103 protein-coding genes and 1 tRNA gene (2 of these 104 running past the window's edge) are annotated in these 114,846 nt (G+C 62.6%); 52 read left to right on the top strand and 52 right to left on the bottom strand.

Annotated features, from left to right (window positions below):
- Both A0O30_RS21920 and A0O30_RS21915 read left to right on the top strand, forming a co-directional pair.
- Positions 1-1,036, top strand: partial view of a HAMP domain-containing sensor histidine kinase gene (locus A0O30_RS21920; protein WP_105947985.1) — the 3' portion only. It extends 251 nt beyond the left edge of the window; the window shows 1,036 of its 1,287 coding nt (coding positions 252-1,287); its start codon lies off the left edge, out of view; its stop codon occupies positions 1,034-1,036.
- A 134-nt stretch (positions 1,037-1,170) separates the two neighbouring features.
- Positions 1,171-1,653, top strand: a complete 483-nt coding sequence (locus A0O30_RS21915) for a DoxX family protein (protein ID WP_105947984.1) — start codon at positions 1,171-1,173, stop codon at positions 1,651-1,653.
- 119 nt (positions 1,654-1,772) lie between these two features.
- Here A0O30_RS21915 and A0O30_RS21910 read toward each other — a convergent pair whose 3' ends face one another.
- The 7 genes from A0O30_RS21910 to A0O30_RS21880 all read right to left on the bottom strand — a co-directional run bounded on the left by A0O30_RS21910 (position 1,773) and on the right by A0O30_RS21880 (position 12,980).
- On the bottom strand, positions 1,773-2,471 hold the full coding sequence (locus tag A0O30_RS21910; RefSeq protein ID WP_105947983.1) for a DUF2063 domain-containing protein: 699 nt from the start codon (positions 2,469-2,471) through the stop codon (positions 1,773-1,775).
- A complete protein-coding gene (locus tag A0O30_RS21905) occupies positions 2,464-3,297 on the bottom strand; it encodes a DUF692 domain-containing protein (RefSeq protein WP_105947982.1) in 834 nt (277 codons plus the stop codon). Before A0O30_RS21905 ends, A0O30_RS21910 begins: the two co-directional genes overlap by 8 nt.
- A 74-nt stretch (positions 3,298-3,371) precedes the next feature.
- On the bottom strand, positions 3,372-3,863 hold the full coding sequence (locus A0O30_RS21900; RefSeq protein WP_105947981.1) for a hypothetical protein: 492 nt from the start codon (positions 3,861-3,863) through the stop codon (positions 3,372-3,374).
- Between the two features lie 174 nt (positions 3,864-4,037).
- Positions 4,038-4,589, bottom strand: a complete 552-nt coding sequence (locus tag A0O30_RS21895; RefSeq protein ID WP_105947980.1) for a DUF4174 domain-containing protein — start codon at positions 4,587-4,589, stop codon at positions 4,038-4,040.
- Positions 4,590-4,817: 228 nt separating this feature from the next.
- Positions 4,818-9,314 (bottom strand): NEL-type E3 ubiquitin ligase domain-containing protein, encoded by a 4,497-nt coding sequence (locus tag A0O30_RS21890; protein WP_105947979.1) that lies wholly within the window; start codon positions 9,312-9,314, stop codon positions 4,818-4,820.
- Positions 9,315-9,394: 80 nt separating this feature from the next.
- Positions 9,395-11,755, bottom strand: coding sequence for a DNA polymerase II (locus tag A0O30_RS21885; RefSeq protein WP_105947978.1), 2,361 nt, complete (start codon positions 11,753-11,755; stop codon positions 9,395-9,397).
- Positions 11,756-11,789: 34 nt separating this feature from the next.
- Positions 11,790-12,980, bottom strand: coding sequence for an MFS transporter (locus tag A0O30_RS21880; protein ID WP_105947977.1), 1,191 nt, complete (start codon positions 12,978-12,980; stop codon positions 11,790-11,792).
- 117 nt (positions 12,981-13,097) lie between these two features.
- Here A0O30_RS21880 and A0O30_RS21875 point away from each other — a divergent pair, with 117 nt between their 5' ends.
- The gene (locus tag A0O30_RS21875) at positions 13,098-13,994 is read left to right on the top strand and encodes a LysR family transcriptional regulator (RefSeq protein ID WP_105948030.1); all 897 of its coding nucleotides are present in this window, start codon (positions 13,098-13,100) and stop codon (positions 13,992-13,994) included.
- Here the strand turns inward: A0O30_RS21875 and A0O30_RS21870 are convergent.
- On the bottom strand, positions 13,975-14,895 hold the full coding sequence (locus A0O30_RS21870) for a LysR substrate-binding domain-containing protein (protein WP_025754379.1): 921 nt from the start codon (positions 14,893-14,895) through the stop codon (positions 13,975-13,977). The genes A0O30_RS21875 and A0O30_RS21870 overlap by 20 nt on opposite strands.
- A gap of 159 nt (positions 14,896-15,054) precedes the next feature.
- On the opposite strand from A0O30_RS21870, the gene A0O30_RS21865 reads away from it, so the two are divergent.
- The 7 genes from A0O30_RS21865 to A0O30_RS21835 all read left to right on the top strand — a co-directional run bounded on the left by A0O30_RS21865 (position 15,055) and on the right by A0O30_RS21835 (position 20,398).
- Positions 15,055-15,843 (top strand): YqcI/YcgG family protein, encoded by a 789-nt coding sequence (locus tag A0O30_RS21865; protein WP_105947976.1) that lies wholly within the window; start codon positions 15,055-15,057, stop codon positions 15,841-15,843.
- 2 nt (positions 15,844-15,845) lie between these two features.
- Positions 15,846-16,472, top strand: coding sequence for a LysE family translocator (locus A0O30_RS21860; RefSeq protein ID WP_105947975.1), 627 nt, complete (start codon positions 15,846-15,848; stop codon positions 16,470-16,472).
- 39 nt (positions 16,473-16,511) lie between these two features.
- Positions 16,512-17,594, top strand: a complete 1,083-nt coding sequence (locus A0O30_RS21855) for a hypothetical protein (protein WP_105947974.1) — start codon at positions 16,512-16,514, stop codon at positions 17,592-17,594.
- Positions 17,595-17,731: 137 nt separating this feature from the next.
- Positions 17,732-18,427 carry a hypothetical protein gene (locus tag A0O30_RS21850; protein ID WP_105947973.1) on the top strand — a complete coding sequence of 232 codons (696 nt, stop codon included), beginning with the start codon at positions 17,732-17,734 and terminating at the stop codon, positions 18,425-18,427.
- 125 nt (positions 18,428-18,552) lie between these two features.
- Positions 18,553-19,245 carry an AzlC family ABC transporter permease gene (locus tag A0O30_RS21845; protein WP_105947972.1) on the top strand — a complete coding sequence of 231 codons (693 nt, stop codon included), beginning with the start codon at positions 18,553-18,555 and terminating at the stop codon, positions 19,243-19,245.
- Positions 19,242-19,556: an AzlD domain-containing protein gene (locus tag A0O30_RS21840; RefSeq protein ID WP_016714697.1), complete on the top strand. Its 315-nt coding sequence runs from the start codon at positions 19,242-19,244 to the stop codon at positions 19,554-19,556. The genes A0O30_RS21845 and A0O30_RS21840 overlap by 4 nt, the downstream gene beginning before the upstream one ends.
- The gene (locus A0O30_RS21835; protein WP_105947971.1) at positions 19,553-20,398 is read left to right on the top strand and encodes an AraC family transcriptional regulator; all 846 of its coding nucleotides are present in this window, start codon (positions 19,553-19,555) and stop codon (positions 20,396-20,398) included. Before A0O30_RS21840 ends, A0O30_RS21835 begins: the two co-directional genes overlap by 4 nt.
- A 54-nt stretch (positions 20,399-20,452) precedes the next feature.
- Here the strand turns inward: A0O30_RS21835 and A0O30_RS21830 are convergent, their stop codons facing one another.
- Positions 20,453-21,670, bottom strand: coding sequence for an MFS transporter (locus A0O30_RS21830; protein ID WP_105947970.1), 1,218 nt, complete (start codon positions 21,668-21,670; stop codon positions 20,453-20,455).
- A 402-nt stretch (positions 21,671-22,072) separates the two neighbouring features.
- Between A0O30_RS21830 and A0O30_RS21825 the strand changes: the two genes are divergently transcribed.
- Complete coding sequence (locus A0O30_RS21825; protein WP_003250422.1) at positions 22,073-22,300, top strand: hypothetical protein; 228 nt, start codon at positions 22,073-22,075, stop codon at positions 22,298-22,300.
- Positions 22,301-22,349: 49 nt separating this feature from the next.
- On the opposite strand, the gene A0O30_RS21820 is transcribed toward A0O30_RS21825, so the two are convergent.
- From A0O30_RS21820 to A0O30_RS21800, 5 genes are all read right to left on the bottom strand, one after another.
- Positions 22,350-22,832 (bottom strand): copper chaperone PCu(A)C, encoded by a 483-nt coding sequence (locus A0O30_RS21820; protein WP_060498262.1) that lies wholly within the window; start codon positions 22,830-22,832, stop codon positions 22,350-22,352.
- Positions 22,833-23,441 carry an SCO family protein gene (locus tag A0O30_RS21815; protein ID WP_016714700.1) on the bottom strand — a complete coding sequence of 203 codons (609 nt, stop codon included), beginning with the start codon at positions 23,439-23,441 and terminating at the stop codon, positions 22,833-22,835.
- Positions 23,442-23,636: 195 nt separating this feature from the next.
- Positions 23,637-24,221: a Fe-S biogenesis protein NfuA gene (gene nfuA / locus A0O30_RS21810; protein ID WP_016714701.1), complete on the bottom strand. Its 585-nt coding sequence runs from the start codon at positions 24,219-24,221 to the stop codon at positions 23,637-23,639.
- A 58-nt stretch (positions 24,222-24,279) separates the two neighbouring features.
- Positions 24,280-25,314 carry an acyltransferase gene (locus A0O30_RS21805; protein ID WP_105947969.1) on the bottom strand — a complete coding sequence of 345 codons (1,035 nt, stop codon included), beginning with the start codon at positions 25,312-25,314 and terminating at the stop codon, positions 24,280-24,282.
- A 208-nt stretch (positions 25,315-25,522) separates the two neighbouring features.
- Complete coding sequence (locus A0O30_RS21800; protein WP_105947968.1) at positions 25,523-27,823, bottom strand: fatty acid cis/trans isomerase; 2,301 nt, start codon at positions 27,821-27,823, stop codon at positions 25,523-25,525.
- Positions 27,824-27,998: 175 nt separating this feature from the next.
- Here A0O30_RS21800 and metH point away from each other — a divergent pair, with 175 nt between their 5' ends.
- Together metH and A0O30_RS21790 are read left to right on the top strand one after the other, a co-directional pair.
- A complete protein-coding gene (gene metH / locus A0O30_RS21795) occupies positions 27,999-31,706 on the top strand; it encodes a methionine synthase (RefSeq protein WP_105947967.1) in 3,708 nt (1,235 codons plus the stop codon).
- Positions 31,707-31,814: 108 nt separating this feature from the next.
- Complete coding sequence (locus A0O30_RS21790) at positions 31,815-32,033, top strand: DUF2970 domain-containing protein (protein WP_012271636.1); 219 nt, start codon at positions 31,815-31,817, stop codon at positions 32,031-32,033.
- Positions 32,034-32,299: 266 nt separating this feature from the next.
- Here A0O30_RS21790 and A0O30_RS21785 read toward each other — a convergent pair whose 3' ends face one another.
- Positions 32,300-33,373: an ABC transporter substrate-binding protein gene (locus A0O30_RS21785; protein ID WP_105947966.1), complete on the bottom strand. Its 1,074-nt coding sequence runs from the start codon at positions 33,371-33,373 to the stop codon at positions 32,300-32,302.
- A 213-nt stretch (positions 33,374-33,586) separates the two neighbouring features.
- Between A0O30_RS21785 and A0O30_RS21780 the strand changes: the two genes are divergently transcribed.
- From A0O30_RS21780 to A0O30_RS21765, 4 genes are all read left to right on the top strand, one after another.
- A complete protein-coding gene (locus A0O30_RS21780; protein ID WP_105947965.1) occupies positions 33,587-35,239 on the top strand; it encodes a nitrite/sulfite reductase in 1,653 nt (550 codons plus the stop codon).
- Positions 35,223-35,717: a DUF934 domain-containing protein gene (locus A0O30_RS21775; protein WP_105947964.1), complete on the top strand. Its 495-nt coding sequence runs from the start codon at positions 35,223-35,225 to the stop codon at positions 35,715-35,717. Before A0O30_RS21780 ends, A0O30_RS21775 begins: the two co-directional genes overlap by 17 nt.
- Before the next feature lie 228 nt (positions 35,718-35,945).
- Positions 35,946-36,749 carry a 2,5-didehydrogluconate reductase DkgB gene (gene dkgB / locus A0O30_RS21770; protein ID WP_105947963.1) on the top strand — a complete coding sequence of 268 codons (804 nt, stop codon included), beginning with the start codon at positions 35,946-35,948 and terminating at the stop codon, positions 36,747-36,749.
- Positions 36,750-36,912: 163 nt separating this feature from the next.
- Entirely contained in the window at positions 36,913-37,377 is a 465-nt protein-coding gene (locus A0O30_RS21765; protein ID WP_019099690.1) for a nuclear transport factor 2 family protein, read from the top strand.
- Here A0O30_RS21765 and A0O30_RS21760 read toward each other — a convergent pair whose 3' ends face one another.
- Together A0O30_RS21760 and A0O30_RS21755 are read right to left on the bottom strand one after the other, a co-directional pair.
- Positions 37,378-38,733 carry an ATP-binding protein gene (locus tag A0O30_RS21760; RefSeq protein WP_105947962.1) on the bottom strand — a complete coding sequence of 452 codons (1,356 nt, stop codon included), beginning with the start codon at positions 38,731-38,733 and terminating at the stop codon, positions 37,378-37,380.
- On the bottom strand, positions 38,730-39,446 hold the full coding sequence (locus A0O30_RS21755; RefSeq protein WP_105947961.1) for a response regulator: 717 nt from the start codon (positions 39,444-39,446) through the stop codon (positions 38,730-38,732). The genes A0O30_RS21760 and A0O30_RS21755 overlap by 4 nt, the downstream gene beginning before the upstream one ends.
- Positions 39,447-39,613: 167 nt before the next feature.
- Here A0O30_RS21755 and A0O30_RS21750 point away from each other — a divergent pair, with 167 nt between their 5' ends.
- The 5 genes from A0O30_RS21750 to A0O30_RS21730 all read left to right on the top strand — a co-directional run bounded on the left by A0O30_RS21750 (position 39,614) and on the right by A0O30_RS21730 (position 44,058).
- Positions 39,614-40,396, top strand: coding sequence for a VacJ family lipoprotein (locus tag A0O30_RS21750; RefSeq protein WP_105947960.1), 783 nt, complete (start codon positions 39,614-39,616; stop codon positions 40,394-40,396).
- A complete protein-coding gene (locus A0O30_RS21745; protein ID WP_105947959.1) occupies positions 40,389-40,619 on the top strand; it encodes a hypothetical protein in 231 nt (76 codons plus the stop codon). Before A0O30_RS21750 ends, A0O30_RS21745 begins: the two co-directional genes overlap by 8 nt.
- Before the next feature lie 129 nt (positions 40,620-40,748).
- On the top strand, positions 40,749-41,981 hold the full coding sequence (locus tag A0O30_RS21740) for an MFS transporter (protein WP_105947958.1): 1,233 nt from the start codon (positions 40,749-40,751) through the stop codon (positions 41,979-41,981).
- Between the two features lie 36 nt (positions 41,982-42,017).
- Positions 42,018-42,791 carry a helix-turn-helix domain-containing protein gene (locus A0O30_RS21735; RefSeq protein ID WP_105947957.1) on the top strand — a complete coding sequence of 258 codons (774 nt, stop codon included), beginning with the start codon at positions 42,018-42,020 and terminating at the stop codon, positions 42,789-42,791.
- A gap of 118 nt (positions 42,792-42,909) precedes the next feature.
- Complete coding sequence (locus tag A0O30_RS21730; protein ID WP_105947956.1) at positions 42,910-44,058, top strand: M14-type cytosolic carboxypeptidase; 1,149 nt, start codon at positions 42,910-42,912, stop codon at positions 44,056-44,058.
- 124 nt (positions 44,059-44,182) lie between these two features.
- Here the strand turns inward: A0O30_RS21730 and A0O30_RS21725 are convergent, their stop codons facing one another.
- The 7 genes from A0O30_RS21725 to A0O30_RS21695 all read right to left on the bottom strand — a co-directional run bounded on the left by A0O30_RS21725 (position 44,183) and on the right by A0O30_RS21695 (position 50,527).
- On the bottom strand, positions 44,183-45,154 hold the full coding sequence (locus A0O30_RS21725; RefSeq protein WP_105947955.1) for a spore coat U domain-containing protein: 972 nt from the start codon (positions 45,152-45,154) through the stop codon (positions 44,183-44,185).
- The gene (locus A0O30_RS21720) at positions 45,151-47,448 is read right to left on the bottom strand and encodes a fimbria/pilus outer membrane usher protein (protein ID WP_105948029.1); all 2,298 of its coding nucleotides are present in this window, start codon (positions 47,446-47,448) and stop codon (positions 45,151-45,153) included. The genes A0O30_RS21725 and A0O30_RS21720 overlap by 4 nt, the downstream gene beginning before the upstream one ends.
- 108 nt (positions 47,449-47,556) lie before the next feature.
- Entirely contained in the window at positions 47,557-48,333 is a 777-nt protein-coding gene (locus tag A0O30_RS21715) for a molecular chaperone (protein WP_105947954.1), read from the bottom strand.
- Positions 48,334-48,373: 40 nt separating this feature from the next.
- Positions 48,374-48,877: a spore coat U domain-containing protein gene (locus A0O30_RS21710; protein ID WP_105947953.1), complete on the bottom strand. Its 504-nt coding sequence runs from the start codon at positions 48,875-48,877 to the stop codon at positions 48,374-48,376.
- 3 nt (positions 48,878-48,880) lie between these two features.
- Positions 48,881-49,414, bottom strand: a complete 534-nt coding sequence (locus A0O30_RS21705) for a spore coat U domain-containing protein (protein WP_105947952.1) — start codon at positions 49,412-49,414, stop codon at positions 48,881-48,883.
- Positions 49,415-49,432: 18 nt separating this feature from the next.
- On the bottom strand, positions 49,433-49,969 hold the full coding sequence (locus tag A0O30_RS21700; RefSeq protein ID WP_105947951.1) for a spore coat U domain-containing protein: 537 nt from the start codon (positions 49,967-49,969) through the stop codon (positions 49,433-49,435).
- Positions 49,970-49,999: 30 nt separating this feature from the next.
- The gene (locus tag A0O30_RS21695) at positions 50,000-50,527 is read right to left on the bottom strand and encodes a spore coat U domain-containing protein (protein ID WP_016714725.1); all 528 of its coding nucleotides are present in this window, start codon (positions 50,525-50,527) and stop codon (positions 50,000-50,002) included.
- A gap of 254 nt (positions 50,528-50,781) precedes the next feature.
- Here A0O30_RS21695 and A0O30_RS21690 point away from each other — a divergent pair, with 254 nt between their 5' ends.
- From A0O30_RS21690 to A0O30_RS21680, 3 genes are read left to right on the top strand one after another with little or no spacing between them, the layout of a single operon-like run.
- Complete coding sequence (locus A0O30_RS21690) at positions 50,782-53,031, top strand: ATP-binding protein (protein ID WP_105947950.1); 2,250 nt, start codon at positions 50,782-50,784, stop codon at positions 53,029-53,031.
- Between the two features lie 15 nt (positions 53,032-53,046).
- Positions 53,047-53,508, top strand: coding sequence for a response regulator (locus A0O30_RS21685; protein ID WP_104835155.1), 462 nt, complete (start codon positions 53,047-53,049; stop codon positions 53,506-53,508).
- 13 nt (positions 53,509-53,521) lie between these two features.
- Positions 53,522-55,909, top strand: coding sequence for a response regulator (locus A0O30_RS21680; RefSeq protein WP_105947949.1), 2,388 nt, complete (start codon positions 53,522-53,524; stop codon positions 55,907-55,909).
- 111 nt (positions 55,910-56,020) lie between these two features.
- Here A0O30_RS21680 and A0O30_RS21675 read toward each other — a convergent pair.
- Positions 56,021-56,095, bottom strand: a tRNA-Gln gene (locus A0O30_RS21675).
- A 274-nt stretch (positions 56,096-56,369) separates the two neighbouring features.
- On the opposite strand from A0O30_RS21675, the gene zapE reads away from it, so the two are divergent.
- Positions 56,370-57,455: a cell division protein ZapE gene (gene zapE / locus A0O30_RS21670; RefSeq protein ID WP_105947948.1), complete on the top strand. Its 1,086-nt coding sequence runs from the start codon at positions 56,370-56,372 to the stop codon at positions 57,453-57,455.
- A gap of 30 nt (positions 57,456-57,485) precedes the next feature.
- Here the strand turns inward: zapE and A0O30_RS21665 are convergent, their stop codons facing one another.
- Positions 57,486-58,256 carry an SDR family NAD(P)-dependent oxidoreductase gene (locus A0O30_RS21665; protein ID WP_105947947.1) on the bottom strand — a complete coding sequence of 257 codons (771 nt, stop codon included), beginning with the start codon at positions 58,254-58,256 and terminating at the stop codon, positions 57,486-57,488.
- 75 nt (positions 58,257-58,331) lie between these two features.
- Complete coding sequence (locus A0O30_RS21660) at positions 58,332-59,165, bottom strand: transporter substrate-binding domain-containing protein (RefSeq protein ID WP_105947946.1); 834 nt, start codon at positions 59,163-59,165, stop codon at positions 58,332-58,334.
- Positions 59,166-59,624: 459 nt separating this feature from the next.
- Between A0O30_RS21660 and gabP the strand changes: the two genes are divergently transcribed.
- Positions 59,625-61,025 (top strand): GABA permease, encoded by a 1,401-nt coding sequence (gabP, locus tag A0O30_RS21655; RefSeq protein WP_105947945.1) that lies wholly within the window; start codon positions 59,625-59,627, stop codon positions 61,023-61,025.
- A 153-nt stretch (positions 61,026-61,178) separates the two neighbouring features.
- Here gabP and A0O30_RS21650 read toward each other — a convergent pair whose 3' ends face one another.
- Positions 61,179-61,649, bottom strand: a complete 471-nt coding sequence (locus tag A0O30_RS21650) for an Lrp/AsnC family transcriptional regulator (RefSeq protein ID WP_105948028.1) — start codon at positions 61,647-61,649, stop codon at positions 61,179-61,181.
- Between the two features lie 168 nt (positions 61,650-61,817).
- Between A0O30_RS21650 and A0O30_RS21645 the strand changes: the two genes are divergently transcribed.
- Positions 61,818-63,071, top strand: coding sequence for a Zn-dependent hydrolase (locus A0O30_RS21645; protein WP_105947944.1), 1,254 nt, complete (start codon positions 61,818-61,820; stop codon positions 63,069-63,071).
- Positions 63,072-63,146: 75 nt separating this feature from the next.
- Entirely contained in the window at positions 63,147-64,373 is a 1,227-nt protein-coding gene (locus tag A0O30_RS21640; RefSeq protein WP_105947943.1) for a diaminopropionate ammonia-lyase, read from the top strand.
- A 166-nt stretch (positions 64,374-64,539) separates the two neighbouring features.
- Here A0O30_RS21640 and A0O30_RS21635 read toward each other — a convergent pair whose 3' ends face one another.
- From A0O30_RS21635 to A0O30_RS21625, 3 genes are all read right to left on the bottom strand, one after another.
- Positions 64,540-65,844: an aspartate aminotransferase family protein gene (locus A0O30_RS21635; protein WP_105947942.1), complete on the bottom strand. Its 1,305-nt coding sequence runs from the start codon at positions 65,842-65,844 to the stop codon at positions 64,540-64,542.
- Positions 65,845-65,963: 119 nt separating this feature from the next.
- Positions 65,964-67,460 carry a CoA-acylating methylmalonate-semialdehyde dehydrogenase gene (locus A0O30_RS21630; protein ID WP_105947941.1) on the bottom strand — a complete coding sequence of 499 codons (1,497 nt, stop codon included), beginning with the start codon at positions 67,458-67,460 and terminating at the stop codon, positions 65,964-65,966.
- A 76-nt stretch (positions 67,461-67,536) separates the two neighbouring features.
- Positions 67,537-68,883: an aspartate aminotransferase family protein gene (locus tag A0O30_RS21625; protein WP_105947940.1), complete on the bottom strand. Its 1,347-nt coding sequence runs from the start codon at positions 68,881-68,883 to the stop codon at positions 67,537-67,539.
- Positions 68,884-68,984: 101 nt separating this feature from the next.
- Between A0O30_RS21625 and A0O30_RS21620 the strand changes: the two genes are divergently transcribed.
- The 11 genes from A0O30_RS21620 (at position 68,985) to A0O30_RS21570 (ending at position 79,843) form a co-directional block, all read left to right on the top strand.
- Positions 68,985-69,905 carry a LysR family transcriptional regulator gene (locus tag A0O30_RS21620; RefSeq protein WP_105947939.1) on the top strand — a complete coding sequence of 307 codons (921 nt, stop codon included), beginning with the start codon at positions 68,985-68,987 and terminating at the stop codon, positions 69,903-69,905.
- A gap of 218 nt (positions 69,906-70,123) precedes the next feature.
- Positions 70,124-70,960: a transporter substrate-binding domain-containing protein gene (locus tag A0O30_RS21615; protein ID WP_105947938.1), complete on the top strand. Its 837-nt coding sequence runs from the start codon at positions 70,124-70,126 to the stop codon at positions 70,958-70,960.
- Between the two features lie 52 nt (positions 70,961-71,012).
- Entirely contained in the window at positions 71,013-71,834 is an 822-nt protein-coding gene (locus A0O30_RS21610) for an amino acid ABC transporter ATP-binding protein (RefSeq protein WP_105947937.1), read from the top strand.
- A gap of 10 nt (positions 71,835-71,844) precedes the next feature.
- Positions 71,845-72,516, top strand: a complete 672-nt coding sequence (locus A0O30_RS21605) for an amino acid ABC transporter permease (protein WP_105947936.1) — start codon at positions 71,845-71,847, stop codon at positions 72,514-72,516.
- A 10-nt stretch (positions 72,517-72,526) separates the two neighbouring features.
- Positions 72,527-73,192, top strand: coding sequence for an amino acid ABC transporter permease (locus A0O30_RS21600; RefSeq protein WP_105947935.1), 666 nt, complete (start codon positions 72,527-72,529; stop codon positions 73,190-73,192).
- 28 nt (positions 73,193-73,220) lie between these two features.
- A complete protein-coding gene (dapA, locus tag A0O30_RS21595; RefSeq protein ID WP_105947934.1) occupies positions 73,221-74,096 on the top strand; it encodes a 4-hydroxy-tetrahydrodipicolinate synthase in 876 nt (291 codons plus the stop codon).
- 58 nt (positions 74,097-74,154) lie between these two features.
- Entirely contained in the window at positions 74,155-75,435 is a 1,281-nt protein-coding gene (locus A0O30_RS21590) for an FAD-binding oxidoreductase (RefSeq protein ID WP_105947933.1), read from the top strand.
- Positions 75,432-76,913, top strand: a complete 1,482-nt coding sequence (locus tag A0O30_RS21585) for an aldehyde dehydrogenase family protein (protein ID WP_105947932.1) — start codon at positions 75,432-75,434, stop codon at positions 76,911-76,913. The genes A0O30_RS21590 and A0O30_RS21585 overlap by 4 nt, the downstream gene beginning before the upstream one ends.
- Positions 76,914-76,923: 10 nt before the next feature.
- Complete coding sequence (locus A0O30_RS21580) at positions 76,924-77,943, top strand: proline racemase family protein (RefSeq protein WP_105947931.1); 1,020 nt, start codon at positions 76,924-76,926, stop codon at positions 77,941-77,943.
- A 108-nt stretch (positions 77,944-78,051) separates the two neighbouring features.
- Positions 78,052-78,807 carry a GntR family transcriptional regulator gene (locus A0O30_RS21575; protein ID WP_256589745.1) on the top strand — a complete coding sequence of 252 codons (756 nt, stop codon included), beginning with the start codon at positions 78,052-78,054 and terminating at the stop codon, positions 78,805-78,807.
- A 280-nt stretch (positions 78,808-79,087) separates the two neighbouring features.
- The gene (locus A0O30_RS21570) at positions 79,088-79,843 is read left to right on the top strand and encodes an SDR family NAD(P)-dependent oxidoreductase (RefSeq protein ID WP_105947930.1); all 756 of its coding nucleotides are present in this window, start codon (positions 79,088-79,090) and stop codon (positions 79,841-79,843) included.
- Positions 79,844-79,960: 117 nt separating this feature from the next.
- Here A0O30_RS21570 and A0O30_RS21565 read toward each other — a convergent pair whose 3' ends face one another.
- Positions 79,961-81,850, bottom strand: coding sequence for a propionyl-CoA synthetase (locus A0O30_RS21565; protein WP_105947929.1), 1,890 nt, complete (start codon positions 81,848-81,850; stop codon positions 79,961-79,963).
- A gap of 179 nt (positions 81,851-82,029) precedes the next feature.
- Here A0O30_RS21565 and A0O30_RS21560 point away from each other — a divergent pair, with 179 nt between their 5' ends.
- Positions 82,030-82,896 (top strand): LysR family transcriptional regulator, encoded by an 867-nt coding sequence (locus A0O30_RS21560; protein WP_105947928.1) that lies wholly within the window; start codon positions 82,030-82,032, stop codon positions 82,894-82,896.
- On the opposite strand, the gene A0O30_RS21555 is transcribed toward A0O30_RS21560, so the two are convergent.
- The 6 genes from A0O30_RS21555 to A0O30_RS21530 form a co-directional block, all read right to left on the bottom strand.
- Positions 82,870-84,024, bottom strand: a complete 1,155-nt coding sequence (locus tag A0O30_RS21555) for an HPP family protein (RefSeq protein ID WP_105947927.1) — start codon at positions 84,022-84,024, stop codon at positions 82,870-82,872. The two genes, A0O30_RS21560 and A0O30_RS21555, sit on opposite strands and share 27 nt — an antisense overlap.
- 342 nt (positions 84,025-84,366) lie before the next feature.
- Positions 84,367-85,686 (bottom strand): sensor histidine kinase, encoded by a 1,320-nt coding sequence (locus tag A0O30_RS21550; RefSeq protein WP_060498285.1) that lies wholly within the window; start codon positions 85,684-85,686, stop codon positions 84,367-84,369.
- A complete protein-coding gene (locus tag A0O30_RS21545; RefSeq protein WP_019097600.1) occupies positions 85,683-86,351 on the bottom strand; it encodes a response regulator transcription factor in 669 nt (222 codons plus the stop codon). The genes A0O30_RS21550 and A0O30_RS21545 overlap by 4 nt, the downstream gene beginning before the upstream one ends.
- On the bottom strand, positions 86,352-86,666 hold the full coding sequence (locus A0O30_RS21540) for a PepSY domain-containing protein (protein WP_019097599.1): 315 nt from the start codon (positions 86,664-86,666) through the stop codon (positions 86,352-86,354). It lies immediately after the preceding gene.
- Positions 86,666-86,974 (bottom strand): PepSY domain-containing protein, encoded by a 309-nt coding sequence (locus A0O30_RS21535; protein ID WP_016714736.1) that lies wholly within the window; start codon positions 86,972-86,974, stop codon positions 86,666-86,668. Before A0O30_RS21535 ends, A0O30_RS21540 begins: the two co-directional genes overlap by 1 nt.
- A gap of 120 nt (positions 86,975-87,094) precedes the next feature.
- The gene (locus A0O30_RS21530) at positions 87,095-87,709 is read right to left on the bottom strand and encodes a hypothetical protein (protein WP_105947926.1); all 615 of its coding nucleotides are present in this window, start codon (positions 87,707-87,709) and stop codon (positions 87,095-87,097) included.
- Between the two features lie 188 nt (positions 87,710-87,897).
- On the opposite strand from A0O30_RS21530, the gene queD reads away from it, so the two are divergent.
- Entirely contained in the window at positions 87,898-88,254 is a 357-nt protein-coding gene (gene queD / locus A0O30_RS21525) for a 6-carboxytetrahydropterin synthase QueD (RefSeq protein WP_019097597.1), read from the top strand.
- 10 nt (positions 88,255-88,264) lie between these two features.
- Here the strand turns inward: queD and A0O30_RS21520 are convergent, their stop codons facing one another.
- Positions 88,265-88,747, bottom strand: coding sequence for a DUF1289 domain-containing protein (locus A0O30_RS21520; protein WP_177410302.1), 483 nt, complete (start codon positions 88,745-88,747; stop codon positions 88,265-88,267).
- Positions 88,748-89,153: 406 nt separating this feature from the next.
- Here A0O30_RS21520 and acnB point away from each other — a divergent pair, with 406 nt between their 5' ends.
- Positions 89,154-91,763, top strand: a complete 2,610-nt coding sequence (gene acnB / locus A0O30_RS21515; RefSeq protein WP_105947924.1) for a bifunctional aconitate hydratase 2/2-methylisocitrate dehydratase — start codon at positions 89,154-89,156, stop codon at positions 91,761-91,763.
- A gap of 72 nt (positions 91,764-91,835) precedes the next feature.
- Here acnB and prpD read toward each other — a convergent pair whose 3' ends face one another.
- From prpD to A0O30_RS21485, 6 genes are all read right to left on the bottom strand, one after another.
- Entirely contained in the window at positions 91,836-93,320 is a 1,485-nt protein-coding gene (gene prpD / locus A0O30_RS21510; protein WP_016714739.1) for a 2-methylcitrate dehydratase, read from the bottom strand.
- Between the two features lie 162 nt (positions 93,321-93,482).
- Positions 93,483-94,673, bottom strand: a complete 1,191-nt coding sequence (prpF, locus tag A0O30_RS21505; RefSeq protein ID WP_105947923.1) for a 2-methylaconitate cis-trans isomerase PrpF — start codon at positions 94,671-94,673, stop codon at positions 93,483-93,485.
- Between the two features lie 158 nt (positions 94,674-94,831).
- Complete coding sequence (acnD, locus tag A0O30_RS21500; RefSeq protein ID WP_105947922.1) at positions 94,832-97,420, bottom strand: Fe/S-dependent 2-methylisocitrate dehydratase AcnD; 2,589 nt, start codon at positions 97,418-97,420, stop codon at positions 94,832-94,834.
- A gap of 169 nt (positions 97,421-97,589) precedes the next feature.
- Entirely contained in the window at positions 97,590-98,717 is a 1,128-nt protein-coding gene (prpC, locus tag A0O30_RS21495; RefSeq protein ID WP_105947921.1) for a 2-methylcitrate synthase, read from the bottom strand.
- A 58-nt stretch (positions 98,718-98,775) separates the two neighbouring features.
- On the bottom strand, positions 98,776-99,666 hold the full coding sequence (prpB, locus tag A0O30_RS21490) for a methylisocitrate lyase (RefSeq protein ID WP_016714743.1): 891 nt from the start codon (positions 99,664-99,666) through the stop codon (positions 98,776-98,778).
- On the bottom strand, positions 99,663-100,379 hold the full coding sequence (locus A0O30_RS21485) for a GntR family transcriptional regulator (protein WP_016714744.1): 717 nt from the start codon (positions 100,377-100,379) through the stop codon (positions 99,663-99,665). Before A0O30_RS21485 ends, prpB begins: the two co-directional genes overlap by 4 nt.
- A 305-nt stretch (positions 100,380-100,684) precedes the next feature.
- Between A0O30_RS21485 and A0O30_RS21480 the strand changes: the two genes are divergently transcribed.
- From A0O30_RS21480 to A0O30_RS21460, 5 genes are all read left to right on the top strand, one after another.
- The gene (locus A0O30_RS21480) at positions 100,685-101,221 is read left to right on the top strand and encodes an ATP-dependent zinc protease (RefSeq protein ID WP_016485910.1); all 537 of its coding nucleotides are present in this window, start codon (positions 100,685-100,687) and stop codon (positions 101,219-101,221) included.
- Positions 101,222-101,226: 5 nt separating this feature from the next.
- Positions 101,227-102,762, top strand: coding sequence for an inactive transglutaminase family protein (locus A0O30_RS21475; protein ID WP_016714745.1), 1,536 nt, complete (start codon positions 101,227-101,229; stop codon positions 102,760-102,762).
- On the top strand, positions 102,762-103,742 hold the full coding sequence (locus A0O30_RS21470) for an alpha-L-glutamate ligase-like protein (protein ID WP_016714746.1): 981 nt from the start codon (positions 102,762-102,764) through the stop codon (positions 103,740-103,742). Before A0O30_RS21475 ends, A0O30_RS21470 begins: the two co-directional genes overlap by 1 nt.
- Positions 103,743-103,866: 124 nt before the next feature.
- Positions 103,867-105,210, top strand: a complete 1,344-nt coding sequence (gene pabB, locus A0O30_RS21465; RefSeq protein WP_105947920.1) for an aminodeoxychorismate synthase component I — start codon at positions 103,867-103,869, stop codon at positions 105,208-105,210.
- 79 nt (positions 105,211-105,289) lie between these two features.
- On the top strand, positions 105,290-106,024 hold the full coding sequence (locus tag A0O30_RS21460) for a phosphoadenylyl-sulfate reductase (protein ID WP_019097591.1): 735 nt from the start codon (positions 105,290-105,292) through the stop codon (positions 106,022-106,024).
- A 136-nt stretch (positions 106,025-106,160) separates the two neighbouring features.
- Here A0O30_RS21460 and cysB read toward each other — a convergent pair whose 3' ends face one another.
- From cysB to A0O30_RS21445, 3 genes are all read right to left on the bottom strand, one after another.
- A complete protein-coding gene (cysB, locus tag A0O30_RS21455; RefSeq protein ID WP_105947919.1) occupies positions 106,161-107,135 on the bottom strand; it encodes an HTH-type transcriptional regulator CysB in 975 nt (324 codons plus the stop codon).
- Positions 107,136-107,263: 128 nt separating this feature from the next.
- Positions 107,264-107,761 carry a universal stress protein gene (locus tag A0O30_RS21450; protein WP_016714749.1) on the bottom strand — a complete coding sequence of 166 codons (498 nt, stop codon included), beginning with the start codon at positions 107,759-107,761 and terminating at the stop codon, positions 107,264-107,266.
- 124 nt (positions 107,762-107,885) lie between these two features.
- Positions 107,886-108,833, bottom strand: a complete 948-nt coding sequence (locus tag A0O30_RS21445) for a putative 2-dehydropantoate 2-reductase (RefSeq protein ID WP_105947918.1) — start codon at positions 108,831-108,833, stop codon at positions 107,886-107,888.
- Between the two features lie 232 nt (positions 108,834-109,065).
- On the opposite strand from A0O30_RS21445, the gene A0O30_RS21440 reads away from it, so the two are divergent.
- Positions 109,066-110,142, top strand: a complete 1,077-nt coding sequence (locus tag A0O30_RS21440) for a 3-deoxy-7-phosphoheptulonate synthase (RefSeq protein ID WP_016714751.1) — start codon at positions 109,066-109,068, stop codon at positions 110,140-110,142.
- Between the two features lie 64 nt (positions 110,143-110,206).
- Here the strand turns inward: A0O30_RS21440 and A0O30_RS21435 are convergent, their stop codons facing one another.
- Positions 110,207-110,488 carry a GNAT family N-acetyltransferase gene (locus tag A0O30_RS21435; RefSeq protein WP_016714752.1) on the bottom strand — a complete coding sequence of 94 codons (282 nt, stop codon included), beginning with the start codon at positions 110,486-110,488 and terminating at the stop codon, positions 110,207-110,209.
- A gap of 508 nt (positions 110,489-110,996) precedes the next feature.
- On the opposite strand from A0O30_RS21435, the gene oprI reads away from it, so the two are divergent.
- Positions 110,997-111,248, top strand: coding sequence for an outer membrane lipoprotei OprI (gene oprI, locus A0O30_RS21430; protein ID WP_003259780.1), 252 nt, complete (start codon positions 110,997-110,999; stop codon positions 111,246-111,248).
- 132 nt (positions 111,249-111,380) lie between these two features.
- Here oprI and A0O30_RS21425 read toward each other — a convergent pair whose 3' ends face one another.
- The 3 genes from A0O30_RS21425 to A0O30_RS21415 form a co-directional block, all read right to left on the bottom strand.
- Positions 111,381-112,358, bottom strand: coding sequence for a L,D-transpeptidase family protein (locus tag A0O30_RS21425; RefSeq protein ID WP_105947917.1), 978 nt, complete (start codon positions 112,356-112,358; stop codon positions 111,381-111,383).
- A 114-nt stretch (positions 112,359-112,472) separates the two neighbouring features.
- Positions 112,473-112,763, bottom strand: a complete 291-nt coding sequence (locus A0O30_RS21420) for a hypothetical protein (protein ID WP_016714754.1) — start codon at positions 112,761-112,763, stop codon at positions 112,473-112,475.
- A 58-nt stretch (positions 112,764-112,821) separates the two neighbouring features.
- A complete protein-coding gene (locus tag A0O30_RS21415) occupies positions 112,822-113,427 on the bottom strand; it encodes an arylesterase (RefSeq protein ID WP_060498368.1) in 606 nt (201 codons plus the stop codon).
- Positions 113,428-113,437: 10 nt separating this feature from the next.
- Here A0O30_RS21415 and A0O30_RS21410 point away from each other — a divergent pair, with 10 nt between their 5' ends.
- Together A0O30_RS21410 and A0O30_RS21405 are read left to right on the top strand one after the other, a co-directional pair.
- Complete coding sequence (locus A0O30_RS21410) at positions 113,438-114,121, top strand: ABC transporter ATP-binding protein (protein WP_105947916.1); 684 nt, start codon at positions 113,438-113,440, stop codon at positions 114,119-114,121.
- Positions 114,121-114,846: the beginning of an ABC transporter permease gene (locus tag A0O30_RS21405; protein WP_105947915.1), read on the top strand. Its footprint extends 1,782 nt past the window's final position; only the first 726 of its 2,508 coding nucleotides appear in the window; its start codon is at positions 114,121-114,123; its stop codon lies off the right edge, out of view. Before A0O30_RS21410 ends, A0O30_RS21405 begins: the two co-directional genes overlap by 1 nt.

The following is a 114,846-nucleotide window of genomic DNA, read 5'->3' as shown; positions in this document are numbered from 1 at the left end:
CCTGACAGGCGAGGCGATGCCCAGCAGCGACCCGCCCATGGCCGCCGAGTCGATCGTGAAGGCCATTGGCAGCGACTACCGCCTGACCTTCCAGGAAATACCCGGGCCGAATGCGCACTTCCAGGCGCACCTGAGCCTGGCCGACGGTGCGCCCCTGACCATCGACGTGACCCCGTCGCCGGTCCCGGTGGCCCGCTGGTTGCCCGTGGTATTGCTGATTCAGCTGGCCGTGCTGCTGCTGTGCACCTGGCTGGCAGTGCGCCTGGCCATCGGTCCCCTCACCCGCCTAGCCCACGCCGTGGACAACCTCGACCCGGACAAACCCGGTGTGCAACTGGATGAAAGCGGCCCGCGCGAGGTGAAGTACGCCGCCGTGGCCTTCAACGCCTTGCAGGCACGCATCGCCGCCCACCTCAAGGAGCGCATGCAACTGCTGGCAGCCATTTCTCACGACCTGCAAACGCCGATCACACGCATGAAACTGCGCGTTGAAGTGATGGACGACGGGATCGAGAAAGACAAGCTGTGGAGCGACCTGGGTGAAATGGAGCACCTGGTGCGCGAAGGCGTAGCCTATGCCCGCAGCATGGACACCAGCACCGAAGCACCCTGCCGGGTCAACCTCGATGCCTTCCTTGATAGCCTGGTGTTCGACTACCAGGACAGCGGTGCCCAGGTCGAGCGCCACGGCAGCACTGGCAGCCTGCTGGAAACCCGCCCGCATGCACTGCGCCGGGTGCTGGTGAACCTGGTGGACAACGCCCTCAAGTTTGCCGGCGCCGCCGAACTGGAAGTGTGCCGCGAGGGCGGCACGACCGTAATCCGTGTGCTCGACAACGGGCCGGGGATTCCCGGCGCCGAACTGGACGAAGTACTCAAGCCGTTCTACCGGGTAGAGGGTTCACGCAATCGCAGTACGGGGGGTACCGGGCTGGGGTTGGCCATTGCCCACCAGTTGATCCAGGCCATGGGGGGCCGGCTGACCTTGAGCAACCGAGAACGTGGCGGATTGTGCGCGCAGATCGAACTGAAATGACTGGCTTTGGTGGGGGCGGGTGTCGCCTGAGGCTTCGGTACAAACCGATACACAACCCCATCACCCCCGACACACTGCGGATACCCCACCCCCACACACTCCCAGCCACATAACCTGATCCTGGGAGCCCCTTGATGAAAGTACTTACTTTGACCACCTTCGACCGCGTCGGCACCTGGAGCGCCGACCTGCCGCTGCGGCTGTTCCTGGCTTGGGAGTTTTTTGAATCCGGCCTTGAGAAGTTCAATGGCAACAACTGGTTCGCCGACCTGCAAGGCAGCTTTCCGTTCCCCTTCAACCAGCTGCCCGCCGCGCTGAACTGGCAGCTGTCGATGTGGGCCGAGCTGGTGCTGCCGTTGCTGCTGTTGCTGGGTCTGGGGACGCGGCTGGCATCGCTGGGGCTGATGGTGGTGACTGTGGTGGCAATTGCTGCGGTGCATTGGCCGGCGCACTGGTCTAGCCTGGCAGAGTTGGCACAGGGGTATGCCATTACTGACCAGGGCTTTGGCAACTTCAAGTTGCCGCTGATTTATCTGGTGGCGTTGCTGCCGCTGCTGCTCAAAGGGGCTGGGCGGTTGAGCCTGGATCATTGGCTGCGGATGCGCTTCAACAAGTGATATCGCCGGGGCTGCTTTGCAGCCCATCGCCGGCAAGCCAGCTCCCACAAAGAGCAGCTTGCACCGAGCCTGTGGGAGCTGGCTTGCCGGCGATGGGGCGCAAAGCGCCCCCAAGGCCCTCAAACTGTTCCGACAATGACACCCCGTTCGCGCAACCCCTCCAGCAATGCCAGCCCCTGCTGCACATCCCCTCCCAGCGCCTCCAGCCGCGCCCGCCCGGTACCCTGCTCCAGCGCCAGCAACCGATAAGCCATCGGGGCCAGGCGCGCAAAGCGCACCGTCAACGCAGCATCGCGATACACCAGCAGCAACGTCGGCGCCTCGGGCGCAACCGTTGGCTGATAATCCACCCCGATGCGCTCCACCGGCCACTCATAAGCCAGCACCCGCGCCACACAGGACAACAACGGCACTTCCTCCAGCAAATCGCCCGCCGGGTCATGGGCCGGGTCCTCGGCATCGCTCAAGTACAACTGCGCCTCGACCCACTCATAGTGCGCCAGCTCCAATTGCCAGGGCGCATCCAGCTCGACGCCTTGCAGGTAATCGACAAACGCTTCGGCAATCTCGGTAAACAAGGGCGTCTGGCTACGGTAGTTGGCATAGAAATCTCGCACACGGGCATGCCAACGCTGTTCACCCAACGCCTGACGCATCACCGGGAAGCTGCCCGCCAGGAGGCCCTCGATAGCGCCATAGAACAACTCGCGGTAAACCTTCAGGCGTCGCGCCTCCACGCCCGGCGGCGGTGCGGTGCGTTGCGGGTCGCGCACGTGACGGGCCAAGGTGTATTGCTGCTCGCGCAACGTCTCATTCATCACGCCGCCCTCCCGACGCCAGTTGCACGCTGCGGATACGCGCCGTCTCGGCCAACAGTTCGGCCAGCGGGGGATAGTTGAAATCCCGTTCGAGCACGGTCGGCTGCACGCCAAAGCGCACACAAGCGAGGGTGTACAGCGCCCACACATCTTCCTTGACCGGCGCCCCATGGGTGTCGACCTTCAGGTCCGGTGCTTCATCGTAATGGCCGGCTATGTGCATGCCGGTCACCCGTGCCTGGGGCAAGCCTTCAAGAAAGGCCCGGGCTTCGTAGCCGTGGTTGCAGGCATTGACGAAAACGTTGTTGACGTCCAGCAGCAAGTCGCAATCGGCTTCATCGAGTACCGCCCGGATAAAATCAAGCTCGCTCATCGCCTGATAAGGCGCGGCGTAGTAGCTGATGTTTTCCACCGCAATACGCCGGCCCAATTGCTCCTGCGCCTGGCGTATGCGCGCAGCCACATGGTGCACGGCTTCGTCTGTAAACGGTATGGGCATCAGGTCGTACAGGTGCCCGTCGTCACTGCAATAGCTCAAGTGCTCACTGTACATGCGCACCTGGTGGCGATCGAGAAAATGGCGGGTCTGGTCGAGAAAATGCAGGTCGAGTGGCTCACTGCCGCCCAGCGACAACGACAGCCCGTGGCAAGTTATGGGAAAGCGCTCGGCCAACTGGGCCAGGCCCTTGCCGTAGGCGCCGCCAACCGCTATCCAGTTTTCCGGCGCGCATTCAAGAAAGTCCACTGCACCAGCGTCCATCGCCAGCAGTTCCGGCAGCAGGCCACGGCGCAAGCCAAGCCCGGTGTTCAACGTCGCAGCACGCATAAACAGGTCTCCAACAGGCACAACGCCCCGCCTGACCAGCAGGAGGGGCGTTGCGTCACTTCAAAGGGTAAGGGTCAGGATTTGCCAGCCAGGTGGCTGAACAGCCCCTCGGGCATGGCCTTGCCATTGGCTTGATAGATCGCCTTCAGGTGGTCCGCCGCTTCTTGCTCGGAGATGAAGCCGTCATGGTTGCTGTCGATCTTGTCGAAGTCGCCGGCACGGTCCTTGGCCACCGCCAGAAACTCATCCCGCGAGACCTTGCCATCGTGGTTGCTGTCGGTCTTGGCGAACGAAGCGTCGCCGCACTTGCCTTCGCCGCACTTGCCTTCAGCCCCGGCCTTGGCGCTGGCACCACACTTGCCCTCACCGCATTTGCCTTCGCTCTGCGTGGCCTTGCCGCTGCCGCCGCATTTGCCTTCGCCACACTTGCCCTCGCCGGCCACCTTGGCCGAAGCCAGTTGGTAACCTTGTGCCAGCGGTTCCACGGCAAACGCACTGCTGGTCAATGCCATGCTGCCGATCAGGGCGGCGCCGAGCAGGCCGAGGGTGTTTTTTGCTTGAGTCATGATGCAGCTCCACTGTGGTTGGAAAGTGGAGCCATTAGGCCGTTGCGGTTTGTCGTGAATGTATCGCGCCAGGCGCGCTTTTGTATGGGAGTGGGTCTGCAGCGCGGGCAGATACAGTGGGATACACAACGCCCGGTAACGGGCCCCAAGCTACCTTGGGGCCAGGACGCGTGTTCAGTCTTCCAGCGGTTTGGGTGGGGCGGCCGGTTTGGCTGGCCTGGCCGGTTTGCTGTCCTTGGCCTTGGCTTCCGGCGCCGCGGCCACCGGTTCGGGTGCGGTCACCGCCTTTTCGCTGGCGGGCAATTCATCGACCGCCTTGAAAATCGCCTGCGGATCGATAGCTTCACCGCTTTCGTCATCCTTGAGCATGTGCCGTTCGCCGTCCTTGCCCACCAGAATCACCTTGGTGCCCTTGCTCGCGCCCAGCTTGAGCTCGCGGATCAGGGCCATGGTGGTCTGCTGTTCGAGGTTTTTGTCCTCGCGCTTGCCCATCATGTTGGCGACGCTGTAGAGCACCAGGTTGCGCTCTTTGAAGGCGGCCTGGGTGGCCGGGTCTTCCAGTGCCTTGTTCAACCCGCGCAAGGTCGGGTCGGCAGTGCTCGGGGCAATCACCACCAATGGCCTGGCCTTGCCCAGCTCCTTGGCCAAGGGTGCATCACTGTCTGCGGCAAACAAGGGGCCGGCAACAGCTAGCAAGGTAGCGAGAGTCAGTGACCGGACGAGCATGCGTATCTCCTTATTGTCTCGATATACCAATGACTACAGATCACGGAGAAAAATCCGACATGGAGCCTAAACCACTTCACTCAAGAACGGGCCGTGGAAAAGTAACTGCCGATTACCAAGCTTTCTGAAGCCAAGGCGACAGCGCGGGCAAAGCCACTGTCACCTTGACTGAGCATAGCCCAAAGCCGCTTTGCACAGCGGCAGGCAACACGTTGTCCTGAACGGTCGTCAACGCACATGAATGCCAGGGTCTTCTGGCCCCACTTCCATGGCGCGAATGGTCATGTCCAGCATCAGGCCCCTGCGTGCAGCACGTCGCGCATCGCCAATTGCATCCACCTGTTCGAGCCTGGCCTCGTCGGTAAGTGATTCATCATCAAGCACGGTATCGAGCTGGCGCCTGAACGGCAGGTCGACCTCCGCGAAGCGTTCTGAATGGGCGCGTTCAAGGTGCCGCTGCCAGAATTCCCGATCCACCAGGGAGCGGGCAACTTCCCCCTCCGTTTCTCCTTGTCGCACTGCCGCCTCAGCCTCGGCCAGGTCTGCTTCGGTTACATCCGCAATGCCATGAAAGCTCATGCTCCCGACCTCGACGGGCAAGTCGAGGCGCTCACGCAGCCCAACCCTGAAAGCCAGCCCCACTTCACTGCCCTCTGCTTCCCGCCCCCGTTCCCAGACCACCCTGGCCGCGAAGCGATCGACAGCATCTTGCCGCCACATCCGGCGCCCCAGGTTGAGCAAGGCACGCTCGGCCTGGCCTTGAGGCGACTCTTCCGCCCGCCAGACCAGTACATTCAGCTCCAGGTTGCTCAGACACCAGGTCGCGCCATCCTGGCAGCCCCACTCATCATTGGCGACCGTCAGCAAGCGCTCTCGCAGTGCAGGTGTCATGGCCATCGCCTGCAACAGCGCCATTACCCGATTACCCAGTGCTCGCGCGTTGACCCGGAAGTCCTGGGACAACAACAGCTGGGCAAGGACACGGTAAAAACGCTCTGTATTTTGCCCTGCCTCCAGTGAGTCCCAGGCGGCAAGCAGCAGGCCTCGGTGCTCTGGCAGCACTGCATCGCCCCATACCTCACGGGCACGATCAAGCCGCAGCAGTAGATGCTCTTCATCCGCAATCGGAACATCACTCCTCAACGAGGCCTGCAAGCGCAGCGTCTGGGCTTCGTCCAAAGGGTTTGCATTCAGCCGGATCCGCCGCCGGCGCCACACGGGCAGCTGGTAGAAATACTCTGGAATGTGCCTGATCCGGTTATCCCGCAAATCAACGGCAACCAGCAAGGTGCGCTCGAACAAACCCGGTGGCAATTGCGTGGTTTGCGTGTCGCGCAGGCTCAACCATCGAAGCTCCGGCAACCCGGCCAGGGTAAATCGGCGGCCCAGCGGGTTATGAGACAAGTCAAGGAAATGCAATGACGGGCAACTGGCTAGCGTGGCCGATTGTGCCAGGTTGAGCCTGATTCGATTGTTGGTCAGGCAGAGGTGCCGCAACTGCGGTATCTGCAGCAACGGTTGCGGTATTCGCGTCAGCAGGTTGCCGCCCAGATCCAGACTGCTCAGGTTAGGGAACGCCAGCAGAAAGCTGACAGGTACCTCCAGAAGGTCGAGGTGCAGCATGGACAGGCTGGTGACACCTGCAAAACGGACCTGCGCAGGCATGTTGGGCAAGCTGCCAGGCCTGAAGTTGCAGAACATCACATGCAGGTTTTCTTCTGCGGTGATCTGCAGTTCACCAATACTGATCGAGCGCTGCCAGCAATTGAACAGCGTCTGACGCAGTGCGTCTCGATCCTCCCTGAACTCACCCTGTTCCTGGGCGACCCATGTGTCCAGTGTATTGCGCAAGGCTGTGAACTCCGTACGCAAGTCTGCCAGCACCCGTTCTAGCTGACGCCCCGACCTGCGTACGTCGTCGACAAATGTCTCGATCTGGCCATCGTTCAACCAAGGGAACAGGTCTCGCAAGGTCGCCCTCAGTGCATGCCCCCTGGGTGAGACCCCCCCCACCCCGCCACCGCCCAGCGAGTAGCCCAAGCGCCCATCAGCCAAGCGCGAAGGCACCCGAATAGCGCCCGGGCGCACCGCACTGAGCAAACGCCCGACCTCGTCATGACGACCGACAGCCTCCCGCCCCACCATCACCCTCAGATTGTGCGAGAACGGCTCGCCGACACCCATCGCCTCACGCTGCACAGGGGTATAGGCTGCGGCCATGACATCGAACAATTCACCCGCCTCACCCAGCGGCGAGCCGCGCTCATCCAACAGTTGAAACATGCCATTACGGTGCACAAGGTCAAACGCTTGCGGCCCCCGCTCGGTACGCGCCAGCACCGGCCCCCCCAGGTAACCTTCGTACAACCGCCAGCGCACGCCTTGCTCAGCACCAGACAGGTGCTGCAACATGCCCAGGGCCACCCGCGCCAGGTCGGCACTCTGCGGCGTATCCAGGTACAAGGCTTCCAATACCCGAGTTCGGCGAATGTCCAGAAGCTGGCTACGGGCCGCTTCCGCCAGCCTCAGCGCCACCCTGCCACTGGCCAGCAGGCGCCTGCGGTCTTCTCCACTGGCCGCCTGTACCAAGGCTTGGGCGGTACGCGCATGCAGCCCGGGAAATACCCGGCGTAGCGCGGCACTGCCAGGGTTGTCGCTGGGCTGCAGGGCTTCGTACAAGTGTTGCAACAGTACCCGACGCTGCGTCCATGCCAATTCTGCCAACGCCTGATCAGGCAAGCCATGTGCACCCGGCAGACGTTTGGCATGGTCGAGCACCGTGACATCCTCTACTGCCTCGCCACTGCGCAAGCGCCCGATCATGCCGCGGATGCGTTGATCAAGCTTCACCCGCTGCACACTGTCGAGCAGGCTCGGGCTTGGCGCCTGGGCGTGCACATGCAAACCGCGCACATCGTCGCCGCCCAGTCCATGGAACAACAGTACCTGGTCGATCTGCTCGTCATCGAGGGTATTGAAAGGCTCACCCAAACGTCGGAACATGCGGTACGTACCACGCCACTGCGCCGGCTGTTCGCTCCACAGTCGCCAGGCGCCGGCACCATTGTGGGTCAGCATCGGCCCATGGCCTTCAATCGGGCACAGTTGCCATTGGCCGTCGCCGGCCGGCTCCGTCACGCGATAATGATGCCCATCCATTTCAACCCAGGCCTGCCCCTCCAAGCGCCGGATACCCAGGGCATCCTGGGTTGCGCCGCCTGCTGGCAGCAGGCTTCGATAAGGCGCAAGGTCTGGCTGCCAAAGCCTGGTAGAACCGTCCTCCAGCCGAGCCGGCACCATGGCATCGACCCGCGTGGAACGCACCCAAAGCCGTCGGGCCACGCCAACCCCCGCCACCGTGGCTGCGAGCATGGCAACGTCGGTGGCCACGTGGGTCAAATGGTCGAGCGCTTCTTGGCGGTCCCCTTCATGCCAGGCCTCGATACCCTGGTAAACCTCACCCAGCAGCTCCCACGCTGTCACGGCAAGCAGGGCCAGGCCAAGGCCCGGCACAAAGAAACTGGCCAGGTTGAGCAACGCCCATCCTTCGGCGGCCAGGCGCTGGTCATGCTGGCGCTGCACCTCACGGTCCAGCCTGGCCACGGGCACCGCGATCATCGCCGCATCCTCCTTGATCTGGCGAATACGTGCCTGTGCCAAACCATTGAACAACGGTTGCGAATAACCCTGCAAATGCGGTTCGAGATCGCGGAACGCCCAGTCCGCCAGGTCATCGAACAGCGCCGAAACCTGGGCAAAGAAAGCCTGGCTGTCACGTCGCAGCACGAAGCGACTGAAAAAACGCTGGTAGGCTTTGTCTCGCAGGCGACGCCCCAACTCGCGGTTCAGCTTGTCGACGCTCTCGAATGCGCGCCAAGGCGACACAGGGTCGCCTGGCACGTAGAGCAACACACGGCGCGTGGTGTTGAAAAGGACACCCTGGTCAATCACCTCGAACACGATCACCTGTTCAATCCGGCAACCCAGCAACTTCAGTTGCCTGGCCTCCACAAGGTCACCCGCCAGGCGCAGCAGCTTGCCATCCTCGCACATGGCCACCACCAACTTGAGCTCGCTGTCATCCAGCGTCCCTTCCTGCCTGGCTTTGTAGGCGTCTACCAGCATGGCGTGGCGACTGGCATCTACAAGGCAGGACTCCACGCGCCCTGCATCACCTGCGGGCTTTAGAATGGAATCCAGATGACGTTGATAACCCTCACCCAAATCCAGCTCACGGCAAAGCGCAGCAAGCTCGATGCACGTGGGCGGTGCAATCCTGCCCTGGCGCGGAACCAGCAGCCGATTACCGCGCGGCTGGCCACCGGCCTGGGCCTGCTCGGCAGTGAAGTTGCGCAGTGCCACCTCAAGCAGCGGCTTTTCTTCATAGACCAGCTCGGTGAGGTGCGCGCCTACCGGCTGGCTGTTGGTCACAGGCTCGCGACGGCCCTCCAGAAACGTGAGCGTGCGTGCGTTGCCGCCAAGCCCGTAACGCGCGTCAAGGGCCTTTTCCAGGCCCGCCGCAACAAAGCTGTCGATACCTTCGATACCCCGCAGCAGCGCATTGACTTGCTCACGGCTGCGAAGGCTGTTCGCCAATGCCTTGCTGACCTCTGGCAGTTGCCCTGGGGGTGTCTGACGCAACCAGAGCGGCAGGCGCTTGCTGATGATGCTGTCCTGGAACGCATCGATGGCTGCCTGTGCGCTTGATGGCGGAGTAGTGTCCATTGCTCAATGGCCTCTTCATGAAAAGAGGCCAGACTAGGGAGCAGGCTCGGCACCGGGTACTAGATAGCTAACGCCTGCGCTCAGAACAGCTGTAACTGGCGGCCAGTCAGCGTGGAGAAATCATCGCCAACGAACGGCAGGATGGCATCGGCAACCGGCTGCAACTGCCGGCTGAGGTAGTGCTCGTAATCGATCGGCGATTGAAGGTTTTCCATCGGCTCAGGGCCGGCGGTAGTGATGACGTAACTGATCCAGCCGCCGCGCTGGTACTGGCGAGGGCGACCGAGCCGGCTGTTGTATTCATCGGCCTGGCGCGCAGCCCGTACATGGGGTGGCACATTGCGCTGGTAATCGGCCAGCGGCCGGCGCAGGCGCTTGCGGTACACCAGCAGGTTGTCGAGTTCGCCCGCCAGGGTCTGCTGCACGTAGTCGCGCACGTAATCGCGATACGGCTGGCCGCGAAAGATCCGCCCGTACAGTTCCTGCTGAAACTGCTGCGCCAGTGGCGACCAATCGGTGCGCACCGACTCCAGGCCCTTGTAAACCACATCCTCGCTGCCATCCAGGCGTTGTACCAGCCCGGCATAACGCTTCTTGCTACCCTCGTCGGTCCCACGGATGGTCGGCATCAGAAAACGCCGGTAATGCACTTCGAACTGCAGCTCCAATGCGCTTTCCAGGTTCATCTGCTGGCGCAGGTGCTCGCGCCACCACTGATTGACGTGGGCGACCAGTTCTCGGCCGATCTGCGCCGCAGCCGCTTCACCATGGGCGCCCTTGAGCCAGACGAAGGTGGAGTCGGTATCGCCATAGATGACCTCATAGCCCTTGGCCTCGATCAACGCCCGGGTCTGGCGCATGATCTGGTGACCGCGCATGGTGATCGACGAGGCCAGGCGCGGGTCGAAGAAACGGCAACCGCTAGAGCCCAGCACGCCGTAAAAGGCATTCATGATGATCTTCAGCGCCTGCGACAGCGGTGCGTTGCCCTCACGCTTGGCCGCCTCCCGCCCTTGCCAGACGCGCTCGACGATAGCCGGCAAGCAATGCTGGCTGCGTGAGAAACGCCCACCCCGGAAGCCTTCTACCGAGTGCTCATCGTCGGGCAAGCGCAGGCCCTCGACCAGCCCTACCGGGTCGATCAGGAAGGTCCGGATGATCGACGGGTAGAGGCTCTTGTAGTCCAGCACCAGCACCGAGTCGTAAAGGCCTGGGCGCGAATCCATCACGAAACCACCGGGGCTGGCTTCGTCAGGGCGGCTGCCCAGGCTGGGGGCGACGAAGCCCAGGCGGTGCATCTGCGGGATATACAGGTGGCAGAAGGCGGCCACCGAACCCCCACTGCGGTCTACCGCCAACCCGGTGACAGAAGCGCGCTCCAGCAGGAACTCGAGCAGGCGGGTATGGGCGAAGATGCGCGTGACCAGCTCGCAATCCTTGAGGTTGTAGCGTGCCAGGGCGGGTTTGTCCTCGGCGAAGCGCCGGTTGATTTCGTCCATGCGCTGGTAGGGGGTGTCGATGGCCTTGCCTTCACCGAGCAAGGTTTGCGCGACATTCTCCAGGCTGAACGACGCAAAGCTCCAGGTTGCCGAGCGCAGCGCTTCGATGCCGTCGATCAACAGCCGCCCCGGCGCGTCGGCGAAGACATGGCCGCCACTGGCGTGGCTGCGCAAGGTCATGGGGGCGCCGTTGCGGCCCAGTGCCAGCGGCACCTGCAGCAGCTTGGCGTGCTCATGCAACAGGCGCAGGTCGAACTGGATCAGGTTCCAGCCGATGATTGCATCCGGGTCGTGCTCCGCCATCCACTGGTTGAGGCACACGAGCAACCCGGCACGGTCATCGCAATAGTGCAGGTCGAAGTCGAGGCCCTCGGGGTCGCCGTTGGCCGGGCCGAGCATGTACACCTGACGCTGGCCGCAGCCTTCCAGGGCAATGCTGTACAGCTCGCCACGTTCACTGGTTTCGATATCCAGCGACACCAGACGCAGCGGTGGACGATAGCCCGGCAGGGGCTTGAGCTGGGCATCGCAGATCACGCCCTGGTCATCGGGTTGCCCGGTGAACTGCACCGGCGCGGTGACGAAGCGCTCCATCAGGTAGCGCTCAGGCGGGCGGATATCCGCTTCGAACACCTCGATGCCTGCCGTGCGCAGGCGTTGCTCCAGCTGCATCAGTTGCCGGTGCTGCCGGCAATAAAGGCCCATGACCGGGCGCTGGTCGAAATCCTTTAGCTGCAAGGGCCGCAGTTCGACGCCCGGTTGGTTCGCCAGCAACACCTGCGCGTGCGCCGCTTGCGCGTGCGGGATGAACGCCACTGAAACCTGGGGTGCCAGACGTAGCAGCCGTGGCCCCTGATCGGTGGCGAGCCAGAGTTCCACGCAGGTGCCTTCTGGCGTGTCATGCCAATGCCGGGTCAGGACAAAGCCCTGCTGCAACTCCACTGCGTCAACCTCTGCCTAAAAGGATGATTCTACGCTAGCGTGCCCCCGCCACGAAGCCGCTTCTGCGCGCGGCCCACGCCAACAACCAGGCCACCGCTATCAGCGCGAGCACCACACCACCGAACCCCTCCACCCCTGCCCCGGCCAGTAACAACCCGCCAATGATGCCGCCCAGGGCAATGGCGCTGTTCCACACCGTCACCAGCATCGATTGCGCCACGTCGCCCCCTTCGCCCGCCGCGTCTGCACAGGCTGTCTGCAGCAAGGTCGGCGCGCCGCCGTAGGTCACCCCCCACAAGGCGATGCTCAGGTACATCAGCCAGGACGACGCTTGCCCCAAGGCCAGCGTAGCCAGGGCAAAACCCGCCAGGCTCAAGAGCACCAGCGTGCGCAGGTGCCGGTCGACCAGCAGCCCCACCAAACCAATCCCGGCCAGGGCCGACAGGCCGAACACCATCAGCACAGGGCCAATGTCCGCGGCCATGCCGGCTGCCGCCAGCAGTGGCACGATATAGGTGTAGAGAATGTTGTGGCCAAGGATCCAGCTGAGGATCACCAGCAGCACAAGTAACACCCCCGGCGTGCGCAGCACCTGCATGGCGGCCGGGCGCTTGCCGGCGACCTGCCCTGGGTAGTCCGGCACAGAACGCACCACCCACACCACCAGCAGCAACGCCACCAGGGTGACCACCATGAACGTTGCACGCCAGCCCAACCCCGCCCCCAGCCAGGTTGCGATCGGCAAGCCGAGCGACAGGGCAATCGGCTGGCCGAGCATGGCCAGTGCCATGGCCCGCCCCTGCTGCGCCACCGGTACCATGCGCCGGGCGTGGCCGGCTATCAGCCCCCAGGCCAGCCCGGCGGCCGCGCCGGTGAAAAAGCGCAGTATCAGGGTCAGGCTGTTGGAGTCCGACAAGGCCGTCAGCCCGTTGAACAGTACGAAGCCCACGATCGCCAGCAACAGCGCCCGGCGCCGATACCAGCCTTGGGTCAGGGTTACCAGCGGGATCGCGGTGAGTAATGAGCCCAGGGCATACGCCGTGACCCATTGCCCGGCCATGGCCTGGCTGATGTGCATGCCGTCGGCGATCTGGTCGAGCAAACCGGCTGGCAGGGTTTCGCTGAGGATGGCGATGAAGCCGGTCATGGCCAACGCCAACAACCCGCTGAGCGGCAGGCGTTCGCTGCTGGCGGACAGCAACGGTGCGGAGGATGTCTGGGACATTGCAGAAGCCTTGAGTAGGAAACGAGGCGAACAGTCTGCAAGGCGAGGCCATTACGGAAAAAGACGGTTACAATGCCGTTCACCCCGGACATCCACGTCCGCAATCAGGAACGCAGCATGGATAGCCTCAGCGGCTTCGTGGTCTTCAATCGGGTGGCCGAAACCCGCAGCTTCGTCGCCGCTGGCCAGTCCTTGGGGATCAGTGCCTCGGCTGTGGGCAAGCGCGTAGCGCGCCTGGAAAGCCGCCTGGGCGTACGCCTGTTCCACCGCAGCACCCGCAGCATCACCCTCACCGCCGAGGGCACGCTGTTCCTTGAGCGCAGCCGGCGCATCCTCGCCGAAATCGAGGCCACCGAGCAGGAACTGTCACAAGCCAGCGAAACCCCACGCGGGCGCCTGCGGGTGAGCATGCCGCAGGTCACGGGGCTGGTAATGCCGGCGCTGGCCGAGTTCATGGCGCTGTACCCGCAAGTGGAGCTGGACCTGGACTTTTCCGACCGCATGGTGGATATCATCGGCGAAGGTTTCGATGTGGTGATGCGCGGTGGGCAGCCGGTGGATTCACGGCTCAATGCCAAGTTCCTGGGGTATTTCCAGCACCGCCTGGTGGCTTCACCCGGCTACCTGCGCGAACGCGGCACGCCCGTGCACCCGCGCGACCTGGCGGCGCACACCTGCCTGCATTACCGCTTCCCCAGCAACGGCAAGCTGGAGACCTGGCCGCTGCGCCAGGAGCACCCCGAACACGCCTATGACATCCCCATCTCGATGGTGTGCAACCACGTCGAGACACGCGTCTGCTTTGCCGTGAACCACCGCGGCATCACTTGCCTGCCGGACTTCACCGTGGGCCGTGAGCTGGGCAATGGCTCACTGGTGAGCGTGCTCGACGACTTCATGGAGCGACGCGGCAGCTTCTACCTGCTGTGGCCGTCCGGGCGGCAGATGCCGCCGAAATTGCGGGTGTTCATCGACTTCATGCTTGAGCGGGTGTTCAACCGTACAGGTAGTTGATGTCCTTGTAGGCCAGCGGTGGCACCTGGCCAAGCAGAAAGTCACGCAGCTTGTGCATTTGCCGCGCCTTGGGGCTGGCCTTGAGCCAGGTCATGTAGTAGCCGTCGCCGGTGGCCACGGCGTGCTTGAACGGTGTGACCAGGCGCCCGGCCGCCAGGTCGGCGCTGGCCAGTACCAGGTCGACCACCGAAATACCCAGGCCTTGCTGGGCGGCCGAAATACCCTGGTCGAGGGTATCGAACACTTGCCCCTGATCGATGCTGATATCCAGCGCGTCCATGCGCGCCAGCCAGCGCCGCCAGTCACGGCGGTCCGGGGACGGGTGCAGGAATTCGCACTGGGTCAGGTCGGCCAGGGCCGGTTGCGCTTGCGCCATGTAGTCCGGGTGGCACACCGGGATCAGCCATTCATCGAACAGCTTGAAGCTCTCGATATCGGCGGGAAAACGCCCGTTGGCCAGCAGGATGGCGCAGTCGTAGGGCTCGGAATAGAAGTCCACGCTGTCGATGTCCATCCACACGCTGGACAACTGCACGCTGCAGTTGTCCTCGTGCTTCTTGAAGGCATCCAGTGCCCGCAGCAGCCAGCGCACAGTGAGCGTGGACGGGGCCTTCAGGCGCAGGCCATAGCGGTCCTGGCGCAACAATGCGCAGGCATTTTCGATGATCTTGAAGCCCACTTTCAGCTCTTGCGCCAGCAGGCGGCCGTGCTCGGTCAGGCTGAGCTTGGGGCCACGGCGTTCGAACAGGTCGCAGCCGAACATGGCCTCCAGGGTCTTGATGTGATGGCTGACCGCGCCCTGGGTCAAGGCAAGCTCTTCCGCAGCGCGGGTAAAGGAGCCATAGCGAGAGGCCACCTCGAAGGCACGCAGGGCGTGCAAGGCCTGAATCCGTTCCGACATGGCGACGTCCCGAGCATGAGTAAGACTAATAGTAGGTCATAGTTCCACGCGTTTTACAACGTCAAGAGCGTCTCGGAAAATGCAGGTAAATAATAAACATAACCAAGATCCTGCCTGCATGTGGCTTGAACGTTCATTAAATTTACGCCTGGGGAAATCATGTTTACGGGATATGGAAATTGCTATCGCCTGGATGCGCTAGAGCTAGCCGATGAACATGTCTGGAACACGCAGCACTGGACTTACAAGACCATAGAGCATTTTCGCAGTATTCTCGCCAACCCCGACTTCCCCTGCCTGTTCGGCCGCAAGGCGGTCAACGGCGAAACCTGCCATATTCTTTTCGCACGTGCCGAGCAGCTGGCCGATGACATCGCCCAAGGGCTGGCCGACTACGTGCGCACCGTCACACCGATCAAACCCAAACAGCGCATCGGCAGCCCACTGGTGGTGTTTCTCGAAACGGCAGCGGGCAGCACCCTGGCCGAACAACAGGCGCTGGCCTGGAAAGTGTTGCGTGGCGTACATGCGCGCGACCCACACCCGTGGCCGCAAGGCATTCCCACCGACCCCGACGACACCGCCTGGTCGTTCTGCTATGCCGGCATGCCCCTGTTCATCAACATGAACTTCCCCGGCCACCAGCAAATGAAAAGCCGCAACCTGGGCCAGCACATCACCTTCGTCATCAACCCACGGGAAAACTTCGACGAAGTGGCCAACGCCAATACCGAGAGCGGCAAGAAAATCCGCGAGCGCATTCGCGAGCGCGTGCACCACTACAACGACGGTGTCGTACCTGACACCCTCGGCTTCTTCGGCGATGCCGACAACTACGAGTGGAAGCAATACCAACTTCAGGAGGCGGGGTCGCTCAACCCGTCGCGCTGCCCGTTCCACGCCCATGCCGCACACCCTGCGGCAACCGACATACTGATCGAGAACTGACCGTGAATACCGCACTTACCGCCACCTATGCCCTCACTGTCCTGCTGCTGATCGCTACCCCCGGCCCGGTGGTGGCACTGATCGTCAACACCGCGGCCGCCTCCGGTTCGCGCAAGGCCATGTTTACCGCCGTCGGCACCAACTGGGCGTCACTGGTGCTGATCGGTGCAGCGGCCTGGATCATTCTCACCAGCGCCGCCATCGACAAGGCCTGGCTCAGCGCCATGAGCCTGATGGGTTGCCTGTTCATCGGCTACATCGCGGTGGGCACGTTGAGGGAAGCCCTGAAGGCGCCTGCGCCGGAAGCGGCGAGCGAAGCCCCCAAGGCCGGGCGTGGCGGGCTGCTGCAAGGGTTCATGGTGGGTATCTCCAACCCGAAGGACATCATTTTCTTCATCGCCTTCTTCCCGCAGTTCATTCAGATCACCGAGTCGTTCGGCAAAAGCATGGTGGTCCTGTCGCTGCTGTGGGTGGCCATCGATTTTGCCGTGCTCAGCCTGTACATCTTCGCCATCGGCAAGATCGCCTCGCAGCGGAGCAACCGCATGATAAGCCTGGCTTCCGGTGTGGCCCTGCTGCTGATCGCCGCCGGTGGCCTGCTGTACAACCTCAAGGAGCTGGCGGCCTGAACGTGAAGCGCAACACTCGGCGCAACCGAAGGAGCGACCATGGCCGTGACTGACATGAGCGCATCTCCTTCGCCGTTGCAGCAGGACTACCAACGCTTTCTGCTGCTGGGCAGCCGGCGTGCCCCGCTCACCGTGCATGTGCACGAAAGTGGCTACCGCTCTGGCACCATCAATACCGATGCGCTCGGCCTGCGCTACAGCCATTGCGCCGGCAAGCGCTTTTCCGCAGCCGAGCGCGGCGGTACTTCGCGTATCAACCTGCTGGTCGGCGGCTCCACGGCCCTGGGTATCGGCGCCAGCTCCGACGAGCACACGGTGGCCTCGCACCTGTCGATGCTCACCGGCGAAGTCTGGCTGAGCCTGGCCGGCTGCGGCCTTAACGCCAGCCAGGAGCTGCTGATGTTCCTGACCCACCAGCACCGCCTTGGCCAGCTCGGCCACGTAGTGGTGCTCAGCGGCCTCAACAGCCTGGCCCACGAAGCCCTCAGTGAAGTCCTCGCCAACCTCAACGGCCCGCAGCACGCCAAGGCCTACCAGGACTTTCTCAACAGTTTCAGCGAAGGCATGCAGCCCGCCGCACCACCCCGTCGGCAGTCGCTGTGGCGGCGTATCCGTCAGGCGTTGGCCACCCCTGTGGTCGCCGCCCCGGTCAGCTGGCCGCTGTCGCCCCCGGAAAAGCGCCTGGCCCGTGCTGCCGATAACATTGGCCGTACCTTGCGCCAATGGGATCGGCTGCTGGCAGACAGCCACGCCACCCTCACCTTCATTCTGCAGCCGTTGCTGCCCTGGTGCCGGGATACCCTGCCTGCCGGTGAACAGGCCATGCTGACCGCGCTGCAGCAAAAACCGGCGAACTTCGACCGGCTGCTGGAGGGTGCATTCGACAGCCAGTTGCATTCGGCGTTTTTCCGCCGCATCAAGAGCCAGGCCGACCCTGTGCCTTGCTACGACATGAACTGCATGCTCAGCAGCTCACCCGTGTTCGGCGCCGACCTGTTCATCGACCGCCTGCACCTGAACGATCTGGGCAACAATGCCCTGGCCAAGGTGATCACCGCCAAACTCGGTCTGGCCCAGGAAAAACACGCCCTGCGCAAGGTCACGCCGATCAAGCTCGTCTGACAGTTGCCGGGTGGTCTTCCGGCCGCCCGCTTGGGTGGCTAGAATACGTCGTCGTTCCGATTTGCCCGAGGCGCACGCTTGACCGCCATGAACATCGAAGCCGTCCATCCTTGCCTGGCCGCCCATGGGGCTTGCCTGTGAGCCGCATGCGACGCCTGCCCCCGCTGTTGATCGCCCTGATGCCGCTGGCTGCGCACGCGCTGGAGGTACGCATCGACCCTCATGCCGACCTGCTCTACCGTCAGGCCTTGCCGTTGCTGGAGCAGGCCGACAACCAGGGCGACGACGCCAATACACTGCGCACAGCCGTTGGCGGAGACCCCGAGCTCAGCCGTCAGGGCCAGGCCCTGGCCCACACCTTGCCGACAGCGGTTGCCCTGCTGAAAAAATCGGTCGAGCTGGGCCACCCGGTCGCGCAGTACCGCCTGGCGCTGTACTACATGACGTATCTGCCCGTCGCGCAAATTCCGGATGCCGCCTGCCCGTTACTCGTGGCCAGCCTCCAGCAGGGGTTTGCCGCACCCGCGCCGGCCATCGCCACCTGGTGCCGGCCCTACAACGTCAGCAGCGAGTACCGCGCAGCGCTGGAAGCCATCCCCAGCATGGCCACCGTGTACGCCCCCTACTACCCGCAACCGGCCACCCGCCTGGCCTGCAACCGCAGCCGGCCACAAGGCCTGGACATGCTGTGGGGGCGCCAGCGTGACTACCAGGCCGAAGTGTACCGCCTGCTTGGCGACCTCGACCCGCAGCACCGCCTGACCCTCCTGCAGAAGGCCGTGGACATCAATGGCTGTGTGACAGCACAACAGCATCTGACCCGCCATCCATAATCCATCGAGCTAACGCGCTCCTACAAGGGACTGCGCGCGGCAGGCGATAGACCAGCAAGATCGTTCAAGCCATGCCCCCACCCCTTCTGGCATGCTGGCCTACCACGTAAAGCATTGCAGCCATCATGCCCCACATCGCCCGCCAAGCCTTTCTCCACGGCGCCATCGCCATTCTCCCCCTGTCCCTGGCCGTCGCCCCCTGGGGGCTGCTGGCCGGCTCCATGGCCATCGAAGCCAACCTCACTGCCTGGGAAGGGCAAGGGCTGTCGGCCATCGTCTTCGCTGGCGCCGCGCAACTGGTGGCCATCGGCATGCTCAAAGGCGGCGCCAACCTGGCGTCGATCCTGCTCACCACCCTGCTGCTGACCTCACAGCACCTGCTGTACGGCCTGTCGATGCGCCCGGTACTGTCCAGCCAGCCGCTGCGCTGGCGCCTGGGCCTGGGCTTTCTGCTGACCGACGAATTCTTCGCCCTGACCAGCCAGTACGACCAACAGCAGTTCAACCGCTGGTACGCCCTGGGGGTGGGCCTGACCTTCTACATTGCCTGGAACCTGTTTACCCTGGCCGGCATCCTGCTGGGCCAGAACATTCCACACCTGGACCAGTTCGGTCTGGACTTCTCCATCGTCGCCACCTTCGTCGCCCTGATCGCACCGCTGGTGCGCAACCTGCCCACGGTGGTGTGCGTAGCGGTGTCGTTGTTCTGCTCGGTATTGTTCAGCCACTGGCACTGGGAGACCGCCCTGGTGGCCGCAGGCCTGCTGGGTATGGGCGCCGGGTTCATCTGCCAGAAATTTGCCGGAGCCCGAGCATGACCTGGATCCTGATCTTTGCCATGGGCGCCATCGTGTTCCTCAACCGCTATGCATTCCTGGAGCCGCGCCTGCCCTTGCGTCTGAGCTCCAACGCCAGGCAGTTCCTTGGCTTTGCCGTGCCGGGCATGCTCACCGCCATCTGCGGCCCGATCATTTTCATGCCCGATCACCAGCTCAACCTGAGCCTGCTCAACCCCTACCTGCTGGGCTCACTGGTGGCCATCGCCCTGGTGCTGTTGACCCGCAGCGTATTGCTGAGCATGCTGGTGAGCATGTTGATCTTCTTCTTCCTGCGCAGCTGGCTGGCATGAGCACGCCCCTGCGCGAGCAGACACACCTCTGGCAGGCGCCGGCACTGGGCGACGTCGAGATGCTGCACGCGCGTTATTTCCAGCAGCGTTTCGCCCCGCATGTGCACGAAGGCTATGTGTTCACCGTGATCGAATCCGGGGCCCAGCGCTTCTGGCACCGAGGCAGCGAGCACTTGGCGCCGGTTGGCAGCATGGTGCTAATCAACCCTGACGAGCTGCATACCGGTGCCACAGCCCATGAAGCGGGCTGGCGTTATCGCGGCTTCTACCCCGAGCACGAGCGAGTAACCGGCGTGCTCGACGAGCTGGAACTGGGCCGTCACGGCATGCCCGGTTTCAAGGACAGCGTCATCCAGGACCCCGCCCTGGCCATCGCCTTCAGCCAGTTGCATCAGCTGTCCGAAGCCGGCGCCAGCGCCCTGCAGCAACAGACCGCCTGGCGCCAGGCGGTGCTGGCCCTGGTGCAGCGTCACGGGCAATGCGCCGAACCTTCAGCCCCCGGCCACGAACCCCTGGCCGTGGCCCGCGCCCGCGAACTGCTGGAAAGCCAATTGGCCGACCCACCCTCGCTCGAAGCGCTGGCCGCCGCAGTCAACCTGTCACCGTTCCACTTCGCACGGGTATTCCGCCAGGCCACCGGCCTGCCGCCGCATGCCTGGTTGAAACAACGCCGCCTGGCCCGCGCCCGGGAAATGCTGAAAAGCGGCCTGGTCGCTTCGGAGGTGGCGTTTGACCTGGGGTTTGCTGACCAGAGCCATTTGAGCCGGCAGTTCAAGCAGGCGTATGGGGTGACGCCGGGGGCGTATCGGCAGGCTTGTGCTCAATCTGCAATAACCGCCTGAGGCGCCGCAATACCAGTTCAAGCCTACCTCCAGGTACCAATACCGAGCGGCACATTACGCACTATCGTCGGTATCAAGGGCGCGTCCTTTCAGGTTCCAGCGTACCGGTGCGATGACCAGCATGAGCGTCATCCAGATGAAGGTTGCTGGCCCCGCAAGCACGAAGACCAGGCTGGCAACCAGCCCTGAAACGGCATCCCCAATGACGGCCGTGAAGTAATAAAGGGAAAAGTTCCTGCCAACTTCATGCTCGTTCGACAAGCACTGGATGTTTGTCACGATTGCGATATCGACAAATGCGCCAATGAAGCCAACCAGGAAGAGGATCAGCAGAAACAACCAGGTATTGAACTGCAGCGCCACTGCGGCAGCAAAAAACAGTGCGCCGTAAATTATCCAATAGCGCAGTACCAACCGTGCAGTGGTACGCGGGTTGAAGCGGGTGTAGAGCACGCCACCCAGCACGGTGCCTGCCGCCAGCAGTGAGAATACGTAACCCACCGCTGCCTCAGAGGTAAAGTGCTCCAACACCGAAGCCGGGAGAATGAAGCGAATCACCGACGTGGCGAACATCGCACAAAGCGTGGTACAGCCAATAACGGCAAACAACGGGACATTGCTGCCCTTGAGCTGGTTCACGCTGCGCACCGCATCGCGGACTATGGCTCGCCCATCGAATGCCTGCCGCACGCCTTGCCTTGCTGGCCCCAAGGTAGCAATGGAAATGGCAGACAACACCAGGCATATTGCAAAGAACAAGAAGGTTGCGTCGCGAGATAGCAGCAACACACAGGCCGAAAACACCAACGGTCCAATAATAGAGGCCATATCTTCGATCACCTGGATACCGCTGTTGACTGACGCCAGTTGGTCCTTTTCCACGATATCCGGAAAGTATGCGCGAAACGTGGGTACATACAGACATTCAAGCGCGGTCATGACCATCGCGAAGGCCACCAACACGGGCAGTACCGGCGTAAACCAACTGAACAAGGCAAAGAAGGCAAGCGACAGAATGCATTTGGCCAACTCGACCGCAAACAGTGTTCTTTTCTTGTCGGCGTTATCTGCCAGCCAACCACCCAAGGGAGAAAACACCATGCTCGGCAAGTAGCGGAAGAAATAAGCGATGCCAATCAACAACAAATCCGCCTCGACCATGAGTACGATGGTCACGGCAAATGCCGCTTCGAAGGCAAATTCACCGCACTTGGAAAAGCAATAGCCCAATGTAAGTGAGCGCGTTCCGGAGTTAAGACTCAACGCCTGCATAATCGTTGCTTTCCTCAGCCAGCGGTACAGAGCGACTGAATCTAGAGCTCATCCTCGGCTGGACTCAACATGAAAGTTGTAACAACACCCGCACTGTCAGCGCAGCCAACATTGAGACTCCGAATGTTCCTACGCTCAGTAACTATTGGCGAAGTCAGACCAGCCGCCGCCAAACTGTGTGACAGAACGGCTCAGCACATCTCGTCCGCTTGCAAAGGTTCATGCCACCGGCGAGGTAGCGGCATCCACTTTAAACACGATGTTTATTCCTATAGATAAGTAACTCGGTGTTACTCAAGCGACGGAGTACTCCTTTTTGCATCCTCAACACCTCCTGCAAAGCCATCAGGAGCCCCGCCAACCCTCTGCTACACTGACAAGGCTGAATGGGAGGATCCTGCCATGTCCGAAAGAGAGCTCACCACCCTTCTGTCGCTGATGAACCAGCGCCAGGCCTGCCTGAGCAGTGCCTGCAAGGAGATTGCCGACTGGATCGACCGGCAGGGCGATGTGCCCGCCGCCGGCAAGATCCGCGCAAGCCTCAAGGCGCTGGAGGCCGACGAAGCCCAGGTCCGCAAGACGCTGACCTCGCTGACCCTCGACAGGCCGCTGCCGCGCTTTCGTAGCTGAAGGGTACGGCTGAAAAGAAAAGGGCCGCTAAACGCGGCCCTTTGATCGGTCAGTGCTTCATGTGCATGTGGTCATGCCCACCGCCGGCCTCGGCGTTGAGCGCACGCACTTCAGCCTGCACGTCCACGGTTTCCTTGCCGCCCTTGGCATCTTCGATGGTCAGGGTCAGTGGCACTTTCTCGCCTTCCTTCACCTGATTGTTCAGGCCCATCAGCATCACATGCAGGCCATTCGGGTCGAGGGTGACGGCCTTGCCAGCCGGCAGCTCGACAGACTTCACCTCACGCATGCCCATCACGTCACCGTTCATGGTCATCTCGTGCACCTGCACGGTCTTGGCCACAGGCGAAGCCACGCTCACCAGCTTGCTGTCGCTGCTGGCGGTGAGGGTCATGAACGCACCGGTGGACTGCTGGTGCGGCACGCTGGCACGCACCCAGGCCTCACTCACGGTGGTCTGGGCCAGGGCTGGCAGGGCCAGGCCCATCAGTGCCAGGGCAGCCAGGCCGCGTTTGATCGGTTGCATCGACATTCAGCAGATCTCCATCAGGGTGACCAGGTCTTCGGCACATTCCTTGGCGTTCAGGGAATGGCCCAGGCTCAGGCGCAGGGTGCCACGCGTATCGTAGACGTAGCTGGTGGACGAGTGAGAAATGGTATAGGTGTCACCGGCCGGAACCTTTTCGTAGAACACCTTGAATTCCTTGGCCACTGCGGCAATTTCCTCGGGGGTACCGGTGAGCGCGGTGAACGTCGGGTCGAAGGCCTTGACGTAGGCATCAAGCACCTCAGGGGTGTCGCGCTCCGGGTCCAGCGTGATGAACACCACCTGGAACAGGTCACGGTCACGGCCCCTCAGCAGCTTGCGGATTTGCGCCGCACGCGCCAGGGTGGTCGGGCAAACGGCCGGGCACTGGGTGAAGCCGAAGAAGACCATCGGCATGCTGCCGTAGAAGCTCGACAGGGTGCGCACGTTACCTTGCGGGTCTTTGAGGCTGAACTTGCGCCCGAGGATTTCGTTGCTCATGTTCTTGCCGTACTTGAACTCGAGCCCCCGGGCCGGGCTGCAGCCTGCCAGCAGGCCAAGCCCGAGAACGCCCATCCCGGCGACAACTGCGCGCCGGGTATATAGATCATTCATGAAACCATCCTTTACAGGGAAGGTGCCGGCCCTCGGGACGGGCCAGCTGAAAAACCGGGGCATTCTGGCATGACACCCCAAGGGGTTCTACCCGACCAAGGCGGGGAAGGCCTGCAACCCTTTGAATACGGGCTGCGGCCTGTTGTCGCAGGGGTTGAAACCGTAACACTTTGTTGCTAGAGAGCCGCCTTTGGCTTAGTAGTAGGCGTTCTCTTTCTGGCTGTGGTCGGTCACGTCACGCACGCCCTTCAATTCCGGAACACGCTCAAGCAGGGTGCGCTCGATACCTTCCTTCAGGGTGACATCGGCCTGGCCGCAGCCTTGGCAACCACCACCGAACTGCAACACGGCGATGCCGTCGTCAACCACGTCCACCAGGCTGACCTGGCCGCCGTGGCTGGCCAGACCCGGGTTGATCTCGGTCTGCAGGTAGTAGTTGATGCGCTCGTTGATCGGGCTGTCTTCGTTGACCATCGGCACCTTGGCGTTAGGCGCCTTGATGGTCAGCTGGCCACCCATGCGGTCGGTGGCGTAGTCAACCAGTGCGTCTTCCAGGAACGGCACGCTGACCGCATCCAGGTAAGCGGTGAAGCTCTTCAGACCCACGGCGGTGTCGTCAGGCTTCTCTTCGCCCGGCTTGCAGTAGGCAATGCACGTCTCTGCGTACTGGGTGCCCGGCTGGGTGATGAAAATGCGAATGCCGATGCCAGGCGTATTCTGCTTGGAGAGCAGATCGGCCAGGTAGTCATGGGCGGCGTCGGTAATGGTTATAGCGCTCATGTAGGTTCCTCACAGACTTGCCGCCAAGTGTACGCCAACCCGCTCATTGAACAAAGTCCTAGTATTTGACTCGGGAAAGCGCATATTCAGGGGCCGCCCCCCGTGGCGCCGCCAGCCAGGCCTGCATGCGCCGGTACAGGCCGCGCTCCAGCCACTGGTAACTGAACCACGACATTAGTCCAATGGACGGCACACACAGGGCAAACACCAGGTACGGGTTCAACGGCAGGCGCTGGCTGGCGAACCAGCCGGCGTACAGCACCAGCACATGGACCAGGTACACCGAATACGAGCAGTCCCCCAAGGCCTTGAGCAGCCGGTTGCCTTGGAAAAGCGGTTCCAGCGCGATGAAGGCCATCACGATCATGGCGCTCGGCAGGCCCCAATGCAGCAGGCGCTGGGACGCATCCAGGTGATAGATGGCCAGGGCCGCCACAACCAGCACGCCCAGCGGCAACCACCGCCCTTGGCGGATCAGCCCACGGCGATACAGCACGCCCAGGCCGATGCCGAGCAAGAACTCGTAGATGATGTCGTTGTTGTAGAAGCGGCTTAGCACACCCAGCCGGCCCAGCACCTCGCTGGCCAGCAACAAGGCCACGGTAACCAGCAACAGCTGATGGCGCTGGCGCACCAGGAAGGCCAGGCCGAACAGCAGGTAGAAGAACATCTCGAAGTTCAGCGTCCAGCCCACGTTCAGGGTCGGGTACAGGCCATAGCCTCCGGGGTTTTCTGCCGGGATGAACAGCATCGACAAGAGAAGATGATGCCAGGCGAACACCTGATGTGGCATCCATTGGCTAAAAGCCAGCAGCAACAGGGCCATCAACGCGGTGTAGAACCAGTAGGCCGGCACAATACGCAGCACCCGATTGAGCAGGAACTGACGCGGTTCGATGGTTTTGTCGCGGGTCGACAGGTAGATGACCAGCCCGCTGATGACGAAGAAGATGTCGACGCCTACGGCGCCACGGTCGGTAAGCAGTTGGCCAATGGGGCCGGTGGCGTGGAAGTCGAAGAAGATCTGCATGAAATGGTGGCAGACCACCACCCAGGCGGCGAACGCCCGCAGTGCCTGAAGCGAATACAGCATGAAGTACCCTGCGCTTGCCGGTGCATTGAGGCCTTTGGGAGCGCTTTGCGCTCCATCGCCGGCAAGCCAGCTCCCACAGGGACCGCGCTGGCCTGAGAGCTACACAGCCCCTGTGGGAGCTGGCTTGCCGGCGATTGGGCTGCATAGCAGCCCCCGGACCACCCACCTTTTCCGACCGCAGGGTACCCGGAAAGGTCAGCCTACCCGATCAGAGGTTCTCGTAGCGGTTCATGTCCAGCACCCCCGCCTCCACCGGCTGGGTCTCCTTGATGAAGCTGTTCAAGTCATGGAAGTAGCGCCAGAACTCAGGATGACTACGGCGCACGCCCCAGCGCATGACGATGCGCTCGAACTTCGCCGGGTCATCTTTCGCATACTCCATGTCCTCGACGAACTCCGCCACATCCTTGGTCGGGATGTTGAAGATGAAGTTCGGGTAGCTGCTGAGCACGCCCGGGGCCAACGTCAAGGTATCCAGCCCCGGCTGATAGCGGTATGCCTCACCCAGCAGGAACGCCACGTTGCTGTGCGCACGGTTGCGCAGCAGGCTGTACACCTGGCGCTGGCCGCCCTGCCCTTCGATACGCAGCATGGTTGCCTCGGGCAACTGGTTGATCACCTTCAGCCCAGCAGCCGGGCGCGACACCAGGCGGCTGAGCGACTGCTCGGCATTGCGGAACTCTTCGTTCATCTGCGGCCGTGAGCAGAACGCGCCCTGGCAGCGGTTGATCGGGTCGGGCGTGGCATTCAGGCTGCCGGTGCGCTGCAACAGCTTCAGGCCAAAGTCGCGCTTGGGGTTGCGCGGGTCGAGCTGGATGCCGCTCGGGGTGTCGGTGTCGATGTCCTCATAGTCCATCCACATCTTCACTTTGCCGCTGTTCTGGTACCAGTCACCCAGGATCGCCTTGCGCTGGTCAGCCGGCATCAGGCGCAAGAAGTTGACCTCGGCACCGTTGCGAATCAGGTCGAAATACAAACGCGTCTGCAACTGGTGCGAAACATTGCCGAACACGTCAAAGTTGACCGCCAACTGGTAATAGGTGCGCTCGAACAACGGGTAGTCGAACAACCACACCGTCAACGGCACGTCACCGATCAGGCCCTTGCTCACCGAGGCGCTGTCGAAGTGCCGGAAGATGCTCAGCAACGCGTTGTCGTTACCGGCCCACAAGGTCGACCAGCCCGGTGCGGGCATGTCGGCATAGGCGTCACGGCGCAGCTTTTCGTACTCGTTGCGTTTGTCGCGGTAGGCGTGCCACAGGCTCAGCACACTGCCCACGTCATCGATCTGGCCCGGCATGGCCAGCAGCGGCGTGGCCTCGCCACGGTATTTGGCGTCGGTGATGTAACGGTCGAAGGCCGGCTCCTGGAACAGCGCCCAGAAGTTATCGCGGATCACGTCAGTGGCGATCTGCCCACGGCACACCGGACCCCGGATGAAGGTGCGTACGAAGTATTCGGCGTTATCCAGCATGAACTGGTAACGCGCCACTGCCGGGATCGCCTCGAAGGTTTCGAACGGGTTGGCCCGGTGACGCGGGCCGTAACCCGGCAGTGCGGTGGCGTGCCAGTCGCCGGCATAGAACAGCTGCTTCACCCGTTTGAGTTTCTGCGGCCCCATCGGGTAGGTGATGTGCGTCTTGTGCACGATCACACCCTGCACCGGGATCAACCGATAGTAGAAGTCGGTGCCCGGCGGGTCGTTGGGGCGGCGCGTGGCAATGATATCGACCGGCTTGCCGCTCGGCGTGCGCGAACGCACCCACTGGAAGAAGTGCCCCTGTTCGCCCCCAACGAAGTAGATATGCGCCAGGAACAGGTGCTCGTACAGCCAGCGGCCGACCAGCGCCTCGGTGGAGCCCGGGCGGTTGAGCAGCTCTTCCCACTCGGTGATCTGCCGGGCTTCGGCTGCGCTAGGCTTGATCGGCTGGTATTCCACCGGCGCCCCCGCTGCCAGCCAGCGGCGCAGGGTGTCGTATTCCTTGTCGGTCAGCCCGGTCACCGCCAACGGCATACCCTCTTTGGGGTGGGCGCCGGCATAGGCGTCGAACTCATGGGGCAGCGGGCACATGTTGTTGCGGTTCAGGCCCAGGACGATGTCCTCGGGCAACTTGGCGTTGGGTGTGAGCGGGGTCTTGTGCCCCAGTTCCAGCATGCGCGCCATCAGCGCGGCCTGGCTGCCCTGGTTGTCGAGCACTGAGTAGAAGCCCTTCTTGCGCCATTCCTCTTCGCTGTGGGCGTCGTAGAACAGCCGCGTGGTGGGCACCGCCTTGCTGCGCTCGCCCTGGTACACCGGGACCTTGCTGGCCCCGCGCACCGCGCCTTCCGGGCTTTCCAGCTTGAGTTGGCAGGCCGCGTCGTTGCAGGCGTGGCAGGCCACGCACTTCTCGGTGAAGATCGGTTGAATGTCCCGGGTGTAGGAAATAGCCGGGCTCGACTGGGGGGCTTGCCCGAACACCGCGCCGCTGATGAGCAGGGCGAAGGCGCCGGCAAGGATACGATGCACCATGTGCGAAAAGTCCTGGTTCTTGAAAGCCATCACGATTGTGCCTGGTCGTCCTTGGGTGCTGGTAATCGCGCCAACAACATGAGCAGTTTTCATGCAAATGGGCGATGTGCGTAAAAACCGCGCAGCTTTGCTATGATTCCGCACCTTCTGATATTTGCCCGACCAGGTAGTTCCTATGTCCGACCGCAGCGCTCGTCTCCAAGCACTCCAGAACGCACTCAAAGAGCGCATCCTGATCCTCGACGGCGGCATGGGTACTATGATCCAAAGCTACCGTCTCGAGGAACACGACTATCGTGGCACGCGTTTCACCGATTGGCCAAGCGATGTCAAAGGTAACAACGACCTGTTGCTGCTCAGCCGCCCGGACGTGATCGCCGCCATCGAGAAAGCCTACCTGGATGCCGGCGCCGATATTCTCGAAACCAACACCTTCAACGCCACGCAGATTTCCCAGGCCGACTACGGCATGGAGTCGCTGGTCTACGAACTGAACGTCGAAGGCGCGCGCATCGCCCGCCAGGTGGCCGACGCCAAGACCCTGGAAACCCCCGACAAGCCGCGCTTCGTTGCCGGCGTGCTCGGCCCTACCAGCCGCACCTGCTCGATTTCCCCGGACGTCAACGACCCTGGCTACCGCAACGTCACCTTCGATGAGCTGGTCGAAAACTACATCGAGGCCACCCGCGGCCTGATCGAGGGCGGCGCCGACCTGATCCTGATCGAAACCATCTTCGACACCCTCAACGCCAAGGCGGCGATCTTCGCCGTTCAGCAAGTGTTCGAGGACGACAACGTCGAACTGCCGATCATGATCTCCGGCACCATCACCGACGCCTCCGGCCGTACCCTGTCCGGCCAGACCACCGAAGCGTTCTGGAACTCGGTGCGCCACGCCAAGCCGATTTCCGTGGGCCTGAACTGCGCCCTCGGCGCCAAGGACCTGCGCCCGTACCTGGAAGAGCTGGCGACCAAAGCCGACACCCATGTTTCGGCCCACCCCAACGCCGGTCTGCCGAACGCCTTCGGTGAATACGACGAGACCCCGGCGGAAATGGCTGCGGTGGTCGAGGAATTCGCCGCCAGCGGCTTCCTGAACATCATCGGCGGCTGCTGTGGTACCACCCCAGGCCACATCCAGGCCATTGCCGAAGCCGTGGCCAAGTACAAGCCGCGTGAGATCCCGGAAATCGCCAAGGCCTGCCGCCTGTCGGGCCTGGAGCCGTTCACCATCGACCGCCAGTCGCTGTTCGTCAACGTCGGCGAGCGCACCAACATCACCGGCTCCGCCAAGTTCGCCCGGCTGATCCGTGAAGAGAACTACACCGAAGCGCTGGAAGTCGCCCTTCAGCAGGTCGAGGCCGGCGCCCAGGTGATCGACATCAACATGGACGAAGGGATGCTCGACTCCCAGGCCGCCATGGTCCGCTTCCTCAACCTGATCGCCGGTGAGCCGGACATTTCCCGCGTGCCGATCATGATCGACTCGTCCAAGTGGGACGTGATCGAAGCGGGCCTCAAGTGCATCCAGGGCAAGGGCATCGTCAACTCCATTTCCATGAAGGAGGGCGTCGAGCAGTTCAAGCACCACGCCCGCCTGTGCAAGCGCTATGGCGCTGCCGTGGTGGTGATGGCCTTCGACGAGGTCGGCCAGGCCGACACCGCCGCGCGCAAGAAGGAAATCTGCCAGCGCAGCTATGACATTCTGGTCAACGAAGTGGGCTTCCCGCCGGAAGACATCATCTTCGACCCGAACATCTTCGCCGTCGCCACCGGTATCGAAGAACACAACAACTACGCCGTCGATTTCATCGAGGCCTGTGCCTACATCCGCGATCACCTGCCCCACGCGCTGAGTTCGGGCGGTGTGTCCAACGTATCGTTCTCGTTCCGTGGCAACAACCCGGTGCGTGAGGCGATCCACTCGGTGTTCCTTTACCACGCGATCCAGAACGGCCTGACCATGGGTATCGTCAACGCCGGCCAGCTGGAAATCTACGACGAGATCCCGGCGGCACTGCGCGAAAAAGTCGAGGACGTGGTACTCAACCGCACCCCGCACGGCACCGACGCCCTGCTGGCGATCGCTGACGACTACCGGGGCGGCGGCGCCACCAAGGAAGTGGAAAACGAAGAGTGGCGCTCGCTGCCGGTGGAAAAACGCCTGGAGCACGCGCTGGTCAAGGGCATCACCGCGTTCATCGTCGAAGACACCGAAGAATGCCGCCAGCAGTGCGCACGCCCGATCGAAGTGATCGAAGGCCCGCTGATGAACGGCATGAACGTGGTCGGTGACCTGTTCGGCGCGGGCAAGATGTTCCTGCCCCAGGTGGTCAAGTCGGCCCGCGTGATGAAGCAGGCCGTGGCGCACCTGATCCCGTTCATCGAGGCCGAAAAAGGCGACAAGCCGGAAGCCAAGGGCAAGATCCTGATGGCCACGGTCAAAGGCGACGTACACGACATCGGCAAGAACATCGTCGGCGTGGTACTGGGCTGTAACGGCTACGACATCGTCGACCTCGGCGTGATGGTGCCGGCCGAGAAAATCCTGCAAACCGCCCGCGAACAGAAGTGCGACATCATCGGTTTGTCCGGCCTGATCACCCCGTCGCTGGACGAGATGGTCCACGTTGCCCGTGAAATGCAGCGCCAGGGCTTCGAGCTGCCACTGATGATCGGCGGCGCTACCACCTCCAAGGCGCACACTGCGGTCAAGATCGAGCCGAAGTACAGCAACGATGCGGTCATCTACGTTACCGACGCCTCGCGTGCGGTAGGCGTTGCCACCCAGTTGCTGTCCAAGGAACTCAAGCCGGGCTTCGTCGAGAAGACTCGCGCAGAATACGTGGACGTACGCGAGCGCACCGCCAACCGCAGTGCCCGCACCGAGCGCCTGAGCTACAGCCAGGCCATCGCTGCCAAGCCGCAATACGACTGGGCCGGCTACCATCCAGCGGTGCCCTCCTTCACCGGCGTCAAGGTGCTGGAAGACATCGACCTGCGCACCCTGGCCGAATACATCGACTGGACCCCGTTCTTCATCTCCTGGGACCTGGCCGGCAAGTTCCCGCGCATCCTCACCGACGAAGTGGTCGGCGAGGCGGCCACGGCGCTGTACAAGGATGCCCGCGAGATGCTCGACAAGCTGATCGACGAGAAGCTGATCAGCGCCCGCGCGGTGTTCGGCTTCTGGCCAGCCAACCAGGTGGCCGATGACGACATCGAGGTGTACGGCGAGGACGGCCAGCCGTTGGCCACCCTGCACCACCTGCGTCAGCAAACCATCAAGCCGGACGGCAAGCCCAACTGGTCGCTGGCCGACTTCGTCGCGCCAAAAGCCAGCGGCGTCACCGACTATGTGGGCGGGTTCATCACCACGGCCGGCATCGGTGCCGAGGAAGTGGCCAAGGCTTACCAGGACAAAGGCGACGACTACAGCTCGATCATGGTCAAGGCCCTGGCCGACCGCCTGGCCGAAGCCTGCGCCGAATGGCTGCACGAACAGGTGCGTAAAGAACACTGGGGCTATGCCCGCGACGAGCAGCTGGACAACGAGGCGCTGATCAAGGAGCAGTACAGCGGCATTCGCCCGGCCCCGGGCTACCCGGCCTGCCCCGACCACACCGAGAAGGAAACCCTGTTCCGCCTGCTCGATGGCACCGCCATTGGCGAAACCGGGCCGAGCGGCGTGTTCCTGACCGAGCACTTCGCGATGTTCCCGGCGGCGGCGGTCAGCGGCTGGTACTTTGCCCACCCGCAGGCGCAATACTTTGCCGTGGGCAAGGTGGACAAGGACCAGATCGAGAACTACAGCGCGCGTAAAGGCCAGGATGTGAGCGTAAGCGAGCGCTGGTTGGCGCCTAACCTCGGGTACGACAGCTAACACCGCGCTGGCTTCTTCGCGGGTTTACCCGCGAAGAAGCCAGTCCAGGCAACCGCTTTTTCATTGCCTACACTGTCCTTGATTGCCTCTGATTCTTCAGGAGCCACCATGGACGATTCCAGCCAGGGCAAACCGCCTACCTTCTGGCAGATGCTGCACAGCATCCTCGCCGCCGCCTTCGGCGTGCAAAGCGGCAAGAACCGCGCCCGCGACTTTACCCACGGCAAAGCCAGCCATTTCATCGCACTGGGGACGCTGTTCACCCTGGTGTTCATTGCCGTCCTGATCGGCCTGGTGCAACTGGCCCTGCACCTTACCGCCCGCTAGAAATGAAAACGCCTGCGGGATTCCCTCCCGCAGGCGCTCTGACGGCTTCACGGTCTTGAGAACAGGTCTACTGGTGGCTGACCCAATACACGGCAGTGACCACCACCAACACGATCAGGCAGAGGATCGCCCAGGCATCGACGCTGCTGTCAGCTTTGCGGACCTTGGTTGAGTTTCCCATTGCATTGCCTCTTGTAGTGGTTATGGGAATGCACTTCACCACCAGCAGTTAAGACGAGCAATGCCCTTTCCTCAAGCAGGGTCTTTCAATATTCGACCGGTGCCGTCAGAAACGGATACTGGTAGCCTGACGGCCGCCCTTCGGCACTGTAACGCTGGAAATCGACACCGTAGTCGTCCCGTTCCAGCAGCTTCAGCCAACGCCTGGCCTTGGCCTGGTCGATCAACTGCAGCACCGGCGCACTGTGCTCGCGCAGGCCATCGCGGTTCAGCGCCAGCCCGTGTGCGTCGTCGTGCAGCATCACCATGGCCCAGCCCCCCAGGGTAAAGTGCCCGCCCATCAACACACTCAGGCGGCCATCGATACGCGCGCGCAAGGCCTCGGGCGAACTGTTGACCGCGCTGAACAGCACATCGCGCCCCGGCTTGCGCCCGGCGGCTTCGAACGCCTGCATGGCGCCAAAGGCCATTTCGTCATTGGCCGACCACACCAGACGCGTGGCCGGGTAGCGCTCCAGCAACTGCTGCGCCTGCTCGTAGGCGCGCTGGCGGCTCCAGCCGCCATACACCACCTGGCGCAGGCGCACCTGAGGGAAGTCGGCCAGCGCGCGGCGCATGCCCTCCTCGCGCAGCTGCGAGGCCGGGGTGGTCTTGACCCCGGCAAAAGCCACGAGGTCCACCGCCCCGACGTCGTGCGGCAGTTGCGCGACCATCTGGTGCAACATCTGGAAGCCCGCCTGCTCGTCGTTGCTCATCAAGGTGCCCAGCGGCTCGGCATACTTGTCGGGCTGGGCCTGAATGCTGCGAACCTGGCTGGCCGTCAGGCCGTTGTTGACCAACAGCAGTTTCACCCCCGTGCCACGCGACAGGCGCAGCACTTCGGGCGCGACGTACTGCTCGTTGACCAGCACCAGGTAATCCGGCCGCTGCGCCCCACTCAGGATCGCCCGGGCCTGGGTCAGCGCCAGGTCGGCGCGGCGCTCGCTGTATTCCACCCTGAGGGACATGCCCAGCTCATCTGCGGCGGCCTGCATGAAGCGGGTGTAGCTGGTCCAGAACGTCTCGGTGGACAGCCCTGGGTTGAGGAAAACCACCGATGGCTGCGCGCTTGCCGCCAGCGGCAGGGCTAGACACAAGCTTTGGCACAGGGCCTTGAGCATAGGGTCACATCTCTGCGAAGCAAACGCCGGATTATAAACGCCCTGCCTCACCCAAGGCACAAATGGCAGTCAGTCTCACATAGTCCATTTGGTTCTTTTCATATGCTAAAACATCACTTTAGCGCATAACCGCAACCTGATATCGTTCCCCGGCTCCGTACCGGAGTGCGCGGCCGTGCGCGCGAATAGCTGCATGCCTGAGACAGGACTTATATGTACGTATACGACGAGTACGATCAGCGGATCATCGAGGACCGCGTCAAGCAGTTCCGTGATCAGACCCGCCGCTACCTGGCCGGTGAGCTGAGCGAAGAAGAATTCCGCCCTCTGCGCCTGCAGAACGGCCTTTACATCCAACGTTTCGCGCCGATGCTGCGTGTCGCCGTGCCGTACGGCCAGCTGAACGCCACCCAGGTCCGCACCCTGGCCAAGATCGCTCGCGACTACGACAAGGGCTATGCCCACATTTCCACCCGCCAGAACGTGCAGTACAACTGGCCGGCGCTGGAAGACATCCCGGACATCCTCGCCGAGCTGGCCACCGTGCAGATGCACGCGATCCAGACCAGCGGCAACTGCCTGCGCAACACCACCACCGACCAGTTCGCCGGTGTGGCCGCAGACGAAATCATCGACCCGCGCCCGTGGTGCGAGATCGTCCGTCAGTGGACCACCTTCCACCCGGAATTCGCTTACCTGCCGCGCAAGTTCAAGATCGCCATCAACGGCTCGCAAGAAGACCGCGCCGCCATCGAAGTGCACGACATCGGCCTGGAGCCGGTGCGCAACGCTGCCGGCGAGCTGGGCTTCCGTGTGCTGGTCGGTGGTGGCCTGGGCCGTACCCCGGTGGTGGGCTCGTTCATCAACGAGTTCCTGCCGTGGCAAGACCTGATCAGCTACCTGGACGCCATCCTGCGCGTGTACAACCGTTACGGTCGCCGTGACAACAAGTACAAGGCGCGGATCAAGATCCTGGTCAAGGCCCTGACCCCGGAAGTGTTCGCCGAGAAGGTCGAGGCCGAAATGGTCCACCTGCGTGGCGGCAGCACCACCCTGACCGAAGATGAAGTCCAGCGCGTGTCGCGCCACTTCGTCGACCCGGACTACCTGGCCCTCGACAACGTCGACTACGCCGCCCAGGACGCCGAATACCCAGGCTTCGCCCGCTGGCGTTCGCGCAACACCCGCGCCCACAAACGCCCGGGTTACGTGGCCGTGACCCTGTCGCTCAAGCCGACCGGCGCTGCCCCGGGCGACCTGACCGACAAACAGCTGGACGCCGTGGCCGACCTGGCCGAGCGCTACAGCTTCGGCTTCCTGCGCACCTCGCACGAGCAGAACATCATCCTCGCCGACGTCGAGCAGCGCCAGCTGCACGCGCTGTGGCTGGAGCTGCGCGAAGGCGGCTTTGCCACGCCGAACATCGGCCTGCTGACCGACATCATCTGCTGCCCGGGCGGTGACTACTGCTCGCTGGCCAACGCCAAGTCGATCCCGATCGCCGAATCCATCCAGCGCCGTTTCGACGACCTGGACTACCTGTTCGACATCGGTGAAATCGACCTGAACATCTCTGGCTGCATGAACGCCTGCGGCCACCACCACGTGGGCCACATCGGCATCCTCGGCGTGGACAAGAAGGGTGAGGAGTTCTACCAGGTGTCGCTGGGCGGCAACGCCGCGCGTGGCGCAAGCCTGGGCAAGATCCTCGGCCCGTCCTTCGCCCAGGAGGCCATGGCCGATGTGATCGAGAAGCTGATCGCCGTGTACGTCGAACAACGTACCGAGGAAGAGCGTTTCATCGACACCTACCAGCGTATCGGCATCGACCCCTTCAAGGAACGCGTCTATGCAGCGAATCATTAAGAACAACCAGATCGTCGACGAAACCTGGCACCTGCTGCCCAAGGAAACGTCCTTTGACGAGCTGACCAACTGCGACGACTACATCGTCCCGCTGCAACTGTGGCGTGACCACGCCCATGTGCTCAAGGCCCGCGACGGCGGCCTGGGCATCTGGCTGGACAGCGACGAAGAAGCCGAAGAAATCGGCGAAGACGTGCAGCACTTCCAGGTCATCGCGCTGAACTTCCCGGCCTTCACCGACGGGCGCAACTACTCCAATGCGCGCTTGCTGCGTGACCGCTACAAGTTCAAGGGCGAGCTGCGCGCCATTGGCGACGTGCTGCGCGACCAGCTGTTCTTCATGGCCCGCTGCGGTTTCGATGCATTCGCCATCCGTGCCGACAAGGACCCGGAAGACGCACTGCAAAGCCTGAAGGACTTTTCGGTGACCTACCAGGCCGCCACCGACGAGCCGCTGCCGCTGTTCCGCCGCCGCTGATCGTCACCTGCAATGCCTGACGGCCCGCCTCCATGGCGGGCCGTTTCGTTTCCTGGCCCCTGACGCAGTCACAACTTGGCCACCGATTCTTGACTGTGAATCAAATGACCTTGGCCCTGCCCTGCCTTAATCCGGCGCACCGAAACCCGCACACTGCACCTATACCCAATGAGATCGACGTTGAGCGACCAGGCTCAATGCTATTCCCCACTCACCAGGAGCAGATTCATGAGCATTCCCTCTTTCGGCCTCGGCACCTTCCGCCTCACCGGCCAGGCCGTCATCGATTCGGTCAAGTCGGCCCTGGCGCTGGGCTACCGGGTGATCGACACCGCGCAAATCTACAAGAACGAAGCTGACGTTGGCCAGGCGATTGCCGAAAGCGGCGTGCCACGCAGCGAGCTGTTCATCACCACCAAGATCTGGGTGGACAACTACGCCGCCGACAAGCTCATCCCCAGCCTGCGCGACAGCCTGAGCAAACTGCGTACCGACTATGTCGACCTGCTGCTGATCCACTGGCCAGCGCCGGGCAACGGGGTGGAGCTGCGCGAATACATGACCGCGCTGGCCGAAGCGAAGAAGCTGGGCCTGACACGCCAGATCGGTGTGTCCAATTTCAACATCGAGCTGACCCGCCAGGCCATCGAGGTCGTCGGCAAAGGCGAAATCGCTACCAACCAGATCGAACTCAGCCCTTACCTGCAAAACGGCAAGCTGACCGCGTTCCTGAAGGAACAGGGCATCACCGTCACCTCGTACATGACCCTGGCCTACGGCAAGGTGTTGAAAGACCCGGTACTGGCCGAGATTGCCGCGAAGCACAAGGCTACCGTCGCCCAGGTTGCCCTGGCCTGGGCCTTGCAATCGGGCTATGCGGTCATCCCGTCGTCGACCAAGCGTGAAAACCTGGCCAGCAACCTGCTTGCCCGAGACCTGAAGCTGGACGCAGACGACATGGCACGCATCGCCACGCTCGAACGCAATGGCCGCGAAGTCAGCCCAGACGGCCTGGCGCCGGCCTGGGACTGACAGGGGTACGCCCTTGTGCAGGGGTTACACAAGGGCCACACCTGGGCACGACACCTCAGTACTATTTCACGCACCGCAATTATGAAGTGCCCGGCACATCCATTCTCTGTCCAGGCAGCGGCAGCTAACCTGCTACAAGCCAAACGACCCGAGGAGTACACCGATGTCCCGCCCACCCCTTCCCCCCTTCACCCGCGAAAGTGCCATCGAAAAAGTCCGGCTGGCCGAAGATGGCTGGAACGGCCGTGACCCGGCCAAGGTTGCACTCGCCTACACCCCGGACACGGTGTGGCGTAACCGCGTCGAGTTCCCCCGTGGCCGTGCCGAGGTCGAAGCGTTTCTGACCCGCAAATGGCACCACGAACTGGAATACCGCCTGATCAAGGAACTGTGGGCCTTCACCGGCAACCGCATTGCCGTGCGCTACGCCTACGAATACCACGACGACAGCGGCCAGTGGTTCCGCGCCTACGGCAACGAGAACTGGGAGTTTGCCGACGACGGACTGATGCAGAACCGTCATTCGAGCATCAACGAACACCCCATCAGCGAAGCCGAGCGCAAGTTCCACTGGCCGCTGGGCCGGCGCCCGGATGATCACCCCGGGCTCAGCGAGCTGGGCCTCTGATCAACCCAGTGGCAGCGTGACCTTGGCTTGCAAACCGCCTTCGAGGCGGTTGCTCAATGTCAGGCTGCCACCTTGTTCCAGCACGATGGCCCGTGCGGCGGGCAGGCCCAGCCCCACACCGCCCGTGTCGCGGTTACGTGAGCCTTCAATACGGTAAAACGGCACGAATACCTGCTCCTGCAGGTCTGGCGCGATGCCCGGCCCGCGATCCTGCACGGTGATCTCTATCTGCCTGGCGGTTACCGCCAACACCACGGTGGGTTCGCAACCGTACTTCGCGGCATTGTCGATCAGGTTGACCAGCACCCGCTTGATGCCCACGGGCCGCCCGGTGTAAACACAGCGGCGCGGCCCGCTGAGGCCAACCTCCACGCCCGCATCCTTGAAGTCGTCCACCACGGTCAGCAGCAGCTCGCCCAGGTCGAACACGGTGGTAGGTTCAAGCCGCGCGTCATCACGGAAAAACGCCAGCGCGGCATCGACCATCGCCTGCATCTCGTCAACGTCCTGAAACAACTTGGCCTGCAGCTGGGCATCGTCGATGAACTCGGCGCGCAAGCGCATGCGCGTCAGCGGTGCGCGAAGGTCGTGGGAGATGGCCGCGAGCATCTGCGTGCGGTCGTTCAGGTAATGCTTGAGCTGGGCCTGGGTGGCATTGAAGGCCAGGATGGCCTGGCGCAGGTCGTGCGGGCCGACCACCGGGATCGGGGGCGCGTTGAAGTCCTTGCCAAAGCGCCGCGCACCTTCGGCAAAGCGCTCCAGGGGCTTGGCCAGGTAGCGTGTGGCCAACAACGCGACAGCAAGGCTGGAAGCCAGCATCAAGGCGAGGATGATCAGGTTACGCGGCAGTTCATCCAGGCCCCAGCTACGGCTGGTGGCGCGAAACAGCACCCAGGACTTGTCGCTCAGCTCGATCATCAGGGCATAACCGCGTTCAGGGGCGTATTCCGGCATGTCGGAAGGCTCGAATGCCTCGACCCTGGCATCCGGGCGCTTGAGCAAGGCGCGCAGGATAGGCGTGCCCTGGCGGAACTCGGCATCGACCAGCCTGGGTACACCGGCTTCGTCATGGCGTTGCAACCAGCGTACGGAATAGGTGCCGTCACCCGCCGCATCAGCGAGGTTGCCGCGTTGCGACACGGGCGCCGCATCGAGGATGCGGGTCACCGCTGCCACTTTCTCGATCACCCCGCTTTCCAGCAGCGGTGGCTGCGCCCACACACTCAGCAGCAGGCTGAACAGCCCCTTGAGCAGCAACAGGAACAGCATCGCCGTCAAAGTGGTCAGCGCAATCCAGCGGGCAATGGTGACTCTTGGCTGCGGCAGGGCCTGCCACAGCCGGGTAAACAGCTTCATCGCCTGGCGACCGTGGGCGTGAACAGGTAACCGGCATTACGCAGGGTGCGGATCAACGGCTCACTGCCATTGTCGGCTTCAAGCTTGCGGCGCAACCTGCTCACCTGTACATCAACGCTGCGGTCGTAGGCGTCGTAGGCTTCGCCACGGGCCAGGTCCAGCAACTGCTGGCGGCTAAGCACCCGACGCGGATGCTCGGCAAACACCAGCAACAGCTCGAATTCACCGTTGGACAACGGGATCATGACGTTATCCGGCGAGCGCAACTCGCGCCGCACCACGTCCAGCTGCCAGCCGGCGAACTCAAGCACCGAGGGGTGGCTCGTGGCGCCAACAGCGCCAGCAGCCCCCTCACCGGCCCTGCGCAACACGGCCCTGACCCGCGCCAGCAGTTCACGGGCAGCGAACGGCTTGGTCAGGTAGTCGTCGGCCCCCAGCTCCAGGCCCACCACACGGTCGCTCAGCTCGCCCATGGCAGTCAGCATGATCACTGCCACCTTGTGTTCGGCCAACAGGCGCTGGCACAGCACCAGGCCACTGTCACCGGGCAGCATCACATCGAGGATGACCAGGTCTGGCACGCGCCGCTCGATCGCCTGCCAGAGCGCTTTGCCATCGCAGGCGACGTCTACCTCGTAGCCATGCTGGCGAAGAAACTTCTGTAACAGGTCGAGCACCTCGACATCATCGTCGACGATCAGCAAATGGCTCACGAAAAAGCACCACGAACAAGGTAACCAAGCGGTACTTTAAGGCCATCACCCTGCGGTCGTCATATATTTCAACCCGGTAACAAAGTGTCCGGGCCGAGACAATCCAGACATTACCAGGCAAGAAAAGCCGGGCAGCATCGCCGCCAGTTCTTGCCAGGAATGTGCCTATGTCCCGCTCATCATCCCCCTCCCGTTCGGCGCGTTCCGCCGCACTGGCATTGTCGTTGCTCGTGGCCGCAGGCTGCAGCCAGCGCGCACCCGCCACCTCGGCCTGCGGCCCTGTGGCCTATCAGGTCAGCGACCCCGCAGAGCCGGCCAACCGCGCAGTGTTTGCCTTCAACCGCACGGTCGATGACTACCTGCTGACCCCCGTCGCCCGCGGCTACACCGCGCTACCTGGTTTTGCCCGGCAGGGCGTGCACAACTTTGCCAACAACTTCGGCGAGCCCAAGGTGTTCGTCAACGACCTGCTGCAGGGCAACGGCGAACGGGCCATGACCAGCCTTTCACGCTTCATCTTCAACACCACCCTGGGTGTGGCGGGCCTGGTCGATGTGTCCGGGAAGATGGGGCTGAGCCAGCACCGTTCAGACTTTGGCCAAACCTTCGGGGTCTGGGGCATCGCCAATGGCCCCATCGTCGAACTGCCACTGCTGGGTACGCACAACCTGCGCGACGCTACCGGCAAGGTGTTGAGCATGGCCGTGGACCCGTTCGGCGATAACAGCGATACGGTTGCCACCCTCACGACCGTGGCCACTGCCGGGCACATCGTGGATGGGCGCGCCGCCGCCCTGCCGTTGACCGATCTGCTGCACACCTGGCCCGACTACTACCTGGCAATGCGCGACTACACCGCCCAACAGCGCAGCGACCTGGTGGCAGAAGGCAAGGCAGGCAAACCTGGAACGTGGCAAGCCCATTGCCCGGAGGCAACCGGCCATGAATGATGCCCAGGCAGCCATGCTGCTGTTCAGGCGCCTGGAAGGTGCCGCCCGGCAACCCCTGTTGCTGCATGAACTGGAGGCGCGGCTATCGGCTGATGGCCGTAGCCTGGTCCTTAGCCGGTATCGGGAGCGCTACAGCGCCGAAGGCAAGCCCTACCGACACGAGGCTCACCGCAGCATACCGATTGCGGCATTGCTGCGCTGGATGGCCAGGCACGAACGCTAAAAGGGCTTTGCGGGCACGGATGCCCGAAACACGGCAGTGGCTGCCTGTTCGGCGTGAGACAGGCAACCCGGGCACTGGCTAACCTGCTGCGGCAATGCCTTGCTCCCTTGCCACAGAAGAACCTTGCCCATGACAACCTCCGCTGCCTCCGTAGCCTCCACCACGCCTGCCGACCAGCCTCAGGGCTTTGTGGTCCGCATCGTCGGTGCTGCTGCATTCGCCCACCTGCTCAACGACCTGATCCAGGCGGTGCTGCCATCGATCTACCCCATGCTGAAAAGCGATTTTGCGCTCAGCTTTGCCCAGATCGGCTGGATCGCCCTGGTCTACCAGGTGACCGCCTCCCTGCTGCAGCCCTGGGTCGGCCTGTTCACCGACAAACATCCACAACCCTTCCTGCTGCCCGCCGGCATGCTGGTGACGCTGGTGGGCATCGCCCTGCTCGCCTTTGCCGGCAGCTATGAAATGCTGTTGCTGGCCGCCGCAGTGGTTGGCGTGGGTTCGGCCACCTTCCACCCCGAAGCCTCGCGGGTGGCCAGGATGGCCTCCGGCGGGCGCTTCGGCACCGCGCAATCCACCTTCCAGGTTGGCGGCAATACCGGCTCGGCCCTCGGCCCGCTGCTCACCGCCGCCATCGTCATTCCGCACGGTCAGCCGGCCATTGCCTGGTTCATGCTGGCAGCTGCACTGGCTGTCATGGTGCTGTTGCGGGTAACAGGCTGGAGCGTGCGCCACGGCCAGGCCCGGCTCAAGACCTTCGCCGGTCAGCAGGCACCCGGGTTGTCGCGGGGTGCCATGTGGCGCGCAGTGGCCGTGGTGGCCGTGCTGATGTTCGCCAAGTTCGTTTACATCGCCTCGTTCACCAACTACTTCACCTTCTACCTGATCGAGCATTTCGGCCTGAGCGTGCAACACAGCCAGCTGTACCTGTTCGTGTTCCTCGCAGCCGTGGCGCTGGGGACCTTTGCCGGCGGCCCGGTGGGTGACCGCATCGGGCGCAAGGCGGTGATCTGGGTCTCGTTCCTTGGCGTCGCCCCCTTCGCCCTGGCCCTGCCCCATGCCAACCTGGCCTGGACAGCCGTACTGGCCGTGGCCATTGGCCTGGTGATGTCCTCGGCCTTCGCGGCGCTGGTGGTGTATGCCCAAGAGGCGGTGCCAGGACGGGTCGGCATGGTCTCCGGGGTGATGTTCGGGCTGATGTTCGGCATCAGCGGCATCGGCGCCGCCGGCCTGGGCGAACTGGCCGACCGGCATGGCATCGAGTGGGTGTACCAGGCCATCGCGTTCCTGCCGTTGCTCGGGCTGGCCACCGCGCTGCTGCCGGCCACCCGCTCGCAGGCCCGGCCGAGCCGTTGCTGCTAAAGTGGCGCTGCCTGGCTGCATCTACACGAGGTCACGATGGTAAAGCCGCAGCGCGAATTGCTGGTGGAGGTTGATGAATGGACCTGGGAAGTCGGGAGCCGTGCGACCGACTACCCTACGGACTGGTTCATCGAACCTCACCGGCATGCCAAGCATCAACTGATCTACGCCATCAAAGGCTTGATGATCGTCGAGTCCGGTAACGAATGCTGGACCGTGCCGCCCAGCCGCGGTGTGTGGATGCCCTGCGGCCAGGTGCACGCCATCCGCTGTGTTGGCGACGTGAAGATGCGCAGTGTGTTCGTGCGCACCGACGCGGCGGCGGGCCTGCCCCTGCAGAGCAAGGCCATCAGCATCTCGCCGCTGCTCAGCGAACTGATCAAAGCCTCGGTGGGCTTTACCGCCCCCTTTGCCGAGGACTCGCGTGAAGCCCGGGTGATGCGCTTGATCCTCGACGAAATCTGCGTACTGCCAACCTTGCCGCTGAAGCTGTCGCAACCCAGCGACAGGCGTTTGAAGGCCATCTGCTCGGCCTTGCACGAAAGGCCTGATGACAACGCCACCGTGGCTGACTGGGGCTTGCAACTGGGCATAGATGAAAAGACCATCCAGCGCCTGTTCCGCAAGGAAACCGGCATGACCTTTGGCCAGTGGCGCCAGCAGGCGCGGCTGATGCAGGCACTGGAGCGGATCGCACAGGGCGAGCGGATCATCGATGTGGCGGGGGCGCTGGGGTATGACAGCCCCAGTGCCTTCGCCAGCATGTTCAAGCGCCAGTTCGGCACCACACCGAGCCAGTTCTTCAAATAACCTGCAGGCCGCCAAGGCATCAACACAATGCGGTGGCGCGGCCGGTGCGATTTTGGCGTCGACCGGGCCAAGCCGTGTACAGTACCCCTACAACAACGCCCGATAAGGAGCCCGGCCCATGACCGTGACGCTGTCCCCCGTGCAGATCGACTGCGCTTTCGATTCCGGCAACATTCAGGTGCTGGACGCCAGCAACCCGGCCCAGGTGCACCTGGCCATCCGCCCCGACACCCACAGCGGCCACTACCAGTGGTTCCACTTCAAGGTCAGTGGGCTGACCCCGGGCCAGGTCCATCGCTTCAGCCTCGACAACGCATCGGGCTCCTCGTACAAAAATGCCTGGCGCGGCTACAACGCAGTGGCCAGCTACGACCAGAACACCTGGTTCCGCGTACCCAGTCAGTTCGACGGCACGGCGCTGTCGTTCGAAGTGAAAGCAGAGCAGGAGCAGATCTGGTTTGCCTACTTCGAGCCCTACCCGCGCGCCCGTCACAACCAGCTGATCGAACGTGCTCGCCAGTTGCCAGGGGTCGAGTTGCTGGCCAGCGGCCGAAGCGTACAGGGCCGCGACATTCCGCTGCTGCGCGCCGGCGATGGCGCCACCGGCAAGCGCAAGCTGTGGCTGATTGCCCAGCAGCACCCGGGCGAGCACATGGCCGAATGGTTCATGGAAGGGGTAATCGATCGCCTGCAGGCCAACGATGCAGTGATCCAGCAGTTGCTGGCCAAGGCCGACCTGTACCTGATCCCCAACATGAACCCGGACGGCGCCTTCCTCGGCCACCTGCGTACCAACTTCAAGGGCAAGGACCTCAACCGCGCCTGGCAGGACGCCAGCATCGAGCTGACCCCGGAGGTGTTCTTTGCCCAGGCGCAAATGAAGCAGTACGGGGTGGACGCCTTTGTCGATGTACACGGCGATGAAGAGATCCCCCACGTATTCACCGCCGCCTGCGAGGGCAACCCGGGCTACACGCCACGCCTGGCAACGCTGGAGGAGCAGTTCCGCAGCACCTTGTGCAGCCTGACCCGGGACTTCCAGACCGTGCATGGCTACACCCGTGACGAGCCGGGCCAGGCCAATACCACGCTGGCCTGCAACGCGGTGGGCATGGCGCATGACTGCCTGTCACTGACCCTGGAGATGCCGTTCAAGGACCATGACGACGCGCCCGATGCGGTTACCGGATGGTCGGGGGCGCGGTCGAAGGCACTGGCCGGGGCGGTGCTGGAGACATTGGCGAAAATGGTTGACGATTTGCGTTGACCATCATGGCCTCATCGCCGGCAAGCCGGCTCCCACCTCGACCGCGCTATACATGAGCCATGTGCAGTGCTGTGGGAGCTGGCTTGCCGGCGATGAGGCCGGTAAGCCCGACAGAGGTCTGGGCTCAGAACTGCACATCCAGTATCACACTGTCGGAATAGGTCGCCGCTGGCGGCGTAGCCTGGTCCGTGTAGACCTTGGCGTTATAGTTGAACAGCTGGTTGCCAATACCGGTACCCGCCCCGGGGTTTACGTCTGCATCGGTACTGGCACGTCGTGCCGCCCCCGAAGCGCCCCAGCGCACCGTGCTGGCACTCTTGAAAATGTCGTAGGCCAGGTAGTTGTTGGCCGATGACTTCATTCGCCGCCGCCCACCGGACACGTTCTGCCCGTCATCCAGCCCCACGGTGTAGTTACTGCCCTTGGTGCACGACACGCTCACGCTCTGGCTTACCGTACCGAAACCTGCCACCACCGGGGCACTGCTGAAGCTGATGTCAGGGGTGGTGATCTGGCAGTCGTTGGTCACCGTCAGGCTCACGTTCAAGGTCTGTACGCCTGAACCGATGTCCCGCCCGAGGCAGCCCCCTAGCACACCAATCCCCGAGCAGTAGTCCCAGCTCCAGGCCACGGTCAGGTTCTCTTGATACAACCCTGCCGCGACGTTGCTGCCGATTTGGGTGCGCAGGTAGATCGGTACGGTCTTGGGCGTGATACTGCCGAGTAGCCCCAACACATCGAGGATACCGTTGCGGGCAAAGTCGTAGGCCACATTCCGTGTGATCGGGTAGTTGGTGCTGTTATCGGCATACAGCGTGTAGGCGATGACGTCGCCGGTCGGGCCTACCAGCCCTCCCGAAGCCGGGGTGATCGTGGCGTAGAAGTGGTCACCGGTGCTCAGCAGGCTGAGCAATGAGCCTGAACACCGCAACCCCGAGTTCGTCGACGAAGAGGTTTGTACCGTGGAACGAACCTGCGTCGAATTGAGGCTGCCAAACGCTGCCGGTGACGTCGCCACCGACGAGCACAGGGCCCAGGCCGAGCCAGCCTGCATCAACAGCACGCTCGCCCACACACCACGCAACCAGGCGTTCATCGGCACACCAACGGGCCGATCAAGGGAACCGAGCCTTGCGCTTCAGGCAGGTCGAATTCCACCTGGCAATGCCCACCGCCTTCAATTTCGACCTGCAAGCGGTTGTGCGGCGACAGGTTCTCCAGATAGACCAGGCCGTCCCAGCCCACCACCGCCTGGCCGCCACTTTGCTCGTGGGTAACGCGGCTGCCCAATTTGAGTACCTGCTGGTTTGCGTCCACCAGTTCGACACTGGCCGCCATCACGCGCTTGAGCGGGAACTCCAGCAAGTAGCCGCTGCCCCGGCGTACCGCCACGCGCTGTTCCACATCCGATGCGAGGACATCCGGCGGCAGGTTCATGGGGTCGATCTCGTATTTGCCCCGGTAGTAACCGCTGCTGTACGGCACCAGCAGGTGCCCCTTGGCATCGGTGCGGCCGACTTCCTGGTTTTCGTAGCGTACCGGTACATCGGCATACCCCGCCGTGCTGACCACCACAAAGGCGTCATCAATGCGGTTGGCGGCAAACAGCCCGGCGTCCATCCACACCAGCGAGCCACTGGCATCGGCCCAACGGGTCATTTCGCCGCTGCTGCCATACACACCGGCCTGCAACTGCACCGACTGCAGGCGCCAGGTGACGTCGGCCTGGCGATAGGCATCGCGGTCACTGCCAGCGGCATATCCCAGGTTGTAGCCAACACCGCCACCGACCGGCACCGCACGGCTGTAGTTGACCCGTTGCAGGCGCTCGCCTTCCTTGCTGCGCTCCATGCCCAGCGCCAGGGTGCCATGCAGGTCGAACGGGATTACCAACTGCGCCTGCACCGCCCACTGGCTGTCGCCCACCTCGCGGTTGGCCGACAGGTACACGCTGCTGTTGCCCCACAGCGGCCTGCTGTAACTGAGGTTGATCAGCCGGGTACGCGTGCCATCACCGGCGCGCACATCGAAGTAACCGGCGCCGACGCTGCCGTACTCGTTCAGGTTGAGGCTGAGGGTGACCTGCTCGCTGCTTTTGCTCAGTTGCGTGTCCGGGGCATCGACCCGGGTCAGGTCGGCATAGTCACCATGGCGTTGCAGGCGCTGGTAGCTGAAGCCGATGCGCTGGCTGTTGTACTGATACCCCAAAGCGACCTGGTGACCCTTGTCACCGTCAAACCGGCTTTGCGCCAACGCGGCGTTAAGCACACCGAAGTTGCCCAGCCGCATGTTGCCGCCCAGGCCTGCCAATGCCAGCGACTCAGCGGTTTCGGCGTGGGTTTCCAGGGTGAAGCTGTCACTGACGCCGTAACGCAGGCTGGCCGAAGCAACGCCTGGGCCGTAGGCAAAATCGCGTACGGCGTAATCACGTCGCAAACTGCCCGCAGCCACCGAATAATCCGACAGGCCTTTCTGCAGCAGGCTACTGGTCACGTAGAACGGCAAGGTGGTCGACACCTGCCGGCCCAGCGCATCGGTAGTGACGACCACCGCCTCCCCCGCGCCATTGATGAAGGGCACGTTGGTCAAGGTATAGGGGCCTGGCTGTAGCTCGGTAGTGCTGGACTTGTAGCCGTTGATGAACAGGTCCAGCGACGTTGGGACCGCCGCCTCCCCTGCGAACGCCGGCAACGGGTAAGTGACCAGGTCGGGGCGCGCACCAAAGTCACGTGACAACTGCAAGCCGCCCACGCGTACCGAACTGCTCCAGGGCAAGGCATCGGTCACGAAATCACCCGCCTCATACGTCAGCAGGCGCTGCTCATCGGTGAAGCGCCAGGTGGTGTCGTAACGCATGAAGCCTTGCCGCGTGGCGTCCGCCTGTACGCCATTGAACGACTGACGCCACTGCCCGGTGCTGGAAAAGGTGCCCCAGCTGTCGAACAGGCGCAGCTCGTTCCAGGCGGCCAGGTAGGTGCCGCCGTCGTCGGTGTCATTCAGGTACAGGTCATAGTTGAACAAGGCGCCGAAACTGCTGCGGGCATCGCTGGCCGGGTACAGGTTGCGGTCGCCCAGCTGCTGGTCTGGCAGCCAGGCTGGCGGCACCTGCAGCAGCAGGCGTTGATTCTGGCTGTCGTAGTCGGTATGCAACCCCACGATGCGCTCCAGGGCCACTTCGCCCTGAGGGTTGCCCGGCAGCGAGATGCCCGCCGCGCGCAATACCTCGCTGTCCAGGTACAACTGCCCCGCCCGCTGCTGCACCGGCACCAGTTCAGCCCTGGGCATCTGGTTCACCAGCAGGTCGAGGTACAGCGTGGCATCGGCGATGGCGGACATCTCCGTGGGTGGCGGGGGCAGGTCGTCGGCCAGCGCCAGCCCAGGGCTGACCATGGCCAGCCCCAGGCACCAGCGGCGCGTCATCGCCGTCAGCCACTTCACACACGGTTTCCAACCATTGCCGGGTCCTCCCTGGCCCCTGCACTGCATTCAGTTGCTGGCTCATTGGCCTTGGCGGATGGCGTCCGCCGAGCCTTGGCCGTTGATCCGGCCCTTGAGCACGCTGGTGCTGCCGGGCGCCACGGGTGCCGGCCAACGCATGCTGGCACCCGGCAGCACATAGCCCAGCAAGCCCTCGGCCAGCGGTTTGCTCTGGCTGCCTTGCTGCACCACCACATCGGTCAGGCGCGCGTGCACCGGGCCTGTGTTGCGCAGTTCAACGTAGGGTTTGCCCTGCACGGTCACCGGGCGCCAGCTGAGCTGCGGCTTGCCCACCCCCTCGACATTACGCTTGCCCTCGGGGTCGGCCTTGCCCCACAGCCCCTCGCCGTAGACGAACAAAGGCACCGAGTAACGCATCTGCAGGCGGATGGCCGCTGTTGCGCCGGGCTCGGCCTTTTCGACAGGGAGGGCGGGCGGGATTTCGTCGATGATGATGCGGTAGGCCTGCTCTTGGCCGGCTGGCGAGGGGCCGGTGCGGGTCAGGCGGATCAGCTGCTTTTGCCCCGGCGCAATGTTGGCCACCGGTGGGCTGCCAATGATTTCGCGCTGCGCCTGAAACTGCTCCTGGTAATCACCCTGGCGCCACGCGAACACGCGCACCTGCAAGTTGGCCGGCGCAGTGCCACGGTTTTCCAGCCACAGGGCACCGGCCTTCTGGTCGGCCTCCAGCACCGGGTCGATCGGCCAGATCAGCACCGACGTCGCCGCCCCTGCCGGCAAGCTTGCCAGCCACAACAACCCGATCAATCCATGCGCCCACTTCGCGCCTTCCCGCATGCAGCTCTCCTTAGACACTTGTCGTTGCTGGCGCTGGCGTCTACCAGGTCACCGTCACTTGCACCACATCGGTGTAGATCCCTGCCGGCAGGGTGCCGGTCAGCTGGACCCGCCCGTACACCGGCAGCTTGATCGCCGTCGGGTCGGAATAGCTCACGGCCACGCTCTGGCCGATCCCCAGGCTCTGGCTGAAGGCCGCGTCCCGGTACAACTGGTAGGCCAGCACTTGTGTCCCGCTTGTACGCTTGAGGTTGCGTGTGCCGCTGGCACTGTTCTGCCCCCCGTCAAGGCTCATGCTCATGGCCACGCCTGGCGTGCACTGGAACGTCACCGTACTGCCGCCCAGCGAAGTGCTGAGTGTGCTGGTGGACAACGCTGACTGCGTGCCATAGTCCAGCGTCCCGTAGTTGGTGACGCCGCCCATCACCAGGCAGCCGGCAACGATTTGAGCCGTCACCGTGAAGGTGCTGGTGGTCACCGCACTCAGCGGGGTGGCCAGCAACAGGCCGGTACCGGTCAGGCTCCATGTCAACCAGCGGCGCATGGCTCAGAACGACAGCTCAACCGAAATCGTGTCGGTGTAGGTCCCGGGTGGCAAACCGGCCTTGCCCACCGCCCTGCCGTAAAGATTGACCGTCTGGGCCGCGCCAGTGCTGGTTGGCAACGTGATGGTGCCGTCGATCGCCAGCAAGTTCGAAGCGCCGGAGTCGGTATAGAGGTCGTAGGGCACAAAATTGCCAGCGCCATCGGCAAGCGCCCGCGTCCCCCCGCTCGACTGGCCATCATGCAGGCCGGCGCGCACCTTGATCACAGGGATCGCACCCGCCGAGCACAGAATGCTCATGGCACCGCCACCACTCCTCTGTACCTGAGCATTGGCGCTGGTGAACAGGGCATCCACAGTGCCGAAGTTCAGCGCGCCGAAATTCAGCCCTGATGTCGCCGTACCGCCATTGACCTGGCACGCGGCAGTCAGGGTCAACGTCGAGGTAATGCTCCCGGTCACCGTGGCGGCCTGTGCCGGAGAGGCCAGCGCCAGGCCGAGGCCTGCAAGCATGCAGCATGAAAGGTTCGTTCGCATCGGAGTCTCCTTGCGTAGTTACCAGTCCAGGGTCACTCTGAGGGTGTCGCGGTACAGCCCGGCCGGCAGTGCGCGGGGTTGCGCCACTACCACACCGTAGATGGGAATCGGGATCTGCCGGGCGCTGTTGATGGTGAAGGCGCGTGCCTGGCCGATGACGTAACGGCTATTGCCGCCCGGGTCGACCGCCAGTTGATAAGGGATCAGTTCACGGCCGTTGCTCAGGCGGCGAATACCATCATCGCCATTCAGGCCACCATTGATCCGCACGTTGAAAGCCCGTACCTCGGGCGTGCAGCTGATCTGCAGGCTGCCCTCGCCGCCCGCTTCGTCAACCCGGCTACGCAGCGGCTGGTCCCAGTTCGGGCCGCGCTCGCCAAAGTCCAGTACACCCGGGTTGCCCAGCACGGCCGGCTGCGTTTCGTTGCTGCTGATCTGGCAGGCGGCGCTGATGACCAGCCGCGCCTGGATGAAGCCGGTGGTGCTGCCATGCACCGTGCCACCGGGCACCAGCAGTGGCCCCAGGGTGAGCAACAGGATCGAAGTGCGCTTCATGGCATCGCGTCCTTGTGCATGATGATATCCCTACCAGGTGACCGTGACTTTGAGCAGGTCGGCGTACAGCCCTGCATTCGGCACCCAGGCCAGTTTGTCGACACGCGCATACAGCGGCAGCTCGACCGAGCCACTGCTTGGCACCCGCGCCGACTGGGCCACGCCAACCTCCAAGGGGTCGCGCCAGGCAGCATCGCGGTACAAGCGGTAAGGAATGGGCCGTGCGGTGCGGTCGTCGCTGGCCAGGTAACGCAGCTCGCCAACGCCGCCATGCTGGCCGCCGTCGACGCGCACTTGATAAGGGGTGCCCGGGTTGCACTCCAGGCGCGGCGGGCGCTGGCTCAGCAGAACCCCGCTCAAAGGCGCGCCAGGGCCGTCCAGGCGCGCCGTCGCACCCAGGTCGATCCGCCCTAGCGCCTGAGCTCCCGCATCGCGTGCCTGGGTCACCAGCATGCAGCCGCGCTGCACCAGCACCCGCACTTCCACGAGAAAGTCCGCAGCCACGGTACTGCCACTGAACAACAGGCCCAACAGCGCGGCCACCAAGCGCTCCGTCACCTTATTATCCTTATTGAAACTGCCTGATCTGAGCGTAGCAGCGAGGCAGCGCAACTGTGGTGGCATCAAGCCATTTTTTTGTATTAGCGATAAAGCGATACCGCCCCGTCAAAAAAAACCAAGCCCGCGTAGAACCCCTCGCTACCCAGTGCCTCCAATGGCCAGAGGCCGGTAAAACTGCCTATATTCTGATAGGGTGAAACAACCTCATCCTGTGCCATACATGGACGGACAAGACAGGAGCGTTTTCATTGATGACTGCAGACAACACGCTGGCAGAAGCCATGGAACGCTGTGCCCGGGAACCGATCCACCTGCCGAGCAGCATCCAGCCCCACGGTTTCTTGCTGGTGCTGGATGCCACCGACCTGTGCGTGCTGCAGGCCAGTGAAAATGTCGAGCACTGGCTGGGCTTGCCGGCCCGGGAGCTGATCGGTTGCCACTTCACCCACCTGGTCAGCGACGGTTTTGACGTGCGCGCGCAGCTCGCGCGTTTACCCGACGATGAAATTTTCCCTTTCCACATTGGCGACGTGCGTTTGCGCCAGGGCGCGCCGTTCAGCACCCCATTGCACTTGCTGGTGCACTGTCATGACGAAGTATTGGTCGCCGAACTCGAACCCCCACGCCTGCCACCGGACCTGGCCGGGCAAGGCGACTACTACCCGCTGGTGCGCAGCTTCGTTGGCAGCCTTCAGCTGGCCAGCAGCCTTGAAGACCTGCTGCAGCAAACGGTGCTGCAGCTCAAGCGCATCACCGGTTTTGGCCGGGTCAAGGCGTACCGTTTCGATGCCGATGGCAACGGCCAGGTGCTGGCCGAGGTGGCCGACCCGGGCTACCCCCGTTACCTGGGCCTATGCTTCCCGGCTGCAGACATCCCGCGCCAGGCGCGCGAGCTGTACCGGGTGAACCGCATCCGCGTGATCGAAGACGCCAACTACCAACCCTCGCCCCTGCTGCCGGCCACCAACCCGCGTACCGGCAAGGCACTGGACATGAGCTTCGCCGCGCTGCGCAGCGTGTCACCGGTGCACCTGCAATACATGCGCAACATGGGCACGCTGGCCTCGATGTCGTTGTCGATCGTGGTCGACGGTGAGCTGTGGGGGCTGGTGTCCTGCCACCATCAGCAGCCGCGTGCGGTGGACCTGCGTACCCGCACGGCCAGCGAGCTGCTGGCCAGCGTGCTGTCGCTGCAGATCGAGTCCCGCGAGGCGCATGCCAGCACACGCAAGCTGCTGGCGCTGCGCCAACACATCGTGCGCATGATCTCGTCCATGGCCGACCATGACAGCGTCAGCGATGGCCTGCGCGACCTGCCCCATGTGCTGCTGGCCTTTGCCGGTGCCCAGGGTGCCGCCGTAATCTCGGCCGAACGCTGCGACCTGATCGGCAAGACCCCGCCCGAAGCCCAGGTGACCGCGCTGGTGCACTGGCTCGGCCAACGCGGTGCAGACACGGTGTTCCACAGCGACAACCTGCGCCGTGACATCACCGACCTGCCCGAACTGGCCGCCCATGCAGGCGGTGTGCTGGCGGTGGCCATCTCGCAGATCCACTCGCACTACCTGCTGTGGTTCCGCCCCGAGCAGGTGCGCACGGTGAGCTGGGCGGGCCAGCCGACCAAGCAGGCCGGGCCGCAGGGCAACCTCGACCCGCGACACAGTTTTGAGCGCTGGCAGGAAGAACTGCGCGGCTACTGCGAGCCCTGGGACCCGCTGGTGATCGAGGGCGTGATGGAGTTGCGCAGCGCCGTGCTGGGCATTGTGTTGCGCAAGGCCGAAGAGCTGGCGCAACTGGCAGGCGAGTTGCGCCGTTCGAATAAGGAGCTTGAAGCATTTTCATACAGCGTGTCCCACGACTTGCGCGCCCCCTTGCGGCACATCGCCGGCTACACCGAGCTCCTCGGCGAAATCGAAGGCCAGGGCCTGAGCGAACGCGGCAAGCGCTACCTTCAGCATATCGGAGAAGCGGCGCACTTCGCCGGCAGCCTGGTGGACAACCTGCTCAACTTCTCGCAAATGGGCCGCTCGGCCTTGCGCCTGTCCGACGTCGACCTCAACACGCTGGTCGATGCGATTCGCAGCGAGCTGGCACCGGATTACGAAGGCCGCGCAATCGTTTGGGACATCGCTGCACTGCCCAAGGTGATCGGCGACCCGGCATTCATCAACATGGCCTTGCACAACCTGATCGCCAATGCCATCAAGTACACGCGTGGCCGTAACCCCGCGCACATAGGCATCCGCGCGGTACAGCACCCTGACGAAACCGAAATCTGCATCGTCGACAATGGCGTAGGCTTCGACATGGCCTACGCCAACAAGCTGTTCGGTGTGTTCCAGCGCCTGCACCGCATGGAGGACTTCGAAGGCACCGGGATTGGCCTGGCCAGCGTGCGCCGTATCATCGAGCGCCATGACGGCCGGGTCTGGGCCACTGGCCAGATCGACCAGGGTGCCAGCTTCCACTTCACCCTGCCGCACCACCCCGAATCCACCTGAGGCACCACTATCACCATGCTTAAACCCATCCTGCTGGTCGAAGACAACCCAAGGGACCTGGAGCTGACGCTGCTGGCCCTGGAGCGCAGCCAGTTGGCCAACGAAGTCATCGTGCTGCGCGACGGCGCCGATGCCCTGGACTACCTGCTGCGCCGCAATGCCTATGCCGATCGCGACGACGGCAACCCTGCCGTGCTGCTACTGGACCTGAAACTGCCCAAGGTCGATGGCCTGGAAGTGCTCAAGGCAGTCCGTGCCACACCCGAACTGCGCAGCATCCCCACCGTCATGCTGACCTCCTCACGGGAGGAGCCCGACCTGCTGCGCGCCTACGAGTTGGGGGTGAACGCGTATGTGGTCAAACCGGTGGAGTTCAAGGAATTCGTCGCCGCCATCTCCGACCTCGGGGTATTCTGGGCAGTGCTCAACGAACCGCCACCCGGCTCACTGCGGCTGAACCGTCGCGGTAGCAACTGAGGCCGCCGCAACGATGCAGCAAACGCCGTTGAAAATACTGATGGTCGAAGACAGCGCGATGGACGCCGAGCTGACCCTGATGCGCCTGGAGCGCAGCGGGCTGAATGTGCAGCACCGGCTGGTGTTCGACCATGCGGGCGTCGAACATGCCCTGCGTGAGGCCCACTATGACCTGATCCTGTGCGACTGCGTGCTGCCAGGCTCGTCCGGCACCGAGGTGCTGGCCATCGCCCAGCGCCTGGCGCCAGACATACCGTTCATTTTCCTGTCCGGCATTTATGGCGAAGAGCACGCGGTGGAAATGATCCGCCTCGGCGCCACCGACTATGTGCTGAAAAAAAACCTGCCACTGCTGCCCAAGGCCGTGCGCCGGGCCCTGACCGAGGTGCAGGAACGCCAGCGCCGGCGCCGCGCCGAAGAGGCACTGGCAGATGTCGAAGCCCGTGCCCGCATCGCCATCGACGCCGCCGGCATGGGCACCTGGGACCTGCGCCCGCAAGAAGGCCTGCTGCTGTGGGACGACCGCTGCAAGACGTTGTTCGGCCTGCCCACCAGCACCGAAATGAGCCTTGACGTGTTCTACGCCGGCATCTACCCCGACGACCTGCCACTGGTGCGCGAGGCGGTGGAGCACGCCATGCGCCCGGAAAGCGGCGGCCACTACCGGGTCGAGTTCCGTATTGCCCAACCCAACGGGCTGGAGCCACGCTGGTTGCTTAGCAGCGGCCAGTGCCAGTTCGTCAACGACCAGTGCGTGCGTTTTTCCGGCGTACTGCAGGACATCCACACCCAGCGCCTGGCCACCCAGGCGCTGCGCCAGCTCAACGAGATGCTGGGCGAGCGGGTGGAACGCCGCACCCGAGAACGCGACCGCGCCTGGGAGTTGTCGCAGGACCTGCTGGCCGTGCTCAACAAAGACCTGACCCCAGTCGCACTCAACCCCGCCTGGGAAGCCAGCCTGGGCTTCTCCCGCGAGCGGCTGAGCCAGTCCTCCTTGCTGCACCTGCTGCCCGAGCACGACCAGGAACTGTTGCTTACCGAACTGGCCGCCCTCGCCCACGGCCGCACCAGTGCCCGCTTCGTGGGGCGCATCCAGCACGCCGGTGGGCAGCAGCGCTGGCTGTCGTGGGTGGTGGTGCCCGAAGACACCTTGCTGTACGTGGTGGCGCGCGACATTACCAGCGAGCGCGAAGCCGCCCTTGGCCTGGCAGAAGCCAACACGCGCCTGCGCGAACAGATCAACGAGCGCGAACGCATCGAGGCGGCGCTGCAACAGATGCAACGGCTGGAAGCGGTCGGCCAGCTGACCGCAGGCGTGGCCCACGACTTCAACAACCTGCTGACGGTCATCCTCACCGGCGCCAGCTTTCTCGAGCGCGACCTGGCCAAGGCCAACCTGGACAAAGCCCGCACGCGCCTCACGCACATCCGCGAAGCCGGCGAGCGTGGCGCCAAGCTGACCTCACAGCTGCTGGCGTTTTCCCGCCGTCAGCGCCTGGAACCCGTGCCGCTGAACCTCAATCGCACCCTGGCCGGCCTGGAAGAACTGTTAAGCCGCACCTTGGGCGGTAACGTCTCGGTACGCCTGGACCTGGACCCGGCCCTGTGGCAGGCCCTGACCGACCCTACCCAGACCGAAATGATCATCCTCAACCTGGCGATCAATGCCCGCGATGCCATGCCCGATGGCGGCCAGCTGACCCTGACAACTCACAACACCCGCATCGATACCCGCCCGCAGCGCCCCGAAGACCCGGAGCCTGGGGAATATGTGATGCTGAGCATCCGCGATACCGGCTGTGGCATGAGCGAAGACGTGCTGGCCAAGGTGTTCGAGCCGTTCTTTACCACCAAGGACATCGGCAAGGGCTCCGGCCTTGGCCTGGCCCAGGTGTTCGGCTTTGCCAAACAGTCCGGGGGCGGCGTGCGCATCGACACCGTACCTGGCCGTGGCACGCAAGTGGCGGTGTATCTGCCGGCGGTCAAGGAGCAGGCCATGAGCGAACCGGCCGTACCGCTGCTCAGGCAGTCGGTCAGCGACAGTGGCCGCAACCGTACGGTACTGCTGGTGGATGATGACCACCTGGTGCGCGACATGCTGGGCGACGTGTTGCGCCAGTACGGCTACCAGGTGCGCCAGGCGCACAGCGGCGAACAGGCCCTGGCCCTGCTGGATGGGGAAATCGACCTGCTGCTTACCGATTTCGCCATGCCCGAGTTCAACGGCGCGCAGTTGGCGCTGGCGGCCCGTGACCGCTACCCGCACCTGCCGGTGGTGTTTCTTACCGGTTATGCGGAGTTGCAGGGCCTGGAATTACCGGGCAGCGTGGTGATCCAGAAGCCCGTGCAGGCGGATGAACTGGCCAGGGTGCTGAATGAAATGCTGGGGATTGCAGGTTAGTTGAGAGCGGCACACGGCCGCTCTACAGACATCGCGCAAAAACGACAAAAACGACAAAACCCAGCGCTCATTTTCCTAAGCACCGGGTGATATACGTTTGAATCTGAAAAATGGCAGGGGCGGCTGGATTCGAACCAACGCATGGCAGGATCAAAACCTGCTGCCTTACCGCTTGGCGACGCCCCTGTATCGGATGCAGCGTTTGCTGCTCTGACAATTCCAACTGAGTGACAACTGGGTTGTTGTCTTGGAATGCGCGGCACTTTAACAACAAAGTTTTGATCTGTGAAGCCCCTGATGAAAAAAAATTGCCAGAAAACAGCGAGTTAGTCATTTTCCCCACGCTGATGCCAGACCTATCGCATGAAGCGATCATTGCCGGCCACTTTCTGTATTGGTCAAAATGGCCGCCCTCGGGCAAGCTGCACGCTGCCCCGCCATCGCCCAAGGAGCTGTGCATTTGTCTGCCTGGATCCCCGCCCCACTTCGCCAGCTTGGCCAACGCCTGCGTGGCGTCGAAGCCAACCACAGTGAACTGCTCGACTGGTTCGAGGACAAAGCCCGCAGCCGGGGTTACCAGCTGAGTGATGGCCAGCGACGGGTGATCCAGTGCATGGCCACACAACTGGTACAGCTCGAACAAGGGCAACCACGCAGCCTTTACCTGTACGGCTCGGTGGGACGCGGCAAAAGCTGGCTGCTCGATGGCTTTTTTCAGGCGGTGCCGGTAGAAGCCAAACTGCGCCTGCACTTTCATGACTTCTTCGCCCGCCTGCACCAGGGCATGCACCGCCACCGGGCATTGGACGATGCGCTGGGTGCCACACTCGATGAGCTGGTGGGCGATTGCCGGGTGCTGTGCTTCGATGAGTTCCATGTGCATGACATTGGCGATGCCATGCTGCTCACCCGGTTGTTCAACGCCTTGTTCGCCCGTGGCGTGTTCCTGCTGGTGACCTCCAACTACGCCCCTGAAGGCTTGCTGCCCAACCCGCTGTACCACGAGCGTTTCCTGCCCGTGATCCGCCTGATCAACAGCGCTATGGAAGTGCTGGAGGTAGGCGGCGATACAGATTTTCGCAGCCTGCCGGCCAACCGCGAGCACCAGCGTTTCACCCAGGGCCATTATGTGTGGCCAGGCGATGCCGCGCAGCGCCAGGCGCTGAACGTGCCGCGCGAAGAGCCGGTGATGCTGGAGGTGAACAAGCGCCCCTTACGCGCACTGGCCATCGACGGCCGGCGGGTGGTGCTCGGGTTTGACGACTTGTGCGAAAAGGCCACGGCGGTGATCGACTACCTGGTGCTGGCGCAGCAGTACGATGAGTGGATCATTGATGGGCTGGATGACCTGGCGGAATGTTCGCTGGCAGCCCAGCAGCGCTTCGTCAACCTGGTGGATGTGCTGTATGACCAGGACCGTCAAGTGACGGTGATTGGCAAGCGACCGCTGGAAGAGAGCCTGGGCGGGCCGCTTGCCGACCTGATGCGAACCCGCAGCCGGTTGGGGCAACTGCACCAGTCAGCCCCTTGGCACTGCATGGCCTGAACAGGCCTCTTCGCGAGTAAACCCGCTGAGTTATCGGATGTAACTGCCCCCATTGACGTCCAGCGTCGCGCCATTGAGCGACGCCTGGGACGGACGCAGCGTGAACGCAACCAACTCAGCGACTTCTGCAGGAGCGGCCATTCTCCCCACCGGGATATCAGACACTGCCGCCGCTTCACCCTGTTGAGCGACAAACTGCTCAGCCATGTCGGTACGCACCCAACCCGGCGCAATAGCCACCGCAACCACACCATCAGCAGCCACGCTACGGGCAAGGGACTTTGTAAGGTTGATCAACGCAGCCTTACTGGTGCCATAAGGCAAGGCATCGGCAGCGTAGCCGCGCTGGGCCGCACGACTGGCCATGTTGATGATTCGTCCGCCACCGTGGGCACGGTAGTGCTGGACGGCTTCGCGGCTGAGATCGGCGGCAGCGAAGAAGTTGACCTGAAACTCACGGCGCCAAGCGGCGCGCCACTGTGCCGAGTCGGCCTCCAGGCCAATTTCAGTGCGGATACCGGCGTTGTTCACAAGACCATGGATACGGCCACCGCTCAACTCAAGTGCGGCCTGCCAAAGCTGCTCTGGCCCGGCCTCATCACTCAGGTCGCCCTGTACGATCCAACCCTTACCACCGATGCGCTCGAGCAATGCGCGGGCGCCCTGCTCGTCACGGCTGTAATGAATGATCGGGCGCGCACCCTCGGCCGCCAACTGCTCGACGATCGCGGCACCAATACCACCAGAGGCACCGGTCACCAGTACGGTTTGTCCTGCCAGGGGGCGTGTCGGGTCACACATCAGTTATCACCTTCTTGTTTCAAGAACGGGAAAATGCTGCCCGCACCACAATCGCGGACAGCATGCCAGGGAATCCTATTTCGCAGCATTGGCCTCGTTCGAGGCCTTGTCGACCAGTTGCTGGATATCGCCGGTATCGCGCTTTTGGCGCAGGTAGATATTCAGCACCTCCAGGTCGGCAGGCGAAATATCGCGCCGCACGCCGAACGATACGCCCTGCTTGGCCAAGGCCGGCTTGGGCAAAATCTCACGCGTCCAGGTGGGGTTGGCCATTGCAAACAAGTGGTTGGTATCACTGGCGTCTACCAGCACGTCAGCGCGTTTTGACATGACCGCAAGGCGAGCTTCATCCATGCCCGGCAAACGCATGATCTTGCCGTTATGGATCACCGAGGAAATGGCTTTGTCCTGGGCGGTGCCCGACATGACAGCGAAGGTCACTTCAGGCTTGTCGAGGGCCGAAAGGTCTTCTTTCACATCAGCGACCTTGGGGTTGTCCTTGTTCACCAGCAGCGATACCTGGTAATCGGTGGCTGGCACAGTGAAGGCAACCGCCAGGGCACGCTCGGGGGTCTGGTTGAGGGCCATGGCCAAGTCCCACTTGTTGCTTTGCAAACCTGCCACCAGGTTGTCCCAGTTGGTATCGACAAACGATACCTTCACCTTCAGCACCTTCTCCCCGAAATCGCGGCACAAGTCGACAAAGTAGCCGCTGTACTCGCCTGTCTTGGCGTCACGCATCACGTACGGCGCAGCAACCGCTGCACCGCAGCGCAACTCTCCTGCCTTTTGAATGGTTTGCCAAACCGACGTTTCCGCAGCCTGGGCAGCGGATTGAGCCAGCAATGCACCACACAGGCTTGCGCCAACGAAGAGACCTTTCAGATACGACGGGACCGGAAGAACCATTTCACACCTCACTGATATTCATTGTTTTTGGCAGGAAGGTACGGCACTTTCTGCATGCTATTTTGTGTGCATGACTGCATTCACAATAAAAATTATGCCTGGCGCTGTCAACAGCATCGCGCTGTAGCGATTAATCCTCAGAGGAATCATTTTTCAGGCGAAGCGCTGAACACGAAAGCACTCACTTCGCTGGCCAATAATGGGTGAGTATTTTAGAAACATAGCGTGAGAAAAAAAGGATTTAACTCAACAATGCTTTCACCCAAAGTCTTGTGATCTGTAGGGGCCGCACGAGCGGCGGACCGCTGAATGACACGTTGGCACCGTCACCAGAGTGCCTGTTACAGAAGGCAAGCCTGCGCTAGCGCTTCACCCCACCGCACGATCTTTTTCAGCGCGTCGGGGGCCTTGCCTGCTGTACGGATTAGAACGCTCCAAGAACAAATAATGAGTCTATCCATGTCGAATACATCACTCGCTCCCGGCTTGAAGCAGCGCCATGTCACCATGCTTTCGATTGCCGGCGTCATCGGTGCAGGCCTGTTCGTCTTCTCCGGGCATGCCATCGCCAAGGCCGGCCCGGCCGTTATCCTGGCCTACATATTCACTGGCGCGCTGGTCGTGCTGGTCATGCGCATGCTGGGCGAAATGGCGGTCGCATCACCGGATACCGGTTCGTTTTCAACCTATGCCGACCGGGCCATCGGCCCTTGGGCCGGCTTCAGCATCGGTTGGCTGTACTGGTGGTTCTGGGTACTGGCCATTCCATTGGAAGCCATTGCTGCAGCGAACATCGTTCACACCTGGGTACCGGCGATTGATACCTGGATCACTGCCTTGGCCATGATCGTGCTGCTGACGTGCTCCAACTTCTTCAGTGTCGCCCGCTACGGTGAGTTCGAGTTCTGGTTTGGGCTGATCAAGATTGTCGCCATCATCGCCTTCATTGCGCTATGTGCAGCTGCACTGATGGGGCTGCTGCCCAATCGTGAAGTCAGCGGCATCGGGCAACTCATGGCCCAGCACGGCGGTTTCGCACCGAATGGATTGTCTGCGGTCATTGGTGCCATGCTGACCACCATGTTCAGCTTCATCGGCGCCGAAGTGGTGACCATCGCCGCTGCAGAATCGAAGAATCCCGCACGCCAGATCACCCGCGCCACCAACTCGGTGGTATGGCGCATCTGCGTGTTCTACCTGTTGTCGATCCTGATGATCCTGTCTGTCGTACCCTGGAACGATCCGCGCCTGCCAGAAGTGGGCTCGTTCCAGCGCGCTCTGGAAATCATGAACATTCCCAACGCCAACCTGGTGATCGACATCGTTGTCTTGCTGGCGGTCGCCAGCTGCATGAACTCCCAGGTGTACACCGCCTCGCGCATGCTCTACTCGCTGGCCAAACGCGGTGATGCGCCACGACTGTACAAGTACACCACCAACGCGAACGTGCCACTCGCAGCAGTAGCAGGCTCGACGGTGATCGGCATCGTGGCAACCTTCATCAATTACTTCGCCCCCGAAAACGTATTCAAGTTCCTGCTTTCTACCTCGGGTGCTGTCGCCCTGCTCGTCTACCTGGTCATCGCCGTCTCGCAGCTGTGCCTGCGCAAGAAGCTGATGGCCGCAGGCAAGCTGCCGGCGTTTCGCATGTGGCTGTTCCCGTGGCTGACCTGGGCAGTGATCCTGTTCATCAGCGGTGCACTGATCGGCATGTTCTTCATCCCGGCCTATCGCTCGGAGATCACGGCCACCGGGCTCCTGGCCGTGATGATCATCTGCCTTGGCCTGATCCACCAGAGAAGGACGCATGCCACAAACGCCCAGAATCATGAACAGCGTGCCGCGCTGTCTGAGCGATGAACGCGCCTGCAATGTCTACTGGAGATTCAAGACTCGGAAATCCGAACCGCCTTCGCCGCCATGGCTGCCGGCAACGACAACAATAACGGGTAGCAGCCAGGTTCAGCAGCACCGGACGGGGGCAACGACAGTTGCCCCCGTCTCATTCCACGCTCAATCTTCCAAGTCGGTCGGCACCACGAGCCCGGTTTTCACATTGCTCATTGAAACCAGTGTCTTGAAGCGCTTGACGTTGTTGCTTTGGAAAAAGAGCGTCCTGGTCAATTGGGTGTACTGCTCCATGTTCCTGACCAGCATGATGAGCACGAAGTCACACTCCCCTGCCACGTAGTAGCACTGTTGAACCTGCGGACACGCCATGAAAGTTCTTTTCATTTCGTCCAGCAGCTCCAACCGCTCACTTTCTACCTCGACCTCGGTGATGACGGTCAGCATGTAACCCAGGCTCGCAGGGTTCACCTGCGCCACCGTGCGCTGAATGACCCCTTCGCTGCCCAATTTCTTCAAGCGCCGGTTGACCGCCGCCGAGGACAGGCTCACCTGCTCGCCAAGCGCTATCTGGGATGTTGATGCATCGCGCTGGACCACTTCCAGCAAGGCACGGTCAAACGAATCAAGGCTCATGGTCAGCTCGTAATGAATCCAGTGGTTCATGCACTCAAACGCAATAAAACTACGCTAACAGGCACAAAATCAAGATTTCATACACTGTTAAAGGAATATCATTTTTCGGTAACCACAGAACAACAACGCGAAGTGGCGGCATCCGCCCTTCGCATTGCGGAGATAGGAATGAGCAATGTGCCTGGCTTGCAATTGAATGGTGCGAAGCTTCTTCAGCAGATCAAAACCTTGGGCGATATTGGTGTTGACCTGACCCAAGGTGGCAGGACGCGCATCGCGCTCAGCGATGCGGAAAAAGCGGGCCGTGATCAGTTATTGGCCTGGATGCGCGAGCTTGAACTGGACATTCAGGTTGATCGTATCGGCAACATTTTTGGCTCGCTCCGCTCAACAAGCGACACCGGACACGACCGCCCCTTCATGATGGGCTCGCATATCGACACGGTCACCAACGCCGGGGCCCTGGACGGCTGCTACGGTGTGCTGGCTGGGCTGGCCGTACAGCGTGCATACCGTGAAGCAGGCGTGCTGCCACCACGCACCATCACCGTGGGCGCCTTCACCAACGAGGAAGGCGTGCGTTACCAACCGGACATGATGGGCTCGCTGGTCTATGCCGGTGGCATGAGCGTTGAAGACGCCCTGGACACTGTAGGTACCGACGGCAGCCGCCTGGGTGATGAGCTTGCCCGCATCGGCTATGCCGGCGAGCTGGAACCAGGCGCCCTGGTGCCCCACGAATACCTGGAGCTGCACATCGAACAAGGCCCCATTCTGGAGGCGGAAAACACCTTGATCGGCGTGGTGGAAAATCTGCAGGGCATTTCCTGGCAACAGGTGACCGTAAAGGGCAATGCGAACCACGCGGGCACTACCCCTACTCACCTGCGTCACGATGCTGGCTATGTGGCCTGCGCCATCACCACCGAGTTGCGGCACCTCGCCAAAAGCAGTGGCACCACGCTCGCGACTGTCGGCTGCATGACCTTCGAGCCTGATGTGATCAACGTTATCCCGCGTCGCGCCAGCTTCACTGTCGACCTCAGGGACCCAGACGAAAGCAAACTGCTGAAAGCTGAACAACAGCTCGCCGCACGACTTGCAGAAATTGCCGAAGAGGAAGGCGTGTCGATTGAAACCGAGCAACTGGTGCGATTCCAGCCTGTGACCTTTGACCCATCCCTGGCAAATGCTATCGAAGACTCTGCCCGACGCTTTGGCTTCAGCCTGCGCCGCATGACTTCGGGCGCAGGCCACGATGCGCAGATGATCGCCCGCATTGCACCTGCCGCAATGATCTTCGTGCCCAGCCGTGGGGGCATCAGCCACAACCCCCGCGAGCATACTGACGACGACCAGCTGCTCAACGGTGCACAAGTGCTGCTGGATGTCGTCCAGCGGCGCCTCAACACGCCCCGCTGATCTCCCCTGCCCACCTGTGCCCGCCAGTGATTACCGGCGGCAGTGGCCCTACTTTGCCTGCCATTGGAGTCCGAAATGCTGTTAGCGAACCCGAACGTAACCCGCCAACCCTACCCTGATGATCTCAAGCGGATCATGAGCATCGCCAGCGCCAACGAAAGTCGCCAGTGGCTTGGCCAGTGGTCGAGCATCAATGCCAATGGCACGCCGCTGTATGACCTGCCGGGGCTTGCCAGTGAGCTGGGCGTCGCGCAGGTATGGGTCAAAGATGAATCGGTGCGTTCGCAACTGGGCAGTTTCAAGGCGCTTGGCTCCCCGATCGCCTTGGTGCGCCTGATCATGCGCACCTTCGCCGAGCGCCAGTTCAGCGCTGCAGACCTGTTTGCCGGCAAGCATGCAGCCGAACTGGCCAACTTCACCGTCATCAGCGCGACCGATGGCAACCACGGACGTGCATTGGCTGCCGCAGCCCAGAGTATTGGCTGCGGCTGCGTGATCGTGCTGCATGCCAACGTCAGCGTCGAGCGAGAGACCGCCATCGCGGCCTATGGCGCACAAATCGTGCGCATCACTGGCAACTATGACGAATCCGTCGAGGAAGCGGCCAGCCTGGCGGAGCGCAACAGCTGGCGGGTGGTATCTGACACCTCGTACGAGGGCTATCAGGATATCCCCAGGGATGTCATGCAAGGCTACGGCACCATTCCCGCTGAGATCATTGAAGACCTGCAAGCTCAAAGCACCCCGCAGCCGCCGTTTACCCACGTATTCCTGCAAGGCGGTGTGGGCGGCCTGGCAGCGGGTATTGCCAGCTACCTGTGGGAACACTTTGCTGAGCAACGCCCTACCTTCATCGTTGTTGAGCCGGCGCAAGCGGACTGCCTCTATCAAAGCGCAAAGTCCGGCAAAGCAGCCAAGGCAACCGGCTCGGTGGATTCTGTCATGGCGGGCCTGGCCTGCGGTGAAACCTCCCCTCTGGCCTGGCAGTTCCTGCAGCCATGCGTCGACTTCTTCATGACCATCGAGGATGACGAAGCCGTGGCATCGATGAAGCGACTGGCTCAGGGCAGCCAGCAAGACATTCCGCTGGTGGCGGGTGAGTCGGCGGTAGCAGGCCTCTCTGCCCTGACCCGCCTGATGCGCACCCCCAGCCTGGCTGCTGACGTCAGGCTCGATGGGCAATCGCGCGTGTTGCTGATCAGTACCGAGGGTGCAACGGCCCCAGGCGTTTACGAAGAACTGGTGGGCGAGTCGAGTGACTCGGTACTGAAGCGTCAAGTGGGCTGGCTATCCCGCACCTGATGCGCCGCCCTGAGCTTTACCGGGCAAGCGCAGCAGAAAGGTGCGATACCCATGCAAGCGCCAAAGCCAGGCTTAGCCTGGCTTTGGCTTTCAGGAATAAAAAGGCCGCCCAGCGTGAAGGCGGCAAATGTCTCAAGCCGAAGCCTTCGACAGTGGTGAGAAGCTGTCAGCCCAGCACGGAACCGATGACGTCATCCAGGATAGCGATACCGGCCTCGACTTCTTCAGCCGTGATGATGCAAGGCGGCGCCACGTGGATGCGGTTTTCGACCACGAACGGCAGCAGGCCGCGCTCCATCAGCTTGTTCTTCAAGGCGAGCATGGTCTGCGCGGCCAACGGCGCACGGGTCGTCTTGTCGCTGACGAATTCCAGGGCCCAGAACACACCGGCGCCACGGACTTCGCCAATGGCCGGGTGACGCTGCTGCAGTTCACGCAGACGCGGGCCCAGCTGCTTTTCGCCGATTTCCTGGGCGTTCTCGACCACGCGCTCTTTGCGCATGGTGTCGATCGACGCGACAATCGAGGCCATGGCCAGCGGGTGGCCGGAGTAAGTCAGGCCGCCTGGGAAGAAGTGGGTGTCGAAGTAGCTGCTCAGTTGCTCCGAGATCACCACACCTCCGACAGGTACGTAGCCCGAGTTCACGCCCTTGGCAAAGGTGATCAGGTCCGGCACCACGCCGTAGTGCTCGAAGGCGAACCACTTGCCCGTGCGGCCGAAACCGGCCATCACTTCGTCGAGGATCAGCATGATGCCGAACTCGTTGGCCAGTTCGCGCACGCCTTGCATGTAAGCGGCCGGGGTCACCAGCACACCGGCGGTACCCGGCAGGCTCTCCAACAGAATGGCAGCGATCGAGTTCGCACCTTCGCACTCGATCACACGACGCAGGTGACGCAGGGCGCGCTCGGTTTCTTCAGCCCCGGTCTGGGCGTTGAACTCGCTGCGGTACAGGTACGGGGTGAAGAAGTGCACGTGGCCACGGGCGTACTCGTTCGGCACGCGGCGCGGGTCACCGGTGGCAACAATCGCCGAACCGGTGTTGCCGTGGTAGGAGCGGTAGGACGACAACACTTTGTCACGACCGGTGAACAGACGCGCCATGCGGATCGCGTTTTCGTTGGCGTCAGCGCCACCGTTGGTGAAGAACACTTTCTTGAAGCCGGCCGGGGCCTGCTCGATGATGCGCTTGGCGGCTTCACCGCGCATCAGGTTGGCCGTTGCCGGGGCGATGGTGGTCAATGCGCCGGCTTGTTCCTGGATGGCCGCGATGACCGCTGGGTGCTGATGCCCCAGGTTGGTGTTGATCAGTTGGCTGGAGAAGTCCAGGTAACGCTTGCCGTCGTAATCCCAGACCGTGCTGCCTTCGCCACCGGCGATCACCAGAGGGTTGAGTGTGCCTTGGGTAGACCACGAGTGAAATACGTACTCGCGATCAAGATCTTTAACGTATTGGTTGGTAATCGCCATGATACTTGTCGACCTATTAATGAAGTGAGCCAGACGCTTGAAGCGTGACGAACGCCTGCGCCATCGCGGTTCTCCGTCAGAACAGTGAACGGCGCAGGCATTCGAACCAAGGGCTTGCCTTAGCTGTTGCTAGGGAAAGCGAATTGAGCGGCCTCATGGCTGGTGCGTTTCGGCCAGCGTTGGGTAATTGCCTTCTTGCGGGTGTAGAAGCGCACACCGTCCGGGCCATAGGCGTGCAGGTCGCCGAACAGCGAACGCTTCCAGCCGCCAAAGCTGTGGTAGCTCACCGGTACCGGCAGCGGCACGTTGACACCGACCATGCCGACTTCGATCTCGTCGCAGAACAGGCGCGCCGACTCACCGTCGCGGGTGAAGATGCAGGTGCCGTTGCCGTACTCATGGTCGTTGATCAACTTGATCGCCTCTTCCAGGCTGTTCACGCGGACCACGCACAGCACCGGGCCGAAGATCTCTTCCTTATAGATGCGCATTTCCGGGGTAACGCGGTCGAACAAGGTGCCGCCCACGAAGTAGCCGTCTTCGTTGCCTGCCACTTTGAAGCCACGGCCGTCCACAACGACCTTGGCACCGGCGGCAACGCCGTCATCGATGTAACCCAGCACCTTGTCACGCGCAGCCGCGGTGACCAGCGGACCCATGTCCAGGCCGCAGGAAGTGCCGGCACCGATCTTCAGCGCCTTGATCTGGGGTTCGAGCTTGGCAATCAAGGCGTCTGCCACCTGGTCACCGACGCACACGGCCACCGAGATCGCCATGCAGCGCTCGCCGCACGAACCGTAGGCAGCGCCCATCAGTGCGCTGACGGCGTTGTCCAGCTCGGCATCGGGCATCAGTACCGCGTGGTTCTTGGCGCCGCCCAGGGCTTGTACGCGCTTGCCGCGCCTGGTGCCTTCGGCATAGATGTATTCGGCGATCGGGGTAGAACCGACGAAGCTCAGGCCCTTCACTTCAGGCGCCTCGATCAGTGCATCCACTGCTTCCTTGTCACCGTGCACCACGTTCAGCACGCCATTTGGCAGGCCGGCTTCGTGCAGCAGTTCGGCGATCAGCAGCGTCGAGCTTGGGTCGCGCTCGGACGGTTTGAGGATGAAGCAGTTACCGCAGGCAATAGCCAGTGGGTACATCCACAGCGGCACCATGGCCGGGAAGTTGAACGGGGTGATGCCGGCGACCACGCCAATGGGCTGCAAGTCGCTCCAGGCATCGATATTCGGGCCGACGTTGCGGCTGTATTCGCCCTTGAGGATCTCTGGGGCGGCCGAGGCGAATTCGACGTTCTCGATGCCACGCTTGAGTTCACCGATGGCATCTTCAATGGTCTTGCCGTGCTCTTCGCTGATCAGCTGGGCGATACGCTGCTCGTTCGCCTCCAACAGTTGCTTGAAGCGGAACATTACCTGCGCGCGCTTGGCGGGCGGGGTGTTGCGCCAGGCCGGGAAGGCGGCTTGGGCCGAGTCGATGGCCTTTTGCACGGTGGCGCGGCTCGCCAGGCCCAACGTGTGGATAGCCTGGCCAGTGGACGGATTGAACACATCCGTGGTGCGGGCGTCGTCCGCGATGTGCTCACCATGGATCAAGTGCTTGATAGTTGCCATCTTCTTTCCTCGAGCTTGGTGACAAGCGGTCTATTTGTTGTATTAAGGAAGCTCCCGTCGCATGAGAGCGTGCTGATCAGTCGATACCGTGCAAGGCTTCGCCTACGGCATCGAACAGGCGATCCAGTTCCTGGGGTTGGGTGTTGAACGTTGGGCCGAACTGCAGGGTGTCGCCGCCAAAGCGCACGTAGAAACCTGCTTTCCACAACGCCATGCCCGCTTCGAACGGGCGAATGAGCGCATCGCCATCCCGTGGCGCAATCTGCAACGCACCGGCCAGGCCGCAGTTGCGGATGTCGACGATGTGTCGGCTGCCCTTCAGGCCATGAATGGCTTTCTCGAAGTGCGGTGCCAGTTCCGCCGACTGCTGAACCAGGTTGTCCTTTTCCAGCAGGTCCAAGGTGGCCAGGGCAGCTGCGCACGCAACCGGGTGGGCCGAATAGGTGTAACCGTGGGCGAACTCGACCGCGTATTCGGGAGACGCCTGGTACATGAAGGTGTTGTAGATCTCGCTGGAGGCAACCACGGCGCCCATCGGGATGGCACCGTTGGTGACCTGCTTGGCGATGTTCATCAGGTCCGGCGTGACGCCGAAGTACTCGGCACCGGTCATGGTCCCCATGCGCCCGAAAGCCGTGATGACCTCATCGAAGATCAGCAGAATGTCGTGCTGGTCGCAGATCTCGCGCAGGCGTTGGAGGTAGCCTTGCGGCGGCACGATGACACCCGCCGAGCCGGACATCGGTTCGACGATAACTGCCGCGATGTTGGAGGCATCATGCAGCTCGATCAGCTTCAGCAATTCATTGGCCAAGGCCACGCCGCCCGTCTCGGCTGTCCCCTTTGTAAAGGCCTGGTCTGGCTGCAAGGTGTGCGGGAGGTGGTCTACATCCATCAATGGGCCGAACATCTTGCGGTTGCCGCCAATGCCACCCAGCGAGGTGCCTGCTACGTTCACGCCGTGGTAACCACGGGCACGCCCAATCAGCTTGGTCTTTTGAGGCTGCCCTTTCAGGCGCCAGTACGCGCGGGCCATCTTGACAGAGGTATCGGCGCTCTCGGACCCCGACCCCGTGAAGAATACGTGGTTGAGATTACCGGGTACCAAAGCGGCAATCTTCTCGGCCAGCTGGAACGACAAGGGGTGGCCATACTGAAACGCTGGCGAGTAATCCAGGGACACCAATTGCGTCGCGACCGCGTCAGCAATTTCCTGCCGGGAATGGCCCGCCCCACAGGTCCACAATCCCGAGAGGCTATCGAACACCTCACGGCCATGCTCATCGATCAGGCGATTACCTTTGGCACCCACGATGAAGCGTGGGTCTTTCTTGAAGTTCCGATTGGAGGAGAACGGCATCCAGTGCGCTTCAAGCTGGAGGCCACTGGCCAAGGAGAGAGGTGTCTGCAAGGCCTGGTTCATGACGGTAATCCTGAGCGTGGAGTGATGGGCCTAGCTTGTGCTGGAAAGTCATGTGCGATAAATCTATATTTTCTTGCACTCAGTTATTGGAAAACTCACGCATGACCAAGAAGACACCCCTGCATCAGGTAAGTGATTTTGATCTCAGGCTGCTGCGGGTTTTCAAAACCGTCGCCGAATGCGGCAGTTTCTCTGGCGCCGAAAGTGCGCTGGGCATCACCCGGTCCGCCATCAGCCTGCACATGGGCGACCTGGAAAAACGCCTGGGGATGCGCTTGTGCCAGCGGGGGCGAGCGGGCTTTGCGCTTACCGACGAAGGCCGTGAGGTGCTGCGCGCCAGTGAAACCGTGCTGGTGGCCATCGAGGGCTTTCGCAGCGAAGTGAACCAGATGCACCAACAGTTGCGCGGCGACCTCAACGTCGCGATCGTCAACAACCTGGTCACCCAGCCGAAGATGCGCATCACCCATGCGCTCAAGGCCGTGCGCGCCGAGGGCAGCGGCGTGCGCATCAACCTGAGCATGAGCACCCCCGGCGAAATCGAGCGCGGCCTTCTGGATGGCCACCTGCACGTCGGCGCAGTACCGCTGATTTCGCCCCTGTCAGGCCTGGACTACAGCCTGCTCTACGAGGAACGTTCAAACCTGTATTGCAGCCACGAGCATCCGCTGTTTGCCCATGCCGCCAGTGTCACCGACGAACAACTGGCTCAGGCCGATGCCGTGGTGCCGACCTACCGGATGACCGCCGAGGCGATCGGGCTGCACCAACTGCTCAACTTCGGGGCTTCGGCGACTGACCGTGAGGGGATCGCGTTTCTTATCCTGACCGGCAGCTACATCGGTTTCCTGCCCGATCACTATGCCGCCACCTGGGTGGAAAAAGGCATCATGGCAGCGCTTGACCCCAACCGCCTGTACTTCGATGCCAAGCTCGCCATCGCGACCCGCAAGGGGCGCCGTCCGAACATGATCCTTGAGCGTTTTCTCAACGAATTGCAGTTGACCAGCAGTCCCGCCTAGCTTCGCCCCCTCCTCCCCGGTAGCGCCCTTCCCAATCACTTTTTGCAGGTGATCGGGGGCGCTTTGCTTCAAAAAATTCTTTCAGGCGTGTTGACAGCTTGCGCAGAGTCACAATAGCCTGAATGCATTGCTGCACACATTGCGGCACTCAAATAAAATACAGCGATTCGTTTGCTTGCTCTTCTGCCTACAAAAACAAATTACCGGAGAGATTCAACATGGCACGGTCCCTTTCACGCAAAGTCAGCACCGGCGTTGCATGCCTTACCGCAGCCCTGGCGTTGCTGTCGCAACCTGCGGCGCACGCCGACACGCCAACCTGGCAAAACGTCCAGAAAGCCGGCGTACTGCGGTGCGGCGCAGCTGTCGCAGCCCCCTATGTGATGCGCGATCCGGCTTCAGGCCAATACAGCGGCTACTTCGTTGATTTGTGCCGCGACTTCGCCGAGAACGTGCTCAAGGTCAAGGCACAGTTCGTCGACACCAGCTGGGACAACCAGGTGGCCGGCCTGCAGAGCGGCAAGTGGGATATGGCCATGGCACTCAACAAGACGCCTGAGCGTGCAAAAGCCGTGGCCTTCTCGACTCCGGCCACTGACTACCAGGTTTCATTGCTGATCAATGAGAAGAACCCGAAATTCAGCGGTGCCGGTAACGCCATCACTGACTTCGACAAGCCTGGTGTCACCATCGCGGTCATCTCCGGTACCGCAGCAGACAAGGCCGTTACCGCCGCTATCAAGAACGCCACGCTGATGCGCCTGCCAGGCTCGGATGAAACGCGCATGGCGCTGATGTCGCGCCGCGCTGACGTACTGGCCGACGCCAACGACACCAACCATCTGTTCGCCATGGCCAACAGCTGGGTCAAGGAAGTGCTTCCTGTCCCCGCCATGGCCAAGCAAGGGGTGTCCTTCGCCCTGGCCCATGACACGCCTGCTGCAGACCTTGCCCAGCTCGATGCCTACCTGACTCAGCGTCGCGAGTCGGGCGAGATCGACAAGCTGGTGGACAAGGCCGCCGCCGAAATCATCGCGGGCGGCAAAGCCCAGTAACTCCAGCGGACATATAGAGGGCCTCGCAGCAGGCCCTTCGGAGACGACTGTAATGACCACTCCTCATTTGGTGGCTTCCCAGCCACAGGCTTCGCTCACCCCGAATTCAGACATGAACGGCAATTTCATCCAACTGCGCAGCGTGCGCAAAGCCTACAGCGAGCAGCTGGTGGTCATGGACCAGATGAACCTGGACATGCGTGCCGATGATCGCCTCGTCATCATCGGCCCATCGGGCAGCGGCAAAAGCTCGTTGCTGCGCGTACTGATGGGGCTCGAAGGCATCCAGGGCGGCAGCATTCAGTTCCAGGGCAAGCCTTACATCGATGGCGCCCGCAAACAGGGCAAGCCTCTGGATGAAGCCTTGCACAAGCAGATCGGCATGGTGTTCCAGCACTACACGCTGTTTCCGCACCTGTCGGTACTGGGCAACCTGATTCTGGCCCCGGTCAAGGTGCATGGCCTGAGCAAGGCCGAAGCGACCGAAAAAGCCCGCGCCTACCTCGCCCGGCTGGGCCTGGAAAGCAAGCTGCACGCCTACCCGTCCCAGCTTTCTGGCGGCCAGAAGCAACGTGTGGCGATTGCCCGTGCGCTGATGCTCGAACCGCGCCTGATGCTGTTCGATGAAGTGACTTCGGCGCTGGACCCGGAAATGGTCATCGAAGTGCAGAACGTGATGATGCAACTGGCCGAGCAAAAGATGGCGATGATCATCGTCACCCACGACATGCACTTTGCCCGCCATATCGCCACCCGCGTGGTGTTCTGCGCCAACGGCAAGGTTGTCGAGCAGGGCCATCCCGAACAGATCTTCACCCACCCCAAGGAAGCCCGCACCCGCGAGTTCCTGGAAAAGGTCGTGCATTTCGACTGAGGGCACTGCCATGAACTATCAATTCGACTTCCATTTCCTCAGTGGCACGTTCCCGGCGTTGCTCGACGGCCTGAAAGTGACGCTGGAACTGGCGCTCGTTTCAAACCTGATCGGCCTGGTCTGCGGCTTCCTGCTGTGCCTGATGACCCTCAGCCGCTGGTTCTTCATCCGTTGGCCGGCGCAGCTGTTCATCGAGTTTTTCCGGTGCACCCCGGCACTGCTGCAGATCGTCTGGTTCTTCTATTGCGTACCGATGCTGTTCAACGTGTTCATCGACCCGATCGCCATGGGCTTCCTGGCATTGGGCCTGAACCTCACCGCGTTCAACGCCGAGGCTTATCGGGCAGGTGTGCAGGCGGTGCCGCGCGAGCACCTGGATGCTTCCATCGCGCTGGGCCTGAAGGCGTGGCAACGCACGCTGTACGTGATTCTGCCGCAATCGCTGCGCAGCGCACTGCCGGTGCTGATCACCAATGGCATCGGCACCCTGCAGCAAAGCGCACTGGTGGCCATCGTCGCGGTGGCAGACCTGATGTACGTGGGCAAGAGCCTCGCCACCGAGGCGTACCGCCCGCTGGAAACCTACACCCTGATCGCCCTCATCTACTTCGCCATGTCGCTGCCGATCGCGCAGCTGGTGCAGTGGTTCGAGCGGCGCCAGGAACTGGCCGGACAGCGCTGAGGAAATCACCATGCCACTCGATTTTTCGGTTGTGCTGGGCTACTGGCCCGTACTGCTCAAGGGCCTGGCCCTGACCCTGGCCTTCACCGGTCTGTGCGCCCTGTTCGGTAGCCTGCTTGGTTTTGCCGTCAGCCTGCTGCGCCAGGTGAAACTCAAACTGGTGCGCCTGCCGCTGACCCTCTATGTGGAGTTCTTCCGCGGTACGCCCTTGCTGATCCAGCTGTTCTGGGTGTTCTTCTGCTTCCCGGTGGTATTCGGCCTGGACATCCCGCCGTACGTGTCGGTGCTGATCGCCTTGACCCTGTACATGGGTGCAATCACCAGCGAGACCTTCCGTGGCGCACTCAAGTCGATCGCCAGTGAACAGCATGACGCCTGCACCGCGCTGGGCCTGACGTCGAGGGTGAAGGTGCTCTACGTCATCTTCCCGCAGGCCCTGCTGCGCTCGGTTCCGCCGCTGTTGTCGAACATCGTCAGCCTGTTCAAGGAGAGCGCTTTGATCTCTTCGGTGGGTGTCGCTGACTTGATGTTCGTCGGCCAGAACATTTCCAACAGCACTGCCCGCCCGGTCGAGTTCCTTTCGGCCGTGGCGGTCATCTATTTCCTCGTGGCCTTCCCGCTGACCCGCCTGGTCGGCGTGGTCGAAGGGCGCCTGCTGCGCCGCTACGCCTACTAAACCTCCCTTGATAACCTGGAGAACCACCATGAAACTCAATGGCATCCTGCCCGCTCTGGTCACCCCGTTCGACGCCGCTGGCAAAGTCGACCACGACACCCTGGCCTCGATTCTCGAGCACCAACTCAAAGCCGGCGTCAGCGGCTTCGTTCCGCTGGGTTCGACCGGTGAATACTACGCCCTGACCAATGAAGAGCGCCGCCAGATCCTGGCTACCGTCAAGGAAGTGGTCGGTGACCGCGGCACCCTGATCGCCGGCGCCAACGGCTCTTGCACCCGCGAGGTGCTGGAGCAGATCAAGCAGACCGTCGACGCCGGCTACACCAACCTGCTGATCGCCCCGCCGTACTACGCGCTGCCATCCCAGGAAGAGCTGCTGGCCCACTACAACACCATTCTCGAGACCTTCCCCGAGATCAATGTTGTGCTCTACAACTACCCGATCCGCACCAACGTCGAAGTGGGCATGGACGTGATCGCTGCGCTCAACGATCACCCACGTGTGGTCGGCATTAAAGAAAGCAGCGGCAACCTGTTGCGCGCCATCGAGATCGGTGAAAAATACAAGGGCATCCAACTGTCCTGCGGTTCCGACGACCAAGCGCTGGACTTCTACCTGTGGGGCGCCGACAGCTGGATCTGTGGCCCAGCCAACATCTTCCCGGAGAAGGTCGTTGCCTTCCACAAAGCCTTCACCAGCGGCGACATCCGTGGCGCCCAGCAAGTGATGCGCAGCCTGTTCCCGGCCATGGCCAACCTGGAAAGCGGCAAGTTCGTGCAGAAGGTCAAGTACGGCGCAGAGCTGGCCGGCTTCAAGGTCGGTAACGCACGTGCACCGCTGCTGCCGCTGACCGACGAAGAGAAAACCGAGTTCCGCAAGGTGTTCGAAGCTTCGCAGCAGTAAGGCTACACGGGGCCGCCCTGCGGCCCCTTCGCCCCCTCTCTTGATACGAGACAGACCCATGAACACCCCACAATCGTCATCGCAGAACGCCGTAGTCATCGGCGGCGGTATCGTCGGTGTCTGCTGCGCGCTGTACCTGCAGCGCGAAGGCCACAAGGTCACGCTCATCGACCCCGCCGCACCGGGCGACAGTACCGCCAAGTGGAGTTGCGGTCAGATGGCGGTCAGTGAAGTCATTCCACTGTCCAAGCCGGGCATCCTGATGAAGATCCCGGGCTGGCTGCTGGACCAGAAAGGCCCCCTGGCCCTGCGCCCGAGCGCGCTGCCGGGCATCCTGCCCTGGTTCCTGCGTTTTCTGGCCTGCGCACGTTCGTCGAAGATCCATGAGATCGCCGAGGACATGGCGCGCCTGACCCAACATGTCTACACCGACTATGCCCCGTTGCTGGATGCCTGCGCGGACAAAACCTTGCTGGGCGACCGCCCGATCCTTGAGGTGTTCGACTCGCCAGCAGGTCTGGCCCACGAACGCCCGCACCTGGAACTGCGCAAGCAGTTGGGCTTCAAGTCCGAAGAGCTGGACGGCGCCGCCATCGGCGATCTGGAGCCGGCCCTGGCCGGCAAGTTCCAGCATGGCCTGATGTTCCCTGACTGGCGCGCCGTCAGCGATACCGAGGGTTTCATTGCCGCACTGACCGAAAGTTTCATCGCCCAAGGTGGCGTGCGCCTGCGTCAGAAAGCCGTGAAAATCGATGAGAACCACGACCGCGCCAGCGGTGTGACCCTGGCCGACGGCACCCGCCTGCCAGCCGACCACGTCGTGGTGGCTGCCGGTACTGGCGCACGTCCTTTCTTCGACACACTGGGTGTAAACATCCCGTTGGCCGGCATCGCTGGCTACCAGGCCGTGCTGCCCACCCCTGACGTGGAGATTCGCCACTCGGTGATCTACGCCGATGGCGGCTTCTGCTTCGCCCCGATGACCCGCGGCCTGCAGATCGGCGGCACCATCGAGTTCGCCGCCCCAGGCGCCGAACCCAACTTCAAGCGCGCCGAAATCATCATGGAAAAAGCACGCCGCGTACTGCCACAACTCAACACCCAGGGGATGGAGTTCGGCGTCGGCTACCGGCCGTTCCTGCCTGATACCAAACCGGTCATCGACCGTTCGCCCCGCCTGAAAAACGTGATCATGGCCTTCGGCCACGGCCAGCTCGGCCTGACCCTGGGCGCCACCACCGGCCGCCTGGTCGCTGACCTGGCTGCAAACCGTACACCGGCACAAAACCTGTCCGCATTCAGCGCTCGTCGCTTCGCCCTTATTGGAGGTACTGCATGAACCGCTACGACCAGTTCTACATCAATGGCCAATGGGTCAGCCCTGTCCAGGGCGGCAGTTTCAATTCGTATGACCCGAGCGACGAAAGCCTGATCACCAGCGTGGCATCGGGTACCGAAGAAGACATCGATCTCGCGGTCAAGGCTGCCCGCGCCGCTTTTGACGAGGGCCCGTGGCCGCGCCTGAGCGGTGCCGAGCGTGGTGAGTACCTGCGCAAGATTGCCGACGGCATCCGTGCCCGCCAGGAAGAGCTGGCCGAACTTGAAGTGCGCGACAACGGCAAGCCGTTCCCGGAAGCCATGTGGGACATCGGCGACACTGCCGGCTGCTTCGACTTCTACGCCAAACTGGCCGAGGAACTGGACCGCCACCGCGAGAAAGACGTCGCGCTGTCCGATGACCGCTTCAGCTCCATCGCCCGCAAGGAGCCGATCGGTGTTGCCGGCGCCATCGTGCCGTGGAACTTCCCGATGCTGATGGCTTCGTGGAAAATCGCCCCTGCGCTGGCCGCCGGTTGCAGCATCATCCTCAAGCCCGCCGAGCAAACCTCGCTGACCGCACTGGAACTGGCCCGCATCGCAGATGAAGCCGGCCTGCCAGCGGGTGTGCTGAACATCGTTACCGGCCCAGGCTCCAAGGTCGGTGCCGCCCTGACCGCGCACCCCGGCGTGGACAAGCTGGCCTTCACCGGCAGCGTGCCGGTCGGCAGCCGCATCATGCAAGCCGCCGCGCAGGACATCAAGAATGTCACCCTGGAGCTGGGCGGCAAGTCGCCGTTCGTGATCTTCGCCGACAGCGACATCGAAAAGGCCGTCGAGTGGATCATGTTCGGCATCTTCTGGAACAAGGGTGAAGTCTGCTCGGCCACTTCCCGCGTGCTGGTCGAACGCTCTGCGTACGAACCACTGCTGGCGCGCCTGGCCGAAGAAACCCGCAAGATCAAGATCGGCAACGGCATGGAAGAAGGCGTACTGCTCGGCCCGCTGGTCAACCGCAGCCAATACGAAGGTACACTGCAAGCCATCTCCCGCGGCCTGGAAGAAGGCGCCCGCCTGGTGTGCGGCGGCGAACGCCCGGCGCACCTGGACAAAGGCTTCTACCTGCAACCAACCGTGTTCGCCGATGTGCCGGAAGACAGCTGGATCTGGAACGAAGAGATCTTCGCCCCGGTCGTGTGCATCCGCCCGTTCGACACCGAAGAAGAAGCGGTCAAGTCGGCCAACAACTCGCGCTTCGGCCTGGGTGCCGCAGTCATGTCCAAAGACATCGAGCGCTGCGAACGCGTCGCGCGCAAGTTCCGCGCCGGTATCGTCTGGATCAACTGCTCGCAGCCAACCTTTACCGAAGCACCGTGGGGCGGTTACAAGACCAGCGGCATTGGTCGCGAGCTGGGCGAATGGGGCCTGAACAACTACCTGGAAACCAAGCAGATCACCCGCTACGACAGCGAACAGCCTTGGGGCTGGTACATCAAGTGAGGTAACACCCATGCGTTGGAAACAGACGCTTCAGCTGGCTGAGGTGCACTGCGAAGGCGAGATCGGCAAGGTCATCACCGGGGGCGTCATCGGCGTCCCGGGTGCCACCATGCTCGACAAGATGAACTACATCAACGACGTCGACGACAGCCTGCGCCGCCTGGTGACGCTGGAGCCGCGTGGCTGCCTGCAGATGTCGGTCAACTTGCTGCTGCCGCCCACTCGCCCCGAGGCCCACGCAGGCTTCATCGTGCTGCAGGCCGACAAGGCTCACCCTATGTCGGGCAGCAACTGCATCTGCGTCGTCACCGCCCTGCTCGAACTGGGCATGGTGCCGATGCAGGAGCCAGAAACCACCGTGGTGCTCGATACGCCTGCAGGCCTGGTGACCGCTCGCGCACAATGCGCGGACGGCCGCTGCCTGAACGTGTCGCTGGACATGGTACCGGCCTTTGTCGAGCATCTGGACCTGGCCATCGAGACCGAAGCCTTCGGCACGATCAAGATCGACGTGGCGTTTGGCGGTGTGTACTACGCGCTGATCGACGTCGAGCAAGTCGGGCTTTCGATCGCACCGGAAAATGCCCGGCAACTGGCCGATGCCGGTGTAGCGCTGAGGGAAGTGATCAACCGGCAACTGAACATCCAGCACCCCTTGCTTCCATCGGTAAAAGAGGTGGCGTATGTGATGTTCCGCAACCGACTGGATGATCGCACCTACCAGACCTGCACCACCCTGCCCCCAGGCCGGGTCGACCGCTCGCCCTGCGGGACCGGCAGCTCGGCCAACCTGGCCACTCTGGCGGCACGTGGCAAGGTGCAGGCCGGGGACCACCTGGTGTCACGCTCGACCATCGGCGGCCAGTTCCAGGTCGCCCTGCTCGGCCATACCGATGTCGCCGGCAAACCGGCGGTATTGCCACGCGTGACCGGGCGGGCCTGGCTGTATGGCCTTCAACAGTTGGGCGTCGATCCAGACGACCCGCTCGGCGCAGGCTTCATGCTCAGCGACACATGGGGAGAAGGCTGACCACAGCGCCCCTGCAGCCGCGCCCAGACACGCTGGGCGCGGCTTTTTGAACGCAGTGACCGCTCCCCTTGCGGTACCGATTCATCGGGCGGCGACAGGAGTTGCAACATGACAAGGCCCGGCCTGTATGATGAAGGCCAGAGCCAACGAGACCTGATGATGACTAAAGATAACGATAAAGAAAGTGGTGTACGTCGCCACAGTGGGCGCTACATCTATGAAGAACTGCGCAAGCAGATTCTCACCCTGAAGCTCAAACCCGGGGTACAACTGGACGAAGTGTCCCTTGCCGCTCAATTCGGCCTCTCCCGCTCCCCTGTGCGGGATGCACTGGCTCGGCTGATCACTGAGGGCCTGGTGGTCATCCTGCCAAACCGTACAACCTTGGTTACACCCTTCGAGATCGAAGAGTTTCCAAACTACATCTCCGCGCTGGACTTGATGCAACGTGCAGTCACTCGCCTGGCGGCCATTCAACATCGTCCGGAAGACCTCGAAAAAATCCGCCAAGCCGATGCCGAATACCTCAAGGCAGTGACATCGGGCGACTTCCAGTCCATGTCGGAGTTGAACAAGGCCTTCCACATGGCCATTGCCCACGCCGGGCGCAACCCTTACTTCATCAATTACTACGAGCGCTTGCTGGGAGAAGGCCAGCGACTGCTTCACCTGCACTTCGACCATATCGTAAGTTCGGCCAGCACCCACAAACTGGGGCGCGACCATGACGAAATCATCGATGCCATCGCAGCACGCGATGCCGATGCCGCAGAAGCTGCTGCGCATGAGCACACCATGCTGTTCCAGCGGCGTTTTCTGGACTACATGCAGCAAAATCTTACTGCGCGCATGTCGGTGGCCTAAGCAACTGTCTTGGCCAGGTCACGTATAGGTGCCCCGCACTTCCAAAGTACGTACCGATAATTATCACGGCCCCTCACAGCGTTTATCCGGCGTTCCACCCAGATTGATCATCATTTGGTCGATGGCTCGCTGGTGCCCGCTGTTTCATTGAGCAACCCAATACTTCGTACTTCGCCTGCTCGAGTCAGTTGACAGGTTGCTGCATAAGCCGATAGCTTTGCACGCAGCACTGCACACAAAAACAAAACAGACACCAATCAACGCTCACCGGGAGTCCGGAATGAACAGATTCGAGAACAAAGTTGCGATCGTGACTGGAGGCGCTGGCGGTATCGGCTCGGCCATCGCGACGCGCCTTGCAAGCGAAGGTGCTACCGTCGTGGTCAGCGACGTCAACCTGGCAGCGGCACAGGACGTAGCCAGCGCGATCGAGGGCTCCGGTGGCAAGGCAATTGCCTTGGCAGCTGACATCGGTTCGGGCGAGGCTTGCCGTGGGCTGGTTGAATCGGTTGTCGCCAAACTCGGGCGCATCGACGTCCTGGTCAACAATGCCGGTATCAACCGCCGCGGGAGCCTTCTGGCACTGAGCGAGGACGATTGGCACACCAGCTTCGCCATCAACCTGGACTCGATGTTCCACCTGTGCCGCGCAGCACTGCCCGCCATGATCGAGCAGGGTGCCGGCGCGATCGTCAACACGGCCTCGCAGTGGGGCCTTTACCCCGCACCTCGCCACATCGCATACAACGTCACCAAGGCAGCTGTCGCTTCGTTCACCCAGAACCTGGCGCGCGACTACGCCCCTCTGAACATCCGCGTGAACGCGGTTTGCCCAGGCGAGATCCACACACCGATGCTCGAAGCAGGTGTACTCAGGTCGGGCCGGACCATTGCTGATCTGGACAAGATGGTGCCCTTCGGGCGCATCGGCAAGCCTGAGGAAGTCGCTGCACTGGTTGCCTTCCTGGCCTCCGACGAGGCGGCCTTCATGTGTGGCTCGCTGGTTGAGATCACAGGCGCACAGGCCGTAGCCTGACAGACCCGCGCCCTGTCGCAACCCGGGCGCAGGCATCACTCAACCACTGAAGGCCCTGGATATCCGCCCTTGCGACCCGCTTGGGCGACCGGGCGAAGCATCCGGCGGATGCGGGCCTTAACCCGCCCTGGGCAGATCCGCCAGCACCCCCTCGATCTCCCCCAGCACCGCCGGGTCATCCAGGGTCGAGGGCGGCACATACTCCTGCCCGTCGGCAATCTTGCGCAGCACCGCCCGCAAGATCTTCCCCGACCGCGTTTTAGGCAAACGCTTCACCCGCCGAACCCGGTTGAAACAGGCCAGCGGGCCGATTGCCTCGCGCACGCTGCCCACCAGGTCCACCAGCAACTGCGCCTCGCTGATGCCCTCGCCGTCCTTGAGCACAACGAGCGCCAGCGGCACCTGCCCCTTGATCTCGTCATGTACGCCAATCACCGCGCACTCGGCCACCGCCGGGTGACAGGCCACCAGGTCTTCCATTTCGCCGGTGGACAGGCGGTGCCCGGACACGTTGATCACGTCATCCGTGCGCCCCATGATGTAGACAAAGCCATCATCGTCCAGGTAGCCGCCATCGCCTGTGTGGTAGTAACCCGGATAGGTGCGCAGGTAGGCCTGCAAGTAACGCTCGTGGTCGCCCCATAGCGTCTGGCTGCACCCGGGCGGCAACGGCAGCGCAATGACAATCGAGCCTTGGTGATTAGGCCCCAGCAAGTGGCCTTCGTCATCCACGACACGCACATGGTAGCCCGGTACCGCCCGGTTGCTTGAACCCGGCCTGGCCGCGCTGCCTTCCAGCCCGACGCAGGGGGCAGTGACCGGCCAGCCGGTTTCGGTCTGCCACCAATGGTCGTGCACCGGCTTGCCACTGACCCGCTCCAGCCATTCATGGGTGCTTGAGTCGAGCTTCTCACCCGCCAGGAACAGCTGGCGCAGCGAGCTGAGGTCGTGCTTGCGGATCAGCTCGCCCTCCGGGTCTTCCTTGCGGATGGCACGCATGGCGGTGGGCGCACAGAACAGCGCATTGACTTTGTATTGCTCCACCACCCGCCAGTAGGCCGAGGCGTCCGGGGTGCGAATTGGCTTGCCTTCGTAGAACACCGTGGTGCAGCCGCTCATCAGCGGCCCGTAGACGATCAGCGAATGGCCGACCACCCAGCCCACGTCGGAAATGCCCCACCACACATCGCCGGTCTGCATGCCATAGATATGGCGCATGGCATAGCACAGCGCCACAGCATTACCGCCGTTTTCCCGGACGATACCTTTGGGTTTGCCGGTGGTGCCCGAGGTGTACATGATGTACAGCGGGTCACCGGCATCCAGTTCGACCGGGGCGACCGGCGTGGCGCCGGCCAAGGCCGCCTGCCAGTCCAGGTCGCGGCCTGGCTGCAGTTCAGCTTGTGCCTGCGGCCGTTGCAGCACCAGCACATTGCGCGGCTGGTGCCGGGCCAGTTGCAGGGCACGGTCGACCAACGGCTTGTAGGCAATCACCCGGTCGAACTCCAGCCCGCAGGATGCCGTGAGCAACAGCGTCGGCCGGGCGTCATCGATGCGCAGGGCCAGCTCGTTGGCGGCAAAGCCACCGAACACCACCGAGTGCACCGCACCAATGCGCGCGCAGGCCAGCATGGCCATGGCCGCCTGCGGCACCATGGGCATGTAGATGATCACACCATCGCCCTTGTTGACCCCCAACTGGCGCAGCAAGCCGGCCAGGCGCGCCACTTCGTCGCGCAACTGGTTATAGGTGTAGGCCTGCTGCACGCCCGTCACCGGCGAGTCGTAAATCAGTGCCAGCTGCTCGCCACGGCCCTGCTCGATCTGGTGATCGAGTGCCAGGTAGCAACTGTTCAGGCGGCCATCGGCGAACCAGCGGTGGGTCCCGTCGGCGTTGTCTTGCAGGGTAAGGGCAGGCTTGCGGTGCCAGGCCAGGTGCGCGGCCTGTTCCGCCCAGAATGCGGCAGGGTCGGAAATGGAATGGGCGTAGCTGTGCTGATAGCTCATAGCGAAAGGAACCCGGTACTTGTTGTTATTGAAGGGCGAACCTTGAGTATGGACCGCTACAACGGCGCCGCCATGGGACTAAAGTCACAACCGACCTGCAAATTTGCAGACAACGCAAAAGCGCCCCATAACGGTGCAAAGGCTCTAGAATAGGCCACCCTTCAGCCACCGAGCAGCCCATGGATATCGAACAGGCCCGAACCTTTCTGGAAATCGTGCGTTGCGGCAGCCTGGTCGCCGCTGCCGAGCGCCTGTTCGTGTCACAGACGGCCATTACCGCCCGGGTGCAGCGCCTGGAGCAGCAATTGGGCTGCCAGCTGTTCGTGCGCAGCCGCAACGGTGCCAGCCTGACCAGCGACGGCGAGGCCTTTGTCAGTTATGCCAACCAGCTGGTGCAAACCTGGGAAGCCGCTCGGCGCGACCTGCCGCTGCCTGAAGGCTGCCAGCAAGTGCTGCATGTGGGGGCAGAAGTCAGCCTGGGTAACCCGATGTTGCTTGACTGGGTCACTGCCCTGCACCGTGAACTGCCCAGCCACGCCATACGCAGCGAAGTGAGCGACGGCGAGTCGCTGCTGCGCAAGGTCGAGATGGGCCTGCTGGACGCTGCACTGGTGTACCAGCCGACCTACGGGCCGGGCTTGCAGGTGGAACAGTTGATGGAAGAGAAACTGATCCGCGTGCGCCGCGTCGACCAACCCGAACCGTATATCTACATCGACTGGGGCGAGGCTTTCCGCCGCCGGCACGATGCCGCCCTGCCCGATTGCGCGCGCCCGGCGTTAAGCTTCAACCTCGGCCCGTTGGCTTTGCAGTTCATTCTCGACCAGGGTGGCAGCGGTTACTTCCGCACGCGGGTGGTGCAGGCATACCTGGACAGCGGCGCGTTCGAGCGGGTACCGCAGGCACCGGAGTTCACTTACCCAACCTTCCTGGTGTATCCACGCGAACGCGACAGCGAAGCCCTTCAACAGGCCTTCACTATCTTGCGCCGACTGGTGGCTGCCGGCGCCAGCGACTGGTCACAGCGCTGGGACCCGGTTATCTGAAGCCTCGGCTTTGCTGAGCAACTGGCGCTTGAGGCCGGCGATCAGGTCAGTCTGGGTAATCACCCCCACCAGCTGGCCGGCGTCGAGCACCGGCAGGCAGTGCAAGCCTTGTTCGCACAACAGCGGCAGCAGACGCTCCAACGGGTGCTGGCTGCTGACACTCACCACCCGCCGGCTCATCACCTGCTCCATGCGCACCGCCTTGCGGCCAAACAGCCCGCGCCAGCTGAAACGGCCGCGCTGCATGGCCGGGCCAACCAGATCGCTGAGGCTGACGATGCCCACCAGCTTGCCGTGCTGTAACACCGGCAGGGTTTTCAGGTGGTGGCTGGCGAGCATTTTCCAGGCCTGCTCAAGGGTGGTATCGGGCGTGGCGAACTGCACGTCACGGGACATCACCGAGGCCGCCGTAATACCGCCGAGACTGCGCTGCAGGGCGTGTTGCTCGGTGGCGAGGATGATGCGCTCCAGCTCGTCACGGGTGACGTCGACGAACTCGCCCAGCTCTTCGAGGGCCTGGTCCAGGTCTTCACTGCGGATGCCAACCCGCTCGCCGGGCAGCGGGTCATGGGTGTGGTGCAGGTCTTTGCGCGGCACCGCGCCTTTCGGGTAGCGCACGCCCGTCAGGCGGTTGTAGACAATCGCCACTGTCACCAGGATCAACGCATTGAGCAGCACCGGCTCCAGCAGGTGGTCGCCCATGGCGGTCAGCCCTGAGTCAGCCAGCACGGCACTCACCGCCACCCCGCCACCCGGCGGGTGCAGGCAGCGCAGCAGGCACATCACCAGCAGCGAGATGCCCAGGGCGGCAGCGGCCACCCACAGCTCGGGGCCGAAGCCTTCACGCATGGCCAGGCCGACCGCGCCCGCGAGGGCATAGCTGCCCAGCACCGGCCAGGGTTGGGCCAATGGGCCGGAATGCACGGCGAACACCAGCACAGCCGAGGCGGCCAGCGGGCCAAGCAGGTGCAGGGCGATACCGGGGCCATAGGCGATGCTGGTCAGCCAGCCGGCGAGGAACAGGCCGAGCAACGCACCGATGGCGGCACGCAGCCATTCTTTTGGGGGAAAATTCAGGGGCGCCGGCAACAGCCGCTGCAGACGACTTTCGGAACGCGAGGCAGGCATTTAAGTAGTCGAGATCTTTGGTTTTTCTGATTAAAAAGAAAGCCCAGCCGAGGTGGCCTGGGCCTCGTATTGCGCGTGCAATACCACAAGGGGCTCCGTCCGTGGAGAGATGGAAACCGCAGGGTTTCGTGAACGGGATTTTGCCGGGCGGGGGGAGATTGGGCTAATTCAAAAAAATGCGGCTGTACTGCAATTTTTTTGCAGTACAGACAGGGCCTAGGGGGCGCTGTGCGCCCCTTTCGCGACACAAGGCCGCTCCCACAGGGATATGCCGTCCTCAGGCTCATGAAAATCCTGTGGGAGCGGCCTTGTGTCGCGATGGGCCGCACAGCGGCCCCGGAATTATCGGGCCTTGCGCGGCAGGTCGATATTGACGCGAAGCCCACCCAGCGGGCTCTCCAGCAAGGCCAGCCGCCCACCCCAGGCCTCGACGATATCGCGCACAATGCCCAGCCCAAGGCCGTGCCCGTCCACCTGCTCATCCAGCCGCGAACCACGCTCCAGCACCTGCTGCCGCTGGCCCTCGGGAATCCCCGGGCCGTCATCATCGACCCAAACCTGATAGCCCTCGGCATTCGGCTCAATGCCAAGGCGCACTTCGCTGTCGGCCCACTTGCAGGCGTTGTCCAGCAGGTTGCCCAGCAACTCCAGGAAGTCCTCACGGTCCCATGGCAACAGCAACCCGGGGGGCACATCGCTGGCCAGCAGCAGCCCTTCTCCATGGATCATGCCCAACGTGCTCAGCAACCCCGGCAGTTCGGCATCGCAATCGAATTGCGCACCGGGCAACGCATCACCCGCCAACCGCGCGCGATTCAGTTCGCGCGCCAACCGCTGCTGAATCTGCTCCAGCTGCTCACGCATCTGCGCCCGCACCTCGGGCAAGTCCTTCAGGCGCTCGCTGGACGCCAGGCTCAGCAGCACCGCCAACGGTGTCTTCAGTGCATGCCCCAGGTTACCCAAGGCATTGCGCGAACGCCGCAAGCTGTCTTCGGTATGGCTGAGCAGGTGGTTGATCTGCCCCACCAGCGGAGCCAGCTCGCTGGGCACCTCGGCATCCAGTTGTGACCGCTGGCCCTGCTGCAGTTGGGCGATCTGCTGGCGCGCCCGTTCCAACGGCCGCAGCGAGCGCGTTACGGTCATGCGCTGCAGCACCAACACCAGAATCAGTGCCACCAGGCCCATGCCAAGGCCGATCTGCTGCATGCGCCGAAAGCCCTCACGCACCGGCGAGTAATCCTGTGCGACGCTGATGGAGATGTCTTGGCCCAAGCGCCGGTAGTCAGCGCGCAGGGCTAGCAGTTGCTGCCCTTCCGGGCCGAGTTCATGGCTGTCGGAAAGGCCTGGCGCAGCAGGCTTGGGCATGTCCAGGTCCCACAGCGAGCGTGAGCGCCAGGTGCCTTTGTCGAAATCGATACGGAAGTAATAACCCGAAAAAGGCCGCTGATACGCCGCCGAGATGCGCCGCTCATCCAGCTGCAGGCCGGATGGCCCGCGCACCAGCGCCACCAGCAGGTTCTCGCTTTCCTTGCGCAGGCCGTTTTCCAGGTAACGCTGCAGGCCGGCTTCGAACAACCACAAGGTCAGTTGCGCCAGGACCACGCCGACTACCACCAGCACCGCGACCAGGCCAAGGCTCAAACGCGCCTGGATCGACTTCACCCGGTGCTCCCCGCGTAGATATAGCCCTGCCCGCGCCGGGTCTCGATCACGCTGCGGCCCAGCTTGCGGCGCAAGTGGTTGACGTGTACTTCCAGCACGTTCGAATCCCGCTCGGTTTCACCGTCGTAGAGGTGCTCGGCCAGGTGGCTCTTGGACAGGATCTGCTGCGGGTGCAGCATGAAGTAGCGCAGCAGGCGGAACTCGGCGGCGGTCAGCTGCACATCCACGCCATCACGGCTCACGCACTGGCGGCTTTCATCCAGGTGCAGGCCGGCAGCTTCCAGTGTTGGCTGATTGGCCAGGCCACGCGCACGGCGCAGCAGCGACTGGATGCGCAGTTGCAACTCTTCCGGGTGGAACGGTTTGCTCAGGTAGTCATCAGCCCCGGCTTTCAGCCCTTCGATACGCTCGGCCCACGAGCCACGGGCGGTAAGGATCAATACCGGTGTGGCCAGGCCGGCGGCACGCCACTGGGCCAGCACGTCCAGGCCCGGCAAGCCCGGCAGGCCAAGGTCGAGGATGATCAGGTCGTAGGGCTCGCTCTGGCCCTGGTACACCGCATCGCGGCCGTCAGCCAGCCAGTCCACGGCATAACCCTGGCGCTGCAGGCCGGTGGTCAGCTCGTCGGCCAGCGGTACATTGTCCTCGACAAGCAACAGGCGCATTCAGTCGTCTTCCTCGTCTTTGAGCAGGGCGCCGGTGCTGGCATCGAGCTTGATCTCGCGCACCACACCGTCCGCCGTCAGCAGTTCGACTTCATATTCGTAGCGATCGTCGTCCTCTTCCAGCTCGGCCTCCAGCAAACGCGCCCCGGGGTAACGCCCCAGGGCGGTTTCCAGCAACTGTTCGAGCGGCAGGATGACGCCCTTCTGGCGCAGCTTCAGGGCTTCGTCCTGGTCAAGGTCGCGGGCGGCGGCCAGCGAACACACGGCCAGCAGCGCCAGCGCGAGGTAGCGCGCTGGCCGCGGTAAGTGAATCATCAGTTGTCCCGCTCGTCCTTCAGCACTTCACCGGTCTTGGCGTCCAGCGCCACGTCCCATTCTACGTTCTGCGTGTCACGCAGTTCGACCTTGTAGATGTAGCGACCGTACTCGTCTTCCAGCTCCGAATCGGTGACAGTGGCGCCCGGGTGCTTGGCCACGGCGGTGGCTTTCAGCTCGTCGAGCGACTTGATGGTCTTGGCGTTGACCAGTTTGACCACTTCGTCAGGCTGTACGTCCTTGGCGAAGGCGGCATTGGCGCCCAGGGCAAGGGCGGCGGCGGTGAACAGGGCAGTCAAGGTTTTCATCGTGCTTCTCTCCTGAGAACTGTGCAAGTTGTCTACGGGGTTAAGATTAACCACCGGTCCTTAATTCAACCTGAAAACAGCTGGCGCCATGATAGCGCAGATGCCCCTGCCCCTTTGCATCTACAGCTTGTCCACTCCCTTGCGCATTATTTTCATCGCAAGCCAACCTTGCGCACCACTTTTCTCATTCAGGTATGGGAAGTCGTTTTCATACAGATACTTGATACGTAGGCCATGCACGCTCCACAGCTCCAAGTCGTAGATGATCGAGCCCACGGACGCGGCTTCTGGCCGAAATCCGGGAAGCCGCCATAACATGGTGGAATTGGCGAGCGGGTCATGACCCAAGGGCTCATCAGCACTGTATAACCTGAGGTAGCCGTTGCGACTGACATCCAGACGATGATTTCGATGCTTCCAGCGCCGGTCATTGCTATCCACACGAGCAGCACGAATCTCATAGTCGTACTCACCATCGGTCTCGTAACAGCCAAACCAGAACTGTGTAGCAAACTTTTGCGGATACTCGATATGAGGGTTTATGTAGGCATGCGGGGACGTGTGGTTGTCTTCCCCTGCGTGAATCCATCTTTCGGTAGCCAGGGGGGTAGGATCGCTGAAACTGCCGACCCTTTGAAAACCCTCTTCAAGGGCAGCCTGAGCTGTACTCGGCTGGTGCTGCCAATAGCATGCTGCGATGAAGCTTTTCTCAGGTTTGAAGGTGTAGGTATCCATCACGGTGATTCCTCGGTTTATGGCCAGCACCTGCAAACTACGGAGCCGCGAGCGCGAGTGGCACGAGGAACGCTTCCCTCGACAGCACAGTGGCTTGCCTATAGTCGGGTCAATGCGCCTGAGGAAGCCTTGTAGCGGGCATGCTGGTAAACTGCGCGCAATATTGATTCACACAGAGTTATGACCGCGTGGAAATTTTTAAAGAGTTCACATTCGAATCTGCCCATCGCCTGCCCCACGTCCCTGAAGGACACAAGTGCGGCCGCCTGCATGGCCACTCGTTCAAGGTCGGCCTGCACCTGACCGGCCCGCTGGACCCGCACACCGGCTGGATTCGCGACTTCGCCGAGGTCAAGGCGATCTTCAAGCCAATCTATGATCAGCTGGACCACAACTACCTGAACGACATCCCGGGCCTGGAAAACCCCACCAGCGAAGTGATCGCCAAGTGGATCTGGGAGCAGGTCAAGCCGCTGATGCCAGAGCTGTCGAAGGTGCGCATCCACGAAACCTGCACCAGCGGCTGCGAATACACCGGCGACTGATTCGCCCGGCTCACCGCCCCTGCGTGCTGCCCATGGCATCGCGCAGGAAGCTGGGGGCGATGTAGCGCTGGTAATGCGCTTCTGAAAGCAGGAAGAATTCGCGGTCGATGGCATCGCGCAATTGCGGCAGCTCCCAGTCACGGAACTCCGGCAGCAAGACCATGCCGTAGGCCTCAAGGTCTCGGATCATCCGCGCCCCGCGGGCAATCAGCTGGTACGCCCAGCAATACTCCGACTGCTGCTCGACAAAGCGGATGGAGCGCTGTTCCAGCTGCTGGCGCAGCAAGCCTTTGTCGAACACCTCCAGCTTGGCCATCATCACCTGCACCAGCAACTGCTCAAGGCGCAGCCATACCGCGCGCTTCTGCGCGTCGTCGTAGCCGTTCCAGTTGATCACTTCGTGGTGGAAGCGCTTGCAGCCACGGCACACCGTGTCTCCGTACACCGTGGAGCACAGGCCGACACAAGGGGTCTTGATGGACTTGTTGGACATGAAAAACAACAGCTTGGCGGTGGAACACGGCCCCATGTTAGCCCTTTGTCTAACCAGGGTCACTCGTTAAAGTCATCTTCTGCGCCTTACCTTCGGGCTTTTTTTGCCGTAGAATCATCCCGCCTTTTCAAAGGCAACAATGTCCGTTGGAAGCTGTTTTCAAAGCGTCACGAGCACAGTTAATCCGGTAGAACGGCGTTGGCCCGGGCCATGCACCCCTCGCATGCCCGCGCCAGCCCTCATCAGCTCCCCGTTCTGCAGGCGTAAAACTTTGAAAGCAGCTTCTGTAAGGATTCTTTGCGACCCTGGCTGGGCGGCCCACAAAGCCGTAGCAGTGCATGGGTGCATGGAATGCTGGATGAGCGTCCCGGACCCCCTTTAGGGACCACTGATGAGGGAAATAACTGTGCTTGAAGCCTACCGCAAACACATCGAAGAGCGTGCCGCCCTGGGTATCGTGCCCCAGCCGCTGAACGCCGAACAAACTGCAGGCCTGGTCGAGCTGCTGAAAAACCCGCCGGCCGGCGAAGAAGCCTTCCTCGTAGACCTGATCACCAACCGCGTACCGCCAGGGGTCGACGAAGCTGCCTACGTCAAGGCTGCTTTCCTCTCCGCCGTCGCCAAGGGCGAAGCCAAGTCGCCACTGATCGACCGCAAGCACGCCACCGAACTGCTGGGCACCATGCAGGGCGGCTACAACATCGAAACGCTGGTCGCACTGCTGGATGACGCCGAACTGGGCGCCGTCGCGGCCGAACAGCTCAAGCACACCCTGCTGATGTTCGATGCCTTCCACGACGTGGCCGAAAAAGCCAAGGCGGGCAACGCCCACGCCAAGGCCGTGCTGGAGTCCTGGGCTGCCGGCGAGTGGTTCACCTCGCGCCCGGCCATCGCCGACAAGTACACCCTGACCGTGTTCAAGGTGCCTGGCGAGACCAACACCGACGACCTGTCCCCTGCCCCGGACGCCTGGTCGCGCCCTGACATCCCGCTGCACGCCCTGGCCATGCTGAAAATGGCCCGTGACGGCATCGAGCCGTCGCAGCCAGGTTCGGTCGGCCCGCTGGCCCAGATCGAAGCCGTCAAGGCCAAAGGCTTCCCGGTTGCCTACGTCGGTGACGTGGTCGGTACCGGTTCGTCGCGTAAATCCGCCACCAACTCGGTGCTGTGGTTCTTCGGTGACGACATCCCGTACGTGCCGAACAAGCGCGCCGGTGGCTTCTGCTTCGGCACCAAGATCGCCCCGATCTTCTACAACACCATGGAAGACGCCGGCGCCCTGCCGATCGAATTCGACTGCACCAACCTGGCCATGGGCGACGTCATCGACGTGTACCCGTTCAAAGGCGAAGTGCGCCGCCACGGCAGCGACGAGCTGGTTACCGAATTCGCGCTGAAAACCGAAGTATTGCTGGATGAAGTGCGCGCTGGCGGCCGTATCCCGCTGATCGTCGGCCGTGGCCTGACCGAAAAAGCCCGCGCCGAGCTGGGCCAGGGCCCATCGGACCTGTTCAAGAAGCCAGAGCAGCCTGCCGACACCGGCAAAGGCTTCACCCTGGCGCAGAAGATGGTCGGCCGTGCCTGTGGCCTGCCAGAAGGCCAGGGCGTGCGCCCAGGTGCCTACTGCGAGCCTAAGATGACCACCGTCGGTTCCCAGGACACCACTGGCCCGATGACCCGTGACGAGCTGAAAGACCTGGCCTGCCTGGGCTTCTCCGCTGACCTGGTGATGCAGTCGTTCTGCCACACCGCGGCCTATCCGAAGCCGATCGACGTCACTACCCACCACACCCTGCCAGACTTCATCCGCACCCGTGGCGGCGTGTCGCTGCGCCCAGGCGACGGCATCATCCACAGCTGGCTGAACCGCATGCTGATGCCTGACACCGTGGGTACCGGTGGCGACTCGCACACCCGCTTCCCGATCGGCATCTCGTTCCCGGCCGGTTCCGGCCTGGTAGCCTTCGCCGCTGCCACCGGCGTCATGCCGCTGGACATGCCAGAATCGATCCTGGTGCGCTTCAAGGGCAAACTGCAACCTGGCATCACCCTGCGTGACCTGGTGCATGCGATCCCTTACTACGCCATCCAGAAGGGCCTGCTGACCGTCGAGAAGAAAGGCAAGAAAAACGCCTTCTCCGGCCGCATCCTGGAAATCGAAGGCCTGGACGAACTGACCGTCGAGCAAGCCTTCGAGCTGTCCGACGCCTCGGCTGAGCGTTCTGCTGCCGGTTGCACCATCAAGCTGCCAGAGAAGGCCATTGCCGAGTACCTGCAGTCCAACATCACCCTGCTGCGCTGGATGATCGGCGAAGGCTACGGCGATGCCCGCACCCTGGAGCGCCGCGCCCAGGCCATGGAAGCCTGGCTGGCCAAGCCTGAGCTGCTGTCGGCCGACGCCGATGCCGAATACGCCGAAATCATCGAAATCGACCTGGCCGACGTGAAAGAGCCTGTGCTCTGCGCGCCGAACGACCCGGACGATGCCCGCCTGCTGTCTTCGGTACAGGGCGAGAAGATCGACGAAGTGTTCATCGGTTCGTGCATGACCAACATCGGCCACTTCCGCGCTGCCGGCAAGCTGCTGGACAAGGTCAAGGGCGGTATTCCGACCCGTCTGTGGCTGGCCCCGCCAACCAAGATGGACGCCCACCAGCTGACCGAAGAAGGCTACTACGGCATCTACGGCAAGGCTGGTGCGCGCATGGAAATGCCAGGCTGCTCGCTGTGCATGGGTAACCAGGCACGTGTGCAGACCGGTTCGACCGTGGTCTCCACTTCGACCCGTAACTTCCCGAACCGTCTGGGCGACGCCACCAACGTGTACCTGGCATCGGCCGAGCTGGCTGCTGTCGCTTCGATCATCGGCAAGCTGCCGACCGTCGAAGAGTACATGCAGTACGCGAAAGACATCGACAGCATGGCTGCCGACGTTTACCGCTACCTGAGCTTCGACCAGATCGCCGAGTTCCGCGAAGCGGCAGCCAACGCCAAGATCCCGGTGGTTCAGGCGTAAGCTGAGTTACACGCTGTAAAAAAAGCCCCGGCAGCGATGCCGGGGCTTTTTCATTTGCCTGCTCACACTCGCTCAGATCACGAACAAATCCACAAACCGGTGCACCGCCATCCCTTCCAGCGTTTGCTGGTCCTTGCACACCTCCAGCACCTCCCCACACCGCTGCCGCGCAAACCGCGTTGCCAGGTTGGCCCTGAACTTGGCCTCCAGCAGGGGTATGCCCTCCCCTCGCCGCCGCCGGTGCCCGATCGGGTATTCCACCACCACCTGCTCGGTACTGCTGCCATCCTTGAAGAACACCTGCAGCGCATTGGCGATCGAGCGCTTGTCCGGCTCCAGGTACTCGCGGCTGAAGCGCGGGTCTTCCACCACTTCCATCTTCTCGCGCAGGCGGTCGATGCTGGGGTGGTTGGCATGGAAGGTGTCTTCATAGTGCTCCGCCACCAGATGCCCGAAGATCAACGGCACTGCCACCATGTATTGCAAACAGTGGTCACGGTCAGCGGCATTGGCCAGCGGGCCGCTCTTGGAAATGATGCGGATTGCCGACTCTTGGGTGGTGATGACGATGCGGTCGATTTCATGCAGGCGGTTACGTACCCGTGGGTGCAGGGTGACCGCCGCTTCGCAGGCAGTCTGGGCGTGAAATTCGGCAGGGAAGCTGACCTTGAACAGCACGTTTTCCATCACGTAGCTGCCCAAGGCCTGGGGCAGACGCAGTTCGTACTGCCCGGCGGGCTTGAGCGCCAGGTCCTTGTTGGTATGGCTGAACGATACGTCGTAGAAGCCCCATTGTGGCGCCGTGAGCACACCCGGCACGCCCATCTCACCGCGCAGGGCGATATCGGCCAGGCGCACGCCACGGCTGGACGCATCACCCGCCGCCCAGGACTTGCGTGAGCCGGCATTGGGCGCATGCCGATAGGTACGCAGGGCCTGGCCATCGACGAAGGCATGGGACAACGCCGAGAGCATCTGTTCGCGGTTGGCGCCCATCAACCTGGCGCACACGGCAGTCGAGGCCACTTTCACTAAAATGACGTGATCGAGACCGACGCGGTTGAACGAGTTTTCCAGTGCCAGCACGCCCTGGATCTCATGGGCCATGACCATGGCTTCGAGCACATCACGCATCAGCAGCGGTTTTTCACCAGCGGCCACGCGCTTCTGCGACAGGTGATCGGCAACGGCCAGGATACCGCCCAGGTTGTCCGAGGGGTGAGCCCATTCGGCCGCCAGCCAGGTGTCGTTGTAATCCAGCCAGCGCACGGTGCAGCCGATGTCCCAGGCTGCCTTGACCGGGTCGAGCCGGTAGGCGGTACCGGGGACGCGGGCACCATTGGGCACCAACGTGCCTTCCACCTGAGGGCCAAGCAGTTTGGTACATTCGGGAAAGCGCAGGGCCAGCAGGCCGCAGCCCAGGGTGTCCATCAGGCAGTTGCGTGCGGTGTCGAGGGCTTCGGCGGAATCGACCCGGTAGCCAAGGGCGTAGTCGGCCAGGGTTTGCAGCACCCGGTCGTAGTCCGGGCGGTCATTAAGGTCAACGTTGGCGCTCATCTCCAGCTCCTGTGAATTGGGGCTGCTTTGCAGCCCATCGCCGGCAAGCCAGCTCCCACAGGGACCGCACAGACTTTGAGGCCTGCGCAGTACCTGTGGGAGCTGGCTTGCCGGCGATGGGCCGCACAGCGGCCCCTCTTGAAGCCGAGCGCCAGTGGTGCGTTAGAAGCTATCGCCAGGCACGCGAACCCAGCCCTCCATCAGCACGCGAGCACTGCGGCTCATGATTGCCTTGGTCACTGTCCACTCACCATTCACCTGACGCGCCTCGGCCCCGACCCGCAAGGTGCCCGAGGGGTGGCCGAAACGCACGGCGCTACGCTCACCCCCGCCGGCCGCGAGGTTGACCAGCGTGCCCGGAATGGCAGCCGCAGTGCCAATCGCCACCGCAGCGGTCCCCATCATCGCATGGTGCAGCTTACCCATGGACAAGGCGCGCACCAGCAGGTCGATATCACCGGCTTGCACCGCCTTGCCACTGGACGCAGTGTAGGTGCTCGGCGGCGCAACGAACGCCACTTTTGGTGTGTGCTGACGTCCGGCTGCCTGGTCGACGTTTTCAATCAGGCCCATGCGCAAGGCACCGTAAGCGCGAATGGTCTCGAAACGCAGCAGCGCCTGAGGGTCCCCGTTGATGGCATCCTGCAGTTCGGCACCGGTGTAACCGATATCGGCCGCATTGACGAAGATGGTCGGAATGCCGGCATTGATCAGGGTGGCCTTGAACGTACCGACGCCCGGCACCTCCAGTTCATCGACCAGGTTACCGGTCGGGAACATCGAACCGCCGTCACCGTCTTCGTCGGCTGCCGGGTCGAGAAACTCCAACTGCACCTCGGCCGCCGGGAAGGTCACCCCGTCCAGCTCGAAATCGCCGGTTTCCTGCACTTCACCTTCGGTGATCGGCACATGGGCGATGATGGTCTTGCCGATGTTGGCCTGCCAGATGCGCACCGTGGCGATGCCGTTGCGTGGAATGCGCGCCGCGTCCACCAGGCCACTGCTGATGGCGAACGAACCGACCGCCGCAGACAGGTTGCCGCAGTTGCCGCTCCAGTCGACAAACGCCTTGTCGATACTGACTTGGCCGAAGAGGTAATCGACATCATGCCCGGGCTTGATGCTTTGCGACAGGATCACCGTCTTGCTGGTGCTGGAGGTGGCGCCGCCCATGCCGTCGATCTGCTTGCCGTAAGGGTCGGGGCTACCGATTACCCGCAACAGCAGCGCATCGCGGGCAGGGCCTGGGATCTGCGCCTGCTCGGGCAGGTCTTGAAGGCGGAAGAACACGCCTTTGCTGGTGCCGCCACGGATATAGGTGGCGGGGATTTTCACTTGCGGTACGTGAGCCATTGCTTCGCTGTCCTGTCTGATAGGCATAAAACCTCGGGGCTGCCGTGCAGCCCATCGCCGGCAAGCCAGCTCCCACAGGTACTGCGCCAACGTCAGGATTGTACGATCCCTGTGGGAGCTGGCTTGCCGGCGATGGGCCGCAAAGCGGCCCCCTGCAATTACGCGGTCGCTTCGAGGAAGTCCTGGGCAAAGCGCTGCAGCACCCCCCCCGCCTCGTAGATCGACACTTCCTCGGCGGTGTCCAGGCGGCAGGTCACCGGCACTTCCAGGCGCTCGCCATTGGCGCGGGTAACCACCAACGTCAGGGTCGCCCGTGGCGTACGCGCGCCCAGCACGTCATACGTCTCGCTACCGTCCAGGCCCAGGGTCTTGCGGTCGGTGCCCGGCTTGAACTCCAGCGGCAGCACGCCCATGCCCACCAGGTTGGTGCGGTGAATGCGCTCGAAGCCTTCGGCCACGATCGCCTCGACACCCGCCAAACGCACGCCCTTGGCCGCCCAGTCACGGGACGAACCCTGGCCGTAGTCGGCGCCGGCCACGATGATCAGCGGCTGCTTGCGCTGCATGTAGGTTTCGATGGCCTCCCACATGCGGGTGACCTTGCCTTCCGGCTCGATACGCGCCAGCGAACCCTGCTTCACGCTGCCGTCATCCTTGCGCACCATTTCGTTGAACAGCTTGGGGTTGGCGAAGGTGGCACGCTGGGCGGTCAGGTGGTCGCCACGGTGGGTGGCGTAGGAGTTGAAGTCTTCTTCCGGCAGCCCCATTTTCGCCAGGTACTCGCCAGCGGCGCTGTCGAGCATGATGGCGTTGGACGGCGACAGGTGGTCGGTGGTGATGTTGTCCGGCAACACCGCCAGCGGGCGCATGCCGCGCAGGGTGCGCTCACCGGCCAGGGCACCTTCCCAATAGGGCGGGCGGCGGATGTAGGTGCTCATCGGGCGCCAGTCGTACAGCGGCGCCACCTTCGGCCCACGGTCTTCCTCGATGGCGAACATCGGGATGTACACCTTGCGGAACTGCTCTGGCTTGACCGCAGCACGCACCACGGCGTCGATCTCTTCATCGCTCGGCCAGATGTCCTTGAGGCGGATTTCCTTGCCATCAACCACACCCAGCACATCTTTCTCGATGTCGAAGCGGATGGTGCCGGCAATGGCATAGGCCACCACCAGTGGCGGGGACGCCAGGAAGGCCTGCTTGGCATACGGGTGGATACGCCCGTCGAAGTTGCGGTTACCCGACAGCACGGCGGTGGCGTACAGGTCGCGGTCGATGATTTCTTGCTGGATTACCGGGTCCAGGGCGCCGGACATGCCGTTGCAGGTGGTGCAGGCGAAGGCGACGATACCAAAGCCCAGTTGCTCCAGCTCCTTCTCCAGACCCGCCTCTTCCAGGTACAGCTGCACGGCCTTGGAGCCCGGTGCCAGCGACGACTTGACCCACGGCTTGCGGGCCAGGCCCAGCCTGTTGGCATTGCGTGCGATCAGGCCTGCGGCAATCACGTTGCGCGGGTTGCTGGTGTTGGTGCAGCTGGTGATGGCGGCGATGATCACCGCGCCGTCAGGCATTTGCCCTGGCACGTCTTCCCAATTGCCGGCAATGCCCTTGGCTGCCAGGTCACTGGTGGCCACACGGGCGTGTGGGTTGGACGGCCCGGCCATGTTTCGCACCACGCTCGACAGGTCGAAGCTCAGGGTGCGCTCGTAGACGGCGCCGCCCAGGCTGTCGGCCCACAGGCCGGCGGCCTTGGCGTAGGTCTCGACCAGCTTGACCTGCTGCTCTTCGCGGCCGGTCAGGCGCAGGTAGTCGATGGTCTGCTGGTCGATGGCGAACATAGCTGCGGTGGCACCGTATTCCGGGGCCATGTTGGAAATGGTGGCGCGGTCGCCCAAGGTCAGGGCGCGGGCCCCCTCACCGTGGAACTCCAGATACGCGCCGACCACCTTCTGCTTGCGCAGGAATTCGGTCAGGGCCAGCACCAGGTCGGTGGCGGTGATGTTCGGTGCCAGCTTGCCCGTCAGCTCGACGCCGACGATTTCCGGCAGGCGCATCCACGAGGCGCGGCCGAGCATCACGTTCTCGGCTTCCAGGCCGCCCACGCCGATGGCGATCACGCCCAGGGCGTCGACATGCGGGGTGTGGCTGTCGGTGCCGACGCAGGTGTCCGGGTAGGCCACGCCACGGTCGTTGTGAATCACTGGCGACATCTTCTCCAGGTTGATCTGGTGCATGATGCCGTTGCCCGGCTGGATCACGTCGACGTTCTTGAACGCCTTCTTGGTCCAGTTGATGAAGTGGAAGCGGTCTTCGTTACGGCGGTCTTCGATGGCGCGGTTCTTTTCGAACGCCTGTGGGTCGAAGCCACCGCACTCGACGGCCAGCGAGTGGTCGACGATCAGCTGCACCGGCACCACCGGGTTGACCGCGGCCGGGTCACCGCCTTTATCGGCAATGGCGTCACGCAGGCCGGCAAGGTCGACCAGCGCGGTCTGGCCGAGGATGTCGTGGCACACCACGCGGGCCGGGAACCAAGGGAAGTCGAGGTCGCGCTTGCGCTCGATCAGTTGGCTCAGCGAGGCATCGAGGGTGGCCGGATCGCAGCGGCGCACCAGGTTTTCGGCGAGCACGCGGGAGGTGTATGGCAGGCCGTCGTAGGCGCCGGGCTTGATCGCCTCGACCGCCGCACGGGCATCGAAGTAGTCCAGGCCGGTGCCTGGCAGGTGCTTGCGGAATGCAGTGTTCATATCGTTATCAGGCTCGGTCACGGTATTCGGGGGCAGGTGCGGCTATGGCCTCGGGGGCGCTACGCGCCCCTTTCGCGACACAAGGCCGCTCCCACAGGTACTGCGCCGTCCCTGTGGGAGCGGCCTTGTGTCGCGAAAGGGCTGCGCAGCAGCCCCAGCAATCTATGACTCAGCGCTGCTCGATCGGCACGAACTGGCGCTGCTCGACGCCGATATACTCGGCACTCGGGCGGATGATGCGGTTGTTGGCGCGCTGTTCGAAGACGTGCGCCGCCCAGCCGGTCAGGCGCGAGCAGACGAAGATCGGGGTGAACAGCTTGGTCGGAATGCCCATGAAGTGGTACGCCGAGGCATGGTAGAAATCGGCGTTGGGGAACAGGCGTTTCTGCTCCCACATGGTCTTGTCGATGGCTTCGGACACCGGGTACAGCACCTTGTCACCCACTTCGTCGGCCAACTGCTTCGACCAGCCCTTGATCACCTCGTTGCGCGGGTCGGACTCTTTGTAGATCGCGTGGCCAAAGCCCATGATCTTGTCCTTGCGCTCCAGCATGCGCAGCAGCTCGGCGGTGGCTTCCTGCGGGCTCTGGAAACGCTCGATCAGCTCCATGGCCGCCTCATTGGCACCGCCGTGCAGCGGGCCGCGCAGCGAGCCGATGGCAGCGGTGACGCAGGAGTACAGGTCGGACAGGGTCGAGGCACAGACGCGGGCAGTGAAGGTCGAGGCGTTGAACTCGTGCTCGGCGTACAGGATCAGCGACACGTTCATCACCTTGACGTGCAGCTCGCTCGGCTTCTTGCCATGCAGCAGGTGCAGGAAGTGGCCACCGAGGGTGTCTTCGTCGCTGGTGCAATCGATGCGCACACCATCATGGGTGAAGCGGTACCAGTAGCACATCACGGCCGGGAACAGTGCCAGCAAGCGGTCAGTCTTGTCGCGCTGGGCCTCGAAGGTTAGCTCGGGCTCCAGGGTGCCCAGCACGGAGCAACCCGTGCGCATCACGTCCATCGGGTGAGCGTCACGCGGGATGCGCTCCAGCACTTCCTTCAACGCTTGCGGCAGGTCACGCAGGCCCTTGAGCTTGCGCTTGTAATCCGCCAGTTCGGCCTGGGTTGGCAGCTCGCCGTACAGCAGCAGGTAGGCGACTTCTTCGAATTCGGCACCGGCCGCCAGGTCACGCACGTCATAACCACGGTAGGTCAGCCCGGCACCGGCCTGGCCCACGGTCGACAGTGCGGTCTGGCCAGCCACTTGGCCGCGCAGGCCTGCGCCACTGAGTACTTTTGCTTCGGCCACGGTGATTCTCCTTTCTTGAATTTGTTATGGATGCTTTCTGGCTAATTCGGGGTGTTGCTCAGCCCTTCTTCTGGGCAAACAGCGCATCGAGGCTCTGCTCGAAGGCGTGGTAACCAATGGCATCGTAGAGCTCCATGCGGGTCTGCATGGTGTCGATCACGTTTTTCTGCGTGCCGTCGCGGCGCAGTGCGGTGTACACGTTCTCGGCTGCCTTGTTCATGGCACGGAACGCCGACAGCGGGTACAGCACCAGCGACACGTCAACCGAGGCCAGCTCTTCGGTGGTGTACAGCGGCGTGGCGCCGAACTCGGTGATGTTGGCCAGGATCGGTGCCTTCACCCGGTCAGCGAACGTCTTGTACATCTGCAGTTCGGTGATGGCTTCCGGGAAGATCATGTCAGCGCCCGCTTCGATACAGGCCTCGGCACGGTCCAGGGCCGCGTTCAGGCCTTCGACGGCCAGGGCATCGGTACGCGCCATGATCACGAAGCTGTCATCAGTGCGGGCATCGACGGCGGCCTTGATGCGGTCGACCATTTCCTGCTGGCTGACGATTTCCTTGTTCGGCCGGTGACCACAGCGCTTGGCGCCCACCTGGTCCTCGATATGGATGGCGGCGGCACCGAACTTGCTCATCGAACGCACGGTGCGGGCAACGTTGAAGGCCGAGGCACCGAAGCCGGTGTCGACATCCACCAGCAGCGGCAGGTCGCACACGTCGGTGATACGGCGCACGTCGGTGAGCACGTCGTCCAGGCCACTGATGCCCAGGTCCGGCAGGCCCAGGGAGCCGGCGGCCACGCCGCCACCGGACAGGTAGATGGCCTTGAAGCCGGCGCGCTTGGCCAGCAGGGCGTGGTTGGCGTTGATGGTGCCAACCACCTGCAGCGGGTGCTCAGCGGCAACGGCATCGCGGAAACGCTGACCGGGGGTGCTCTTCACAGTCATTTCTCACCTCGTGGGCTGTTGTTGTGGGCGTCCAGGTAGTGACGCTCGATATTGCGCTTGGACGCGCCGATGTGGCGGCGCATCAGGAGTTCGGCCAGTTCGCCGTCACGGTCGGCGATGGCATCGAGAATGCGGTGGTGCTCGGAAAACGCCTGGCGTGGGCGGTTGGGCGTGGCCGAGAACTGAATGCGGTACATGCGCACCAGCTGGTACAGCTCGCCACACAGCATCTTGACCAGGGTCTGGTTGCCGCTGCCCTGGATAATCCGGTAATGGAAGTCGTAGTCGCCTTCCTGCTGGTAATAACCCAGGCCGGCCTGGAACGCGGCATCGCGCTCGTGGGTGTCGAGCACCCGGCGCAGCTCGTCGATGTCTGCCTGGCTCATGCGCTCGGCAGCCAGCCGGCAGGCCATGCCTTCGAGCGATTCACGGATTTCGTACAGCTCGATCAGCTCGGCATGGTTGAGTGACACAACCCGCGCCCCCACATGCGGCACGCGCACCAGCAGGCGCTGGCCTTCAAGGCGGTGGATGGCCTCGCGCAGCGGCCCGCGGCTGATGCCATAGGTACGCGCCAGCTCCGGCTCGGAGATCTTGCTGCCAGGGGCGATTTCACCTTTGACGATGGCCGCCTGGATGCGCCGGAAGACGTTTTCGGAAAGGGTTTCCGTTTCGTCTGCCTGCACCGGGCTGGGGGTGGAAAGGTCCTGCATATTGTCGACACCTTGAAAAACTCTTCGCCAGAAATTAACGAACAGAGCCCTCCAAGTCAAAGACAAAATGAATATTGTCGACAATCGTCTAAGAACGAACTATCACCCTCTCAATGCTGTCAGATCGCGCACCGCTGGCGTCAAGACGTCGGCGTGATAGAATGCCGCGCCTCCGATGGGGTATGGATAGCCTGTCTGTCATCCATTCATGCTTGTTGACAGATAAACGAGGAAGCTTGCGCAGTCGTTGCCAGTCGCCTTGCCCTTAACATAGCCCGAACCTTGCACCGCACCGCGCCAGGATTATGAGACTTACACCCGTTTTATTGCTGCTATGCCTCACCCTGCTACCGGCCCTTGGCCAGGCGGCGGGCAAGACCGTGTATGGTCTCAACGAATACGCCCGCCTGGGCGACCTGGACCTGGAAGTGGCCGCCAAGCTCGACACCGGTGCCAAGACCGCATCGCTCAGCGCCCGCGACATCAAGCGCTTCAAGCGCAACGGTGAAAGCTGGGTGCGCTTCTACCTGGCCATCGATGCGGCGCACTCGCACCCGATCGAACGCCCACTTGCACGCGTGAGCAAGATCAAGCGCCGGGCCGGCGACTATGATGCAGAATCGGGCAAGGCCTATACCGCCCGCCCGGTCATCGAACTCGAAATCTGCATGGGCCAGGCCATGCGCACCATCGAAGTCAACCTCACCGACCGCAGCGCGTTCCAGTTCCCGCTGCTGATCGGCTCCGAGGCGCTCAAGCACTTCGACGCGCTGGTCGACCCAAGCCTTAAATATGCGGCCGGCAAACCTGCCTGTGCCACCGACGCTCCCAAAGCAGAGTAATCCCGATGCGCTCTCTTACCCTCCATCTGAAAGTCCTGATCACCGTGCTGGTGCTACTGGGCGTGGCGGTCACGGCTTATCAGATCTTCTTCCTCGGCATCCCGGTGACCGAGGATGAAACCGACGACCTGTGGAACATCGACGCCAAGGTCGAGTTCGTGGCCAGCACCAAGGACCCGGTCAAGGTGCAGATGTTCGTGCCACCGCTGAACCGCGACTACGTCAGCCTCAACGAGAGCTTCATCTCCAACAACTACGGTGTCAGCGTCAACCGCGCCGACGGCAACCGCAAGGTTACCTGGTCGGCCCGCCGCGCCAGCGGCAACCAGACCCTGTACTACCGCCTGGTGCTGACCAAGCGCTACAGCAACGAGAAGACCACGGTCAAAGGCCCGACCTTCCGTGACAGCCTGGCGATCGAAGGCCCCGAGAAGATTGCCGCCGAAGCCCTGATGGCGCCGATTCGCCAGCACTCCGCCGACGTCGAGACCTTCGTCAGCGAGACCATCAAGCGGGTCAACAACCTCAACGACGACAACGTCAAGCTGCTGCTGGCCGGCGACACCTCGCCAATGAAAAAGGCCCAGATCATCGACCTGCTGCTGTCGATTGCCCATGTGCCGATGGAGAAGGTGCACACCATCCGCCTGGTGGCCGATACCCCGCAAACCCCGGAACTGTGGCTGCGCAGCTTCAACGGTAACGACTGGCTGTACTTCAACCCGGACACCGGCGAGCAGGGCCTGCCCAGCGACCGCCTGCTGTGGTGGACCGGTGACGACAACCTGATCACCGTCGATGGCGGCAAGAAAGCCAACGTCACCTTCAGCATGAACAACAGCGAGATGAACGCCATCCGCCTGGCCAAGCTGACCGACGAGAACACCGACGCCGACTTCCTCGAATACTCGCTGTACGGCTTGCCGCTGCAGACCCAGCAAACCTTCATGATCATGGTGATGATCCCGATCGGCGTGCTGGTGATCCTGGTATTGCGCAACCTGATCGGCCTGCAGACCCTGGGCACCTTCACCCCGGTGCTGATCGCCCTGGCCTTCCGCGAGACCCAGCTGGGCTTCGGCATCGTGCTGTTCACGGTCATCACAGCCTTGGGCCTGTCGCTGCGCTCGTACCTGGAACACCTCAAGCTGCAGATGCTGCCGCGCCTGTCGGTGGTACTCACCTTTGTCGTGGTGCTCATCGCCGCCATCAGCCTGTTCAGCCACAAGCTGGGCCTGGAGCGCGGGCTGTCGGTGGCATTGTTCCCGATGGTGATCCTGACCATGACCATCGAACGCCTGTCCATTACCTGGGAAGAACGTGGCGGTGGCCATGCCATGAAAGTGGCCATCGGCACCCTGTTCGCCGCGTCGCTTGCGCACCTGCTGATGATGGTGCCGGAACTGGTGTACTTCGTGTTCACCTTCCCTGCCGTGCTGTTGATCCTGGTGGGCTTCATGCTGGCGATGGGCCGCTACCGCGGTTACCGCCTGACCGAGCTCGTGCGCTTCAAGGCATTCCTGAAGAAGGCTGACGCCTGATGTTTGGCCTGATCAAGACGTGGAAAGCCCTGGAGGCCCGGGGCATCATGGGTATCAACCGGCGCAACGCGGACTACGTGTTGAAGTACAACAAGCGCCACCTGTACCCGATTGTCGACGACAAGATCATCACCAAGGAGCGTGCCCTGGCGGCCGGCATCCATGTGCCGGAAATGTACGGCATCATCGAGACCGAAAAAGAGATCGAAAAGCTCGACCAGATCATTGGCGGGCGCAGCGACTTCGTCATCAAGCCGGCGCAGGGTGCCGGCGGTGATGGCATCCTGGTCATCGCTGACCGCTTTGAGGACCGCTACCGCACCGTGTCGGGGAAGATCATCAGCCATGAGGAAATCGAGCACCAGATCTCGAGCATCCTCACCGGCCTGTACTCGCTGGGCGGCCACCGCGACCGCGCACTGATCGAATACCGGGTCACCCCCGACCAGATCTTCAAGAGCATCAGCTACGAAGGCGTGCCGGACATCCGCATCATCGTGCTGATGGGCTACCCGGTCATGGCCATGCTGCGCCTGCCGACCCGCCAGTCCGGCGGCAAGGCCAACCTGCACCAGGGCGCCATCGGCGTGGGTGTCGACCTGGCCACCGGCGTGACCCTGCGCGGCACCTGGCTGAACAACATCATCAGCAAGCACCCGGACACCACCAACGCGGTGGACGGCGTGCAACTGCCAAACTGGGACGGCTTCATGAAGCTGGCGGCCGGCTGCTATGAGCTGTGCGGCCTGGGCTACATTGGCGTGGACATGGTGCTGGACCAGGACAAAGGCCCGCTGATTCTGGAACTCAACGCCCGCCCGGGCCTGAACATCCAGATTGCCAACGACTGCGGCCTGACCCAGCGCACCCACGCCATCGAAGCGCACATCGAAGCACTGGCCAAGGACGGCATTACCGAAGATGCCGAACAGCGCGTTCGGGTAGCACAGGGGTTGTTCGGGCACGTGCCTAACCGCTGAATTGCCGGGGCCGCATCGCGGCCCCTGCATAAAACACAATGTTGAATGTCGCGCCCAGTGCTAGGCGCTTTTCCTACACAGGTCTACAATCGCCCTCCTCGCTTTTACATCGCCGTCCACACTGATGCCGACCTGTACGCTGCACCCCCTGCCCTACCAGCCCGACCCTGCCGCCTATTTCGCCCGCCTGCGCCTGGCCCCCGGTGCGATCCTGCTCGACAGCGCCCGCCCCGGCGCCGAACGCGGTCGCTTCGACCTGCTCAGCGCCTGGCCGCTGCAACAGCTGCAAGCGCAGCCCGATGAAGGCGGCCGCGCATTCCTTCAGCGTCTGCGTGCCGGCCTGGCGCAACTGGGCCACGCCAGCTTGCCCAAGGGCGTTGAACTGCCCTTTGCCGGTGGCCTGATCGGCTACCTGAGCTACGACTTCGGCCGCCGACTGGAACACCTGCCAAGCCTGGCTGTGGACGACCTCGGCCTGCCTGACGCGCAACTGGGCCTCTACGCCTGGGCACTGGTCAGCGACCACCTGCACGGCACCAGCCAGCTGGTGTTCCACCCGAGCCTGGCAAGCGACGAGCGAGAACGCCTGATCAACCTGTTCGAAGGCAGTAGCTGCACCGAAACCGGTGACTTCCAGTTGCTCGCCCCAATGGCTGGTGACCTGCAGCCAGAACAGTACAAAGCCGCTTTCGACCAGGTACAGCGCTACATCCAGGCCGGTGACTGCTACCAGATCAACCTGACTCAACGCTTCCGCGCCCCCTGCCAGGGCGACCCCTGGCGAGCCTACCAGGCCCTGCGCAAGGCATGCCCCACGCCGTTTTCCGGCTACCAGCAATTGGCTGACGGCAGCGCCTTGCTGAGCTTTTCGCCCGAGCGCTTCATCCGTGTCAGCCAGGGCCAGGTGGAAACCCGGCCAATCAAAGGCACCCGGCCGCGCGCCAGCGACCCAGGTGAAGACGCACGCAATGCCGAGGAGCTGCTGCGCAGCCCCAAGGACCGCTCGGAAAACCTGATGATCGTCGACCTTCTGCGCAACGACCTGGGGCGCACCTGCGAAATCGGCTCGGTGAAAGTACCGGAGCTGTTCAGCCTGGAGAGCTACCCCAACGTCCATCACCTGGTCAGCAGTGTCACCGGCCAGCTTGCCAGCGACAAGGATGCCCTGGACCTGATCGGCGACAGCTTCCCCGGCGGCTCGATCACCGGCGCGCCGAAAATTCGCGCCATGCAGATCATCGACGAGCTGGAACCCGCGCGTCGGGCGCTGTACTGCGGCTCGCTGCTGTATGTGGATGTGCGCGGCGAGATGGACAGCTCGATTGCCATTCGCAGCCTGCTGGTCAAAGACGGCCAGGTCAGCTGCTGGGGTGGCGGCGCGGTCGTGGCCGACTCCGAATGGCAAGCCGAATATGAAGAGTCGATCGCCAAAGTGCGGGTGTTGATGCAGACCTTGCAGGGCTTGTGAGTCCGTCTAGCCCGCGTTTTTTTGTTACCATCACCTTACTACGAGCGCACAGCGCCACAGCCAAGATGGAAACCGCCTGATGAGCCAACCCTTCGACGTCGCCGCCCTGGCCGCGACCTATGCCAACAAGTCCCCGCAGGACATCCTCAAGCTTGCCTTCGAGCACTTTGGCGATGACCTGTGGATCTCTTTCAGCGGCGCCGAGGACGTGGTGCTGGTCGACATGGCCTGGAAGCTGAACAAGCAGGTCAAGGTGTTCAGCCTCGACACCGGCCGACTGCACCCGGAGACCTACCGGTTCATCGACCAGGTGCGCGAGCAGTACAACCTGCCAATCGAAATCCTCAGCCCGGACCGCGACAGGCTTGACCCGTTCGTGAAAGAAAAGGGCCTGTTCAGCTTCTACAAGGACGGCCACGGCGAGTGCTGCGGCATCCGCAAGATCGAACCGCTGCGCCGCAAGCTGGCCACCGTGAGCGCCTGGGCCACCGGCCAGCGCCGCGACCAGAGCCCGGGCACCCGCAGCCAGGTCGCGGCACTGGAAATCGACAGCGCCTTCTCCACACCCGAGCGCACGCTGTACAAGTTCAACCCGCTGGCGCAGATGAGCAGCGAGGAAGTGTGGGGTTATATCCGCATGCTTGAGCTGCCGTACAACAGCCTGCATGAACGCGGCTTCATCAGCATTGGCTGCGAGCCTTGCACCCGGCCGGTGCTGCCGAACCAGCATGAGCGCGAGGGGCGCTGGTGGTGGGAAGAGTCGACACAGAAGGAATGCGGGTTGCACGCGGGCAACCTGATCAGCAAGGCTTGAAATTGTTGGGGCCGCTTCGCGCCCCATCGCCGGCAAGCCAGCTCCCACAGGAAGATCACAAGCCTTGAGGCAACGGTAAACCTGTGGGAGCTGGCTTGCCTGCGATGGGCCGCAAAGCGGCCCCAGCATTATTGGATCAGTGCACCGGCAGTTCAACGCCTGCAAACAGATCTTCAAGCTCTTGCTTGTTATGGCACTGAATGGCCTTGGCCATCACTTCGCGGGTCAGGTGCGGGGCGAACTTCTCGATGAAGTCGCACATGAAGCCACGCAGGAAGGTGCCACGGCGGAAGCCGATCTTCGTGATACTGGCCTCGAACAGCTCGCTGGCATCCAGCGCCACCAGGTCACTGTCGAGCTTGGCATCTACAGCCATGCCCGCGACGATACCCACGCCCAGCCCCAGGCGCACATAGGTCTTGATAACGTCGGCGTCGGCCGCGGTGAACACCACTTTCGGCGTGAGGCCGCGGTGGTTGAACGCTTCGTCCAGCTTCGAGCGCCCGGTAAAGCCGAACACATAGGTAACGATCGGGTATTCGGCAACCGCTTCCAGAGTGAGTTTCGGCAGCTTGGCCAGCGGGTGACCCTGCGGCACCACCACGCAACGGTTCCACTTGTAGCACGGCATCATGATCAGGTCGCCGAACAGCTCCAGGGCCTCGGTGGCGATGGCGAAGTCTACCGTGCCGTCTGCTGCCATCTCGGCGATCTGCATGGGCGAACCCTGGTGCATGTGCAGGGACACTTCCGGGTACTGCTTGATGAAGCTGCTGATCACCGGCGGCAAGGCATAGCGCGCCTGGGTGTGGGTGGTGGCGATGGACAGCGTGCCCTTCTTCTCGTTGGAGAACTCCTGGGCAATCTGCTTGATGCTTTCGACCTTGCGCAGGATTTCGCCAGCGGTATTGATGATGCGCTCACCGGCCGGCGTGACGCGGGTCAGGTGCTTGCCGCTACGCGCAAAGACTTCAACACCCAGTTCGTCTTCGAGCAGGCGGATCTGCTTGCTGATACCTGGCTGGGAGGTATACAGGCTCTGCGCCGTCGCGGAGACGTTGAGGTCATGGTGCGCCACTTCCCAGATGTAGCGCAGTTGTTGAAGCTTCATAGGTTCCCCTCGGTTCAGCGATGAGTCCGCGGCAGCAGGCAGCGACGATATATAACTATATTAGTGGTTCTGGAAATAAATCTAGAACTATTTTGTTACATGCCCCCGGAAATAGCCTACAGCCATCTTCATGCTTTCCTACGCCCCAAGTGCTGTGCCAACGGCACCATGTACACCGGCACCGGTGACAGCTGCAGCAGCCGTACCGCCGTGCGCCCCAGGGGTACATCCACGCCCGCTCCGGCGCTGTGGCTGCCGAAAATCAGCAGGTCGACACTCAGCCGTTGTGCCTGGTCAAGGATTACCTGTGCGGGGTCACCCTGGCGCACCCGCACCGCCTTGATCACCGCGAGGTCGGCCTCCTCGCCCAGCTCGTCACGAAAGTTTTCCAGCACGCGCTGCTCGATGTTGGCCATCACCGTGTTCACGCCCTGGCTGTGCAACTGGTCGAGCGTCTGCTCATCAAGGTAGCTTTGCAGGAGGGATTCGGCGAACTGCCCCATGGGTTCCACTGCATGGATCACATACAACTCGGCATTGAACGTACGCGCCAGGGCCAGCGCGTGTTGCATCACAAAAGGTGCGTAGACACCGAGGTCGGTGGCGTACAGCATGGAGCGGATCATTCGACCTCCTCGACTGCCGCAGCGGCAGAGCAAGCTTCAGCTTAGCAGCGCGCCGGATGCACGCTTTGCCGTCCGGCGCGCTACTGGCGCGGGCTGAAGCGCCCAGCCGAGGTCAGTGCCGCCCTCAGTGAGGCCGGTGGTTGCTGTCGAGGAAGCTCAGCGCCTGATAGAGCATTTCCATACGCGGCAAGCAGCAGCCTGCCGCACGCGCACGGGCCAGCGGCTCGGCATAGATGGCCTGCAATTCCAGTGGGCGTTTGAACGCATGGTCGTGATACATGCTTGGCCAGTAGTCGGGCATGCGCTCGGTTACCTGGAACAAGTGCTCGGCATAGCCCTCGGGCAACACGTGGCCACAGGCTGCGGCGCCCTGCACCACCTCGGCCATCAATGCCTGGATGAGATCACGGCTGTGACTGTCTGCCATCAGCGGCGTGGTGCTGGCCCCCAGCAGCACCGACAGGCCATTGTAGGGCACGTTCCACACCAGCTTCTGCCAGCGCGCCGAGTCGAGATTTGGCATGGCCTGCGAATCGATGCCCGCGCGCTTGAACAACGCCACCCCCTCACCGACCAGCGCGGCACCGCCATCACTTGCCGGCCCACTGTGGTAACCCAGGTTGACAGCACCGAGTGCCTGATGGCGGATCACACCTGGCGCATGACGGTTGACACAGATGAAGCACAGGCCGCCCAGCAGATGCATGTCGCTACGCAAGGCCGGGCGCAATTGCTCCTCTACGCCCAGGCCGTTCTGCAGCAGTATGACCTTGGCGCCGGGTGCGGCGGCCTGCACGATCAGCGGTGCCAGCTGATCATTGCTGGTGGCCTTGGCACCGATCAGCAACCAGTCGCAAGGCGGCATGTCGGCGGCACTGGCATAGGCTTGTACCTGCATCTGCAACGCACCATGCACGTCACTGTCCAGGGTCAGCCCTTGCTCACTGACGGCCTGGTACTCGCTGCGCAACAGAAAATGCACATCGAAACCGGCCCGGGCCAGCATCAACCCATAGAAACCGCCGATGGCGCCACTGCCGATGATACCGATGCGAGGGGTGTGCGGATGCATGCCGATCTCCGAGTATAAAGTCAGCCCTCTTTTTACACAGGTTACGCAGCGCTGGGCAGCCCATTCGCGCTCAACGCACTCGATCAGGGAAAAACCCCACAATGACTGGGCCAAGCCCATTGTCGCGCCACCTGTAACGCGCTAAGGTTCGGCTCCCCGCTGCGAATATTCTTGCTGCTGGGCCGCACGGGGATAGCTGGCGGCCGGCACCCGTGACCTGACGAGTAACACGATGGCTGATTTACCGATCGATGACTTGAACGTTGCCTCCAACGAGACCCTGATCACCCCCGATCAGCTCAAGAAGGAAATCCCCCTCAGCGCCAAGGCCCTGCAGACCGTAACTGCCGGCCGTGAAGTGGTGCGCAATATTCTCGACGGCAAGGACCATCGCCTGTTCGTCGTGGTCGGCCCTTGCTCCATCCACGACATCAAGGCCGCCCACGAATACGCCGAGCGCCTGAAAGTGCTGGCCGAAGAAGTGTCCGATACGCTGTACCTGGTCATGCGCGTGTACTTCGAAAAGCCACGCACCACCGTGGGCTGGAAAGGCCTGATCAACGACCCGTACCTGGATGACTCGTTCAAGATCCAGGACGGCCTGCACATTGGCCGTCAGCTGCTGCTGGACCTGGCCGAGATGGGCCTGCCGACCGCCACCGAGGCGCTCGACCCGATTTCGCCGCAATACCTGCAAGACCTGATCAGCTGGTCGGCCATCGGCGCCCGCACCACCGAATCGCAAACCCACCGCGAGATGGCCTCGGGCCTGTCTTCAGCGGTCGGCTTCAAGAACGGCACCGACGGCGGCCTGACCGTTGCCATCAACGCCTTGCAGTCGGTGTCCAAGCCACACCGCTTCCTTGGCATCAACCAGGAAGGCGGTGTGTCGATCGTCACCACCAAGGGCAACCCTTACGGCCACGTGGTACTGCGCGGCGGCAACGGCAAGCCGAACTACGACTCGGTCAGCGTCGCCCTGTGCGAGCAGGACCTGGCCAAAGCCAAGATCAAGGCCAACATCATGGTCGATTGCAGCCACGCCAACTCCAACAAGGACCCGGCCCTGCAACCGTTGGTGATGGAGAACGTTGCCAACCAGATCCTCGAAGGCAACCAGTCGATCATCGGCCTGATGGTCGAGAGCCACCTGAACTGGGGCTGCCAGTCGATCCCGAAAAACCTGGAAGAGCTGCAGTATGGTGTATCGATCACCGATGCCTGCATCGACTGGTCGGCTACCGAGAAAACGCTGCGCAGCATGCGTACCAAGCTGAAGGATGTGCTACCGCAACGTAAGCGCGGCTGAGCATTGCAATAAACAAAACGCCGGGCATTGCCCGGCGTTTTTGTATCTGATGCCTTTCGGCAGCTCAGGCCTTGCTGGAATGCCGCTGCTGGCGCTCCATGTAGCGTTCCACATACGAGCAGGACGGAATGACCGTGTAGCCCATCTGCTCGGCGTACGCCAAGGCCTGCTCGGTCAGCGCGGCGGCAATCCCGCGGCCCCGCAAGGCGTTCGGCACGAAGGTGCGATAGATGTCCAGCGTCTGCTTGCCCAGATCCATGTACGTCAGATAGGCACGATGACCGTCCACGTTGGTCTCGAACTGATGACCGGCCTGGTCATGGTGGATGGTCAGCGCTTCGCTCATCACTACTCCTCGCAGGTCTTCTCGGCAGACCCATACCTTCACCGATGGTGGTTTATCCGGCACAGAATCCTCTATGCCACCTGTTGCCCCTTCGACCTCTGGACGATTGCAATCGTTCGGATCCTCTGGCACTCACAAGATAGTAGGCGCCGCAAACGGGATTGCTCAAGGTGGTAGCGGCTAAAAATGGCGAAAATGCCCGGAAAGCGACTCTTCCCTGCACGTTCAACAGCCACCGGATGTTGTAGGGCTTAAGACGTCGAAGGACAGTTAAAGTCACCCTTAGTTCAACAAAAAAGTTCCTGTAGTACAACCGCTTGCGAACCCTGCACGTTTTTTTCACACACGCGTCGCAAATCTTGTCGGCACGGCGTCAAGCAACATTTTTTTTGCAGTTCTTGCGCTCAGTCAGTTTACTTACTACAAGTAATGGGTACTATGTACGCCGGCCAGTTTCTCTTTTCCTGAGAGATGGCTATTTAATAGAAAGTCCTTGAAGGGGAACACGATGAACAACGTTCTGAAATTCTCTGCTCTGGCTCTGGCCGCAGTTCTGGCTACCGGTTGCAGCAGCGTATCCAAAGAAACCGAAGCTCGTCTGACTGCGACTGAAGACGCAGCAGCTCGCGCTCAAGCTCGTGCTGACGAAGCCTACCGTAAGGCTGACGACGCACTGGCAGCCGCTCAGAAGGCTCAGCAGACCGCTGACGAAGCCAATGAGCGCGCCCTGCGTATGCTGGACAAAGCCAGCCGCAAGTAATAATCCTCACGGATTGTTATGGAGCCGACCCACTTGTGGGTCGGCTTTTTTATTGCCTGCAAACAAGGCAAACGCGTCACGCAGATACGAAAAGGCCCGCACTAAGGCGGGCCCGGGTGTGTCGCGAATACCTTACTGCAGTTCGGGCGGTATGCTCGTCACCATCGGCGCATTGCCCTGGTTTTGCACCGGCACGGCAATTTCTACCGGCATGCCATCTTCTGCAGCCACCACGTCACGCACCATGTCCCAGTTCATGCGCAGGTTGTTGGCCAGGTCTTCCCGCTTGAGCAAGGCGTTGATAACCGCAGTGTGTTTGTCGACCACCGACGGGTTACCCTGATCGTCCAGCGGCGTGTGCGCCTCCAGATAGACCTTGCCGCCACTGATACCGAACTTGTAGGGCTCGTTGATGATGCGTACCGGCGTACCGACCGGCACCATCTTCGACAGTTCCAGCACGTTGTTGTTGAGCATGCGGAAGCAACCGTGGCTGGTACGCATGCCGATGCCGAACTTCTTGTTCGACCCGTGGATCAGGTAGCCCGGCACGCCCAAGGTGAACTTGAACGGCCCCAGCGGGTTATCCGGACCTGCCGGCACCACAGCCGGCAGGATGTCGCCGTCTGCAGCGTGTTCTTTACGGATGGATGCAGGCGGCGTCCAGGTCGGGTTCGGCGTCTTGGCGGTGATCTTGGTGTTGGCGATCGGCGAACCCCACCCCTCACGGCCAATACCCAGCGGGAAGGTATGCACTACGTTCTGCCCTTTCGGGAAGTAATACATACGGTACTCGGCCAGGTTGATGACGATACCTTCACGCGGGCCCGGCGGCAGGATGTAGCGGGTCGGCAGGATGATCTCGGTACCGGCGCCCGGCAGCCACGGGTCGACGCCCGGGTTGGCGGCGATCATTTCCAGGTAACCGAGGTCGTTGGCGGTGCCGATGTCGGCGAACGTGTCCTCGTACTTGGCCTTGATCGTATGCACCTGGCCGACGATGTCTTCACCGGGCGGTGGCAGTGGCAATTCCAGCGCAGCAGCGGGGCCCGCTACCAGCAGGGCGGCCAGGGACAGGCTACGGGTGACGGCAGGAAAGCGCGGCAACATCCGGTAAATCCTTCGAAAGATAGGTCAAGAGGAACGATTGTACACCCGCCTTGATGCAAGCGGGAGGCATTGGCGCCCATGCAAGCGTTTCAGATGATGAAAGGTGCTTGCCGTTCAGCTGGCCTGCAGCTCTGGCCAGACCGGGCGCATGCCGCGCCGCTGGGCATCGAGGATGGCACGGCACAGGTCACACAGGCGGCTGTCACGGTAGATGGCGCGCGGCACGGCCGACCAGCGCGGCTGCGCAGGCAGCAGGCCGCCGCACAAGGTGCGGTCTACCGGCACGCCCAGCTCAAGCTGGCGAGCCACCAGGTGAACGCGGATTTCCTGGCAGGCGAACAGGTCGAGCTGCTCATCGGGCTCGATCAGTTGGTAGGCATACAGGGACCAGGCAGGGCGCGGCATCGGGGGCACTCGAAACGGGGGGCGCAACATTAGCCGAAAGCCGGCCCCGTTTAAAGCGTCAGAGCAAGGGTTTTATCGCCGGCCAGGCATTTTCCAGCAAGCGCTGCTGGGCCCCCTGGGCCGGGTGGATGCCATCGGCCTGCATCAACTCAGGCACGCCCCCTATTCCTTCGAGGAAAAACGGCACCAATGGCACCTGTTTATCCGCCGCCAGCTGTTCATACACCTTGGCGAATGCGGTGGTATAGCGCACGCCATAATTGGGCGGCAGGCGCATGCCCAGCAGCACCACCTTGGCACCGGCCTGACGCGCGCTTTCAATCATCGAGGCAAGATTTTGTTGCAATTGCGCAGGCGGCTGCCCACGCAAGCCATCGTTACCGCCCAACTCCAGCACCACCAGGCTCGGTTTATGGGCTGCAAGCAGCGCCGGCAGCCGCGCCTGGCCACCTGCACTGGTGTCACCGCTGATCGAGGCGTTGACCACTTTATCGTCGAAACCTTCGTCCTTGAGCCGGGTCTGCAACAAAGAGACCCAACCCTGGCGGCTATCCAGGCCAAAACCGGCGCTGATACTATCGCCAACAACCAGCAGTGTTCCCGCCGCCGCGCTCTGGGCCAGGCAATACAGGGCCAGACCGGCACTCAACCACCACACTCGCATCGGATTCTCCATGGGCCCCAGCATTCTCGTTGCGCAGAACCTTAGCAAAGTGGTCCCCAGCGCGGAAGGTGACCTGACCATCCTTCACGCACTCTCCCTCGACCTGGCCCAAGGCGACAGCCTGGCCATCGTCGGCGCCTCGGGCTCCGGCAAGTCGACCCTGCTCGGTTTGCTTGCCGGCCTCGATCAGCCCAGCGCCGGCCAGGTCATCCTTGCCGGCCATGACCTGGGCCCCCTGGATGAAGACCAGCGCGCCCGCGTGCGCGCCGAACATGTGGGCTTCGTGTTCCAGTCGTTCCAGCTGCTCGACAGCCTCAACGCCCTGGAAAACGTGATGCTGCCATTGGAGCTGGACGGCCGCCGGGATGCCCGCGAACATGCGCGCACCCTGCTGGAACGGGTCGGCCTCGGCAAACGCCTGAGCCACACGCCTCGTCAACTGTCGGGCGGTGAGCAGCAGCGGGTTGCTATCGCCCGCGCCTTCGCGGCACAACCGGCGGTGCTGTTTGCCGACGAGCCCACAGGCAACCTCGACAGCCACACGGGGGAGCGCATCAGCGACTTACTGTTCGAGTTGAACAAGGAGCGCGGTACCACCCTGGTGCTGGTCACCCATGACGAACGCCTGGCCCGGCGCTGCCGCCGCCAGATCCGCCTGGACGCGGGGCGCCTGGTGGCCCCGGTGGAGGCCTGATGACCCACATGCCGTTGTCCCGCCTGTGCGGCCTGGCCCTGCGCCAGCTGCTGCGCGACATTCGCGCCAGCGAAGTACGCGTGTTGTTCTTTGCCCTGCTGGTGGCAGTGGCCGCCAGCACCGCCATCGGCTATTTCGGCGCCCGACTAAACGGTGCCATGCAACTGCGCGCCAGCGAATTCCTGGGTGCCGACCTGGTACTGCAGGGCAGCGCCCCGGCCCGCGAGCAGCAGATCGATAGCGGCACGGCCCTTGGCCTGCGCCACGCGCAGGTAGTCGAGTTCACCAGCGTGGTGGGCGGCGACAACGGCATCCAGCTGTCCAGTGTAAAGGCTGCCGATGGCGCCTACCCGCTACGTGGGCAAGTACGCAGCGCAGCGGCACCCTATGCCGAGGAAACCCCAGGCGGCGGCCCGGCACCTGGCGAGGCATGGGTCGAGCCCCGCCTGCTGGCCGCCTTGGGGCTGGCGATTGGCGACAGCATCGACGTCGGCATGAAAACCCTGCGCATGAGCCGCGTGCTGACCTACGAACCGGACCGCGCCAACAACTTCTACAGCCTTACCCCCCGGGTGATGATGAACCTGGCCGACCTCGAGGCCACTGGCGTCATTCAGCCGGGTAGCCGGGTTACCTACCGCGACCTGTGGCGTGGCGATACCGAGGCTCTGGCCCAATACCGCCAGGCCGTGGAAAAAGACCTGGCCGCCAACCAGCGCCTGCGC

This window comes from Pseudomonas sp. LLC-1 (assembly GCF_002992185.1).
Lineage (GTDB): Bacteria > Pseudomonadota > Gammaproteobacteria > Pseudomonadales > Pseudomonadaceae > Aquipseudomonas > Aquipseudomonas monteilii.
The sequence above is the reverse complement of the archived record's forward strand: the minus strand, read 5'-3'. Positions and strand labels throughout refer to the sequence as shown.

Coding starts and splice junctions, on each gene's coding strand:
- A0O30_RS21615 (WP_105947938.1), top strand. CDS start 70,124: ATGGCACGGTCCCTTTCACGCAAAGTCAGCACCGGCGTTGCATGCCTT.
- A0O30_RS21460 (WP_019097591.1), top strand. CDS start 105,290: ATGAGCCAACCCTTCGACGTCGCCGCCCTGGCCGCGACCTATGCCAAC.
- pabB (WP_105947920.1), top strand. CDS start 103,867: ATGCCGACCTGTACGCTGCACCCCCTGCCCTACCAGCCCGACCCTGCC.
- A0O30_RS21650 (WP_105948028.1), bottom strand. CDS start 61,649: ATGAGCCTTGATTCGTTTGACCGTGCCTTGCTGGAAGTGGTCCAGCGC.
- A0O30_RS21870 (WP_025754379.1), bottom strand. CDS start 14,895: ATGTCGGAACGGATTCAGGCCTTGCACGCCCTGCGTGCCTTCGAGGTG.
- A0O30_RS21730 (WP_105947956.1), top strand. CDS start 42,910: ATGACCGTGACGCTGTCCCCCGTGCAGATCGACTGCGCTTTCGATTCC.
- A0O30_RS21440 (WP_016714751.1), top strand. CDS start 109,066: ATGGCTGATTTACCGATCGATGACTTGAACGTTGCCTCCAACGAGACC.
- A0O30_RS21890 (WP_105947979.1), bottom strand. CDS start 9,314: ATGGACACTACTCCGCCATCAAGCGCACAGGCAGCCATCGATGCGTTC.
- A0O30_RS21625 (WP_105947940.1), bottom strand. CDS start 68,883: ATGAACCAGGCCTTGCAGACACCTCTCTCCTTGGCCAGTGGCCTCCAG.
- A0O30_RS21605 (WP_105947936.1), top strand. CDS start 71,845: ATGAACTATCAATTCGACTTCCATTTCCTCAGTGGCACGTTCCCGGCG.
- A0O30_RS21825 (WP_003250422.1), top strand. CDS start 22,073: ATGTCCGAAAGAGAGCTCACCACCCTTCTGTCGCTGATGAACCAGCGC.
- acnD (WP_105947922.1), bottom strand. CDS start 97,420: ATGAACACTGCATTCCGCAAGCACCTGCCAGGCACCGGCCTGGACTAC.
- A0O30_RS21410 (WP_105947916.1), top strand. CDS start 113,438: ATGGGCCCCAGCATTCTCGTTGCGCAGAACCTTAGCAAAGTGGTCCCC.
- gabP (WP_105947945.1), top strand. CDS start 59,625: ATGTCGAATACATCACTCGCTCCCGGCTTGAAGCAGCGCCATGTCACC.
- oprI (WP_003259780.1), top strand. CDS start 110,997: ATGAACAACGTTCTGAAATTCTCTGCTCTGGCTCTGGCCGCAGTTCTG.
- A0O30_RS21815 (WP_016714700.1), bottom strand. CDS start 23,441: ATGAATGATCTATATACCCGGCGCGCAGTTGTCGCCGGGATGGGCGTT.
- A0O30_RS21545 (WP_019097600.1), bottom strand. CDS start 86,351: ATGCGCCTGTTGCTTGTCGAGGACAATGTACCGCTGGCCGACGAGCTG.
- A0O30_RS21725 (WP_105947955.1), bottom strand. CDS start 45,154: ATGAACGCCTGGTTGCGTGGTGTGTGGGCGAGCGTGCTGTTGATGCAG.
- A0O30_RS21830 (WP_105947970.1), bottom strand. CDS start 21,670: ATGCAGGCGTTGAGTCTTAACTCCGGAACGCGCTCACTTACATTGGGC.
- A0O30_RS21415 (WP_060498368.1), bottom strand. CDS start 113,427: ATGCGAGTGTGGTGGTTGAGTGCCGGTCTGGCCCTGTATTGCCTGGCC.
- A0O30_RS21905 (WP_105947982.1), bottom strand. CDS start 3,297: ATGCGTGCTGCGACGTTGAACACCGGGCTTGGCTTGCGCCGTGGCCTG.
- A0O30_RS21800 (WP_105947968.1), bottom strand. CDS start 27,823: ATGGTGCATCGTATCCTTGCCGGCGCCTTCGCCCTGCTCATCAGCGGC.
- A0O30_RS21600 (WP_105947935.1), top strand. CDS start 72,527: ATGCCACTCGATTTTTCGGTTGTGCTGGGCTACTGGCCCGTACTGCTC.
- prpF (WP_105947923.1), bottom strand. CDS start 94,673: ATGGCTCACGTACCGCAAGTGAAAATCCCCGCCACCTATATCCGTGGC.
- A0O30_RS21820 (WP_060498262.1), bottom strand. CDS start 22,832: ATGTCGATGCAACCGATCAAACGCGGCCTGGCTGCCCTGGCACTGATG.
- A0O30_RS21835 (WP_105947971.1), top strand. CDS start 19,553: ATGAGCACGCCCCTGCGCGAGCAGACACACCTCTGGCAGGCGCCGGCA.
- A0O30_RS21640 (WP_105947943.1), top strand. CDS start 63,147: ATGCTGTTAGCGAACCCGAACGTAACCCGCCAACCCTACCCTGATGAT.
- A0O30_RS21910 (WP_105947983.1), bottom strand. CDS start 2,471: ATGAATGAGACGTTGCGCGAGCAGCAATACACCTTGGCCCGTCACGTG.
- A0O30_RS21805 (WP_105947969.1), bottom strand. CDS start 25,314: ATGCTGTATTCGCTTCAGGCACTGCGGGCGTTCGCCGCCTGGGTGGTG.
- A0O30_RS21660 (WP_105947946.1), bottom strand. CDS start 59,165: ATGGTTCTTCCGGTCCCGTCGTATCTGAAAGGTCTCTTCGTTGGCGCA.
- A0O30_RS21855 (WP_105947974.1), top strand. CDS start 16,512: ATGGCCGTGACTGACATGAGCGCATCTCCTTCGCCGTTGCAGCAGGAC.
- A0O30_RS21785 (WP_105947966.1), bottom strand. CDS start 33,373: ATGCTCAAGGCCCTGTGCCAAAGCTTGTGTCTAGCCCTGCCGCTGGCG.
- A0O30_RS21540 (WP_019097599.1), bottom strand. CDS start 86,666: ATGATTCACTTACCGCGGCCAGCGCGCTACCTCGCGCTGGCGCTGCTG.
- A0O30_RS21745 (WP_105947959.1), top strand. CDS start 40,389: ATGAATGATGCCCAGGCAGCCATGCTGCTGTTCAGGCGCCTGGAAGGT.
- A0O30_RS21845 (WP_105947972.1), top strand. CDS start 18,553: ATGCCCCACATCGCCCGCCAAGCCTTTCTCCACGGCGCCATCGCCATT.
- A0O30_RS21530 (WP_105947926.1), bottom strand. CDS start 87,709: ATGGATACCTACACCTTCAAACCTGAGAAAAGCTTCATCGCAGCATGC.
- A0O30_RS21765 (WP_019099690.1), top strand. CDS start 36,913: ATGTCCCGCCCACCCCTTCCCCCCTTCACCCGCGAAAGTGCCATCGAA.
- A0O30_RS21740 (WP_105947958.1), top strand. CDS start 40,749: ATGACAACCTCCGCTGCCTCCGTAGCCTCCACCACGCCTGCCGACCAG.
- A0O30_RS21580 (WP_105947931.1), top strand. CDS start 76,924: ATGCGTTGGAAACAGACGCTTCAGCTGGCTGAGGTGCACTGCGAAGGC.
- A0O30_RS21445 (WP_105947918.1), bottom strand. CDS start 108,833: ATGCATCCGCACACCCCTCGCATCGGTATCATCGGCAGTGGCGCCATC.
- A0O30_RS21760 (WP_105947962.1), bottom strand. CDS start 38,733: ATGAAGCTGTTTACCCGGCTGTGGCAGGCCCTGCCGCAGCCAAGAGTC.
- A0O30_RS21680 (WP_105947949.1), top strand. CDS start 53,522: ATGCAGCAAACGCCGTTGAAAATACTGATGGTCGAAGACAGCGCGATG.
- A0O30_RS21635 (WP_105947942.1), bottom strand. CDS start 65,844: ATGGCGATTACCAACCAATACGTTAAAGATCTTGATCGCGAGTACGTA.
- prpD (WP_016714739.1), bottom strand. CDS start 93,320: ATGAGCGCCAACGTTGACCTTAATGACCGCCCGGACTACGACCGGGTG.
- A0O30_RS21485 (WP_016714744.1), bottom strand. CDS start 100,379: ATGCAGGACCTTTCCACCCCCAGCCCGGTGCAGGCAGACGAAACGGAA.
- A0O30_RS21470 (WP_016714746.1), top strand. CDS start 102,762: ATGTTTGGCCTGATCAAGACGTGGAAAGCCCTGGAGGCCCGGGGCATC.
- A0O30_RS21585 (WP_105947932.1), top strand. CDS start 75,432: ATGAACCGCTACGACCAGTTCTACATCAATGGCCAATGGGTCAGCCCT.
- A0O30_RS21715 (WP_105947954.1), bottom strand. CDS start 48,333: ATGCGGGAAGGCGCGAAGTGGGCGCATGGATTGATCGGGTTGTTGTGG.
- A0O30_RS21560 (WP_105947928.1), top strand. CDS start 82,030: ATGGATATCGAACAGGCCCGAACCTTTCTGGAAATCGTGCGTTGCGGC.
- A0O30_RS21610 (WP_105947937.1), top strand. CDS start 71,013: ATGACCACTCCTCATTTGGTGGCTTCCCAGCCACAGGCTTCGCTCACC.
- A0O30_RS21620 (WP_105947939.1), top strand. CDS start 68,985: ATGACCAAGAAGACACCCCTGCATCAGGTAAGTGATTTTGATCTCAGG.
- cysB (WP_105947919.1), bottom strand. CDS start 107,135: ATGAAGCTTCAACAACTGCGCTACATCTGGGAAGTGGCGCACCATGAC.
- A0O30_RS21840 (WP_016714697.1), top strand. CDS start 19,242: ATGACCTGGATCCTGATCTTTGCCATGGGCGCCATCGTGTTCCTCAAC.
- prpB (WP_016714743.1), bottom strand. CDS start 99,666: ATGACTGTGAAGAGCACCCCCGGTCAGCGTTTCCGCGATGCCGTTGCC.
- A0O30_RS21720 (WP_105948029.1), bottom strand. CDS start 47,448: ATGGTCAGCCCTGGGCTGGCGCTGGCCGACGACCTGCCCCCGCCACCC.
- A0O30_RS21895 (WP_105947980.1), bottom strand. CDS start 4,589: ATGCTCGTCCGGTCACTGACTCTCGCTACCTTGCTAGCTGTTGCCGGC.
- A0O30_RS21865 (WP_105947976.1), top strand. CDS start 15,055: ATGTTTACGGGATATGGAAATTGCTATCGCCTGGATGCGCTAGAGCTA.
- A0O30_RS21710 (WP_105947953.1), bottom strand. CDS start 48,877: ATGCGCCGCTGGTTGACATGGAGCCTGACCGGTACCGGCCTGTTGCTG.
- A0O30_RS21570 (WP_105947930.1), top strand. CDS start 79,088: ATGAACAGATTCGAGAACAAAGTTGCGATCGTGACTGGAGGCGCTGGC.
- A0O30_RS21780 (WP_105947965.1), top strand. CDS start 33,587: ATGTACGTATACGACGAGTACGATCAGCGGATCATCGAGGACCGCGTC.
- A0O30_RS21480 (WP_016485910.1), top strand. CDS start 100,685: ATGAGACTTACACCCGTTTTATTGCTGCTATGCCTCACCCTGCTACCG.
- A0O30_RS21520 (WP_177410302.1), bottom strand. CDS start 88,747: ATGTCCAACAAGTCCATCAAGACCCCTTGTGTCGGCCTGTGCTCCACG.
- A0O30_RS21425 (WP_105947917.1), bottom strand. CDS start 112,358: ATGTTGCCGCGCTTTCCTGCCGTCACCCGTAGCCTGTCCCTGGCCGCC.
- A0O30_RS21535 (WP_016714736.1), bottom strand. CDS start 86,974: ATGAAAACCTTGACTGCCCTGTTCACCGCCGCCGCCCTTGCCCTGGGC.
- A0O30_RS21665 (WP_105947947.1), bottom strand. CDS start 58,256: ATGTGTGACCCGACACGCCCCCTGGCAGGACAAACCGTACTGGTGACC.
- A0O30_RS21790 (WP_012271636.1), top strand. CDS start 31,815: ATGGACGATTCCAGCCAGGGCAAACCGCCTACCTTCTGGCAGATGCTG.
- A0O30_RS21735 (WP_105947957.1), top strand. CDS start 42,018: ATGGTAAAGCCGCAGCGCGAATTGCTGGTGGAGGTTGATGAATGGACC.
- A0O30_RS21450 (WP_016714749.1), bottom strand. CDS start 107,761: ATGATCCGCTCCATGCTGTACGCCACCGACCTCGGTGTCTACGCACCT.
- A0O30_RS21705 (WP_105947952.1), bottom strand. CDS start 49,414: ATGCGAACGAACCTTTCATGCTGCATGCTTGCAGGCCTCGGCCTGGCG.
- A0O30_RS21565 (WP_105947929.1), bottom strand. CDS start 81,850: ATGAGCTATCAGCACAGCTACGCCCATTCCATTTCCGACCCTGCCGCA.
- A0O30_RS21575 (WP_256589745.1), top strand. CDS start 78,052: ATGACAAGGCCCGGCCTGTATGATGAAGGCCAGAGCCAACGAGACCTG.
- nfuA (WP_016714701.1), bottom strand. CDS start 24,221: ATGAGCGCTATAACCATTACCGACGCCGCCCATGACTACCTGGCCGAT.
- dkgB (WP_105947963.1), top strand. CDS start 35,946: ATGAGCATTCCCTCTTTCGGCCTCGGCACCTTCCGCCTCACCGGCCAG.
- A0O30_RS21775 (WP_105947964.1), top strand. CDS start 35,223: ATGCAGCGAATCATTAAGAACAACCAGATCGTCGACGAAACCTGGCAC.
- A0O30_RS21685 (WP_104835155.1), top strand. CDS start 53,047: ATGCTTAAACCCATCCTGCTGGTCGAAGACAACCCAAGGGACCTGGAG.
- A0O30_RS21590 (WP_105947933.1), top strand. CDS start 74,155: ATGAACACCCCACAATCGTCATCGCAGAACGCCGTAGTCATCGGCGGC.
- A0O30_RS21915 (WP_105947984.1), top strand. CDS start 1,171: ATGAAAGTACTTACTTTGACCACCTTCGACCGCGTCGGCACCTGGAGC.
- A0O30_RS21900 (WP_105947981.1), bottom strand. CDS start 3,863: ATGACTCAAGCAAAAAACACCCTCGGCCTGCTCGGCGCCGCCCTGATC.
- A0O30_RS21690 (WP_105947950.1), top strand. CDS start 50,782: ATGACTGCAGACAACACGCTGGCAGAAGCCATGGAACGCTGTGCCCGG.
- A0O30_RS21875 (WP_105948030.1), top strand. CDS start 13,098: ATGGATAGCCTCAGCGGCTTCGTGGTCTTCAATCGGGTGGCCGAAACC.
- A0O30_RS21750 (WP_105947960.1), top strand. CDS start 39,614: ATGTCCCGCTCATCATCCCCCTCCCGTTCGGCGCGTTCCGCCGCACTG.
- dapA (WP_105947934.1), top strand. CDS start 73,221: ATGAAACTCAATGGCATCCTGCCCGCTCTGGTCACCCCGTTCGACGCC.
- A0O30_RS21475 (WP_016714745.1), top strand. CDS start 101,227: ATGCGCTCTCTTACCCTCCATCTGAAAGTCCTGATCACCGTGCTGGTG.
- metH (WP_105947967.1), top strand. CDS start 27,999: ATGTCCGACCGCAGCGCTCGTCTCCAAGCACTCCAGAACGCACTCAAA.
- A0O30_RS21435 (WP_016714752.1), bottom strand. CDS start 110,488: ATGAGCGAAGCGCTGACCATCCACCATGACCAGGCCGGTCATCAGTTC.
- A0O30_RS21420 (WP_016714754.1), bottom strand. CDS start 112,763: ATGCCGCGCCCTGCCTGGTCCCTGTATGCCTACCAACTGATCGAGCCC.
- A0O30_RS21555 (WP_105947927.1), bottom strand. CDS start 84,024: ATGCCTGCCTCGCGTTCCGAAAGTCGTCTGCAGCGGCTGTTGCCGGCG.
- A0O30_RS21880 (WP_105947977.1), bottom strand. CDS start 12,980: ATGTCCCAGACATCCTCCGCACCGTTGCTGTCCGCCAGCAGCGAACGC.
- A0O30_RS21700 (WP_105947951.1), bottom strand. CDS start 49,969: ATGAAGCGCACTTCGATCCTGTTGCTCACCCTGGGGCCACTGCTGGTG.
- A0O30_RS21630 (WP_105947941.1), bottom strand. CDS start 67,460: ATGGCAACTATCAAGCACTTGATCCATGGTGAGCACATCGCGGACGAC.
- A0O30_RS21645 (WP_105947944.1), top strand. CDS start 61,818: ATGAGCAATGTGCCTGGCTTGCAATTGAATGGTGCGAAGCTTCTTCAG.